Source organism: Ammoniphilus soli (genome assembly GCF_040813775.1).
Genome location: NZ_JBEGDL010000007.1, coordinates 170,290 through 261,569, shown reverse-complemented (window position 1 = coordinate 261,569; position 91,280 = coordinate 170,290). Strand labels below are relative to the sequence as shown.

At 45.3% G+C, this 91,280-nt stretch carries 89 protein-coding genes, 3 pseudogenes and 1 riboswitch (1 of these 93 running past the window's edge); of the genes and pseudogenes, 24 read left to right on the top strand and 68 right to left on the bottom strand.

Annotated elements, in window-relative coordinates; genetic code table 11:
- Window positions 1-65: 65 nt before the first annotated feature.
- Window positions 66-698, top strand: a pseudogene (locus tag ABLT31_RS16520) (2-dehydropantoate 2-reductase); the annotation flags it as partial.
- A 253-nt stretch (window positions 699-951) separates the two neighbouring features.
- Here ABLT31_RS16520 and ABLT31_RS16515 read toward each other — a convergent pair.
- The 5 genes and pseudogenes from ABLT31_RS16515 to ABLT31_RS16495 all read right to left on the bottom strand — a co-directional run bounded on the left by ABLT31_RS16515 (window position 952) and on the right by ABLT31_RS16495 (window position 3,788).
- Window positions 952-1,719 carry a DUF3050 domain-containing protein gene (locus ABLT31_RS16515; RefSeq protein ID WP_367753519.1) on the bottom strand — a complete coding sequence of 256 codons (768 nt, stop codon included), beginning with the start codon at window positions 1,717-1,719 and terminating at the stop codon, window positions 952-954.
- A 192-nt stretch (window positions 1,720-1,911) separates the two neighbouring features.
- Window positions 1,912-2,103 (bottom strand): annotated as a pseudogene (locus ABLT31_RS16510) (glutaredoxin family protein); the annotation flags it as partial.
- Between the two features lie 83 nt (window positions 2,104-2,186).
- Entirely contained in the window at window positions 2,187-2,372 is a 186-nt protein-coding gene (locus ABLT31_RS16505; RefSeq protein ID WP_367753517.1) for a hypothetical protein, read from the bottom strand.
- A 70-nt stretch (window positions 2,373-2,442) separates the two neighbouring features.
- The gene (gene bioB / locus ABLT31_RS16500) at window positions 2,443-3,441 is read right to left on the bottom strand and encodes a biotin synthase BioB (RefSeq protein WP_367753515.1); all 999 of its coding nucleotides are present in this window, start codon (window positions 3,439-3,441) and stop codon (window positions 2,443-2,445) included.
- A 173-nt stretch (window positions 3,442-3,614) separates the two neighbouring features.
- A complete protein-coding gene (locus tag ABLT31_RS16495; RefSeq protein WP_367753513.1) occupies window positions 3,615-3,788 on the bottom strand; it encodes a hypothetical protein in 174 nt (57 codons plus the stop codon).
- A 126-nt stretch (window positions 3,789-3,914) separates the two neighbouring features.
- On the opposite strand from ABLT31_RS16495, the gene ABLT31_RS16490 reads away from it, so the two are divergent.
- Window positions 3,915-4,112 carry a hypothetical protein gene (locus ABLT31_RS16490; RefSeq protein ID WP_367753511.1) on the top strand — a complete coding sequence of 66 codons (198 nt, stop codon included), beginning with the start codon at window positions 3,915-3,917 and terminating at the stop codon, window positions 4,110-4,112.
- 149 nt (window positions 4,113-4,261) lie between these two features.
- Here the strand turns inward: ABLT31_RS16490 and ABLT31_RS16485 are convergent, their stop codons facing one another.
- The gene (locus tag ABLT31_RS16485; protein ID WP_367753509.1) at window positions 4,262-4,633 is read right to left on the bottom strand and encodes a DUF423 domain-containing protein; all 372 of its coding nucleotides are present in this window, start codon (window positions 4,631-4,633) and stop codon (window positions 4,262-4,264) included.
- A gap of 350 nt (window positions 4,634-4,983) precedes the next feature.
- On the opposite strand from ABLT31_RS16485, the gene ABLT31_RS16480 reads away from it, so the two are divergent.
- On the top strand, window positions 4,984-5,631 hold the full coding sequence (locus ABLT31_RS16480) for an HD domain-containing protein (protein WP_367753507.1): 648 nt from the start codon (window positions 4,984-4,986) through the stop codon (window positions 5,629-5,631).
- A 103-nt stretch (window positions 5,632-5,734) separates the two neighbouring features.
- Here the strand turns inward: ABLT31_RS16480 and ABLT31_RS16475 are convergent, their stop codons facing one another.
- Window positions 5,735-7,078 carry an MDR family MFS transporter gene (locus ABLT31_RS16475; protein ID WP_367753505.1) on the bottom strand — a complete coding sequence of 448 codons (1,344 nt, stop codon included), beginning with the start codon at window positions 7,076-7,078 and terminating at the stop codon, window positions 5,735-5,737.
- 263 nt (window positions 7,079-7,341) lie between these two features.
- Between ABLT31_RS16475 and ABLT31_RS16470 the strand changes: the two genes are divergently transcribed.
- Window positions 7,342-7,860, top strand: coding sequence for a DUF2179 domain-containing protein (locus ABLT31_RS16470; protein WP_367753503.1), 519 nt, complete (start codon window positions 7,342-7,344; stop codon window positions 7,858-7,860).
- A gap of 1 nt (window position 7,861) precedes the next feature.
- Here ABLT31_RS16470 and yyaC read toward each other — a convergent pair whose 3' ends face one another.
- A complete protein-coding gene (gene yyaC, locus ABLT31_RS16465; RefSeq protein ID WP_367753501.1) occupies window positions 7,862-8,569 on the bottom strand; it encodes a spore protease YyaC in 708 nt (235 codons plus the stop codon).
- 126 nt (window positions 8,570-8,695) lie between these two features.
- On the opposite strand from yyaC, the gene ABLT31_RS16460 reads away from it, so the two are divergent.
- The 4 genes from ABLT31_RS16460 (at window position 8,696) to ABLT31_RS16445 (ending at window position 12,211) form a co-directional block, all read left to right on the top strand.
- Window positions 8,696-8,959 (top strand): cold-inducible protein YdjO-related protein, encoded by a 264-nt coding sequence (locus tag ABLT31_RS16460; protein ID WP_462976501.1) that lies wholly within the window; start codon window positions 8,696-8,698, stop codon window positions 8,957-8,959.
- Window positions 8,960-9,113: 154 nt separating this feature from the next.
- Window positions 9,114-9,202: riboswitch (cyclic di-GMP riboswitch) on the top strand.
- Between the two features lie 137 nt (window positions 9,203-9,339).
- Window positions 9,340-9,741, top strand: coding sequence for a chemotaxis protein CheX (locus ABLT31_RS16455; protein ID WP_367753499.1), 402 nt, complete (start codon window positions 9,340-9,342; stop codon window positions 9,739-9,741).
- A gap of 32 nt (window positions 9,742-9,773) precedes the next feature.
- Window positions 9,774-11,483 carry a methyl-accepting chemotaxis protein gene (locus ABLT31_RS16450; RefSeq protein WP_367753496.1) on the top strand — a complete coding sequence of 570 codons (1,710 nt, stop codon included), beginning with the start codon at window positions 9,774-9,776 and terminating at the stop codon, window positions 11,481-11,483.
- 293 nt (window positions 11,484-11,776) lie between these two features.
- A complete protein-coding gene (locus ABLT31_RS16445) occupies window positions 11,777-12,211 on the top strand; it encodes a copper amine oxidase N-terminal domain-containing protein (RefSeq protein WP_367753494.1) in 435 nt (144 codons plus the stop codon).
- Between the two features lie 210 nt (window positions 12,212-12,421).
- Here the strand turns inward: ABLT31_RS16445 and rlmD (ABLT31_RS16440) are convergent, their stop codons facing one another.
- Together rlmD (ABLT31_RS16440) and ABLT31_RS16435 are read right to left on the bottom strand one after the other, a co-directional pair.
- Window positions 12,422-13,807, bottom strand: a complete 1,386-nt coding sequence (gene rlmD / locus ABLT31_RS16440; protein WP_367753492.1) for a 23S rRNA (uracil(1939)-C(5))-methyltransferase RlmD — start codon at window positions 13,805-13,807, stop codon at window positions 12,422-12,424.
- 56 nt (window positions 13,808-13,863) lie between these two features.
- Window positions 13,864-14,781 (bottom strand): proline dehydrogenase family protein, encoded by a 918-nt coding sequence (locus tag ABLT31_RS16435; RefSeq protein WP_367753490.1) that lies wholly within the window; start codon window positions 14,779-14,781, stop codon window positions 13,864-13,866.
- A 209-nt stretch (window positions 14,782-14,990) separates the two neighbouring features.
- Here ABLT31_RS16435 and ABLT31_RS16430 point away from each other — a divergent pair, with 209 nt between their 5' ends.
- Window positions 14,991-15,374, top strand: a complete 384-nt coding sequence (locus tag ABLT31_RS16430; RefSeq protein WP_367753488.1) for a hypothetical protein — start codon at window positions 14,991-14,993, stop codon at window positions 15,372-15,374.
- 106 nt (window positions 15,375-15,480) lie between these two features.
- Entirely contained in the window at window positions 15,481-15,660 is a 180-nt protein-coding gene (locus ABLT31_RS16425) for a DUF5325 family protein (RefSeq protein WP_367753486.1), read from the top strand.
- 84 nt (window positions 15,661-15,744) lie between these two features.
- Here the strand turns inward: ABLT31_RS16425 and ABLT31_RS16420 are convergent, their stop codons facing one another.
- Window positions 15,745-16,194: a cupredoxin domain-containing protein gene (locus ABLT31_RS16420; RefSeq protein WP_367753483.1), complete on the bottom strand. Its 450-nt coding sequence runs from the start codon at window positions 16,192-16,194 to the stop codon at window positions 15,745-15,747.
- A gap of 222 nt (window positions 16,195-16,416) precedes the next feature.
- Here ABLT31_RS16420 and ABLT31_RS16415 point away from each other — a divergent pair, with 222 nt between their 5' ends.
- Window positions 16,417-16,593 carry a hypothetical protein gene (locus ABLT31_RS16415; RefSeq protein WP_367753481.1) on the top strand — a complete coding sequence of 59 codons (177 nt, stop codon included), beginning with the start codon at window positions 16,417-16,419 and terminating at the stop codon, window positions 16,591-16,593.
- Here the strand turns inward: ABLT31_RS16415 and ABLT31_RS16410 are convergent.
- The 5 genes from ABLT31_RS16410 to ABLT31_RS16390 all read right to left on the bottom strand — a co-directional run bounded on the left by ABLT31_RS16410 (window position 16,590) and on the right by ABLT31_RS16390 (window position 22,142).
- The gene (locus tag ABLT31_RS16410; protein ID WP_367753479.1) at window positions 16,590-17,786 is read right to left on the bottom strand and encodes a hypothetical protein; all 1,197 of its coding nucleotides are present in this window, start codon (window positions 17,784-17,786) and stop codon (window positions 16,590-16,592) included. The two genes, ABLT31_RS16415 and ABLT31_RS16410, sit on opposite strands and share 4 nt — an antisense overlap.
- A gap of 58 nt (window positions 17,787-17,844) precedes the next feature.
- Window positions 17,845-19,017, bottom strand: coding sequence for a DEAD/DEAH box helicase (locus ABLT31_RS16405; RefSeq protein WP_367753477.1), 1,173 nt, complete (start codon window positions 19,015-19,017; stop codon window positions 17,845-17,847).
- Window positions 19,018-19,031: 14 nt separating this feature from the next.
- A complete protein-coding gene (locus ABLT31_RS16400) occupies window positions 19,032-19,559 on the bottom strand; it encodes a hypothetical protein (protein ID WP_367753475.1) in 528 nt (175 codons plus the stop codon).
- A 250-nt stretch (window positions 19,560-19,809) separates the two neighbouring features.
- A complete protein-coding gene (locus tag ABLT31_RS16395) occupies window positions 19,810-20,898 on the bottom strand; it encodes a glycoside hydrolase family 15 protein (RefSeq protein WP_367753473.1) in 1,089 nt (362 codons plus the stop codon).
- A gap of 107 nt (window positions 20,899-21,005) precedes the next feature.
- Window positions 21,006-22,142 carry a zinc-dependent alcohol dehydrogenase gene (locus ABLT31_RS16390; RefSeq protein ID WP_367753471.1) on the bottom strand — a complete coding sequence of 379 codons (1,137 nt, stop codon included), beginning with the start codon at window positions 22,140-22,142 and terminating at the stop codon, window positions 21,006-21,008.
- 133 nt (window positions 22,143-22,275) lie between these two features.
- Between ABLT31_RS16390 and ABLT31_RS16385 the strand changes: the two genes are divergently transcribed.
- The gene (locus tag ABLT31_RS16385) at window positions 22,276-22,707 is read left to right on the top strand and encodes a hypothetical protein (protein WP_367753469.1); all 432 of its coding nucleotides are present in this window, start codon (window positions 22,276-22,278) and stop codon (window positions 22,705-22,707) included.
- 60 nt (window positions 22,708-22,767) lie between these two features.
- On the opposite strand, the gene ABLT31_RS16380 is transcribed toward ABLT31_RS16385, so the two are convergent.
- Complete coding sequence (locus tag ABLT31_RS16380) at window positions 22,768-24,108, bottom strand: glucose-6-phosphate isomerase (RefSeq protein ID WP_367753467.1); 1,341 nt, start codon at window positions 24,106-24,108, stop codon at window positions 22,768-22,770.
- Between the two features lie 348 nt (window positions 24,109-24,456).
- Here ABLT31_RS16380 and ABLT31_RS16375 point away from each other — a divergent pair, with 348 nt between their 5' ends.
- Window positions 24,457-25,440: a superoxide dismutase gene (locus tag ABLT31_RS16375; protein ID WP_367753465.1), complete on the top strand. Its 984-nt coding sequence runs from the start codon at window positions 24,457-24,459 to the stop codon at window positions 25,438-25,440.
- An 18-nt stretch (window positions 25,441-25,458) separates the two neighbouring features.
- Here the strand turns inward: ABLT31_RS16375 and ABLT31_RS16370 are convergent, their stop codons facing one another.
- The gene (locus ABLT31_RS16370; RefSeq protein WP_367753463.1) at window positions 25,459-26,979 is read right to left on the bottom strand and encodes a glycine betaine uptake BCCT transporter; all 1,521 of its coding nucleotides are present in this window, start codon (window positions 26,977-26,979) and stop codon (window positions 25,459-25,461) included.
- Between the two features lie 133 nt (window positions 26,980-27,112).
- Between ABLT31_RS16370 and ABLT31_RS16365 the strand changes: the two genes are divergently transcribed.
- Entirely contained in the window at window positions 27,113-27,814 is a 702-nt protein-coding gene (locus ABLT31_RS16365; RefSeq protein WP_367753461.1) for an NAD(P)-binding domain-containing protein, read from the top strand.
- Between the two features lie 44 nt (window positions 27,815-27,858).
- Complete coding sequence (locus ABLT31_RS16360; RefSeq protein ID WP_367753459.1) at window positions 27,859-28,287, top strand: DUF4871 domain-containing protein; 429 nt, start codon at window positions 27,859-27,861, stop codon at window positions 28,285-28,287.
- A gap of 139 nt (window positions 28,288-28,426) precedes the next feature.
- On the opposite strand, the gene ABLT31_RS16355 is transcribed toward ABLT31_RS16360, so the two are convergent.
- The gene (locus tag ABLT31_RS16355) at window positions 28,427-29,125 is read right to left on the bottom strand and encodes an SDR family NAD(P)-dependent oxidoreductase (protein ID WP_367753457.1); all 699 of its coding nucleotides are present in this window, start codon (window positions 29,123-29,125) and stop codon (window positions 28,427-28,429) included.
- Window positions 29,126-29,426: 301 nt separating this feature from the next.
- On the opposite strand from ABLT31_RS16355, the gene ectA reads away from it, so the two are divergent.
- The 4 genes from ectA to thpD are packed head-to-tail and all read left to right on the top strand — an operon-like array spanning window position 29,427 to window position 32,580.
- On the top strand, window positions 29,427-29,927 hold the full coding sequence (ectA, locus tag ABLT31_RS16350; RefSeq protein ID WP_367753455.1) for a diaminobutyrate acetyltransferase: 501 nt from the start codon (window positions 29,427-29,429) through the stop codon (window positions 29,925-29,927).
- 39 nt (window positions 29,928-29,966) lie between these two features.
- Window positions 29,967-31,247, top strand: coding sequence for a diaminobutyrate--2-oxoglutarate transaminase (ectB, locus tag ABLT31_RS16345; protein WP_367753453.1), 1,281 nt, complete (start codon window positions 29,967-29,969; stop codon window positions 31,245-31,247).
- 22 nt (window positions 31,248-31,269) lie between these two features.
- A complete protein-coding gene (locus ABLT31_RS16340; protein WP_367753451.1) occupies window positions 31,270-31,665 on the top strand; it encodes an ectoine synthase in 396 nt (131 codons plus the stop codon).
- Between the two features lie 30 nt (window positions 31,666-31,695).
- Window positions 31,696-32,580 carry an ectoine hydroxylase gene (gene thpD, locus ABLT31_RS16335; RefSeq protein ID WP_367753449.1) on the top strand — a complete coding sequence of 295 codons (885 nt, stop codon included), beginning with the start codon at window positions 31,696-31,698 and terminating at the stop codon, window positions 32,578-32,580.
- Window positions 32,581-32,623: 43 nt separating this feature from the next.
- Here the strand turns inward: thpD and ABLT31_RS16330 are convergent, their stop codons facing one another.
- The 7 genes from ABLT31_RS16330 to ABLT31_RS16300 form a co-directional block, all read right to left on the bottom strand.
- Window positions 32,624-32,785: a hypothetical protein gene (locus ABLT31_RS16330; protein ID WP_367753447.1), complete on the bottom strand. Its 162-nt coding sequence runs from the start codon at window positions 32,783-32,785 to the stop codon at window positions 32,624-32,626.
- Between the two features lie 26 nt (window positions 32,786-32,811).
- Window positions 32,812-32,994 (bottom strand): hypothetical protein, encoded by a 183-nt coding sequence (locus ABLT31_RS16325; protein WP_367753445.1) that lies wholly within the window; start codon window positions 32,992-32,994, stop codon window positions 32,812-32,814.
- Window positions 32,995-33,110: 116 nt separating this feature from the next.
- Complete coding sequence (locus tag ABLT31_RS16320) at window positions 33,111-33,467, bottom strand: hypothetical protein (protein WP_367753443.1); 357 nt, start codon at window positions 33,465-33,467, stop codon at window positions 33,111-33,113.
- Between the two features lie 12 nt (window positions 33,468-33,479).
- Entirely contained in the window at window positions 33,480-33,779 is a 300-nt protein-coding gene (locus tag ABLT31_RS16315; protein WP_367753441.1) for a hypothetical protein, read from the bottom strand.
- A 149-nt stretch (window positions 33,780-33,928) separates the two neighbouring features.
- Complete coding sequence (locus tag ABLT31_RS16310; protein WP_367753439.1) at window positions 33,929-34,081, bottom strand: hypothetical protein; 153 nt, start codon at window positions 34,079-34,081, stop codon at window positions 33,929-33,931.
- 1,065 nt (window positions 34,082-35,146) lie between these two features.
- Window positions 35,147-35,335: a hypothetical protein gene (locus ABLT31_RS16305; protein WP_367753437.1), complete on the bottom strand. Its 189-nt coding sequence runs from the start codon at window positions 35,333-35,335 to the stop codon at window positions 35,147-35,149.
- Window positions 35,336-35,664: 329 nt separating this feature from the next.
- Window positions 35,665-36,204, bottom strand: a complete 540-nt coding sequence (locus tag ABLT31_RS16300) for a CBO0543 family protein (RefSeq protein WP_367753435.1) — start codon at window positions 36,202-36,204, stop codon at window positions 35,665-35,667.
- Window positions 36,205-36,498: 294 nt separating this feature from the next.
- Between ABLT31_RS16300 and ABLT31_RS16295 the strand changes: the two are divergent.
- A pseudogene (locus ABLT31_RS16295) lies at window positions 36,499-37,012 on the top strand (site-specific integrase); the annotation flags it as partial.
- A gap of 52 nt (window positions 37,013-37,064) precedes the next feature.
- Here ABLT31_RS16295 and rlmD (ABLT31_RS16290) read toward each other — a convergent pair.
- The 21 genes from rlmD (ABLT31_RS16290) to ABLT31_RS16190 form a co-directional block, all read right to left on the bottom strand.
- Window positions 37,065-38,441: a 23S rRNA (uracil(1939)-C(5))-methyltransferase RlmD gene (gene rlmD, locus ABLT31_RS16290; RefSeq protein WP_367753433.1), complete on the bottom strand. Its 1,377-nt coding sequence runs from the start codon at window positions 38,439-38,441 to the stop codon at window positions 37,065-37,067.
- 8 nt (window positions 38,442-38,449) lie between these two features.
- Window positions 38,450-39,340 carry a diacylglycerol kinase gene (locus tag ABLT31_RS16285; protein ID WP_367753431.1) on the bottom strand — a complete coding sequence of 297 codons (891 nt, stop codon included), beginning with the start codon at window positions 39,338-39,340 and terminating at the stop codon, window positions 38,450-38,452.
- A gap of 140 nt (window positions 39,341-39,480) precedes the next feature.
- Window positions 39,481-41,748, bottom strand: coding sequence for a formate C-acetyltransferase (pflB, locus tag ABLT31_RS16280; protein WP_367753429.1), 2,268 nt, complete (start codon window positions 41,746-41,748; stop codon window positions 39,481-39,483).
- Window positions 41,749-41,987: 239 nt separating this feature from the next.
- Window positions 41,988-43,262: a purine/pyrimidine permease gene (locus ABLT31_RS16275; RefSeq protein ID WP_367753427.1), complete on the bottom strand. Its 1,275-nt coding sequence runs from the start codon at window positions 43,260-43,262 to the stop codon at window positions 41,988-41,990.
- A 1-nt stretch (window position 43,263) separates the two neighbouring features.
- Window positions 43,264-44,058 (bottom strand): putative hydro-lyase, encoded by a 795-nt coding sequence (locus ABLT31_RS16270; RefSeq protein ID WP_367753425.1) that lies wholly within the window; start codon window positions 44,056-44,058, stop codon window positions 43,264-43,266.
- 61 nt (window positions 44,059-44,119) lie between these two features.
- Window positions 44,120-45,346: an NRAMP family divalent metal transporter gene (locus ABLT31_RS16265; RefSeq protein WP_367753423.1), complete on the bottom strand. Its 1,227-nt coding sequence runs from the start codon at window positions 45,344-45,346 to the stop codon at window positions 44,120-44,122.
- A 29-nt stretch (window positions 45,347-45,375) separates the two neighbouring features.
- Window positions 45,376-46,143, bottom strand: coding sequence for a LamB/YcsF family protein (locus ABLT31_RS16260; protein WP_367753421.1), 768 nt, complete (start codon window positions 46,141-46,143; stop codon window positions 45,376-45,378).
- Between the two features lie 14 nt (window positions 46,144-46,157).
- On the bottom strand, window positions 46,158-47,159 hold the full coding sequence (locus ABLT31_RS16255) for a 5-oxoprolinase subunit C family protein (RefSeq protein WP_367753419.1): 1,002 nt from the start codon (window positions 47,157-47,159) through the stop codon (window positions 46,158-46,160).
- Window positions 47,156-47,863, bottom strand: coding sequence for a 5-oxoprolinase subunit PxpB (gene pxpB / locus ABLT31_RS16250; protein ID WP_367753417.1), 708 nt, complete (start codon window positions 47,861-47,863; stop codon window positions 47,156-47,158). Before pxpB ends, ABLT31_RS16255 begins: the two co-directional genes overlap by 4 nt.
- A gap of 408 nt (window positions 47,864-48,271) precedes the next feature.
- Entirely contained in the window at window positions 48,272-49,702 is a 1,431-nt protein-coding gene (gene gatB, locus ABLT31_RS16245) for an Asp-tRNA(Asn)/Glu-tRNA(Gln) amidotransferase subunit GatB (protein ID WP_367753415.1), read from the bottom strand.
- Window positions 49,703-49,719: 17 nt separating this feature from the next.
- On the bottom strand, window positions 49,720-51,180 hold the full coding sequence (gene gatA, locus ABLT31_RS16240; RefSeq protein WP_367753412.1) for an Asp-tRNA(Asn)/Glu-tRNA(Gln) amidotransferase subunit GatA: 1,461 nt from the start codon (window positions 51,178-51,180) through the stop codon (window positions 49,720-49,722).
- A gap of 18 nt (window positions 51,181-51,198) precedes the next feature.
- Window positions 51,199-51,489 carry an Asp-tRNA(Asn)/Glu-tRNA(Gln) amidotransferase subunit GatC gene (gene gatC / locus ABLT31_RS16235; RefSeq protein ID WP_367753410.1) on the bottom strand — a complete coding sequence of 97 codons (291 nt, stop codon included), beginning with the start codon at window positions 51,487-51,489 and terminating at the stop codon, window positions 51,199-51,201.
- 93 nt (window positions 51,490-51,582) lie between these two features.
- Window positions 51,583-51,897, bottom strand: coding sequence for a YbjQ family protein (locus tag ABLT31_RS16230; RefSeq protein ID WP_367753408.1), 315 nt, complete (start codon window positions 51,895-51,897; stop codon window positions 51,583-51,585).
- A gap of 63 nt (window positions 51,898-51,960) precedes the next feature.
- On the bottom strand, window positions 51,961-52,914 hold the full coding sequence (locus ABLT31_RS16225) for an MraY family glycosyltransferase (protein ID WP_367753406.1): 954 nt from the start codon (window positions 52,912-52,914) through the stop codon (window positions 51,961-51,963).
- A gap of 110 nt (window positions 52,915-53,024) precedes the next feature.
- Complete coding sequence (gene pruA, locus ABLT31_RS16220) at window positions 53,025-54,572, bottom strand: L-glutamate gamma-semialdehyde dehydrogenase (protein WP_367753404.1); 1,548 nt, start codon at window positions 54,570-54,572, stop codon at window positions 53,025-53,027.
- Between the two features lie 113 nt (window positions 54,573-54,685).
- Window positions 54,686-56,686, bottom strand: a complete 2,001-nt coding sequence (gene ligA, locus ABLT31_RS16215) for an NAD-dependent DNA ligase LigA (RefSeq protein ID WP_367753402.1) — start codon at window positions 56,684-56,686, stop codon at window positions 54,686-54,688.
- A 171-nt stretch (window positions 56,687-56,857) separates the two neighbouring features.
- Entirely contained in the window at window positions 56,858-59,053 is a 2,196-nt protein-coding gene (gene pcrA / locus ABLT31_RS16210) for a DNA helicase PcrA (RefSeq protein WP_367753400.1), read from the bottom strand.
- 57 nt (window positions 59,054-59,110) lie between these two features.
- Window positions 59,111-59,806, bottom strand: a complete 696-nt coding sequence (pcrB, locus tag ABLT31_RS16205; RefSeq protein WP_367753398.1) for a heptaprenylglyceryl phosphate synthase — start codon at window positions 59,804-59,806, stop codon at window positions 59,111-59,113.
- 102 nt (window positions 59,807-59,908) lie between these two features.
- A complete protein-coding gene (locus tag ABLT31_RS16200) occupies window positions 59,909-60,208 on the bottom strand; it encodes a YerC/YecD family TrpR-related protein (RefSeq protein ID WP_367753396.1) in 300 nt (99 codons plus the stop codon).
- A gap of 258 nt (window positions 60,209-60,466) precedes the next feature.
- The gene (locus tag ABLT31_RS16195; RefSeq protein WP_367753394.1) at window positions 60,467-61,528 is read right to left on the bottom strand and encodes a DUF3048 domain-containing protein; all 1,062 of its coding nucleotides are present in this window, start codon (window positions 61,526-61,528) and stop codon (window positions 60,467-60,469) included.
- Between the two features lie 97 nt (window positions 61,529-61,625).
- Window positions 61,626-63,404: an adenine deaminase C-terminal domain-containing protein gene (locus tag ABLT31_RS16190; RefSeq protein ID WP_367753392.1), complete on the bottom strand. Its 1,779-nt coding sequence runs from the start codon at window positions 63,402-63,404 to the stop codon at window positions 61,626-61,628.
- 135 nt (window positions 63,405-63,539) lie between these two features.
- Here ABLT31_RS16190 and ABLT31_RS16185 point away from each other — a divergent pair, with 135 nt between their 5' ends.
- Entirely contained in the window at window positions 63,540-63,860 is a 321-nt protein-coding gene (locus tag ABLT31_RS16185; protein WP_367753390.1) for a YgaP family membrane protein, read from the top strand.
- A complete protein-coding gene (locus tag ABLT31_RS16180) occupies window positions 63,853-63,981 on the top strand; it encodes an EYxxD motif small membrane protein (protein ID WP_367753388.1) in 129 nt (42 codons plus the stop codon). The genes ABLT31_RS16185 and ABLT31_RS16180 overlap by 8 nt, the downstream gene beginning before the upstream one ends.
- On the opposite strand, the gene purD is transcribed toward ABLT31_RS16180, so the two are convergent.
- The 17 genes from purD to ABLT31_RS16095 form a co-directional block, all read right to left on the bottom strand.
- The gene (purD, locus tag ABLT31_RS16175; protein WP_367753386.1) at window positions 63,978-65,240 is read right to left on the bottom strand and encodes a phosphoribosylamine--glycine ligase; all 1,263 of its coding nucleotides are present in this window, start codon (window positions 65,238-65,240) and stop codon (window positions 63,978-63,980) included. The genes ABLT31_RS16180 and purD overlap by 4 nt on opposite strands.
- An 18-nt stretch (window positions 65,241-65,258) precedes the next feature.
- On the bottom strand, window positions 65,259-66,791 hold the full coding sequence (purH, locus tag ABLT31_RS16170) for a bifunctional phosphoribosylaminoimidazolecarboxamide formyltransferase/IMP cyclohydrolase (RefSeq protein WP_367753384.1): 1,533 nt from the start codon (window positions 66,789-66,791) through the stop codon (window positions 65,259-65,261).
- On the bottom strand, window positions 66,788-67,390 hold the full coding sequence (gene purN / locus ABLT31_RS16165) for a phosphoribosylglycinamide formyltransferase (protein ID WP_367753382.1): 603 nt from the start codon (window positions 67,388-67,390) through the stop codon (window positions 66,788-66,790). Before purN ends, purH begins: the two co-directional genes overlap by 4 nt.
- Complete coding sequence (gene purM, locus ABLT31_RS16160; protein WP_367753380.1) at window positions 67,387-68,430, bottom strand: phosphoribosylformylglycinamidine cyclo-ligase; 1,044 nt, start codon at window positions 68,428-68,430, stop codon at window positions 67,387-67,389. The genes purN and purM overlap by 4 nt, the downstream gene beginning before the upstream one ends.
- A 14-nt stretch (window positions 68,431-68,444) precedes the next feature.
- On the bottom strand, window positions 68,445-69,881 hold the full coding sequence (purF, locus tag ABLT31_RS16155) for an amidophosphoribosyltransferase (RefSeq protein ID WP_367753378.1): 1,437 nt from the start codon (window positions 69,879-69,881) through the stop codon (window positions 68,445-68,447).
- Window positions 69,866-72,097, bottom strand: coding sequence for a phosphoribosylformylglycinamidine synthase subunit PurL (gene purL / locus ABLT31_RS16150; RefSeq protein ID WP_367753376.1), 2,232 nt, complete (start codon window positions 72,095-72,097; stop codon window positions 69,866-69,868). Before purL ends, purF begins: the two co-directional genes overlap by 16 nt.
- Window positions 72,087-72,770, bottom strand: coding sequence for a phosphoribosylformylglycinamidine synthase subunit PurQ (purQ, locus tag ABLT31_RS16145; RefSeq protein WP_367753374.1), 684 nt, complete (start codon window positions 72,768-72,770; stop codon window positions 72,087-72,089). Before purQ ends, purL begins: the two co-directional genes overlap by 11 nt.
- A 3-nt stretch (window positions 72,771-72,773) precedes the next feature.
- Window positions 72,774-73,022: a phosphoribosylformylglycinamidine synthase subunit PurS gene (gene purS / locus ABLT31_RS16140; RefSeq protein WP_367753372.1), complete on the bottom strand. Its 249-nt coding sequence runs from the start codon at window positions 73,020-73,022 to the stop codon at window positions 72,774-72,776.
- Window positions 73,015-73,734 carry a phosphoribosylaminoimidazolesuccinocarboxamide synthase gene (gene purC, locus ABLT31_RS16135; protein ID WP_367753370.1) on the bottom strand — a complete coding sequence of 240 codons (720 nt, stop codon included), beginning with the start codon at window positions 73,732-73,734 and terminating at the stop codon, window positions 73,015-73,017. Before purC ends, purS begins: the two co-directional genes overlap by 8 nt.
- A 32-nt stretch (window positions 73,735-73,766) precedes the next feature.
- Window positions 73,767-75,062: an adenylosuccinate lyase gene (gene purB, locus ABLT31_RS16130; RefSeq protein WP_367753368.1), complete on the bottom strand. Its 1,296-nt coding sequence runs from the start codon at window positions 75,060-75,062 to the stop codon at window positions 73,767-73,769.
- Window positions 75,059-76,204, bottom strand: coding sequence for a 5-(carboxyamino)imidazole ribonucleotide synthase (gene purK / locus ABLT31_RS16125; RefSeq protein WP_367753366.1), 1,146 nt, complete (start codon window positions 76,202-76,204; stop codon window positions 75,059-75,061). The genes purB and purK overlap by 4 nt, the downstream gene beginning before the upstream one ends.
- Window positions 76,201-76,686, bottom strand: coding sequence for a 5-(carboxyamino)imidazole ribonucleotide mutase (gene purE, locus ABLT31_RS16120; RefSeq protein ID WP_367753364.1), 486 nt, complete (start codon window positions 76,684-76,686; stop codon window positions 76,201-76,203). The genes purK and purE overlap by 4 nt, the downstream gene beginning before the upstream one ends.
- 195 nt (window positions 76,687-76,881) lie before the next feature.
- A complete protein-coding gene (locus ABLT31_RS16115) occupies window positions 76,882-78,249 on the bottom strand; it encodes an NCS2 family permease (RefSeq protein ID WP_367753539.1) in 1,368 nt (455 codons plus the stop codon).
- A 181-nt stretch (window positions 78,250-78,430) separates the two neighbouring features.
- Entirely contained in the window at window positions 78,431-79,969 is a 1,539-nt protein-coding gene (gene guaA / locus ABLT31_RS16110; protein WP_367753362.1) for a glutamine-hydrolyzing GMP synthase, read from the bottom strand.
- A 207-nt stretch (window positions 79,970-80,176) separates the two neighbouring features.
- A complete protein-coding gene (locus ABLT31_RS16105) occupies window positions 80,177-82,297 on the bottom strand; it encodes a transglutaminase TgpA family protein (RefSeq protein ID WP_367753361.1) in 2,121 nt (706 codons plus the stop codon).
- Window positions 82,284-83,423, bottom strand: coding sequence for a DUF58 domain-containing protein (locus ABLT31_RS16100; protein WP_367753359.1), 1,140 nt, complete (start codon window positions 83,421-83,423; stop codon window positions 82,284-82,286). The genes ABLT31_RS16105 and ABLT31_RS16100 overlap by 14 nt, the downstream gene beginning before the upstream one ends.
- Window positions 83,424-83,431: 8 nt before the next feature.
- Window positions 83,432-84,388: an AAA family ATPase gene (locus tag ABLT31_RS16095; RefSeq protein WP_367753357.1), complete on the bottom strand. Its 957-nt coding sequence runs from the start codon at window positions 84,386-84,388 to the stop codon at window positions 83,432-83,434.
- 301 nt (window positions 84,389-84,689) lie between these two features.
- Between ABLT31_RS16095 and ABLT31_RS16090 the strand changes: the two genes are divergently transcribed.
- Window positions 84,690-85,385: a cell wall hydrolase gene (locus tag ABLT31_RS16090; RefSeq protein ID WP_367753355.1), complete on the top strand. Its 696-nt coding sequence runs from the start codon at window positions 84,690-84,692 to the stop codon at window positions 85,383-85,385.
- 214 nt (window positions 85,386-85,599) lie between these two features.
- Here ABLT31_RS16090 and ABLT31_RS16085 read toward each other — a convergent pair whose 3' ends face one another.
- From ABLT31_RS16085 to ABLT31_RS16075, 3 genes are all read right to left on the bottom strand, one after another.
- Complete coding sequence (locus ABLT31_RS16085) at window positions 85,600-86,931, bottom strand: efflux RND transporter periplasmic adaptor subunit (RefSeq protein ID WP_367753352.1); 1,332 nt, start codon at window positions 86,929-86,931, stop codon at window positions 85,600-85,602.
- A 22-nt stretch (window positions 86,932-86,953) separates the two neighbouring features.
- A complete protein-coding gene (locus ABLT31_RS16080) occupies window positions 86,954-90,037 on the bottom strand; it encodes an efflux RND transporter permease subunit (RefSeq protein ID WP_367753350.1) in 3,084 nt (1,027 codons plus the stop codon).
- Window positions 90,038-90,230: 193 nt separating this feature from the next.
- Entirely contained in the window at window positions 90,231-90,689 is a 459-nt protein-coding gene (locus ABLT31_RS16075; RefSeq protein WP_367753348.1) for a chemotaxis protein CheW, read from the bottom strand.
- Window positions 90,690-90,841: 152 nt separating this feature from the next.
- Between ABLT31_RS16075 and ABLT31_RS16070 the strand changes: the two genes are divergently transcribed.
- Window positions 90,842-91,168, top strand: coding sequence for a hypothetical protein (locus tag ABLT31_RS16070; protein WP_367753346.1), 327 nt, complete (start codon window positions 90,842-90,844; stop codon window positions 91,166-91,168).
- A 91-nt stretch (window positions 91,169-91,259) separates the two neighbouring features.
- Here the strand turns inward: ABLT31_RS16070 and groL are convergent, their stop codons facing one another.
- Window positions 91,260-91,280 carry the 3' end of a chaperonin GroEL gene (groL, locus tag ABLT31_RS16065; protein WP_367753344.1) on the bottom strand. It continues 1,617 nt past the right edge of the window, so only the last 21 of its 1,638 coding nucleotides appear in the window; the start codon falls outside the window, past its right edge; the stop codon is at window positions 91,260-91,262.

Here is a 91,280-nt window from a genome sequence, read left to right as displayed (position 1 = left end):
TTCTTTTGTTGTTTCATGATTGTTGTTGATGTTACAGACTTTCGAAATTCGGGTTAAAGGCTTATGTAGGAGATAATACGGTTATTTTGCCCTTATTAAACGGCGTTCAGCACATTCCTGCCCTAAGCGAATCCTTCCCATTAACCCTTGGTGCTGTATGCTTTATCGAATCTACCGTCAATCTGGAAGGACAAGTTATCCAAACGAGTCAACGGCATGATATTGTCTTCGGAGAATGGGATGGAAAAACTACCGACCGCGAGAAAAACATACATGAGCTATTTAGCCAGGCTCGTTTTAAAACCGTTTTAAGCGATGACATTCAAACGGCCATGTGGAACAAATATGTATTTATAACAGGTTTAAGCGGCATAACCACCTTAATGAACTCCGCTATTGGACCTATTTTAGAAAGTCCTTATGGTCAGCAGCTTTTTCAGCAACTTTTTGAAGAAATCAACCAAATAGCCCAAGCAGAAGGCTTTGACGTGTTTTCCCCCGAAAAAAATATCAAGATCGCTACCGCCATGGGCCTCGGCATGAAAGCATCGATGCTAAGGGATATGGAAAAGGGGCTGCCGATCGAGGCAGATCACCTGCAAGGCCATCTTCTAGAGCTAGGATCTAAGCACGGTATCTCTACTCCTTTATTGAAGGTTATCTACAATCGGTTAAAGGTATATGAGCTTAACCGATAGCCGTTAATGCCCAAAGGTCCTTCGACAACAGGAGAAAGTCCGCTTATTTCAAGAAACTGGGTGAAAATGCTTAAAATAAAAGGAAAAAATCCGGCTATTTTCTTAAAACATACAAAAAACTCGTATTTTAAAAGAATTACCGGAGGAAATCCGCTTATTTCATCCATTTTCTATTCATTTTTTTAAATAACCGGAGATTCTCCCGTTATTGTCAATTGTAAATCCATCTATGGATTGCAACCCTCATTTCACCCTATAACCCCTTGCTTCTAATCTCCTCCAGCACGCCATCCCATAGAACACTGCGTACTCGAAGTGATTTTTCAGCCACACTGATAGCCTCCTGCATCTTCATCTCATCATCACCGCACAGATCGCTTAACAGTCTCTCTGCCAACGGTCCATGTTGATCGCCGTCGAGCTCAATATGCCTTCTCAAATAATACTCCAATCGATCATTTGAGGCCCCTTCCGCTTTAAGCGCGTCTAATAAAGATTGAAACATTTCTGGTATAAGATCTTCCCGACCATAGAAGAACGCGGCTGCCACCTCATGAGTTTTACCATTTGCGGCTAATTCCAAGTTGTACATGACGAAATTTTGAACCGTGAGCGGAATATTCTCCACTTGCAGGGCATCTTCATAAGGCACCCCATTCAAGACATCTTGAATAAATTGACGAACCGGCTTCGTATCCGCACCGGCCTCCTCCATGGCTTCTAGATAAAGCTGAAAATGGCTAGCAAAGCCTCCCCTTCCATCCTCATCAGATTCTTCGCCAAGAACGATCTCATTAATAAAACGACTGTAGGCAGGGTTTTCATAAGGCATCCACGGGACCGAAACCGATGTAACCGATTGCTGCAGCCTTTTTAAAAGGCTCATAAAGTCCCAGACGGCAAACACATGATGCTTCATGAAAATCTTTACTCTCTCCGCACTATTCATCTCTCTATAAAGCGGGTGAGACAATAATTCGCTTCTAATGGCATCAAACTTTGTAAACTCTGCTGTCTTCATGAGAACCCCCTCTTTTGCAAGTGTTCAAAAACCCTTCATTAGTCTAACTCTTTCATTATGTAAGTTCAATAAAGGCGCCCACTATCCTAGGAAACCTAACTTTTTTAGTATGAGCAGGCGTTATCTCCTTCACACGCAAATCAGTAAAAAACAAAAAGAGTCCAACATATCATCAGACTCTTCTTCTCTGGATTAAAGCTTGTACGCTTCCCAAGCTTCTTTGATTTTGTCGGGATCAAACCCGATAATCATTTCATCACCGATCTTAAATGTCGGCGTCATGTTTGCCCCCATTTGGATCAATTCATCAATATATTCCGGCTTTTCCCGGATATCCCGAACTTCCAAGGGAATCTGCTCTTCTTCCAGCCAAGCCTTGGCCGTAAAACAAGGGGGTCAGGTCGGCTGAGAGTACATGATGACTTTTTTATTATCAGACATGGTTTTCACTCCTCTTTAGCCAATTACTAACCCATGGGATTGATTTGAGAGATGAATTCCTTTGCCTTCTTCTGGACGAAGGCAAATACCTCGCGCTGCTCATCCGTCAAGGAACCATGCTCCTTCTCAAAGTCAGCCTCGAGAGTCTCAATATATTTTGGGAGCATCTCTCCTACAGAATTCAACATTTGTTGCAGCATGGATAAATCCATGTTTGTTCCCCCTTTAGAATAGTATGTAACTCACTATACTATACCATGTGCCGGATTCCAATTTCTATTCTTAAAGGGCGCACTCTTCTATTTCAAATCCCAAGTCTTCAATCATTCCCCAATCCGCTGTGGGTTCCTGACCCGCTGTTGTTAAATAGTCACCGACAAAAATCGAATTAGCCGCATATAGGCCCAGCACCTGTAATGAGCGCAGGTTCACCTCACGACCGCCTGAAATCCGAATTTCTTTCGTAGGATTAACAAACCTCATCATGGCCAATAGTTTAAGACATTTACGAGGATTTAGCTCTTGGCGGCCTTCCAAGGGAGTTCCGTCAATGGAGTTTAAGAAATTACAGGGAATGGAATCCGCCCCTACTTCTCTTAGGGCAAAAGCAATGCCAACTGCTTCTTCATCCGTTTCCCCCATCCCAAAGATCGCACCCGAGCAAGGGGAAATCCCGGCATCCCTAGCCTTCTCTACTGTATCCACTCGATCTTCATAGGTGTGGGTAGAGCATATATTCTCATAGTTTTCTTTGCTGGTATTCAAATTATGGTTGTAGCGATGAACCCCTGCATTCGCTAGCTTTGAAGCATGCTCTTCATTTAAAAAGCCTAAGCAACAGCAAATTTTCAGATCCGTAGTCGACCTAATCTCTTCTACTGCACTTACTACGTGATCAATTTCCTTATCAGTGGGGCGACGTCCTGAGGCAACAATGCAATAGGTACCTGCCTTACGTCGAATCGCTTCTTGAGCCCCTTCTACAATCTTCTCTTTCGTTAACCAAGCATACTTGTCAATGGGGGCTTCAGAAACGATGGATTGGGAGCAGTACCCGCAATCCTCTGGGCATAATCCTGATTTTGTATTGATAATCATGTTAAGTTTGACCTTTTTTCCATAATAGGCTTGGCGGATTACAAAAGCTGCCTGAAGGATATTGAGCAACTCCTCGTCAGGAGCTTGAAGAATCGAAAGCGCTTCTTCCTTGCTTAACTCTCTTCCATTTAATACATCACTCGCAAGCTGTCCCCACTCTTTTTTCTCTATCGTCTTTGACATGGTATTCATCCTCTCCTTTAGTTCACGATAATTTGTTAACCAAAATAATATATCTAGTTTACATTTACATTATAATATCATGACTTAAAGATTATGGCAATTTTTCCAAATGGATCTCAATACAAAAAAGCCCCATCTTGGATTACCTCCACTGATAGGGCTTTTCTTTGTTGTTACTCAGAAACTTGAAAACCAATTCTCTTGGCTGGCTCTGCTGGCATAAGATGGGCCTCAGGCTGCGGAACCACAGGGTGAGGCGTATGGGTTTCAATCTCCGGTTGGTTCGTATGAGTAATTTCGTCCGGAATATCGACTAGCGGTATTTCTGTTCTTTCATCCATATTCATAAACGTGCACCTCCTTCTTCTTAATTTGCCCTCCCCTCTGGTTTCTAAGCACAATTATTTTTAATGAAAATGGAAAATGTCGGGCATTAATACTATTAGTGTAAGAGTTAGAAAGGAGGGAACACATTGAATAAGTTTGCTATCCAATATACTCCAACTGGAGATTTACTCGATTCAGAAGGGTTTTTATCCTCTCCAGAATGGCTGGAAAAAGATTTAATGTTGTTTGAAAGCCAGGAAGATGCCGAAACCTATTTACACGAAGATTTATTTGGTTCCAATGGACAAGGACTAAGTCATGAGATCATCGAATACCATGGCTAGATTTTTAGTTAGTTAATTAAATAACTCCTAGATTTCGTGCCGTTTCGAATAGATTCTAGAGAACTGTAGAATTTTTGACACCCAAAAAAGCTTTAGTAAAAAAGGGCACCCCTAGTACTAAGGGTTGCCCTTTTATTATAAACCGAGGGTTACCCCCGATAAGCTGCATAGGCCAATAAAGCCCAGCCAATTAGAAAAGCTACACCGCCAAAGGGAGTAATTGCACCGAGAACTCTTATACCCGATAAGCTGAGTACATAGAGACTTCCAGAGAACAAGATTATTCCGACCAGTAACGCCCAACCAGACCAAGTAAGCATAGCCGTTGAAGCTAGTTTTCCGCCCAAGATACCTATGGAAATTAACCCCAGTGAGTGAAACATATGATACTGGACACCCGTCTGATACACCGTTAGCATATCTTCGGTTATTTTTCCCTTTAAACCGTGCGCTCCGAAAGCCCCTAGTGCAACCGTTAGAAAAGCATTAATAGCTCCTATTGCAACAAACGTGTTTAACATGAACAAATCCCTCCTGCTAAATACTCAACGTTCTTATGATAGCAGTTGCTTTTCAATTCCGCTACTTATTCCCGGTTCATACTGGGCAGAACGGTTCGAGTTCTAATGGGCAGGAAAGAATATCATCTGTATGGCAAAAAGGACTCCAAATACGTATAGGATCGGATGAACTTCCTTAAAAAACTTTTCCATCACTAAGCCCCTTTTTTTGGATTCAAAAACAGTCTTTACTATAATTAATAGGATTATGTGCATAGATAAGGGAACCTATTATCTGACTTGTTCAATTTAATCCTTTTATTATTGCTGATATAATGGTAATTAAATTAATAAAGGAATGATTAAATCTTATGCATAAAGATGAAATCTTAAAAGAAGCAGAGAATTTTGCCCGCAGGGAACTGGAGAAAGACAGCAGCGGACACGACTGGTGGCATATCTACCGAGTAACCCAGTCTGCCAAATCGATTGCGCTTGAAGAAGGCGCTGACTCCTTCATTTGTGAATTAGCGGCATTATTACATGATATTGCAGATGAAAAAATTACTGGGAACGAGCAAGCTGGCTTACTCAAGGTGAAGGAATGGCTTATTCGTCATGATGTAAAGGAGCACGATGCGGAGCACGTCATGGAGATCATCTCCTCTATGTCATTCAAGGGTGGAGGGAGACCCCCTATGCGCACTCTCGAAGGCATGGTTGTTCAGGATGCAGACAGGCTAGATGCGGTAGGTGCTGTAGGGATTGCACGCGTCTTTGCTTACAGTGGCGCTAAAGATCGCCTGATTCATGATCCCGGGAACGCTCCTCGCGAAAACATGACCGCAGAAGAATACCGACAAGGAAAAAGTACAGGAATAAACCATTTTTACGAAAAACTCTTGAAGCTGAAAGATATGATGAATACTTCCTATGCTAAAAAGTTAGCCGAGCAACGTCATGAATTCATGGTCAACTATTTAAATCAGTTTTATTTAGAATGGGAAGGCAAGGCCTAAAAAATTAGTTAGTTGGTTAACTTTCTCTAATGAATCACCAAGATAAGCCAATTTTCGGCCACAAAAAAGGGAGGTTCCTCTTCTGGAGGCCTCCCTCTCCTACCTATGAGCTCTTTTTTAAATGGTCTCCTACCGGAATCTTAGATGTAGTCCAAAGACTAATCGACGTGATAAGGAGCGAAACGATAAATACGACTTGAAAACTCTGGATAAGAGTAATACTGCCTTGTGCCAGGTTTAGGATCCCCCCCACTATGGCTACCCCAATCGTTGTTCCAATGTTTCTTGAGAAAAGCTGAATCGATGTAGAGATCCCCCGCTCCTTATATTCCACTGCTTCTTGCACCCCAATGGTAAATGCCGTCACGGAAATACCAAATCCTAATCCAAGAATAAACATGATGATCAGCAGAAAGGTATAATTCAACATAGGGACTAAAGCAGCAAGCAAGATTCCTCCTACTATCAAAAGTAGGATTCCGGTTACAATAACCCTCTTATACCCTAATTTTAAAATAAATTTCCCCGCTGGTACTGATCCAATATTCCATCCTAGCACTTGTCCCATGAGAATTAATCCACTTGCAAGAGGGGTGAAGCCTAGAATTTCTTGCGCAAATAAGGGGATAAAGAAGGGAACTACAAACAGCCCCATCGTAACGATCATCCCCGAAATATTTAACCACAAAATCAAGGGATTTTGAAACATCTCAATACGTATAAGCGGATGTGTTTTTGTCCTCTGGTGATTAACAAATAAAACAAATAATATGGCACTTATAATTACCAATCCAACAATTTCCCACCATGTTTCTCCTAAAGTTGCAAACAGTAGGGTCCCGATTGCAATACTAAGCAGGATGGCTCCTTCATAATCAATCGTCGTTTTTTCTACTTCACCTTGATCCTTAAAGGTGAGAAAACCAAGTATGGCTATAATTCCTACCGGGAGATTCAACCAGAATATCCAGCTCCAATGAAGGTTTTCGATAATCCAACCGCCTAGGACTGGCCCGGCAATCCCAGCGATGGCCCACATACTGCTAAAAAGCCCCTGGATTTTCCCCCGATTTTTCAGATCGTAAAGATCTCCTGCAATGGTCACGGTAAGCGGCAATACCCCACCGGCTCCCAATCCTTGTATCACTCGAAAAAGGACCAACTGCCACATGCTTGTAGACAGAGCGCAAAGAGCAGAGCCGATAAGAAACAACCCAAGAGCCACAAGGTAAACATTTTTCCTTCCGAAGCGATCAGCCAGCTTCCCGAAAATCGGCACAGTTATCGTACTGGAGAGCATATAGGCCGAAAACACCCAGCTGTACAGCTCCATATTATCCCCAAGTATCTTCTGAACCTCCGGCATAGCTGTGCTCATAATCATCTGGTCTAATGCAGCCAAAAGCATCCCTAAGGTTATGCTTGCAACAACAACCCATCTTTTCACGATTCCCCTTCTCTCTGCCCTTCGTTTAACATTCATTATAATTGAAATAACAATAGAACTAAAATAACTTTTGTGTTGAAATCAACTTACCCACAGCATACCGTAAGTTACTCACACGTTATCCACATAAAAATGTGGATATTTTGATTTCCGACCTTCCTCGACAATTTCCTTGGAAATACTGCAAACCTCAGCAGACTTTTGTCAATTTGGCTTTTTTCCTTATGTATGTTACCATAAGCCCCTAAAGGGGGGAATGAATTATGAGTGGACTGGGCATAATTGCCACGATCTTCGTTATTAATATCGTTTATGTCTCCTTATTTACGGTGAGACTTATTTTTGTAATGAAAGGTCAAAGAATGCTTGCTTCTTTTTTAAGCATGGTAGAGGTATTTGTTTATTTAATCGGATTAAATATTGTACTGGCCAATATCGATAAGCCCCTTAATCTAGCTGCTTACTGTATTGGTTGGGGGACAGGTGTTTACTTAGGAAGCAAGATTGAAGAATGGTTGGCTCTTGGTTATGTGACCATGCAGATTGTAGTAGATTCTTCGGAAACCAAGCTAGCCTCTATTTTACGGGCAAAAGGATATGGCGTAACCAGTTGGCTTGCGGAAGGAAAAGAAGGACACCGTTTAACAATGCTCGTATTAGCCAAGAGAAGCAATGAAAAAAAGCTTTTGAGTACTGTTGAAGAATTAGCACCAAAAGCTTTCCTAATTTCCTATGATCCAAGATATTTTAAGGGCGGGTTCTGGACCAAACGGTTAAGATAATCTAACCAAGCAATGGAGAATAGTGCTCTCCCTTTAGACGCTTGAGATAAGCCCTAATCTCGATATCTTCTTCGAATATGTTTACTCTGCGTTGCTGAGGCATCGGGAAACGTTTCATTAATGCACTCGATAGGGTAATGACCATCGGAATAACAATGGACAATGGAGTCCTAAAAAGGATCTGGCTATCCGTTCTCCAATCCTTCAGATTCACTATTCCGACTATCCCTACATTACCGATAGCTGGCAGTTCCTTCCCAATTCCTGCACCTGGACGAAGGGGACCCGTGAAAACAGAAAAACTTTCTACATAAGAAAAGGTTCCTAGGGCAGCATCGATAGCAATAATAAATTTTCCTTTTGGAACTTCCAGTATTTTTTCTTTAATATTCTTTGCATCTATAGGATCCTGTAAAGTTCCAAACACATTGGCATAACCATTGGTTTTAAGATAGGATCCAACCAAAGGTCCCAGGCAGTCCCCGCTAATTTGATTGGTTCCAATACAGAAAAACACAACATCGTCACGGCTTACATGAGGGGGAATAAGTTCAACTAAGGATCTTAAAACTTCCCCCTCTGATTTAATTACTGGTTTAGAGTTCGCTTGAGGCCATAGATACTTCTTTACAAATCCCAACAACTTGCTCGCTCCTGTCTCATTCCTGTCTTCTTCTTTATTGTACCAGGTTTTTTTTGTTTTTTGCACCTAACATCAAAGTGTCATCCTTTGTTCAAAGTTCAGTTGGAACAAAATACATGTACTTCCTTGCTTATTCCAGGAGATAATATGAAGGTTCCTTGATCTTATTTCTAAGGAAGGGCGGAATGCAGCATGTCAGAACAATTTGAACATCAAACATCCCTCCCCGAAGCTGTTCCTGACCATACTCCCGATCCTGATGCGATCCCAACTGAAGTCTGGGAATGCGAATCTACAGATTGTAAAGGCTGGATGAGAAAAAACTATTCATTAGAAACCACACCGGGTTGTCCTTTATGCGACTCGCCAATGAAATCTGGGACACGCATGATCCCCCAGCTCAAGAAAGTTTTAAGACGTAGAGGAATTAATTTTGCTAGAAAAATACGCCATTAAAATTGCCTTACTAAAGATCCAGGCCAAAAGAACCAAGATTGGCTTGGATCTTCTTATTTAACCTTCTTATTTAACTTAATGGATTCCATGAATTTTATTGAAAATTAGGAACGCTATAGGTAAAATAGAACTATTAAACGAATAAAGAAAGGCGGAGAAATAAAGGCAAACCTACTCGAAAGATAGGGACGCAAAGCCATGGGTCTAAAGCTCTACTTGAGCCACGATTGCCAGGTTGCCGATAAGCCAATGTTGGAAGTGTGCTAAACGGCTATTCTTTTTAAGAATAGTTTTTTATTTTTCCCAAATTTACAGAAAGAGCTGATTGATCATGACATACAACGGAAAAATCTCACAAATAGTAGAGACACTCTTCCAAGTTGTTCCCACCATCATCCCTTTCCCTGTCTCTTCAGGAACCCGTTAAACAGATTCCGCTTGTCCGCGAACCCGAATGGGGGGTTCTGATTGATGTTACTGGAGATATACGGGGCCGGCTACTAGTGAAAGGAACTTCTGAGACCTTTGGATTGCTTGGTCAAAATCTATTTGGTATGGCTTTAGAAGGTGAAATGCTAGAATCGTTCACTGGGGAATTTGGTAATATGATTGCTGGAAACTTATCCGCTCATATCTTTCAAAAGGGCTTCTCCATCGACATTACTCCACCAACGATTTTTTTTGGCTCGACTAGTTTCAACGAGTCTGAACCTGCTCTAAGTATTCCTGTCCAAATTGAACAAGTTGGAAACATGGATATAGCTTGGTTATTACATAAGTAAAAATAAATATGTTGAGGGCGAGGTAGGAAGCTTTGAAATTTATTTATAATATGCGCATCTCCCGGAAATTCCTGATAGTCTTTAGTGCCATTTGTATGATTTTGGGCAGTGTGGGCTACTTAGGGCTCTACCTGCTGTTTGAATCGAATTCCCATCTTCGCTCAATGTATCAGGAAAGATTTATACCCGTTATCCAGCTCATGGAAGTCAACAAGGCTCTCTCCGAAAATACCGTCATCTTAATGAATGCAAGTGCCATAAGACAGACTGCAGACAAACTGAATGCTGCCGTTGGGCAAAATCTTGAGAAAGCTAAACAAAATATCGAAGCCTTCAGCAAGCTGGAGTTAACAAAGGAAGAAAAAGATTTGTTCAGCAGCTTGCAAACCCTCATGGTTGCCTATGAAGCTAATACCCGACAATCTCTTCAAATGGCTATTGATGGAGACCAATCTGCCTTAGTAATGAAGCTAAATGGTGCCTCCACACAAAAGAAAGCCCTAGAAGATACCATTAATGCACTAGTAGAAATTCAAAGTAAAAAGTCTGGGGAATTGTATACTGCATCGGAACAACAATATGACCAGTCAAGAAATATAATTCTAGCCATGGTATTTGGCGGCATCTTGCTTTCCATTCTTTTTGGTACCATTCTTACCCGGATCATTGTCAGACCGATCAACCAAGTGAAAAATCGCCTACAGGAAATGTCTCGTTCCGGGGGAGACCTTACACAGCGAATCAAGGTCAATTCAAAGGATGAGGTCGGCCAATTAGCTCATGAATTTAATTCCATGCTAGATAGCATCCGCAACATCATTCAAGAGGTGCTTCACCGTTCAAAGCTTGTAACCTCCACCTCAAGCGAGCTGACCCAAAAAGCGGTTCAAACCAGCCAATCCAGTGAGCAAATTGCGATGGCCGTTAAGCAAATCGCAGCGGGAGCTGATACCCAAGTACAAAGCATCACAGAAACCTCTGTTTCAATGAACCAAATGTCAGCAGGTGTCCAACAGATCTCCGCTAACAGCCAGGAAGTAGCCGCTACAGCTAAGCATGCTACCCAAATCGCTCAAACAGGCAGGGAAACTATTGTCCATTCTATGGAAAAAATTGAAACCGTGACTACAACTGTGGTTCAATCGGCAGATATGATGAGAATTCTAGGCGAGCGTTCTCAATCCATAGGCAAAATTGTGGATGTCATTACAGGGATTGCAAGCCAAACGAACCTCCTCTCCCTTAATGCCGCCATCGAAGCGGCAAGAGCCGCCGAGCATGGGCGAGGGTTTGCCGTAGTGGCCAATGAGGTCCGCAAGCTCGCTTCAGAATCGGCTCAAGCCGCTCAGCAGATCTCGGAAATGATCAAAGAAATCCAAACGGAAACAGCCAAAGTAGCTGAATTTATGGTTAAGGGAACTACTGAAGTTCAACAAGGACTGACTGCAGCTAAAGAAGCCAGGGATTCTTTTGAACAGATCCATGAGGCTATAGAGGTAGTAACAAAACAGATCACAGAGGTTTCTGCCGCTACAGAGCAAATGGTTGCCGGCACCGAAGATGTACTTTACTCTATCCAAACAATAGTTAACGTGGCCGAATCAGCCACCGATGAAACAGGCCGAGTTCATGACTCAGCAGAAGAATCTCGACTACTTATGGAACAGATTGTGTCGTCGACTAACTCCATGACTGTAATTGCTCAAGATCTTCAAAAATTAGTTGGTCAATTTAAAGTATAATCATGATAACAGGAGTTTCTCCTGTTATCATGAAATTCAGCCTAAAATTGATCAAAATAATAGGAGAAACTCCCATTATCATGTAGACTCCTGAAAATTCAACCTATGGTTAACCGCTCCCTCACATAAAAAACCCCTTGACCAAACGGCCAAGGGCAAGTCGTGGAGGAGAAACTTTTCGAGTTAGGATTATTAGTATAGACAAGATTCAGGCGAGATATACTCCACCCCCATAAAATGGAAATCCTTAACGTAATGTATTTATGTAAATAAAAATAAAGGAGTGATTGCCAGTGCTTAGAGTGTTGCTTTTAGCCTTCACCATGCTGTTAAGTCCTTTATTTATTTTTGGATTTCATTCAGTGAATGCTGAAGACCAGCCTTTTGACGTTGTGGTGTATGGAAGCAATATAAAATTTGATGTTCAGCCCTTCATTGAAGATGGCCGTTCCCTAGCTCCTGTGAGACAAATAGCTGAATCCCTTGGTGCTTCTGTCGATTGGAAAGGGAATGAGAACCAAGTGATTTTAAAAAGAGCAGGTATGACTGTCACCATGAAAATTGGTCATGACGTGGCTCATGTAAATAATAATCCCGTTAAACTAGATGTTCCCCCTCAACTTGTCAACGGTCGCACCTTCCTCCCCATTCGTTTTATCGCTGAATCACTTCAAGAGCCAGTCTATTGGGATACTCATACGAAAACGGTATATATTGGACACAAGTAAGTTGAAACCCGTTCGCAGTTGGACTTATTGCAATCACATGAATGCCACCATATTCAGGGCTATTATTTTAGTCCGCCGCTTGCTCCTGGACTAGTTACGTCCTATTTTGACAAAGTATTTCAGGAGACGGCTGTCTCAAGAGGGCGGTAAACCCGTCCTTTTGATGACAGCCGCCTTACCCCAATCCTGCAGGTATCCAAGCCCTATCCTCTACTTCTTCATCAACAGCGTGACACTCTCGACATGAGAAGTCTGGGGGAACATATCCACCGGCTGTATCCAGCTCAGTTTATAATCTTTCCCTAAAATATCGCAATCCTTGGCTAGGGTAGATGGATTGCAAGAGACGTAGACAATTTTTTTCGGTTTTACTGCTAGCAAGGTTTTGAGTAATTGTTCATCACAGCCAGTGCGGGGAGGATCCACTACGACCACGTCAGGCTTAAGGCCTTGTTTGACCCATTGAGGCAAGAGCTGTTCTGCTTTACCCGCATAGAATTTCGCATTCCTTATCCCGCTTTGTTCAGCATTCCGTTTCGCATCCTCGACCGCTTCCGGAATAATCTCGATCCCTCTTACTTCCCCTGCATCGGGAGCCAGCCACAATCCAATCGTCCCGACTCCACAGTACGCATCAACGAGTAATTCCGTTCCCGTCAGACCGGCAGCTTCTTTCACAGCGGTATACAGCTTAACCGTTTGTTCAGGATTTAACTGGAAAAAGGCTCTTGGTGAAAGTGAAAATTTAACTTCTCCCAATCTCTCATCTATTGTAGCTTGTCCCCATAGCACCCTTGTCTTATCTCCAAAAATGAGAGAAGTCTTTTTATCATTGATGTTTTGCATAATGCTTTGGACAAAGGGCATCCGATGGCGAAGCTCTAAAATCAATTCCTTAACTTTCGGAATGTCATCCGTCATCGTGACAAGGGTTAATTGGGCATCCTCCGTTTGAAAGCCTACTCTGGCGACGACGGTACGAATAACCCCCGTTCTTTTCCGTTCATTGTAAACAGGAATACTGAGTTGCTCCAGCACTTCTCGAGTCGTTTGTACGATCTGATTAGTCAGAGGATGTTGAATGGGGCATTCCGAGATATCAATTAATTGATGCGTACCAGCGGCAAATAATCCGGTCACCACCTTACCGTTTGCTAATCCCACCTGCAATTGGGCTTTATTCCGATAGCTCCAGGGGTGCTCCATTCCAATGGTATTTCGAATTACAGGCTGCTGATCCACTTTAAAATAGCGGCTAAAAGCTTCCGTAACCATATCTTTTTTAGCTAAGAGCTGGCCTTCATAGCTGAGATGCTGAAGCTGACACCCGCCGCATTCCTTGTATACCGGGCAAGTCGGTTGCATCCGATGGGGGGACTTATCTTTCACCCTAATCAATTCCGCATAGGCTAGATTTTTTTCTACTTTCTTCACCTCAGCGACAGCGACCTCGCCTGGGAGAGCCCCCTCAATAAACACAACCTTTTTCTTGTAATAGCCAACGCCCTCACCATTGATGCCTAACCGCTTGATCGTAACCATGATGACTTGTCCTATTTTCATCGCATCATCTTGCTGTTTTGGCTTTGTTTTCATTCTTCAATCCCTCCCCTTTCAAAAAAAGAGCCAACAGCTAGCTGTTGGGAATAAGCTTATTTTCGAAATAGCCCTTTTACAACAAAGCTAATGTTGGCAGGTCTTTCAGCTAACCGTCTCATGAAATAGCCATACCAATCATTGCCATACGGTACATAAACTCTCATTTTATATCCTTGTTTCACTAATTCCAGTTGGGTAGCTGCCCGGATGCCGTAAAGCATCTGGAACTCAAACAGGTTTCTCGAATAACCGTGCTTCTTCACCAGTTCTTTGGTATACTCAATCATAGATTCATCATGCGTAGCAACCGCGGTGTACGAACCGCTTGCCAAGTGAATCGCGATGAGCCTCTTTAGATTCTCATCCACATCCTTTTTTTCGGGGAAAGCTACATATTCTGGCTCCTTATATGCCCCTTTAACTAACCGAAGATTCACATGCTCTTTCCCTAGCCGCCTAACGTCTTCTTCACTTTTATACAGATACGCCTGAATGACAGTACCTACGTTCTGATGCTTTTGGCGCAATTCTCTTAGAATCTCTAAGGTCATTTCGTTGTGGGCATAATCTTCCATATCTATTCTTACAAAATTACCATACTTCCCAGCCGCATCCAAGATCCTTTGCATATTCGCCATACATAACTCTCGGCTTATGTCTAGACCGAGCTGCGTCAACTTAAGCGATAAATTGCAATCCACTCCGGCATCGGCAATGGCATCTAGTGTCTTTATGCAATAATCGGCCGCTTCCTTTGCTTCATGCTCATGAAAGACGAATTCCCCAAGATGATCTAAGGTACAGCTTAGGCCTTGGCGATTTAACTCCCGGACTTTCATAATGGCCTCTTCGATGGTTTCTCCCGCAACAACCCGATGAGCCCCAAAGCGCAGTCCCCATTTTTTCGCAAACTTATTCAGCACTTGATTTTTAGATAAAGCTAAAAAAATATTCTTAAGCAACGCCTCCATGAGGGGACTCCTCCTTAACTAAATTGACCCATTATATCCTATTATTCCTTTCCTCCCCTTAATTTATTGTACGGAAACGGCGAACAAATGGTGCGGGCGGGAAACCTTGCTTCCTTCCTGTGTTTCCTTAACTTACTACGATCTTTTTCAACCCTTTTCTGATAAAATCATTACTAAGTAAAACGTATCGAACGGAGGAGTTATAGCCTATGTCCATGGCCGCGGATATCGCAACCCTTGAATTGATAGCGGCTGTCCATCAGGTTACGGAATTGGACCAATCGACATATGATAACCTTGTACATAGATTGCAAAAGCAGGTGGCTCATTTCGAATGGGTAGGCATTTACCTTTTAGATCACATGAATCACTATGATCTAAAAGCTTCGTCAGGAGAACAAATGCCTGAATCCATCGCTCGAAAAGCCATCTTACAGGTCCCTATTACAAGCTCATGTGAAGAGGTCCTAGGAAGGATAACCGTAACTAGCAGAACAGCCATTGCTTTTGACGAGTCTGATTATACCTCACTTGAGGCTCTTGCCTATGAAATTGGAAAAAAGCTAGAACATGCTAGAAAAAAGCTTGATTAGCAGGGCTTCTTGATATATTGCTAAAAAAATCACCAGTAACGATTGAGGGTTACTGGTGATTTTTTAAGAAGGATTTATGATATAATGCGAATTGAGGTGAATAAATGTGACCAGTTGGCAAAAAATCTCACTACTATTAGCTTTAATATCAGCCTCCTTCCTTTCCGGTATTGGCATTTTTATTGCCGAAGCCAGCTTAGCCGGCATACTCCTTTGCTTGTTTGGAGCGATTATGACTCCCGGGATTGGATTCATGCTCAAGAAACGGTTTATCGGAAAAAACTAATGTCCCTGATGATTTGAAGTAGTTATACTTTCTAATTTCGTAAAACAGCCTTAGCTCTCAAAGGACGCTAAGGCTGTTTGTCTATTAATCAACAATCAAGTAACCTACCATCGGCCCATTTTGCGCATGGTTCGAATGAGTGTGGCAGATAATTTCGAATGTCCCTTCCTTGTCGGCTACAAAGGACACTTCTGTTTCCCTGCCTTTTTTCACTTCGCCTTTCACACCCAACCCTTTTATCTCAAAAGGATGAAACGCACCTTGTACACCATAGAATTTCAAGGTCACATGGTCCCCTTTCTCAACAAAGATGACACCCGGGTCCCAACGGTATACTTCTATCACCTTGCCATCTTCCATTGTAGCCTTGTATTCTGTCGTTATTATAGTAAACTCTTTTTTAGTTTCGGCTGACCCTATTGTAGCCATAGTTTTCCCGTAATTTTCGACTAAATAATATCCGCCAATGAGTCCGCAAAGAATAATAGCCGCCCATATGATTCTTGAACGTCTAACAATTAAAATATGCTTCATTGGACATCCCCCCTTATTAACTAAGGTATGTCCACATCTCCTTTTTATGACTATCTGTTCAACGGTCCCTGTTTCCTATATACTTAAGGATATTTATGTTTGGAAACTTGCAGCGAAAATTTCACCTGCCCACAATTATTTACCAAAAGGATAATCTCTTGTCATGTAGAAATAGTCCACTATGATTCTAATTAATAAATAAACAAAAGGGGATCGTTATTCATGACAATGGAAGACATTCTGCACGTTAACAGCATTCCTGCTTTGGAGAATGAGTTGAAAAACATTCATAAGGATCAGTTTAATTCACTGGAAGATGACGAACTGATTTCCTTGCTCCTCAGAGAAATGCTTATACGTGTGCGTATTAAACAAATAGAGCAAATTCTACATAGTTAATCGCTTGGAAACATTCTAGCTAGCCAACGGCTTGCTTGGCCGGGAATATGGATTTCCTGCTCCCGCCACTTGATCCGGGCTATGGAATCATCCAATAGGATATCTTCACTCAATCCAGACTCAAGCATCTTACAAGCTAAATGAGTCTCAAGAACCCAGCAAACCGCTTTAAGAAAGGGATTAGATATCATCTCTGAGCCTTTGCCAGGGTTCTTTATTTTCTCCAGCCATTGATTTCTTTTCCAGTGCTCTCTTTTAGAAAGGGTATCCACTATCCATGGTGCTGTGCATTCTGGCGGAAGACTGGTCACAACCCTTTTCGGCTTGCCTTTATGGTAACGGGCTTTTTCCCGGTATTGCCAATGAAAAACAACCCGCCCTTCCATTCTGGAGGTTCCAAACTTCAATTTCCTCATAACAGAAGAAAAGGAAGGTCCGATTTTCTTCAATTGGCCCTCCAGCCAAAAGACTCCTTCATGATACCCCATTCCCCAAGCTTGCTTCTTCAAATCCTCCAATGCAAGAACCAAGTCGGACGGAAGCTTGGCCATCTTATGTTCCAATGTCCAAATCACCCGATAATCCCCTTGCCTTTCTTCAAAGTACTCTAGCTTATAATCCTCAAAAGAAAAACAGCTGGGCTCACCGCGCTCTTTCCGTACCTCCCAATCCCCGTTCGATAAGGCGGAAGAGGCTATGAAGGGAATCGATTCAATTTCCGCTTTCGCTATCCCTCTTTCCCCCTGGACAACCACAAATGTCTGATCAGGCCTCTGCTCTGCTCCGCAATCTAAAGGAAATCCTCCGCTCCCTGAGATGAGCATAGACACTCCCGGTGCAGCTTTATGCCATTCATTCCACTCGTGCTTCGGTGCCATTCTATCCACTAGCAAACTCGATAATTGTTGTAAAACGGTTCTCCAATAGGGCTTGAACATCGATTGCAAAAGGTGGGGGTCAAAGTCCCATTCGGCCTTCCCAATCAACTCAATAGCGGCATGGCTTTCCAAAAAAGAGGAGAATGGAGCTTCCGAATCGATCAGCTCATGGAAGAGAAGGATTTTGCCCATCTCTCCATAGTTCCATCCGCTCCATACTTTTCTTCCCATTGTTTCGCTCATGATTGTGGTAAATTCCAATTGATCCAAAAGGGAATTCCAAATATATAGCATCCCTAAACGTTTATCCGGCATAGTAGATCTTCCTTTTCACACATGTACCCTTATTATACAATGTGCAGGAAGAAAGACATCACTTTTTACTCTTCTGCCTAGGCCGAGGCTTAGGCTTGTCCGCCTGAGGCCTTTTGTCCACAATGTCTCCCATGAAAAGCTCTTTTCTCTCAATCTGCAGACGGAGCTCCTGGCTAAACTTCCTTAAGGTGCCCTCCTGATTTGCGGTAATAATGGAAATCACCATCCCAGCCGCCCCCATTCTTCCTGTCCTGCCTGAACGGTGAATATACTGCTGAACATCCTCCGGAAGGTCAAAGTGAATAACATGCGTCACAGCTTGAATATCCAGTCCTCGAGCAGCCAAGTCTGTTGTCAGCAGCAATGAATATTTTCCAGCGCGATAATTTCTCATTACTGCCTCCCGCTCCGTCTTATAAGCCTCGCCTTGCAGGACTCCGACGGAGACACCCTTATGGCTAAGCTTCGAAGCTAACTCTTCTAATTGAGCGGCATCTTTCACAAAGGCCATCGCTTTGACCTGGCCCATCTTCAAGACTCTTCGCAGGATATCCGCCTTATCGCGGCGCTCACAGACAAAATAAATATGATCAACCTTAGAAGCTGGCAGCTCATTTCGGGAAACTCGAATGACTTCAGGATCGTTCATCATGGCCTTTGCCGTATTTTCCGCCCGTTCCGATATTGTGGCCGAGAAAAATAACAGCTGTCGATCCCTTAAGGTTGCTTTTACAATATCCTGTACAGGATCCATCTGGTTGGAATCGAACATCTGGTCAGCCTCATCCACAACAATGGTTTTCACCTCGTGCATTTTGAGCTTTTTGGCTTGAATGAGCTCTTTTATCCGGCCAGGGGTCCCCACCGCAATCTGAGGATGCTTTTTCAGCTTCTCGATCTGGCGCTTCATGTCGGCTCCGCCAATCAAAGAGATGCTATTGATCTCAACTGCTTCTGTAAATTTTTGAATGACCTCATGGATCTGCATCACTAGCTCACGTGAGGGCGCTAACACCACGGCTTGGAGATTTTTTATTTCCGGGTTGATTCTGTCCAGAATAGGTATTAGATAAGCCAGTGTCTTTCCGGTTCCAGTCGGCGATTCTGCAATGACATCCTTTCCTTCGCTGATGAGCGGAAGGGTCCGTTCTTGCACGGCTGTAAGCTCAGCAAACCCTGATTTTTTCCATGCCTGTTGTAAAAATGGTTTCATTTCATCGATCCGGTTCATCTATTAGGCTCCCTTTATTTCGAATGGACTTGGTTTAATCGTTGTACAGAGTGTAGAACATGGTCAATTAGCGTGGCCATATCCTCAATTTGCTCTTCATTAATTTTCCGCCCAAAATCCACAATAATGTGATTTCTATAGCTTCGGCTTTCTTCCCCATAGATAAACGAAATCTCTTGTCTAATGGCGGGGCGATTCTGCCAAATTTCCCTCAGTATGCTTTCGATTTGAACACATTCCCGTTCCACGTCTTCGATCGTTTTTTGAAAGGCGATCTCCACATGACATCCAGCAAACCGTTCCTCTTTTTCTAAAATCTCAGCTGCTAAGTCCTCCATTTGGGCATAGAGCCTGATTTCTGCTGCCGCATCCCCTGCCGCTTCTTCCTTCTCTCGAAATTGAATCGCATAATAACGCGACATCGTGGATAGCTCTACCCTATCCGTGCGGTTGGTGACCAGAATAACACCGACATCATCCAAATCGTATACCGCCCCTTCTACAACCACTTTCAAGTTTTCATAGATTGTAGGATCAAACAATTGCTGGCCCCCCTTTCCAAAGAAAACTTGGCTAGCGCCAATTCCCTAACCTGACATCAATCCTCCGGGTCATTTCTGATAAAATACAATTTTATCAGAAATGAGGGTTTACCCCTTGATGTCAATTTAGGGAAAAGCTTACAAGTTTTCCTCGTGCTGTCCAAGTTAAGTAACAAAGTTATAAACTCTGACAGTGCAAAAGAAAACACCTCCATATTTAGTATGGAGGCATTTCTCACCTATTCATACACTAATCCTTTTTCTGCCCAAATTCAACCTTACTGGCCAGGATCAAATGAAGCGCATGAGACCACAGCAAAGGACAAGCGGGAGGGCCCCATTGTTCCAGCCATCTTTGATATTCTCCTGGTGCAAGCAAATGATGTTGAACCTGCTCAGGCAAGTGCATCCGCTCATCGAACTGGCTTTCTACCCACTCCAGGTATTCCAATGCTTTCACTTGATTTCCTAACTCTGCATAGTGCCACCCTAACCAACCCGACAGCAGCACCCATTGCCCCCCTCCGTAATAGACATCCTGTGGATATCGGTGGACGCCGCGGTTGTGAAGCAATTGTTGTTCAATCGCCTTCACCGTGTTCAGCATAACCGGATGATTACCCTTTACAACAGCATAAGGAACATGCATCCATAAAAGGGATGCATCGACTTCTTGGCTGCCTATGCTTTTGATAAACCGACCTCCATAGGTGCCTTGGGTGAGAAGAAACTCCTCGATTACAGGAAGTTCTATCTGGATGGCCTGCCTGACCGCCTCCTCTACCCAAGGACATATTGTTTTCAATCCGCCATAAATAGATCCTACTGTCGAAGGATGAACCCGGTCTCCGTACTCTTCCCAGCAATCAAAATTCGGCATCCTCCATAAGGGCAAGAGATATTCCGCTATGAGCGAAAGCGTCGATTTCACCTCTTCCGCAAACTCCTGATCTGACCGTTTCGATAAGTGTTCACTCATCCCCCATAGCCAGGTTCCATAACCGTCTAACTGATAGGTTCCCCACTCCCCATAGACCTCAAATCCATCTACCGTATAACGAGTATGAAGAAGCTGGTCTTGGTAAACTTCTCTTCCTTGTTTAGCCCTCTCGATAACAGCTGTGGCTTTTCCGCGGTAGTTTTCAATAGTTTGTGCAGCCCAGCGATAAAACCGTTCCGCCGCTTCGCGCTCCCCGGTACAATCCAAGCTGTAAGCAATGAATGTCCCATCTCTAAGCCAACTATATCGGTAATGTTCAAACGAAGGAGAAGCAACAAAGGCACCGCTTGGATGCTGATGCTCTAATATCACCTGTTTGCTCCGACTTACTAGCTCCATTGGACCTCCTTGAAATGGATTTTCTTTACTGTAGTTTATGTAGACCCTGAATTGAAAAGAAGAGGCTTGTGGTCCGTGACGTTTTGCGGATCTGCCTCTTCCTGGATTTAAGGCTTAAGGATAACCTTGATGCAGTCATCTTTTTTCTGGTCAAAAATGCCGTACCCATGCTCTGCTTCCGACAAAGGTAATCGGTGGGTAATAATATCCGTTGGATCAAATTCGTTACGCTTAATCATCTCGTAGAGGTCCGGAAGATAGTGAATCACAGGCGCTTGTCCCATCTTCAGCGTAATATTGCGGGCAAATAAATCCCCCAGCGGAAATGCGTTGTACCTTAACCCATACACACCAACCAGTTGGATAGTTCCCCCTTTTCTCACACATTGGCTGGCAATCAAGATAGCCCCCATCGAGCCGCCCTGAAGCTTAAGAGCGGTCTCTACGAGCTCCATAGCCGTCATTTTGCCATCCATGCCCACGCAATCAATGACGACATCAGCTCCCCCTTGCGTCATTTCCTTGAGGACACTTCCGGCATTGTGCTCTTTTGTAAAGTCAAATATCTCCACGTTATTGGTTCGCTTGGCATGCTCCAGACGGTATTGGATATAATCCACGGCAATGACTCGTTTTGCCCCTTTCATCCAAGCAAACTTTTGGGTCATCAGCCCTACCGGTCCACATCCGAGTACAATCACAGTATCTCCGGGCTTCACCCCCGCGTTGTCAACCCCCCAATAAGCCGTAGGGATAACATCAGAAAGGAATAACAGCTTCTCATCCTCCAGTTCACAATCCTTCGGAACGACAAAAGGCGTAAAATTAGCAAAGGGGACGCGGAGCAATTCCGCTTGTCCTCCAGGATAACCGCCGAACGTACCCGTATAGCCGAAAAAGGCCCCGACTTCCCCATTCTCATTGGAATTTGAACATTGGCTCTCCAGGTGGTTCTGGCAATAAAAGCATTGTCCGCAAGCTACTGTAAAGGGGACAACCACTCGATCCCCTTTCTTTACTTTCGTTACGCCGGGACCCACTTCCTCTACAATTCCCATCGGTTCATGGCCGATGATATAATCCTCCTGCAGATTTTCCACCATTCCATGAACCAAATGCAAATCGGAGCCACAGATAGACGTACTCGTTATCCGAACTAGAATATCATCTTCCTTTTCAATCTTCGCATCGGGTACGTCCTTTACTTTTACATCCTTGATTCCTTGGTAGGTTACAGCCTTCATCGTATCCACCTCGTATCAATAGGGTATAAGTAAAACTTTCCCTCAAATGGTCTTTTCATACTCAAATTTGGGTGTTTGCCCTATCTCCAAGCCGGGTATTTGCGGATAGACTATGAGCAAAGGAGTGTGAATCATGAACTACAGACAACAAGCGTCAGTACAATTTCTTCCCCCAAGCGCGATTACCCCTTATATTGGGCAATGGATTACCACAACAGTTCCTACAGAAGGCCAAATTACGGCATATGTCAGCAACTATAATGCGAGAAACGGAATGGTAGATTTATGGGTATACCGCCCCGGCTCTTACCAGCCTCAATTTATGCAGTATCATTATTCAGATCTTATAGGCATAGGTCCTTATTACGGGCCCATCCCGCCCTATCAGCCAGCCCCGCGTCCGCCTGTTCCGCCATCTCCGTTTCCGCCTTCCCCCTATCCTCCGGCTCCCTATCCGCCATACCAGCCTCCTTATCCCCCTCCTAGCCCTAGAAGATCATGCGCCAATTATCCGGACATCTCCCAGCAAATCTCCTGCTATTTAGGAATACTTCCCCCCATATAGCAAAATCTTTCTTTAAACACAAAAGGAGCGTCCCATTCACTCGGACGCTCCCTCTACCGCTTATTTCCGCAGGCGATTTTCCAATTCTTCTTTTTCCTTCTCATAGCCTGGCTTGCCCAGCAAAGCAAACATATTCTTCTTGTATGCTTCTACACCGGGCTGATCAAAGGGATTTACTCCCAGTAAATAGCCGCTGATTCCACAAGCTTTTTCAAAAAAATAAACCATCTGCCCAAAGGTATATTCATTCATTTGATCGATGGAGACCACCAGATTAGGGACACCTCCATCAATATGGGCCAGGAGCGTGCCTTCAAAGGCTTTCTTGTTCACTTCATCCATCGTTTTTCCAGCGAGGAAATTTAAGCCGTCGATGTTATCCGGATCCTCTTCAATGGTCAATTGCACCTTCGGCTGCTCCACATGGATAACTGTTTCGAAAATATTCCGCAGCCCATCCTGAACATATTGACCCATGGAATGAAGGTCGGTGGAAAAATCGAGGGAGGCCGGAAAAATGCCTTTCTGATCTTTTCCTTCACTTTCTCCAAACAACTGTTTCCACCATTCCGCGACATAGTGTAAAGAAGGCTCATAGTTAACAAGAATCTCTGTCGTCTTTCCTTTGCGGTATAGCGCATTTCGCGCAGCCGCGTATTGATAGCTCGCATTGCTCATAAGATCCGGATTGTTGTATGTATGATAGGCATCTGCTGCACCTTGCATGATTTGCTCAATGTTCGCGCCACTCACGGCGATGGGAAGCAAGCCCACAGCTGTCAATACCGAATACCTTCCCCCTACATCATCCGGGATGACAAAGGTCTCATAGCCTTCTTCCGTCGCAAGCTTCTTTAGCGCCCCCTTTTCCTTGTCTGTCGTGGCGTAAATTCGTTTTCTGGCTTCTTCTTTTCCATACTTTTTCTCCATATAATCCCGGAATAAGCGGAAAGCTACAGCAGGCTCTGTCGTCGTGCCCGATTTGGAAATGACGTTAATAGAGATATCCTTCCCTGCCAATACATCAAACAAATGGGCTACATAGGTTGAACTGATATTCTGCCCTACGAAATAAATCTGCGGGGCAGACTGAGCCATCTGATTATAAAAGGTATGGGAGAGCATTTCGATAGCTGCCCTGGCGCCTAGGTAGGAACCGCCAATACCGATTACGACTAAAGCTTGAGAGTCGCTCTTTATTCGTTCCGCTGCCGCCTGGATCCGCGAAAATTCTTCTTTATCATAGGAAAGCGGAAGATCCACCCAGCCAACATAATCATTGCCCGCTCCTGTTTTTTCATGAAGCATCCCGTGGGCGGCTTTCACGAAACCGGACAAGCTTTCAATTTCCTCTTGCTTCATAAATGAAAGAGCATTCGAATAGTCAAAACGTATACTCATTTTCCAACCTCCCCTTATATCGTATTATCCTTTCTAATAAACCATGGCCGTAACCCTTACCTACTTATCTTTTACCATTATCATCAATACACTCTGCCTCCTGCCAAGAAAACTTGCCAAAAAGAGAGCATGTAACGCTCGCGCTACATGCTAGAAAGTAATGATGCTACTAGTTGATAAGGGATGGAGAATATTTCAATTTTTATTATATGACAGTGGGACTAATAATTCAACACAAGGACAAATCCAGTCCCGAAATGTTTTTCACACCAAAAGTACCCCTTCGCCCACTTTGAACATAAGGTATGGTAACTGCCCATAAATGATACCAAAAAGGAGGAGAAATCGTTGAGTGAACTTGAGCTTTCCCCTGAATGGAAAAAATGGACGGATCAAATGGTCCGATGGATTCATGAGCATAAAGAATTCATTTCCACCCTTCAGTCTCAAGCAAGGGTTACCCCTGAGCAATCTGCTGCCTTGAACAAGTGGCAAAAGCGCTTTTCTCAGCTTCTTTACGAATTTGAGCAACAGAACCAAACCCCTCTTACCAATAGCCAGCTTACCTTAAAGCAGCTTTATAAACATGCCCAATACTTAAGAGAACAATTTTTGAATTTTGCCAAGCAACAATTCTCCATCCATGAAGTCCAACCCGTCAGCAATCGCTCAGAGGAAGAGGTTACCGTTGAGCGCCCCATTGGTCCTGTACCGATAGGCGGACATACCTTGCCTCCCTTGCCTTATCCCTATAATGCTTTAGAACCCTATATTGATGAAAAAACCATGAGGCTGCACCATGATGTCCATCACAAAAGCTACGTGGATGGGCTTAATAAGGCTGAGCAAGAGATGCAAAAGGCAAGACAGACCGGAGATTACTCGCTTATCAAGCATTGGGAACGGGAAGCTGCCTTTAATGGGGCAGGACATTATTTGCACACCATATTTTGGAATAATATGCGACCTGGCGGAGGGGGAAGACCCAAAGGGAATTTATTGCGTCAGATCGAGCAGACCTTCGGCACCTTCCAACAGTTTAAGCAGCATTTTTCTGCAGCTGCCGAAAAAGTCGAAGGCGGCGGTTGGGCTTTGCTTGTCTGGTCTCCCCGTTCCCACCGATTAGAAATTCTTCAGGCAGAAAAACATCAGAATCTGTCCCAACAGGATGTAATCCCTCTTCTCGTACTGGACGTATGGGAGCATGCCTATTACTTAAAATATCAAAATAAACGCAAGGATTATATTGATGCGTGGTGGAATGTGATCAACTGGGAGGATGTAGCCTCTCGTTACCAAGCCGCTAGCCAGTTGAAATGGAATCCTTATTAAGGATGGCGCTGCCATCCTTTATTCATTTTCAATCAGCTTATCTAATTTCCTTCTCCGTTTCTTTTCTTTTCGTCTTTCCTCCTTCGCTTCTTCCCCTAAAGCTTTTAGAATAGAAACGCACATCAGTCCCATAATGATCGCAAAAGGAAGTGCCGTGACAATGGAAGCCGTCTGCAGGGCTTGCAGACCTCCGCTTAATAATAAAACAATAGCAATCGACGATTGCAGGAAACCCCATGTAATTTTGACGCGATTCGTAGGGTTTAACCGGCCTTCGGAGGAGAGCATCCCCAAAACGAAGGTTGCTGAATCAGCTGAGGTAATAAAGAAAGTAATAATGAGCAGCGTAGCCAGCATAGATAACAGCTGTCCGAAAGGCAAATAGCCTAGAGTTGTAAACAAAGCTGTAGTAACGTCATTTTGTACGGCTTCTGCAATGTTCAGTTTTTCAAACATTTCAAGATGAAGCGCCGTGCCGCCAAAGACAGAGAACCAAAAAAAGCTAAATAAACTTGGGATGAGAAGAACACCTAACACAAATTCTTTGATGGTCCGCCCCTTAGACACACGAGCGATAAACATCCCTACGAAGGGCGCCCACGAAATCCACCAAGCCCAGTAAAACAACGTCCAGCTTCCTACCCAAGGATTTTGGGTGAAAGGCGAAAGCCGTAAGCTCATCTGAATAAGATTTTGCATATAACTGCCCAAAATGGTTGTGAAGGTATCAAGAAGAAAGAATGTCGGACCCAAAACCAGAGTAGCAAGCAAGAGACCAAGAGCGACGAGCAAATTGGTATTGCTCAGAATCCGGATACCTCGATCCAGTCCTGTTGTCGCTGACAGCATAAAAAGAATCGTGACTACACCTATAATCAGGACTTGTACAAAAGCAGTCGAGGGCACATCCAGAAGATAATTTAATCCCCCATTAATTTGCAAAGTCCCTAAGCCTAGGGATGTAGCAACGCCGAAGGCCGTCGCGATAATGGCTAAAATATCAATGGCCTTGCCGATGGGTCCCTTCACTTTTTCCCCAAGGATCGGGTAGAATGTCCAACTGATCAAGCCCTGGTATCCTTTTCGATATTGAAAATACGCCAGAGCAAGAGCAATGACCGTGTAAATTCCCCAAGGGTGCAGTCCCCAATGGAAAAAAGCATATCGCAATGCCATTCGGGCTGCGTCAGGCGTCTGTGCCTCACCCATCGGAGGGGTTATGTAATGATTGATGGGCTCCGCTACCCCCCAAAACACTAGCCCAATTCCCATCCCTGCACTGAACAGCATGGCAAACCATGACATATTTGAATACTCCGGATCATCATCATCTGCTCCGAGACGAATTTGCCCATATTTACTGAAAGCGATGTAGAGCGAAAAGATAAGAAAAGCGAAGGCTGCAATCATATACAACCATCCGAATTTTCCAATTGTAAATCCGAGAGCATCATTAGCGACTTCAGCCAAATTGTCCGGTTTAATTGCCCCCCAAAGAACAAACAACGCTACAATAGCTACAGAAAGGTAAAATACCATAGGATCCTCCTACTTTTTTCCTAACCCTTAATTTTCCAAAATGCATTAGAATCTATGCACATGACATTTTGCATCTTCCTTGTTTTGGTTATGTTATGATAGAAAAAAGGTCGAATAGGAGGAGAACCAAATCATGATAGACTACCAATGGGGAATCGTGGGGATTGGGAAGTTAGGAAAAGCCATTGTCCACCAATTGCAAGGACAGCAACAGGACATCCGCTTTTATCATCCGAACGCAACGAAAGCCGCCAACTTTCAACAAGAGTTTCCCAATACCCAATCTGTAACTAAAGAGGAATTATCCCGTTTTCGACATCTTATTCTTGCCTTGCCTGCGGGACAGATCGTTCCTTTTATTCAGGAACTGGAAGCAGATGCGATATCGCTTAAGGATACGCTGCTTATCAATATCGCCACTGCTAAGCTAACCGCCGAGCTGCAGGACACATTTCCTCATCTCCATTGGATGAGTTTAAAGTTTATGGGCCACTCCGAAGATCTTCTGATACATGGAAACGGTTTATTTATTGCAGAGCCGAAGCCTAATTATGGACAACTTGAACAAGAAGCCATCCAATTTTTTTCTCAAATAGGCAAGGTTATGTTCGATGAAGAAACGTCTGTTGAGAAATTAAACAAGCTAGCTACTTACTATGCGATAAAGGCAGCCAAAGAATTAGAAGCGGAATTGCGTCGCCAAGGCTTTCCGAAAGAATATGAAGCCCGCGCTCTCGCTTCCCTCGCCCCCGAGGTCCTGCGTTCCTATTCCATGGGAACCATGGGGCACTTCGCCCAAAGCATAGCGGATTCATTCGAAAAGAAGGATGCTTAGGCAAGCATTCCTTCACCTAGAAATAACAAGGAGGAAGCACATCTGTGAAATGGCTTCAAATGTTTATCTTCATCATACTGCTCGCTGGTTGCGGCAGCGAACCGCCCCCTGAAATAGACTGGAAGGTTAGCCCAACCTTCCAGTCCGGAGGACAAACAATGAGGGGTATAGAAGGACACCTGGCCCTCCTCGAAAAACCTTTCAAAGCAGGGCAAAGGGACGAATATGATTGGCATTTTTGGGGTTCGACGGCTGAATTGGCGGGAAAACTGACAGTGATTGCCGTTCACCAAGAAACAAGTAATACATTGACGCTAATCGATCGGCTATTTATGGTCCCCGTTAAACCTCAAAATGGAGCCGACAACTCTGCCCATTCTGTACTTTCTCTCCCAAGCTCAGGACTCTGGCGCTTGGATGCCTATATCAATGGGCAGATGTTCGGCAGCGTTATTGTTGACGTACAGGAATAGACTCTATATATGGTAGGGTGGGTCCTCTCTCTTTTGAGGACGGGCTAACGGGAGAAAGTCCGCTTATTTTTCCCTTTTTCTTAAAGAAAAGGGAATGAAGCGGACTTTCTCCTGTTAGTGCCCGGACTCTAGCTTCCGTCTAGATATGATATTCAACCTGCAAGTCTTCCAATTGCAGGACTTTTCCAGTTGGCTTTACCCGATTTTGCAGGAACTTCACCAATTGCTCCGCCACATGAGCCGGATCAACTCCCGTAGCTTGCATGTTCGTTTTCATGCTTCCAGGATTAATGACATAGGCATAAATGCCATTTCGTCTTTCTTCCTCGTCGATGGAGTAAGTCAACGCTTCAATTGCTGCCTTACTTGCACTATATCCTCCAAATCCGTCAGCCCCTGTTTTGGCTATCCCAGACGTAAAATTAATGATTTGACCTTGCTTTTGCTTTCTCATCTGAGGGATGACTTCACGGCTCATCAGAAAAGTCCCTGTTAAGTTATTAGTAATCTGATAATTCCATTCTTCCAAGCTGCTATCAGCGACAGTGCTGTTAGCGAAGACGGCTGCAGTATTGATTAATACATCAACCCTGCCAAAACGGCTAATGGCTTCATGAACTAGTGTTTTTACCTCATTTTCATGAGATACGTCGGCTGGAATAGCTACTATATGATTAGAATATTCCTCTAGCTCTCTTTCAAGCTCTGTCAGCTTGGTTGGCCGTCTTCCGCAAACCACAAGCTTCGCTCCCTCTTTCGCCAACTGCAAAGCCAGCTCTTTTCCTAATCCTGTTCCGGCACCAGTGATCAATACCACCTGTTCATTTAACGCACTCATTTTAACTCCCCTTCCCCTATTTTATTATCCCGACTAATTCAGTGTGATTTAGTTTGATTAATTATATAAAGTTATCCTGTATATTTCAATACATAATTTTTAGTTTTTTATGTCTTTTTTAAGTATTCGAGAGGCATCTGGAGGATCTAAGAGGATTTTGGAAGAAGGTCAGGGTTCATCTCCTCTGACCTTCGGAGATCTCCCATTATTTGGGGTCATCCTAGGATACCGGCTTTGACGCACCTCACCGCTCACGATAAGATAGAACATGTAAAGAAAAATTGAATAACTGGAGGAAAGGATGATTTCAAATACAACAGCGGCTCCCTTTCAGTTCCGCAGGCCGGATAAGGAAGACGGAGCGCGCATATGGGAGTTAATAAAAAGCACGCGTACCCTTGACGTTAATTCAGCCTATTGCTATCTCATGCTATGCGAATGGTTTCCAGATACTTGTGTTATAGCAGAAGACAATGAACAAATTGTCGGCTTTGTGTCCGCATTCCGACCACCTGAAACCATAGACGTCATCTTCGTATGGCAAGTCGCCGTCCACGAATCACAACGAGGGAAAGGACTGGGGAAAAGACTTTTGCTGGAGCTACTAAACCGGAAGTCTTGTGAAAACATTCACTATCTTGAAGCTACCGTTTCACCGTCCAACCTACCCTCTCAGTCCTTATTCAAAAGCCTAGCCAAACAACTGGACTGCTCTTGTGTGGTTCAAGACTGCTTTTCTGTAGATATGTTTCCGGAACCCGGACATGAAGCCGAACCCATCTATCGGATCGGCCCTTTTTAGAACGTGAATTTCAAGAATATTAAGAAAGGTTGTGGAATAATGGCAGTTTTAAAAGCATTAGATACTTCATTGCGAGTTTTTGAGGAGCTTGAATCTGAAGTTCGCAGTTATATCCGCAGTTTTCCCACGACGTTTGTCAAAGCAAAGGGACATACGCTTTGGGATACAGAAGGAAAAGAATATATTGACTTTTTTGCAGGGGCAGGTGCTTTAAATTACGGGCATAATCACCCTCAAATGAAAGAAAAGCTCATTTCTTATATTGCCGAAGACGGGATTACCCACAGTCTGGATATGGCAACCCAGGCGAAGGCAACATTTCTGGAGAAATTCAACGAGACAATACTGAAACCTAGAAAACTAGATTACAAAGTCATGTTTCCTGGACCGACAGGAACCAATACCGTAGAAAGCTCCTTGAAGCTCGCTCGTAAGGTGACGGGCCGTGATTTAGTGATTAGCTTTACTAATGCCTTTCATGGGATGACCCTTGGCTCTCTCTCGATTACAGGAAATGCTTTTAAGCGTGATGGGGCCGGCATCCCGCTGCATAACAGTGTATCGATGCCGTTTGACAATTATCTTGGCAATGAGATTGACACCGTCGATTATCTTGAACGTTTCCTAGAAGATAACGGAAGCGGAGTCGCTCTTCCGGCAGCCATCATCCTAGAAACGCTCCAAGGAGAGGGAGGTTTGAATTCAGCTAGCTACGAATGGATCAAGCGCGTCGAAGATATTTGCCGCCGATGGGATATTTTGCTCATAGTTGATGATGTTCAGGTCGGATGCGGTCGTACAGGTCCGTTTTTCAGCTTTGAACCGGCGGGCATTCAGCCGGACATTGTTTGTCTTTCTAAATCCATAAGCGGGTACGGTATTCCTATGGCTCTTACCCTGATAAAACCAAAATATGACATTTGGTCTCCGGGTGAACATAACGGAACCTTCCGAGGCCATAACCTCGCTTTCATTACAGCGACGGAAGCCCTCACCTTCTGGAAGACAAATCAATTTAGCCAAGAGATCCAAGAAAAGGGAGCTAAAGTAGAACAGTTCCTGGAACGTTTAGTCGTCCAATATCCCGAAATTCAGGGAACCGTTCGCGGACGCGGACTGATGCGAGGCGTTGCCTGCGGCCCTGAGGGATTAGCGGAAAACATTTGTGCAGCTGCCTTTGAGCGCGGACTAATCATGGAAACATCGGGACCTAACAGTGAAGTGTTTAAAATTATGCCTCCTTTAACCATTGACCATAATGCCCTTAATCGAGGTTTTGAAATCATTGAAGCGAGTGTCAAAGCTTGTTTAAATAAATAAACCCATTAGAGGAGGAAGAAGCATGATTGTAAAATCTTTAAACGAAATCAAAGGAACCGAGGACCACGTAGACGAAAAGAACTGGGAAAGCAGACGCTTTTTGCTGAAAAAGGATGGGATGGGATTTTCCCTTCATGATACGATCATTCGAGCAGGGACGGAATCAATCTTCTGGTACAAATATCATCAAGAAGCCGTTTACTGCATTGAAGGGGAAGGTGAGATCGAGGACTTGACTAACAGCAAGACGTATCCGATTCAAGCAGGAACCATGTATGCACTAAACGGCCATGAAAAGCATTGCTTGCGGGCAAAAACGGATATGCGGATGGTATGCGTGTTTAATCCTCCTTGCACTGGCCGGGAAACCCATGATGAAGATGGGGCTTACCCTATGCCAGCCAAAGAAACGGTGTAAACCAAAGCTTAATAGATAGGAGTTGATTTTATGATCGATCTATATCCATCTAGAAAATTTGACAAACCCATTATCACAGAGAGAAAAGATCCTGTGGTCTACTCTTCTCGGTCTAAGCCCGGTCCCCTGCGCGCCGATCAGCTAAGATCCTATGAAGAAAACGGGTTCCTATTCTTGGACAGCTTCTTTAACGAAGCCGAAGTGGCCAAGATGCGTGAAGAACTTTCACGTGTCTTGGAGTCAAGCAAAGACTCTCTGGCAAAAGAAGTCATTCGCGAGCCAGAAAGCCAAGAGGTCCGATCTGTCTTCGCCGTCCATGAGCACGATGATTTCTTTCAAGGTTTATCCAGCGATAAACGACTCGTTGAGATTATGCGCCAGTTGCTTGGCAGTGACGTTTACATCCATCAATCCCGAATTAATTTAAAATCAGGGTTTACAGGCAAGGAGTTTTATTGGCACTCCGATTTCGAGACATGGCATGTGGAAGACGGCATGCCCCGGATGAGAGCCATTAGCTGCTCCATTACCCTAACGGAAAACACGCCATTTAACGGTCCGCTTATGCTCATTCCTGGTTCTCATAAACGTTTTGTAGCATGCGTCGGGGAAACCCCTGATGCCCATTATGAGAAGTCGCTCCGTAAGCAAGAATATGGAGTCCCTGATCAGGTCAGCTTGACTTTGCTAGCAGAACAAGGCGGCATAGTCGCTCCAACAGGACCAGCCGGATCGGTTATTCTATTCGACTGCAATATCATGCACGGCTCGAATAGCAACATCACGCCTCAACCGCGAAGCAATGTATTCTTCGTCTTTAATAGTGTAGAGAATAAACTGGTTGATCCATTCTCCGGGCAAAAGCCTAGACCGAGTTATATTGCAGCAAGAGATAAGGAAATGTCGCGTATATAAGTTAAGAGGGTACCTTTTGCGGTACCCTCTTTAAGATTTGTTTCTAGGCATTCTCCGGCTTCTTTCTCCAAGTCGTATTCTCCCATGAGACCGGACAAGTATCGAAGGTCTCCCCTTCGTGAAACGACTTTTCCAAACCATTTTTCTCACAAATATACATGCCATCTTCCGGAGCCTTGTCTCCTGTTTGAAACACTTGATCCATAAAAGCCTCCCCTTTCGCCAAGATAATCAGCCATCAATATAATCGGGATCAAAGGAAGCTTTACCTTCCTTCTTCAGATGATACGCTTGATCGTTAATTTCTTCTTGCTGTTCGACTCTTTCCTGATTAAATTTCTTGGCCTCATCCAATCTTTCTTGATTAAATTTTTTAGCTTTATCCTTATCTCTTTCAAAAAATAAATGATCCATAATTATCACCTCAAGGTTATTGTGTCAAACCCTGTAATAAATGATGTAACTACATAAGAAGCATTGGACAAAAAATAAAAACGGCAAGGATTAGATAATATGTATTACCCCATTCCTCACCGTTTTTTATTTTTGGCTGACCCGGACTGTATTGCCGACAAGTTCTTTTTCACTTCCATTAGTTCAGATGCAACATTCAGTTTCTCCTGACGGGATTGAATATTGGATAAACGGTTTTGCAGTTCTTTTAGCTGTGATTGGATTTGCGCAAATTGTGCATCCTCCCCATTTTTTGGATTGCAATTTAACGGAGGCAATTTTTCAATAAGATTGTTCGCTAAATCTGAAAGCCCATTGTCTTTGCCTTTCTCCTCTTGTCCCAGCTTTAGCGTTTTATTGATAGCAAAAATCAGTGCGCCAATAGCTATGATCCATATTGCAACCACTTCGATATTGTCATCAAAAAAGGACATAAGGCTTCCCCTTTATGGAGTGCTTTTTTTAGTGACAAGCTGCTGCTCGATTTGCAGGATCTGTCTTTCTAATTGCATCAGCTGCATTTGAATTTGTTGCTTCTGAAATTGTTTTTTCTGAAACTCCAATTGGGATCTCATTTCATCTATTGATTGTTGCATGTTTTGAGCTATAGGTCCAGGAAGCACAGCATCTTCTGTTTCTGGTGCAACAGCCAGTGTTCCGCCGATAGCAGAGAGTAAGTCCGCCAATACTGTAGTCCATGCGCCAATAAGGGTTAATGCTTCAGGAATATTCGTATTTTCTCCCATTCGAACACCTCATAGACTTTTTGCCTTACATCATAGCCTATGCAAGAACAGCAAAAAGGGTGGCTTCATCAGCCCACCCCGATCTTGTTATTTCATAGAAATCAACGTGGTACTGCCAAGCAAGTAGATCCACCACATCCCATGACAGCTCATCGATCCTGGACAGTAGGATACATTCGGATAGCTGAGGATATTTCCTGCAGTTCCGGAGTGATGGCATCTGCCAGGGCTCGAACGTCTGGATCTGACTTTAGGCTGTCTGGCATAATATCCAAAAGATTTATTGAATAGATATCCTTCATAGAGGATTGATCACCTCCAAAATAGAAAAGGCCACGTAGCAGCTCCTGATATATAATAACTCCCCCAGGGATCCTACTTCGCCCCCACCTCCAATCAGGGCTTTTCGGACATAGTTTGCTAGGGGATGTTATTAGTGAAAATAAAAAAAGGAATATCGTAATTGATACTCCTTTACACACCTTAAAGAGAAGTTTTTAGTTATTAGGGGTTTCAAGGTGTGATTCCCCTTAATTCAGTATATTGATTAGGCTAACACAATGTTATTGTAGCTATAATAAATTTCAACAACTCAGTCATCCGTCTATACACTATATACCTACTCCGCATATGTTGGTCTTGATCACATAAGCGAAAGGGGATATTTTTCGGATCCACGTTTAGCACAACTTCTTCAAAAGACCAGTTTGTATGGAACCTTGGCAAAGTATTACGAACATATTGATCCGGAGAAACACATTTATTTTTACAGAAAGCATTTAAAGTACGAGATGCAATTGGTACAACTATATTGGCAATTACACGGTTCAATGGAAGTAGCTACCGGAAGAGAATACTATCATAGTTGAGGGGCCGAATGGCTCCTTCCCTCGATTAGTTTTGGTTAGAAATAAATAGGTCATTTTACATTAAATTATTCCGGTTATAAAAAGTAGACCAGGAGAGTAATTTAGATCAAGGGTTTTCGTGCCTTGGTGCCCTTAACATTCCCTTTTCCCCAAGGCCGAAAAAAAGCAGGGTATCTATACGAACCGCTATCCTTAAAAAGGAATAGCGGTTCTCTTTGTATTAATGTTAGTTTTGTTAACAATCCAGGATTAGAAAAATATAATTTTTTTCTTAAGATAAGCTAACTAGACGTTGAAATCGTCAGCTTCGCTCCAGCTTCTACAACAACTGTTGAAACATAATAGAATAAGGCTGTCGGAATCGGCAGCCTTATTCCCAAAACTTTGTTAAACTCAGCGAAATTATTACATACAAAAATAAGAATCAAATCAAAAAGGATGAGATTACGTTTAATAGTAAAAAGACCATCGCGAGCTGTTCTCGAAATGATCTTTATCTCAACACAGCATCTCATAGATATTTCTATAAGCTTTTCTTAATGTTAACTCAACAATATCAATTTCTTTATAAGTCAGTCCATAAACCTCAATTAACTGATTTCTTAACTCCTTACTAACCACATCATTAAAATTGTTGGAGTCCATTCGCATTAAATCAATAATACGGTTTATTTCTAATTTCCCCATAATCTCTAATCCCCCGACAAGGAAAACTCCCCGATGCTCATCAAATACTCACCCACATTTACTGGAACACATAAACAAAAGAACATCCAACAAGGACGTCATAAGAAAGTTAGTTTTGGTTAGATTTTATTTAACAATAGTCCACTCAATGAAAACTCCGAGATGTTTTCAGAAGGCTTAAAGTAACTTTATTGAGACTATAGAATCCCGATATATCCGAATAACTATCCAACAAACATAAAAAAGCCCCTTCCAAATTAATCTAAAGGGCTAAGGTGATTAACTTTTAGCATGAAAGGAACATTGGTTGCAAGTAGATTTTTTCATGCCTAACATGCGAGAGTGTTGGGCTTTTTCATTTTTTCAATTAGCCATTTCCCTAATAGTCCGATTCCAATATAAATAGGGAAGGAGTATATGTGCTTCCAGCCATAAGGTTCATAAATATTGGTCCACTCAAGGAAAGGTTCAGAGATAAAGGCAAAAAAGAAAGCTGCTATTACACTCCCCCAAAAGAATGATCTCCATTTACAGAAATATTGATAAATCAACATATAAGCAATGGGTAATATCGTAAAATCGAATGGTAACAACGGGGTACATACCGGTAGTAACTGAATTGGATAACTCCATAAATGACGATTCCAACCAAGTACATCTAAAAATGAAGCTATTAAAGCAATGAAAAGTCCAAAGGCGAATATTTCTAGCTTACGATTTTTATCAAGGAATCTCCTCCAAATAAACCACGGCACAATAGTTAATACGAGAATTAACCACCATTGCCATGTAAATAGCTCATGATTAATCCAATGATCGTAGACCACTTGGGATATTTCTCCTTCAAGTTTTTGTATTTCTTTTTCCATAACCCCACCCTTTCATTGTGCACTAAAATATCCATATAAAACTCTTTATCCCCTTGTTTTATTACTTCTAACCAACATTTTCATTTAAAACAAAGTAACCGTTGTTATCCAGGGATGCTGCGCGCCATCTAAACAAAGTTCGATTTGGTTAGGTTTCGAAACATCACTCCTTTCATTACAAAAAGACCCTGAGTTTGTCAGGATCTTTGAAGAACTTCTCTTTTATAATAAAATGAATAAATCCTTAGTTGGATAGCCTTCTAGATACCTTCGCCAAGAAAAAAGTTCGTGAAAGAAGTATTAGGTTTGCGCTGGCAGGATATGGACCTTAAATCAGGAAAACTTAGCTTAGTTCAGTCCTTAATTTATGACGATGAAGGATATCGTTTTGGAGATCTGAAAACTAGCGGATCAAGTCGCCAGATATCAATTGATGAATCAATATGTTCGGAGTTAAAACATTACAAAGCACAACAAAATCAGATGAAGCTTATGTTGGGGAAAGCATACAAAGATTCATGATCTTGTTTTCTGTTATGAGGATGGAAAACCAATCCACCCCCGATCAATGACTGATGTTTTTGGTCGAATAATTAAAAAAGCGGATGTACCAAAGGTCAGATTCCATGACCTTCGGCATACCCATGCAACTATTTTATTAAAACTCGGAGTAAACCCAAAGATCGTTTCAGAACGTTTAGGACATTCCTCCATTAAGACCACATTAGACACATATAGCCACGTAACTCCAGATATGCAAGAGGAGAGCGCTAAAATCTTTGCTAATGCTCTTAGAAAAAGCGAGTGATGAATGTGGTCAAAATGTGGTCAACTACCTAATCAACTTACTTCAAACCCTATTATTTCAAGGCTAACCACGCGACACTCTCTACATGAAACGTTTGCGGGAACATATCTACCGGCTGTACTTCCTGCGTCCGGTAACCTCCATCCTCTAAAATGCGCAAATCGCGTGCCAATGTGCTGGGATTACATGAAACATAAACGATTCGCTTCGGCTTCATTTGAATCAGCGTATCCAACAGCGTCTCATCACATCCCTTACGCGGGGGATCCACAACGACGACGTCCGCTTGTATTCCTTGGGCATACCACCAGGGAATAATCTTTTCAGCTTCACCTACAGCAAATTCCACATTTTCCATGGCATTCAGGCGCGCATTTCGCTTCGCATCAGCAATCGCTTCGGGAACGATCTCCACGCCGTAAACCTTCTTGGCCTTCTGGGCCAGAAATAAAGAAATCGTTCCAATCCCGCAATAAGCGTCAATCACAATTTCATTCCCGGTCAGGTTGGTATACTCCAATGCTTTTCCATACAAGATCTCCGTCTGAACCGGATTGACTTGATAGAAGGAACGGGCAGAAATGGCAAACTTAATATCTCCAATATAATCATAAATGTAGGGCTCTCCCCACAATACTTTCGTTTCCTCACCAAAGATCACATTGGTTTGCTTGCTGTTAATGTTCAAGACGATGCTCTTCAGGTCATCGATTTTTTTCGTTAGTTGATTAACTAACTCTTCCTGATTTGGAAACTTACTTCCATTCATCACTAAAACCAGCATGATCTCACCGGTCTTAAAACCAACCTTCACCACCACATGGCGGAGCAGCCCTTCTCCTGTTTCTTCGTTATAGGCGCGAATCCCCAACGAAGCAGCCACCCTTTTCACCTGGTCCACGACCTCATCATTTTTCTCATGCTGGATGAGACAGGCGTCCATATTGATGATGCGATGGGATCGCTGAGCATAAAAGCCTCCGATCAAACCCCCCTCTTCTTCGCCAATGGGAACCTGAGCTTTATTTCGATAGCGCCAAGGCTCCTTCATCCCGATTGTCGGATGAACTTTAGCATGTTCAATCTTCCCTAGCCTCTTTAAATTATCTTGGACGATCGCGGTTTTCTGATTTAATTGCCCCTCATAGCTTAGATGCTGAAGAGAACAGCCGCCGCACTGCTGATACACTGGACAGGGCGGCTCTTGGCGGTGTGCGCTTGGCTCGATTACGCGAAGTAACTTGCCGTAGCCAAAATTCTTTTTAACCTTAAGGACCTTAGCCATGACTTTCTCACCAGGGAGGGCATGAGGAATGAACAGCGTAAAACCTTCCACCTTCCCCACGCCATCTCCTTCATGAGTCAGGCCGGTAATCTCCAATTCAATTTCTTCATTCTTTGTTACGGGTATCGTTGCTTGTTTACTCATAATTCCACCTATTTCTCTGGCATGATCACGCTGATATGCTTGGGCAAAGCCGTAAATGTCATGGGAAGTTCGCCGCCCAGCTCCCCATCCAGATTCAAGAGGACCTTGGATTGGGAGGTTGCTTTCAAGTGACTGGTTTGAAAATAAACAACGTCTGGATCTTTAATATGCTCTCCCTTGAGCACATGGGTAGCAATGCGTAGAAATTCCGGAAACGTTGTTTTCTTCAAGATCAGACAATCAAACTTCCCATCGGTTAAACTGGCATACGGGGCGAGTCTTTCCATTCCCCCTACGGAGTTGCTGTTTGCAATCAAAAATAACATAATCTCTTCATCGATAATCTTCGTATCCGTTTCGATGCGAACATGGCTAGGACGGATGAAGGGAAGCTTTTCAATCCCCTTCACATAATAAGCAAGCTGACCCATGATGGTCTTCAGCCTGCTCGGTACCTCATATGTCAAATCGGTTAAAGCCCCTCCACCCGCAATATTGATGAAATATCTATTATTGATTTTTCCAATATCTATCGGGGTCGGCGTTCCCTTCACAATCATCTCGCAGGCACCCTTGATATTTTTCATGGGCAAGCCGATCGCCCGTGCAAAGTCATTTGTCGTCCCTGCCGGGATAATTCCCAGAGGAGGCCTGCCTTCCACTTCGGCCATCCCATTGACCACTTCATAGAGCGTTCCATCTCCGCCTGCCGCAATGATGAGATCAAATTTTCTTTCGATGGCTTGCGCTGCAGCTTGTGTCGCATCCCCCGCCTTTTTCGTAGCATGACATGAGGTTTCATATCCAGCCTGCTCCAAAAAATCGAGGATCTCCGGCAATTTGTCCTTAAACTCTTCCCTTCCAGATGAAGGATTGTAAATTAACCGTGCACGCTTCATTCTTATCATCACCTTTAGTTTATCCATCATTATCCATCATATCTCATTTGAAGCGGATAAAAAAGTTTTCCTCGCTTTCTCCAGGAAGAAAACAGAAAGGCCGCCTCACCCTTCGGTAAGACAGCCTTCTTTTTGACTTGCTATATTCTTTCGTGGAAGGTCCGCTTAATGACATCCCATTGCTGCTCGCGTGTTAGCTTGATGAATTTCACGGCATAACCGGAGACGCGTATCGTCAATTGCGGATATTTTTCCGGATGCTCCATCGCATCCATCAGCTGTTCCCGGTTAAAGACGTTGACGTTGACATGATGTCCTCCCTGGACTGCATATCCATCCAGAATCGAGGAAAGGTTGCGAACGCGCTCGCTATCCTCTTTACCCAGCGCCTTAGGAACGATAGAGAAGGTATAAGAAATGCCATCCAGACTATCTCCGTAAGGCAATTTTGCCAAGGAATTAAAGGAAGCTAATGCGCCTTTCTGATCACGCCCGTGCATTGGATTCGCACCAGGTGCAAACGGCTCGCCTTCTTTGCGGCCATCAGGGGTATTGCCGGTCTTTTTGCCATAAACCACATTAGACGTAATGGTCAGTACAGATTGAGTAGGCACAGCTTCACGATAGGTCGGTTGCTTGCGAAGCTTATCCATAAACTTTCGTACTAGATCAACTGCGATTTCATCCACTAAAGGATCATTGTTTCCGTACTGCGGGTAATCTCCTTCGATCTCGAATCGCACAGCAATTCCTTTATCATTTAGAACGGGCTTAACTCTCGCGTATTTGATGGCACTTAAAGAATCCGCCACAACGGATAATCCCGCGATTCCGCAAGCCATCGTGCGTAAAATGTGGCGGTCATGCAGCGCCATTTCTAAACGCTCATAGGCATACTTATCATGCATATAGTGGATCACGTTTAGCGTATTCACATACAAACCGGCCAACCAATCCATCATCTTATCAAAGCGATCCATGACTTCTTCATACTCAAGATATTCTGCCTGCCATTTCTCGGTTTTGGGTCCAACTTGGATCTGCAGCTCTTCATCCATACCGCCATTGATCGCATAAAGGAGTGCCTTAGCCAAGTTTGCGCGAGCCCCAAAAAATTGCATTTGCTTGCCTATTCTCATCGCTGATACGCAGCAGGCAATGCCGTAATCATCACCAAAAACAGGACGCATTAAATCATCATTTTCATATTGAATAGAACTCGTATCAATCGATACTTTCGCACAATAATCCTTAAATTTCTTCGGCAGTTCCGTTGACCATAACACCGTCAAATTCGGCTCTGGAGAAGGACCTAGGTTATAAAGCGTGTGAAGAACGCGGAAGGAATTCTTTGTAACCAACGGCCTGCCATCAATGGACATCCCTCCGATCGACTCCGTTACCCAGGTTGGATCCCCGCTGAAAAGCTCATTATAGTCTGGAGTGCGCAAGAAATTAACGAGACGAAGCTTTAAGACAAAGTGGTCCATTAATTCTTGGGCTTCCTCTTCGGTCATGGCCCCAGTCTGCAGATCTTTCTCCAAGTAGATATCCAAAAAGGTACTAATCCGGCCGATACTCATCGCTGCGCCATTTTGCTCTTTAATGGCAGCTAAGTAAGCAAAGTATAGCCACTGAACAGCTTCTTGAGCATTCGTTGCGGGAAGAGAAATGTCATAGCCATAAGACAAGGCCATTTCTTTTAATTCCTGAAGCGATCGAATCTGCTCAGCCAGCTCTTCTCTTTCGCGAATAGTCGCTTCGTTCATCACACTATGGTCTGTGAGAGACATCTCGCGTTGCTTGTCTTCAATGAGATAATCTACACCATATAAGGATACTCGGCGGTAATCGCCAATAATTCGTCCCCGTCCATACGCATCCGGAAGCCCGGTAATAATCCCCGCTTTTCTAGCCAGCTTCATATCAGGGGTATATGCATCAAACACCCCTTGATTATGCGTTTTGCGATACTTAGTAAAAATATCGAGGACAACGGGGTCTAGCTCATATCCGTACGCCTTGCACGCATCCTCCACCATTCGAATCCCGCCAAATGGCATAATCGCTCTGCGGCGAGGGGCATCCGTCTGTAAACCCACAATCTTTTCAATGTTTTTCTCTAAATAGCCTGGAGCATGAGAAATAATCGTCGAAGGAGTTTTCGTGTCAATATCGAGTACTCCACCCTTTTCGCGTTCCAATTTATAAAGCTCTTCTGTGATGTGATAAAGACGCTTTGTACTCTCCGTCGGACCTGCTAGAAACTTTTCATCCCCTTCATAAGGAGTCCAGTTGGATTGAATAAAATCTCGCACATTCACCTCTTTCATCCACACTCCAGAATGAAAATCCTTCCAGGCAGCAAATCGTCCTTCTTTTTGTTTGAGTTCTTTTACATCCAACATGTTCCGCCCTCCTTCTCAGGGGTAAAAGTATAATCTATATCATCTGGTTATCAGATCATAGTTGAAGCTTTGATTGATACTTTTATCATATGTTTTTAAGGAAACGGGAACAATGTTGGTTTATAGGTAGTAGGGAAAGAAAATACTCTCTCATTCTCGTTTTTACTCTCACAAGCTCTCAAATGCTCAAATCACATGGTTTCATCAAACCTTCATAAATCATCGGTTTCATAAAATGTTCACTTTACCTGTCTATTCAACCATTTCATGCCCTGCTCTAGAAAAATACAGGCCATAACCCCCATTGCAATTCCGTTGGTCAAGAAGGTCATCAGGACAGGCGGTACCTCTGCTAAAGAGGAAGGAGGAATCGCCATGCAGCCAATGCCTATCATCAGAGAGATGCCTATAGTCACCATTTGGCGTTCATCAAGGGGAAAATGAGTATATTCCTTTAATCCTAAACCCATCATCTGAGCAAAGGAAATAAATACGGCCGCATAGCCGACAGGCGTTGGAATCATAGAGAAAAACATGGATATCGAGGGAAAGAAGCTAATCAGCAGAATCAAGCAGCTTCCCCAAACAAAAGGCATTCTTTCTTTAATCTTTGTGGTTAAGATAAACCCGGCCGTATAGGATACGGGGATAAAACTAATGGTAGAAAACAAGCTGGACAGGAGTTGGCTCACCCCCAGCATAAATCCTGAACGACGTTGAACCGCTTGCGGAGGACGTTCTACTACCTTTTCTACCGCTTCAATGCTTGCTAGCAGATTTGTCAACAAGAGAAGCGTCGTTATCACGGTAATCAATAAAATGCCTGAGTCAAACTGAGGAAATCCCCAAGGGAAAACTTGCGGCCAAGTAAAGCCCTCACCCTGTACTGCAGCCATGGGTTTATTTAAACCAAGCAGCGCAAAAAGTCCCCAGCCTCCAATAATCGCCCACAAAACCGAATAAATCCTTAGCCAATGCACTCTGCTTCTTGCCATGATGACGGCAAACACGGTTGTAAGCACTCCAGCTATCGCCGTTTTTCCCTGCAACATGGGGGACAAATAGCCAATCCCTAAAATCCCCTTAATAAATGGACCACTCATCTGTGCTACCAGCAAAACAAAGTACGTCCCAATGACTAACGGCGTAAAAAGGGTTCGGAAATACTTGATCAGGCCCGTGATACTTAGCAATAGGAAAAGAACCCCACTAATCAGCAATCCCATTTGTAACGTTTGAAGGAGATAGCTGCCCTCTTGTTGACTCGATGCAGAGCTGGCAAAAATGAGAAAAATTCCCCACCACACACCCGCAGGGGCTTCAATAATCGTTAACCTATGTCCAAAAAGGGATTGCAGAATAGCTACAATCCCCATTACAAACAAGGTTCTTTGGACAAATTGGATGATTTCAGGCTGAGGCAGCTGAAACGCCTCGCCAATTGTAAGTGGAGCCACCAAGCATCCAGCCAGCATCATCAGGCACCATTGGATGGCGGCCAGCGAATTTTTCATTTTAAATCACTCCAAATTCCTCATCCCGCTTATCGGTAATAAACATATGTCCGGGCGCATGGGTAATCATCCATTCTGGCTTGACCTGCATCGCTACCGCTTGTGGAGTTACCCCGCATGCCCAGAAAACAGGAACCTCTCCCGGTTTGATTGTCACGCGGTCTCCGAAATCCGGATGATTGAGATCTTTGATTCCTAGCACCCCAGGGTCTCCAATATGAACTGGAGCCCCGTGCACGGCAGGGAAGCGGGAAGTCACTTGCACTGCTCGCACCACATCCTTCGCGGGCATGGGCCTCATGCTAACCACCATGGGCCCCTCAAAGCGCCCAGCCTTCACACAGGGAATATTGGTTTTGAACATCGGAACATTGCATTGCTCCTCAATGTGGCGAACGGGAATGGCGTTATCAAGTAAAGCCTTTTCAAAAGAAAAACTGCAGCCTAATAAAAATGCGACCATATCTTCCGTCCACAGCCCCCGGATATCCGTTATCTCTTCTACTAGCTCGCCCTTTTTATAAAGCCGATAACGCGGAAGATCCGTCCGTATATCCGCACTTGGCGCAACTAGGCGAGGTATCGGCGACCCAGCCTCTGTCACATCCAATACCGGGCAGGGCTTGGGATTCCGTTGGCAAAATAATAAAAACTCAAAGGCAAATTCTTTCGGCAAGATGGCCAGATTTGCTTGGGCATAGCCATTGGCCATCCCAGCCGTTGGCTTGGTCCAGTGTCCCTCCCGAATCATCCGGCGGGCTTCATGAGGCGTAAACTGTGATATTTCTTGATTCATTACGCTTTCCCCCTTTTTTTGAAAACAACCGAAGGTCTATAGATCCTGAAGCCTATTTAACTTACTTAAACAGTGTTGGGAGTTGAGTAAATAATGTATATCCGCCCATAAGTCCCATCGCAACAACTACAACTGCCCCGAAAGCCGCCATCCATATCGGATGCTTATAATCCCCGACAATGGTCTTTTTATAAGCTGCAATAAGCATCACCCCAAGCGAAAGAGGAAGAATTAAACCATTTAGGGCTCCCACAAGGACAAGAATCTTGACAGGTCTTCCGATTGAAACAAAAACAAGCGTGGAAACGACGATAAAGCCGATAATTATCCATTTATCATATTTCGCTATAACCGGACTTAACGTGCGGATAAAGGAAACAGATGTATAGGCGGCTCCGACTACAGAGGTGATGGCCGCTGCCCACATGATGATACCGAACATCTTATAGCCGATATCTCCTGCTGCCAATTGAAAAACGGACGCAGGCGGATTGGCAGGGTCTATCTGGAGTCCTTGGGCAACCACCCCAAGCGCGGCTAAAAACAGGAATATCCTCATAATAGATGCTACACCAATTGCAGATACCGAGCTCTTCGTGACATCCGGCAGTGCTTGTACCCCTTTTATACCTGCATCCAGTAAGCGGTGTCCCCCTGCAAACGTGATGTAGCCTCCTACGGTTCCCCCTACTAATGTCACGATCGCCAGGATATCAATCGTATCCGGTACAAACGTCTTGACCACGGCCTCCCCCACTGGCGGGCTAGCCGTAAACAAGACATAAAGCGTCAGGCCGATCATTACAAAACCCAAGATTTGAGCGAAGCGGTCCATCAGCTTCCCCGCTTCTTTCACGACAAATATCGTGACGGCAATAACTGCGCTGAACAGAGCCCCCATCTCTGGTGTTATTCCGAAAAGAACATTGGCGCCAAGCCCTGCACCAGCGATGTTTCCTATATTAAAGGCCAGGCCTCCTATGACGATGAGAAAGGCCAATACATAACCAAGCCCGGGCAAGACCATATTGGCCACATCTTGAGCCCGCCTTTCGGACACAACAAGGATACGCCAGATATTCATCTGAGCCCCAATATCCATAATAATAGATACCAGGATCACGAAACCAAAACTAGCTGCCAGCTTCTGGGTAAACACGGTTGTTTGCGTAAGGAAACCCGGACCGATCGCAGAGGTGGCCATCAGGAACGCTGCACCTAACAATATGCTCCAATTGGACTTCTGAGCAAGCGGAAGGGCTTCCACTTGTTTTTTCTTAGCATTCATGTACTTTCCCCCTTAATATCTTTGATATATTATAGAATTCCTCTAACTGCCTGTACGGTAATCTCCGACGCTTGTAATTGCTGACGAATCAGACGGGCAAAGTCTAAAGCATGCGCCCCGTCCCCATGGATGCAGACTGTATCCGCCTGAATGGGAACATCCATTCCTTGCAGGGATTGCACTTTCTTCTCTTTCACCATTCGAACGACTTGAGCTACCGCTTGACGATCATCCGTAATCAGGGCGTCTGGCAAACGGCGAGACGTAAGAGAGCCATCGCTTTGATACGTCCGGTCTGCAAACACTTCCTCCGCCGTTTGAAGGCCGAGCTTCTTGCCTGCCTTGACCAACTCGCTGCCGGCTAATCCAAACAAGATCAATTGGTTATCTACTTTATAGACGGCTTCTGCTATCGCCTCAGAAAGTTCGGCACTTTTTGCTGCCATATTATAGAGTGCACCATGTGGTTTGACATGCTGCATCTGCCCGCCTTCCGATTTCACAAAGCCATAGAGTGCACCTATTTGGTAAACAACCAGATCGTAAGCCTCTTGCGGCGAAAGGTTCATGTCCCGTCGACCGAATCCGATCAAGTCCTGAAGGCCTGGATGAGCACCGATCCCTACTCCATGCTGAAGAGCGAGATTAACCGTCTTTCTCATGACCGAAGGATCCCCCGCATGAAAACCGCAAGCAATATTGACCGATGTAACGTAAGGCAAAATGTCCTCGTCCGTTCCTAGCGTATAGGTTCCAAAGCTTTCTCCCATGTCACAATTGATATCTACCTTAAACATTCGAACTTCCTCCTTCAGTTTTGGACCGAGATTCCCCACTTGAGCTGCCTGATTTCCCGTTCCCGATGCAAGTACCATTTCTCCGCCTCACGATGGGAGAATTCCGTGAAGGACATGCGATCTCCAGGTTTGAGTTGAGCCACAAGCGGAAGGTCTGCCGCAATGATTTGGGCTATTCTAGGATACCCTCCTGTCGTTTGCCGATCGGCCAACAAGACAATAGGCTGGCCTCCCTGCGGCACTTGAATGGTGCCGAATGCAACAGCTTCTGAGATGAGTTCCCTAGGTTCGGCTAAAGAAAGCTCAGGTCCTTTTAACCGATATCCCATGCGATCCGATTGCGGCGTTACCATAAAGGATTCCTTAAAAAACGAATGACGGTCTTCCTCATTAAACCACTCGTATTCATGCCCGCGAATGACCCGGATAGTTTGATTAGAACGGTAGGAGGGAAGAAGCTCTGTAGAAATTGTCCATGCAGAGGGCTCAAACGGTTTTTCTCCACATCGCACAGAAAGCACTTTCATAAGCTGCTTCGAACGTTCAGAGTAATGGCCAAAGCTTAGTACATCACCTGCTTGAAGCGCACGCCCCTGATACCCTCCTATACCTCCTCGCAGATAGGTAGATTTACTGTCCATTACAGGCTGAATCTCAAAACCTCCTGCTGCTGCCAAATAGGTCCGGCATCCCGCTGCACAACTTCCAAAACGCAACTGACTTCCTTTTTTCACCCATACAGGCCTATGCATCGGAACAGGGACTCCATCCATGGTTGGAGTAAGATCTCCTCCAGTGAGAGAAATCAATGCATTCCTTTCAAACTCGATTACAGGGCCGATCATCGTGATCTCCATCGTTGCTTCCTTTTCCTCATTCCCTACGAGAATATTGGCAAGGCGATGAGCGAAAGGATCCATGACACCGCTCACAATCACCCCATGCTTCTGATAGCCATATCTCCCAAGATCCTGGATAGTGCTGAGAAGACCTGGACGAGTCACAATCATGCTCATGCTTGCTCCTCCTTCATCGCGTGGTATTCTTCTTCCGTAATGGAGACAAACCGAACCTTGTCCCCTGCTTGAAGCAAACTAGGCGAGGAATCATTCGGCCGGAAGAGAGAAAGCGGCGTCTGCCCAATGAGCTGCCATCCCCCAGGCGTTTCAATGGGGTATACTCCCGTTTGCTTCCCTGCAATCCCGACCGACCCTGCAGGGATGGCCAGCCGCGGAGACGGTCTTCTTGGTGCAGCAATCCTCTCCGACATCCCTCCCATATAAGGAAAACCCGGAGCGAATCCAATCATATAGACGAGATAGTCACCAGCTGTGTGGATATCAACCACTTCTTTAGGGGTTAATCCATTATGCTCAGCCACAAATTCCAGATCCGGACCTAGCTGTCCCCCGTAGCATACAGGAATCTCCATGACACGGATGTCCTCCTCTACACCGGATTGAACTTTTGTCATAATACCTTCTACTATTTTAGAGACCCTTAGGTAGGGGGAATCCTGTTCTTGGCCTGCGAAAAAGAGAGGATCATAAAACACCGTCACAGTGGTAAAGGCAGGAACGCATTCTATGAATCCAGCAACCGGGTGTTGGTCTAAAAACCTGGCGAGAGCTCTCACTCGATTGTGGGTCTCAAGCTGGATGGAATCCCCCAGCTGCACAACGATAGCTGCTTCCCCGAGAGGATATAACCTGTAACTCAATTTGCTCGCTCCTTTCAGTTTCCTTGTTTCCAGCCTAGTGAAGCTGAGATCTCGCTAGCTCGGAGAGGCTTAGCGAATAGCCTTTTTCCCTATAGTCCTAGAGCACTCTTCGAAGCTCCTGCTTGTCCGTAATCGTATTATCCGCATAAGAAACCAGCTCCACTCGCTCTAATAAATAGGTTTAGGATTTGCATCAATTTCACAAGGTTTTATTTTGATTTTAATCCATATCTGTCTTATATTCCGAATTTCGGAATATATAAACCGATTAGCGGTACTTATTTTTACATTATAATTGTCAGAAAAGATGAACTCAACACTTTTTTTTGTGATAATTTTTTCCGCACAGAAAAGAGGCTGCCCCAAAAGTCGGTTTTTACCGACCTTAAGGGACAGCCTCTATTCTGATTACTTATTTAATTCTTCCTGAAGCATTTTGTTAACCATTCCAGGATTCGCTTTCCCTTTCGTCGCTTTCATGACTTGTCCAACGAGGAATCCGATGGCTTGCGTTTTCCCTGCTCTAAAGTCTTCGACAGATTGAGGGTTATTGGCTATCACTTCTGCAATAATGCCAGCAATCGCGCCTTCGTCACTGATTTGGACGAGACCTTGCTCTTCCACGATCTTGGAAGGCTCTTTGCCAGTCTCAATCATTTCCTTAAAGACGGTTTTCGCAATCTTCGAGCTGATCGTGCCCTTCTGGATCAAGTTGACCATTTCACCAAGGCCTTCAGCTGTCAGCTTAACATCCTTCAATTCCAGCTGAGAGGCATTCAAATAGCCCATCAGGTCACCCATAACGTAATTGGATACCAACTTGGCATCCGCACCGGTATTGACCGCAGACTGGAAGAAATCCGAGATTTCTTTAGATGCGGTTAATACGCCGGCATCACTCGCTGGCAGCCCATATTCTTGAACATACCGAGCAAGTCTTGCATCCGGCAATTCCGGAATTGTCGCTTTGATTTCTTCGATCCATTCTGAACTGATATTCATCTTGACCAGATCAGGGTCCGGGAAGTACCGGTAATCGTGGGCTTCCTCTTTTCCGCGCATGGAGATGGTTCGTCCGTTTGCATCATCCCAACGCAGCGTTTCCTGCACCACAGTACCGCCTTGATCTAAGATCTCAGCTTGACGCTGCTGCTCATACTCCAGCCCGCGCTGCACATTGCGGAAGGAATTCATATTTTTTAATTCAGCTTTCGTACCGAACTCCTTTTGGCCGTAAGGGCGCAAGCTGATATTCGCATCGCAGCGCAATGAGCCCTGTTCCATTTTCACATCGGAAACTTCGCAGTATTGCAAGATAGACTTCAGTTTTTCAAGATAAGCACGCGCTTCTTCTGGGGTGCGGATGTCCGGCTCAGATACAATTTCTACTAGCGGAACGCCGACGCGGTTAAAATCCACTAAAGAAGCATCGCCATAATCCGAGTGAACCAGCTTTCCTGCATCTTCTTCTAAGTGCAGGCGAGTAATGCCGATCCGTTTCGTTTCCCCATTGACCTCAATGTCGATCCAGCCGTTTTCCCCGACAGGCTGATCATATTGAGAAATCTGATAAGCCTTAGGAGAATCCGGATAGAAATAGTTTTTGCGGTCAAACTTCGACTCTTGATTAATCTTGCAATTTAATGCCAAAGAAGCCTTAATGGCATATTCCAAAGCCTTTTTGTTCAGAACAGGAAGGACTCCCGGATGTCCCAAACAAATCGGGCAGGTATGTGTATTCGGCGGTGCACCGAACTCGGTGGAGCAGCCGCAAAAAATCTTCGATTCGGTAGAAAGCTCCGCATGAACTTCCAATCCGATGACGGTTTCGTATTTCATGTTCCCGTTTCCCCCCTTTATAGCGTTGGCCGCGCCTTATGGTGTTCTGTGTTTTGCTCGAAAGCATGAGCCACACGAAGGATGGTTGATTCGTCAAAATGCTTACCCATGATTTGCAGCCCTACCGGCATGCCATTTCCTGCAAACCCGCATGGAACGCTGACCGCTGGTATCCCGGCCAAGCTGACGGGTATCGTACAAATGTCGTTCAAGTACATCGTTAACGGATCCGTTGTCTTTTCTCCAATTTTAAATGCCGTCGTTGGAGCGGTTGGTCCGATAATGACGTCATATTTAGCAAATAGCTGGTCAAAGTCCTGCTTGATCAGCGTTCTTGCTTTTTGCGCTTTTTTATAGTAAGCATCATAATAGCCAGAGCTTAAAGCATACGTACCAAGCATGATGCGGCGCTTGACTTCTGTGCCAAAACCATGGCTTCTGGTTTCTTTATACATTTCTATCAAGTTCGCGGCATTATCGCTTCGCACCCCATAGCGAACGCCATCATAGCGAGCAAGGTTAGAGGAAGCCTCAGATGGAGCCAAGATATAATAGGTCGGGACGGCATACTCTGTATGAGGCAATGACACCTCTTCCACAATGGCCCCTAATCCTTCTAACACTTTTAGCGCCTCAAGCACTTTCGCTTTAACGTCAGCATCGATTCCTTCACCCAGCAATTCTTTCGGGACGCCTATCTTTAATCCCTTAACATCTCCTGCTAGCGCTGAGACATAGTCAGGGATCTCCACTTCTGCCGATGTGGAATCATAAGGATCATGCGCAGCAATCGCGGAAAGAACATAAGCCGCATCTTCTACATTCTTGGTAATAGGTCCTATCGTATCTAAAGAAGACGCATAGGATACCAGGCCGAAACGAGAGACAAGCCCATAGGTCGGCTTTAAGCCTACGACTCCGCAAAAAGCAGCGGGTTGGCGAATCGAGCCCCCTGTATCGGTACCTAAGGCAAAATAAGCTTGTCCGGCTGCAATAGCTGCGGCAGATCCACCGCTGGAACCGCCCGGAACATAGTCTACATTCCAAGGATTATAGGTCTTTTGAAACCCTGAGTTTTCCGTGGAGCTTCCCATTCCGAATTCATCCATGTTCGTTTTACCGATCATGACGGCTTCAGCCGCGCCGATGCGATCCATAACAGAGGCATTATAGATGGGATCATAATTCGCTAACAGCTGACTGCCGGCTGTGGTTTTCACCCGTTCGGTCACGATATTATCCTTAATGGCCGCAGGCAAACCAAAAAGCAGCCCCATTTCCTCGTTCCCCTGCAACTGCTCGTCCAATTGCTTCGCTTTTGTCCGTGCCCCCTCCTCATTTAAGGTAAGAAACGCACTGACTTTGCCTTCGGTTTGCTGGATCCGCTTGAAAGAAGCCTCCACAAGCTCCGAAACGGTTAATTCCTTTTGGCTTAACGCATTATGTACTTCCATAATTTTTTTATCAAAAATAGACATGACTCACCCACCCCCTAGCTATTCAATGACTGCAGGGACCTTAAATTGACCCTCTTCATGATCTGGAGCATTTCTTAGAGCATCCTCCCGCTCGATAGACGGGCGTTGCTCATCTTCACGCATTACATTATATACTTCTGTAACATGACTTGTCGGTTGGACATCGTCCGTATCGAGTTCATCGAGCTTCTCGAAAAAATTCAGGATGGAATTCATCTGCGATGTATATTTTACTGCTTCTTCTTCCGTCAAGTTCAACCGAGCCAAATTGGCCGCATGCTCGATTTGCTCACGAGATATTTCACTCATCCGTTCCACCTCCATGAAAATCTAACCATAACTTAGATGATACCAAATATAAAAAGGCACCGCAATTGCGTTTACGGTGCCTATCCCGTCTCTTTACTTCACAATCACAGCCGTTCCCGTAGCAATGACCATCATCATGCCATCGCGGAGGGTCTCAAAATCCAAGTCGATGCCTACAACCGCATTGGCGCCCATCTTTCTTGCTCTGGCCTCCAGCTCTTTCAGCGCCATCTCTCTTCCTTCGGAAAGCTTGGTTTCATACGTCCCGCTGCGGCCCCCAATGATGTCTGTAATCCCTGCAAGAAAGTCGCGCACAACGTTTGCTCCTAAGATCACTTCGCTGGAAACAACCGATAGATATTCAACGATTTCCTTATTTTGCAATGTACTCGTTGTCGTCATTAACATTCTTTTTTCCTCCCCCGATTCGTATATCCTTTTTACGGATGATACGCTGGAAAGTTCCACCGGTTAGCCTATGTATAAAAATAAAAGAAGAGAGAGAATCGAAAAACCAATCCCCATGGCATAAATCACAATGACGGCTTGCTTCTGAGTCAAGCCATTGTTCAGCAGCCGATGGTGGACATGCCTGCGGTCAGCCTTGTAGATGGGGGTCCCTGCTTTCAAGCGGGTCAAAATCACTTGAGTAGTATCAAAAACCGGAACCCCTAAAGCCAAAATGATCACAGTAACCGTCGCTAAAGTGGCACTTTTCATTGCGCCATGCAAGGAGGTGATCCCTATCGCATAACCAAGGAACATGGAACCCGCATCGCCAAGAAAAACCGATGCTGGATGAAAATTATGCTTTAAGAAGGCCAAGCTTGCTCCAATCAGAATGACAGCAAGCAAGGCCACATCCTGCTGATAGCGAAGCATAGAAATGGTAAATAGCGTGATTGAAGAAATCGCCGTAATTCCCCCGGCTAATCCATCCATTCCATCTAAGAAATTGATCATATTAATAAATCCGACAATCCAGAAAACCGTGGCCAGCAAAGACAGCCAAGCAGGGAAAACATACAAGCCCCCGCCTGTCCAAAACTCTCCTAACCCGAAAAATCGAATCCCCAGCATATAAGCAAAGACAGCGCTCCCTACTTGTCCAATCAATTTCGGCCATGCCGGGAAATCTCTTCCCTTCGACTTGTGCCAATCATCGATCAAGCCTAAGGAAAGAAGAAGGAATCCGCCCCATGCCAAAACAAAATGAAGCGAAGTCGTCTCAAAAAATAGAAAAAGCGTCAAAATGGAACCGATATAAATCGCCAAACCTCCGGACAGCGGGATCGGCGCACGATGAATCTTGCGCGCATTGGGCTGATCCACGACCCCAAGCTGAAGAGCGACTCGTTTCGTAATGGGTATCAGAAGGTACACAATAAAAAATGTAAACAAGCAAACAACAAGATAAAAAACCATAAATGACCGTCCTTATGTTTGTTTTTGCTGTTGCGGTTAGTTTGACCAAAAAACAAAAAAAGAATCGCCCCATCTCTTTTTGGAGAAGGAGCGATTCTTTCAGATCTAGGCTATAAAAGCTCTGAAGTTAGCTTGGCTTGTGTAAAGAGCAGCAGATAATCCGGTCCCCCTGCTTTGGAGTCCGTTCCCGACATGTTGAATCCTCCGAACGGATGAACCCCTACGATCGCTCCTGTACACTTTCGATTAAAGTATAAATTCCCAACATGGAACTCAGTCCTGGCTTTTTCGATATGGGCACGACTTCTCGTATAGACTGAGCCTGTTAACCCATACTCCGTATTATTGGCGATCTGTAGGGCATGATCGAAATCCTTCGCCTTAGTAAAGGCTACTACTGGGCCAAAAATTTCTTCCTGCATGACACGCGCCTCAGGATGGACATCGGCAAAGATCGTCGGCTTAATAAAATAACCGGCTTCATCTCCTTTTTCCCCTCCAGCCATGAGACGTCCTTCTTTTTTTCCGATCTCAATGTATTCGAGAATTTTGTTATACGCGCCTTCATCCACAACAGGCCCCAAGAAGTAGGAAGGCTCTCGAGGGTCCCCCATCGTCAGCCCTTTCGTTAACTCAACAACCCTAGCCAGTACCTGGTCGTAGACATCTTCGTGAATAATCGCCCGAGAGCAGGCGGAACACTTCTGACCGGCAAATCCAAATGCGGAAACGGTGATCCCGTGTGCGGCTAATTCAAGATCAGCATCTTTATCCACAACAATCGAATCTTTCCCGCCCATTTCAGCAACTAATCGCTTAATCCACTTTTGCCCTGGCTGGAACTTAGCCGCCCTCTCATTAATGCGAAGCCCTACTTCGCGTGAGCCGGTAAAGCTAATAAAGCGAGTCAGCGGGTGGTCGACTAAATAGTCCCCGACCTCAGCTCCACTTCCAGGCACATAGTTTACGACTCCGGCAGGAACACCAGCATCCTCCAATATTTCCATAAACTTAGCGGCAATGACAGGGGTGGTGCTGGCTGGCTTCAGAACGACCGTATTTCCTGCCACAAGGGCGGCTGTCGTCATTCCTACCATGATCGCCAAGGGGAAATTCCAAGGCGGGATTACCACGCCCACTCCCAAAGGAATGTAATACAGCTCATTATCTTCACCTGGCAAACGAGTCAGGGGATGGCGTTCCCCAAGCTTTATCATTTGCCGGCCATAATACTCCATAAAGTCGATTGCCTCAGCCGTATCCGCATCGGCTTCCGGCCATGTTTTACCTGCTTCCTTCACCAGCCATGCGGAAAACTCGTGCTTTCGCCTTCTCATGATGGCTGCCGCCTTAAAAAGGTATCTTGCGCGGTGATCAGGAGGTACGGCTTTCCACGTTTCAAACGTTTGAGCCGCTGCCTTCATCGCTTTTTCCGCTAATGTACGATCTGCTTTAGAAATAATTCCGATTACTTGATCCTTTTGAGCGGGGTTGATCGATGTAATTTTCCCTTCCGTCTTGATTCGTTCTCCACCGATGATCAAGTCATAATCCAATCCAAGCGAACTCTCTACCTTTTGCAAGGCTTGTTCAAAATCTTTCCGGTTCTTTTCATCCTTAAAGTCAGTAAAGGGTTCAGGGCGATAGTCAATTAACACGCTTTTTCCTCCTATAATCATTTACTCTTAGATTGCCCAAGGACGGAAAAAATGTGTAAACAGCAAAAAAAGGACTTGCCCCAGTACCTAGTACCAAGGAAAGCCCTCTCGACTTATAACATCTTAATAAATTCCTCTTCTGTCAATACAGTAATATTTAATTCCTGAGCTTTTTTCAGCTTCGAGCCGGCAGCTTCTCCCGCCACCACGAGATCGGTTTTTGCACTTACGCTTCCCGAAACTTTCCCGCCGCGTTCTTCAACCGCTGCTTGCGCTTCTTTCCTGCTCATTTGCTCCAAAGTCCCAGTCAATACAACCGTCTTTCCGGCAAACGGCGAATCCCCGCTGATTTCCTCTAATCGAGGGCCTTTGTATTCAAAATTAACACCCGCCTGCCTCAATCTTTCAATGGTTTCCCTAACCTGTGGGATGGCAAAATAAGCAGCTATACTGTGAGCCATCTTCGGGCCAATTTCGTCTACAGCAATCAGCTCGTCTTCCGATACTTCCATGATACGATCTAGCGTAAGGAACGTTTGGCTGAGCGTTTTGGCAGCCTTTGCCCCGACTAGTCGGATTCCCAGTCCAAACACTAGCTTTTCAAGGGAATTTTGTTTGCTTGCCTCGATCCCGGCCAGGAGATTATCGACGGATTTTTCCCCCATACGTTCCAGGGAGAGAAGCTCCTCTCTCTTTAGAAAATAAAGATCGGCCACATCTCGAATCAGCTGATGGTTAAAAAGCTGAGTGATGACTTTTTCCCCCAACCCGTCAATGTTCATGGCATTGCGGGAAACAAAGTGAATTAAGCCTTCCCTGATATGGGCTGGACAAGAAGGATTTACGCAGCGAAGAGCCACTTCCTCCTCTAAGCGAACCAGCTCACTCTCGCACTCAGGGCAATGAGTAGGCATCTGATAAGGACGTTCTTCGCCGGTTCTTCTATCGGCCAGCACGCCAACGACTTCAGGAATAATGTCTCCAGCTTTTTTGACAATGACATGATCGCCGATCATCAGGCCTTTTTCGCGGATGATATCCTCGTTATGTAAAGAAGCCCGTTTGACCGTCGTTCCGGCAAGGCTGACTGGCTTTAGAATGGCCGTCGGGGTAACGGCCCCAGTCCGACCCACACTGACTTCAATATCTTCCAAAACGGTAACAACTTCCTCAGCAGGAAACTTATAAGCAGTCGCCCAGCGAGGACTCTTGGCGGTAAAGCCAAGTTCACGCTGCTGCGCATAGCTGTCTACCTTGATTACCATACCATCAATGTCATAAGGAAGCTGGCTTCGCTTCTCTGTCCAACCCTCGACAAATTGGATCACTTCTTCAATCGAAGAAAAAACGCGTCGCTCCTGGTTGACCTTAAACCCCAAGGCCTCTAAATACTGAAGGCCTTCACTATGCGAATCTACCTGATCGCCTTCAAGCAAGCCGATACCATAGATAAACAAATCCAATTCCCGTTCCGCAGCCAGCTTAGGATCTAATTGGCGCAGCGAGCCTGCCGCCACATTGCGCGGATTGGCAAAAAGCTGCTCCCCTTTTTCCTCCCGTCCCTTGTTTAGCTTTTCAAAAGCTCTCCGAGGCATAAAAGCTTCTCCCCGGACCTCAATCGTTCTTGGCTCGGACAGGCGAAGCGGCATCGAACGAATGGTTTTCAGATTTTGCGTAATATCTTCCCCGATCGCCCCGTCTCCGCGCGTTGCCCCTTGCACAAACAAACCATCTTCATAGCGCAGCGACACGGCTAAACCGTCAATTTTCAATTCGCAAACATATCGAACTTCCTCTGAGGTTGCATTTTGCCGAACACGCCGGTCAAAATCCCGCAGATCATCCGCTCCAAAGCTATTGCCTAAACTTAGCATAGGAACCCGATGCTCCACCTTCTCAAAGAAAGGCAGAGGCTCGCTGCCTACCCTCTGGCTGGGTGAATCCGGACTCTTCAAATCCGGGAAAGACTCCTCCAGCGCCAATAGCTCCTTCATTAACTGATCATATTCCTGATCCGTAATTTGCGGATTATCTTTAACGTAATACAAATAATTATGCTTATTGATTGCTTCCCGCAATTCTTCGATTCTTTTTTGCGCAGCCACCAAATCCATACAATTCTCCTTTAGATGGTAATCAAAAACGGTCTATTATACAACGGCGTTTTCTCAGGGTAGGGCTTGGGGATGGGCAAATAACAGGAGTTTTTCCGCCTATCAGCTGTTTTAATAGAAAAAGAGTGAAATAAGCGGATTTTCTCCCGTTATCCAACCCTAACCTAGCCTCTATAACCTTTTTATCGGTGCAAATTTAGCCAAAAGCTTCTTAATCCCTGTCGGCGCTGAAAACGCAATGTCCAGCTCCAAGCCATCGCCTTGTCCTTTCATGCTGACTACTGTCCCTTGTCCCCATTTTCCATGCTCCACCTTGTCACCCAGTTTCCAATCCGCATGAACGTCTGCTCCTTGCGAAGTTGAGGCTGAAGAAGCAACCGTCGGTCTTTGGAACGTACGAGCGGGAGCCACAGCTGGTTTGGGTTCTTCCCCTTCCAATAATTCCTCTGGGATCTCACTTAGGAAGCGAGAAGGAGGATTCATCGTCGTCCTTCCGTATAAGGTTCTCATCTTTGCGCGAGTAAGGTAAAGCTCCTCCTCGGCCCGAGTTATGCCTACATACGCAAGCCTTCGTTCCTCTTCCATTTCCGAATCCTCAAACAGTGCACGCGAATGCGGGAAAACCCCTTCTTCCATACCAACCAAGAAAACGACAGGAAACTCTAATCCCTTTGCGCTGTGCAAAGTCATCAAAATAACCTTATCATCATTATCTTCTTCATCCACACTGTCGATATCAGCTACAAGAGCAAGCTCGGTCAAGAAAGAGGTTAAGCTCTTATCCTCGTTTTTATTCTCAAAATCAAGCGTAACGGACAAGAACTCATCGATGTTTTCCAACCGGGCTTTCGCTTCCAAAGTCCCTTCCGTTTTGTACATTTCTCTGTATTCTGTTCGCTTAAGAACCTCTTCCGTGAGCTCCGTTACACTAAGGAATTCGTTCATTTGCTCTAAATCCTGAATCATGCGGGCAAATTCAACGATCGTTTTCGCTGCCTTTCCGGATAATCCCATTTGATCGCTTTCCATGATGGCCCGATACATGGAGATGCCCTGCTGTCCGGCATAAGCGGCAATCTTATCAATCGATGCCTGTCCAATTCCGCGCTTAGGAACATTGATAATCCGCTGTAAGCTAATATCATCGTCGGGATTACTGATTAGACGCAAATAGGCCAAGACATCTTTTACCTCTTTACGGTCGTAGAACTTCGTTCCGCCAACGATACCATAAGGAATATTGGATTTGACGAAAACTTCCTCGACCACACGGGATTGAGCATTTGTTCGGTAAAGAACGGCAAAATCCCGATAATGCTTTCCTTCCGAGAGACCCTTTTTAATTCGGTCCACAATAAAGAAAGCCTCTGAATGCTCGACATCCGCATTAAAGATTTGAATCTTTTGGCCTTCATTATTTTCCGTCCAAAGATTTTTAGCCTTCCTGCCCATATTATTTTTAATCACACTATTAGCCGCCTGAAGAATTCTCTTCGTAGACCGATAGTTTTGCTCTAGCTTCACTACGTTAGCATTCGGGTAGTCTTGTTCAAAGTTAAGGATATTGGTGATGTCAGCACCGCGCCAACCGTAAATGGATTGATCCCCGTCCCCAACTACACAAATATTCTGGTGCTCATCCGCCAGCATGCGGATCAGCATGTATTGGGCTCTGTTTGTATCTTGGTATTCATCGACGTGAATATACTGGAACTTCTTCTGGTAAAACGAAAGCACTTCGGGAATCTCTTTAAAGAGTTGAATGGTAATCATGATCAAATCATCAAAATCAAGGGCACTATTGCTCTTTAGTTTCTTCTGATATAACTCATATACTCGATGGACAACCTCTTGGAAAGGGTCACCGATTAGATTTCCGTATCGCTTAGGATCCTTCAGCTCGTTCTTGGCTGAGCTGATTCCTGAGAGTACGGCTCTAGGATCATACTTTTTGGGATCTATATTCAGGTCTTTTTGGCATTGTTTAATGACGGATAATTGATCGGAAGTGTCTAGGATCGAGAAATTGCGATTATACCCTAGTCGATCAATATCTCTGCGGAGAATTCGGACGCACATCGAGTGGAAGGTAGCAATCCATATGTCTTCCGCTGCAGGCCCGGCAAGGGCGGAGATTCTTGCTCTCATTTCGCGGGCGGCCTTGTTGGTAAATGTGATCGCCAGGATGCTCCATGGCGCCACCCGCTTGTTTCTCAGCAAGTAACCGATTCGCTGGGTCAACACTCTCGTTTTACCGCTGCCGGCGCCGGCAACGATTAATAATGGTCCTTCCGTTGTTTCCACCGCTTTTCGCTGTTCAGGATTCAAGCCCTTTAAAACATCTTGCTCTCCCGCAAATATATTCATAAGTTCAACCCTTCCTACCTGTTAGGCAATTACTCTCTAACATAAGAACGTCCGTTTCTATTTTATCACATCATTGACTGCCTCAACAGTTTTTAACGCTTGCTTTAGGTCTTCATAGATGATGTTTCCGACCACAACGGTATCTGCCCAATTGGCCATTTCCCGCGCCTGATCTACTGATCGTATTCCTCCGCCATAAAAAAGGCTGGCGTCTCGGATAACGGATTTTACCTCTTTTACAGTCTCTGGATCGCCATAAGCCCCGCTGTATTCTAAATAAACCACTGGCAATTTGAGCATTTGATCGGCCAGACGGGCATAGGCTTTTATTTCATCCAAGCTTAGATTGGTCTTTGAGCCTGTAAGCTTGGCTGCTTCTGCCTCCGGATTTAAGATGATATACCCTTCGACAGCAACCTCTGACCATTTGACCAACGATCCATACTCCATAAGGCCTTCTACATGCTGCCCGAAGATCCATTCGGTCTTTTCCGCATTAAGCACCAAGGGGACGAAATAATAATCAAAGCCGGGAACAACCGCTTGTACATTGGAAACCTCCAAAATGCACGGAATAAGAAAGCGTCTGACCCTTGCTAATAAATCGATCGTATTATCAAAGGAAACCCCGCGAGTTCCCCCAACAATGACGGCATCTGTACCGGATTCGCATACTTTCTCTAGATCCTCATCGGAAATTTCCTTATCCGGGTCTAGCTTGAACACATGTCGCCACTCATTCACATTTATCATGACGGTCATCCTCCTCATTTACTGGTCTATTATACCGAATTATTGAGGCCCGAACAAAAGGAAAAGGACCTTCCGTAAGGAACGCCCTCATCTCGATATCGCTTATTTTTCAGTGGGTTGAACCCTGTCTAAGGCCAATTGGTAGCCATCATTTCCATAATTTAAGCAGCGCTTCACCCTGGAAATCGTAGCCGTACTGGCACCAGTTTCATCCTCGATTTGGTTGTACGTAAATCCTTCGCGAAGCATGCGGGCCACCTCAAGCCTCTGAGCCATGGATTTCATCTCATTGACCGTGCATAAATCATCAAAGAAAGTATAACATTCATCCATATTCTTCAGCGAAAGGATAGCTTTAAATAATTGGTCGAGCTCTTTGCCCTTAAGTTTATCCAACTGCATCGTATATTCACCTCTCAAGCTATGGGATTCTGCAGTGATGTGCTACTTTAAAATTTTTACGAAATAAAGACCTATTAACCTTATATTATTTCATGCTGTACTTTTTTGCAATAAGTAATCGCTTTCACTAGAAAAAACTCGTAGTTTACTAGAATAAACCACATATCAACTAGAAAAATCAATACATTTGCTAGAATCATCTCCAATTTTACAAGAATCACAATGAAACCAAAAAAACCGAGCACAAGTCCGCTCGGTTTATTCCATCTTTACACTTTCGCTAAGCGCTGGCACGCTAGGAATGATATTCACCCATGTATTCCCGGGGTACATCAAGGCTTCCTTGCCATCAATGTAGGCTCGGATGAGTCCGCCCTTTCGTTCCCATGTGATTTCCTGGGCTTTTCCGTGCTGCAGCAAAAATCCTTGTCCTGGACCGAATACGTCAACGTCTCGCCTTCCTTCTTTGTCTAAGATCTTATGAGGAGCGGCAAGAATCATCACGTTTACCGCAGTCAACTGCTCGTCTGTCGTTAAATCCTTGTGGATCTTCCCCGCTGTGGTTCGCTTGTAGCGCTTATTTTCACTATCATACTCGTAACCAATCTTGTATTGGCTCGTATATGCGATTTCTACCTTTTTCGCATCAGTTCCTGCAGCTTCTTCCTCTGGATCCTTGAAAGCGAGCTGAGGAACCTCTGCTTCCATACGAAAGCCTAACTGTTCAGAACCCTTCCAAATCTTATCTAAATCCGTATACAGGTTATGCGGTGCTTTTCGGAAACTCTCTCTCCAAAAAAAGCCTCCGCCGTTAAAAATTTCATCTAGATGGGCCATCCCATTGCCTTTTAGCGTCTGCAGGGCGGCTGGACTGCCTCCCGCATGGACCATGATCGCGTCAAACCCGCTTCCAATGTCTATATAATAAGGCCGTATGCTGCGTACAGGACCAATGACCTTAGGCTTATCGCTATGATAAATCCCTACAAAACGAGTAATGGCTCCTTCGGCTAAAATCTCATAAACGATATCGGCTTTATCTAATCCGGATTGCGGGCGAGCCTGTGGAGCATTATTCAACATGACCATAACCACCCGTTTGGGAAGTTCCTCATTCGTTCCGATTCCTGTAAGGGGTGCGGTATACTTAAAAGATTCCTTCTGTTGCTCTGGTTCAGCTGTTTCTTTTGGTTCTTGTTCAACAGGCTGTTCAACCTGAGGAGGGGTCGGTTCCGTCTTCGAAGCCGTGTCGTCATCCCCACAAGCTGTAAGAACCAGGGAAAGAGCAAGGGAAAAACTAAGGAACAAGCCCTTCTTCATGTCAAATCGCCTCTCTTCTCCATATCTGTCCTTTTGTTTTCGACAAAAAAAGGTAGAATCCTTCTCTTTTTCAAAATTCTTCAAAAAAAGAGAACCCTCATTGTAAGGTAACTTTAGATGAATAAAGCAGTCGTTTCTCCTTAAGTGAAAAGATTCCTTGTGCCGTTAAGCGGAGATCAGGCAAATGGGTAGCGGATAAAAAGAATAATGTGTAAAACGGATCAATATGCTTATGACCCCTCACTTTTAATAATTCCACCAGGCACTCGGTTTCTCTGATCAGCTCTTCCATTCCCAATCGGCTCATTTTTCCTCCTAGCGACAAATCCAACCGGAATAGATCCTCTTTATTATCTTTCAAAACGACTCCCCCACCCCGGTTGAGCAGATCATTGACGGCTTGTGCCATGCTTTCTTTGCATTGGCCAATGACGAGAATATCCTGGGATGCCGTATTGGTCGTAGCCAATGCCTCAAGGTGTTGGGCAAAGCCTTTGATTATTCCGTTCGTAATCCATCCCCCGTTTTGATCAATGAGGCTTACATAACAGTATCCTGCCTTTCCCTCAATATCGATCAAGCCATCTCTCAGATCCAATGCTTCTTCTGCATTTCTGATAATGACTGCATTCAACATCTCGAGGACAGGGACGGTGGGAGCACTCCACTCCAAGTCAAGCCATTCCCTTTTTAACCGCCATGCCTTGTCCATCGGAAGCAGTTGAAGCTGCTCCCAATCCACTTCTGGCCATTTTTCTAAGAGCTTTCCGTTTTCCGCAACCATTCTTCCATCTGCCATCACCTTCAGAGGCCTCGGTTTGCTTAAGTCCTCCAAAAATACAAGATCTGCCAAGCGGCCTGGAGCAATACCGCCGATTTCTTGGTCCAACCCATAGTAAACGGCTGGGTTTAACGTCGCCATGCGATAAGCGGCTTCAGCCGGGACCCCATTTTCCATCGCCAGCTGGATCAGGTAGTCCACACATCCGTTCCGATGAAGGGGAGGCATGGAGCCATCCGTGGTCATCATCAGCCTGGCCGCAGCTGTGGAGTTAAAATCAAAGCCCATTGCAGCTAGTCCTGAAACCAAGTCTGGAATATCTGGACGAATCGAAGAATGACGCAGGGTAGCATACATTCCTAGCCGCAGCCGCCTCATTACCTCTTCCGCATTGATCGCCTCATGGCAGGCGGTCACCCCTAATGCCGCCATCGCATTAAGTGTATTCGAGGATGCCCCCGGATTATGCCCTTCAATTTTTTTGCCGGCATTCCGAGCTTCAGAAATCCCCCGTATCATCCCTTCATCTCCAGCGAGCAGTTCTGGCCAAGAGGTTAATTCACCTGCTTGCAGTACCCGATCGTGTTGAAGCAGTTCGATCAATCGCTCAGTCGTAAATTTAGCCATCATGTCCGGCTGCGTGCTCTGCGGATCGAGCCTAGCCCACCAGAAATTCTTGATAGGCAGCGAGCAGCTGTAATCTAGAAGATAGCTAAATTCCTTTTGCCCCAAGTTTAGGAAATAAACGAGATTATCGTTCACCTGAGTCGTTGTCCCCATACATAGTGAAAATTCACTGAAGGTTTGAACATTGCTGATTTGAAAGGGATGAGCATGAGGTTCAATATAGCCCGGAACAAGGATGAGGCCTGAGGCATCGATCTCGGCAGTTGCGGAATCAACAAGCGGCGCTTTACCTCCTACGTAGGCCACTCGATCTTCGAACAGAACCACGCCGGCTTGCTCCAATTCTCCTGTATATACATTAAGAACCCTTCCATTTCTTATCCAAGCCGTTGCCGGCCTTTTCCCCTGAGATACCTCGATAAGCCCTCTCACTTTCGCTTGATCAAGTGGGCGAATGGGCTTTGCCATAGCCAGACCCCTTTCTTTTTTCTTTATTGTAGCATACTTTAAAATTTTCCATCAGCAGCAAAACCAGCTGCCAAGTATTCTTTTGCCCAGATAGCAAAAACTAAGCGCAAAACGGTTATTGGAGGATTATATAAAATGAAAAAAAACGTAGGCACCATTGATGCAATGATTCGGCTTTCCCTAGGTTTCTTTGCTCTTGGATGGGGGATTTCCCGCATGTCACGAAAATCTCGAGGGTTCATGCCTTTTTTGGTTACCCTACTGGGATCGCAAAAGATCGCGGAAGGTATAACACGGTTCTGCCCTATGTTAGCTTATTGGGGTTGGAGCACAAGGGATGGCCTAGGCCAGGAAAGAAAAATGCCGCCATCCACCAACTACTATGCCCGAAGAAAAATAGAACCCCCTCTCACTGCTCCGCAAACACAGCAGGAAAGGGGGGCTATTCATGAATAGTGCTCGAGTTCTTGAACTAGCTGGAGATAATTTTTTTGTTATCGCAGCTGTTGTAGGTTCTGTTGCAGTCGTTGTCTGGCTGCTGGCAAGAATTAATAAAAAATCGAAGACTCGCTATTAACGCAGCGCTTTTTGGGCAATGTCCTTGCGATAATGCGCCCCTTCAAATCGAATCTTTTCTACCGCTTGATAGGCTTTGTCCCTTGCCTCTTGAACTGAGTTTCCAATGGAGGTAACACCTAATACTCTGCCTCCATTGGTAACCACTTTTCCTTCCTTCAGCTCGGTACCCGCATGAAAGACCATCGCTTGTTCTCCCACTTGATTTAACCCGCTAATCTCCAAGCCTTTTTCATAAGGTCCCGGATAACCTCCGGAAGCCATAATGACACAAACGGCAGCTTCATCCTTCCACTGCACATCTAGATTTTCCAGTTCGCCTGATACGCCTGCAATCAGAATATCTAATAAATCTGTTTGTAAGCGAGGAAGAACGACCTGGGTTTCAGGATCTCCAAAACGTGCATTATACTCGATCACCTTCGGGCCATCCTGGGTCATAATCAACCCGGTATAAAGAATCCCGCGGAACGGGCAGCCTTCTTTTACCATGGCTTGAGCGGTAGGAACGACAATATTTTGCACGACTTCTTCAATTAAGCTTTGCGGCATATGCGGAACAGGAGAATAGGTACCCATCCCTCCAGTATTCGGGCCTTTATCTTCATCAAATACAGGCTTATGGTCCTGGGAAGGAACCATCGGTTTTACCGTGGTCCCATCTACAAAGGACAACAGCGTCATTTCCTCGCCTTGCAGGAACTCCTCAATCACCACTTTGGCACCCGCTGATCCAAATACCTCATCCTTCATAATGTGGCGAAGGGCTTCTTCCGCCTCTTCCAGCGTAGAGGCTACCGTCACGCCTTTCCCCGCAGCTAGGCCGTCTGCCTTTACCACAATCGGAGCACCTTCCTTGCGAACGTAAGCAAGAGCCGCCTCGTAAGTATCAAACGACTCATATTTGGCCGTTGGGATTTCGTATTTCTTCATCAAGTCCTTAGCAAACGTTTTGCTTCCTTCAATCAGAGCAGCCTCTTTTTTAGGCCCGAATACAGCTAGTCCTTTTTCCTCGAAAAGATCTACGATTCCTGCCAATAAAGGATCTTCAGGCCCAACAAAGGTAAGGTCCACCTTCGCTTCTTCAGCGAAAGCAGCCAGCTTTTCTATTTCCATCGCACCAATCGGAACGCATTCCGCTAGCTCCGCGATGCCTGCGTTTCCTGGAGCGCAATAAATCTTATCCACTTTAGGACTTTGTGATAGCTTCCAAACGATGGCATGCTCGCGGCCGCCGCCGCCCACGATCAATATTTTCATTGGAGATCCTCCTCCTGATTAGTGTTTGAAATGGCGAACCCCAGTTAATACCATAGCAATGCCGTGCTTATTGGCTTCTTCAATGGAGTCCTTATCGCGGATTGATCCTCCTGGCTGGATAATCGCCGTAATCCCCGCTTTTGCAGCTTCTTCTATCGTATCTGGCATTGGGAAAAACGCATCCGAAGCGAGTACTGATCCTTTTGCCTTTTCCCCAGCTTGGGCAATCGCAATGCGAGCAGAGCCTACGCGATTCATCTGTCCTGCGCCTACACCCACGGTTTGGAAATCTTTAGCCAACACAATCGCATTGGATTTCACATGCTTAACCACTTTCCAGCCAAATAGCAATTGCTCCATCTCTTCGGCTGTCGGCTTTCTGTCTGTTACCACTTGAAGATCCGCCTCAGTCACTTGTTTGATATCTTCTTCCTGAACCAACAAGCCGCCTTGTACGGAGGACAAACGAAGAACCGGTTTTTGATCCGCCTTTACTTCGCTAAGCTTTAGCAGTCTGAGGTTTTTCTTTTCTTTCAACACTTCTAAAGCGTCATCGTCAAAACCAGGTGCCATGATAATTTCAAGGAACAACTCTTTCATTAACAGAGCAGTTTCTTTATCAATCACTCGATTCGCAGCAATGATTCCTCCGAAGATAGAAACAGGATCCGATTCGTAAGCCTTTTGGTAAGCTTCCAAAATGGTTTTTCCGGTACCCACTCCGCAAGGATTCGTATGCTTGACAGCTACGATAGCTGGCTCGGTAAACTCCTTGACAAGCTGCAATGCGGCATCCGCATCATTAATATTATTGTAGGACAATTCTTTTCCATTTAATTGCTCCGCCGTGCTTAGGGTGCCCACTCCTGCTAATGGCAGCTTGTAGAAGCCTGCCTTTTGATGAGGATTTTCCCCGTAACGAAGATCTTGAACCTTTTCAAACGTTACCGTATATTGATCAGGCCATTCTTCGCCAACCTGCTCGGTTAAATAATTGGAAATCAGCGAATCATAAGCTGCGGTATGACGGAACACCTTAGCTGCCAAACGGCGGCGAGTCTCTAGGCTCACATCTCCTGCCTTCATCTCTTCAATGACGGTTGCGTAATCTTTTGCATCCACCACAACTGTTACAAATGCGTGATTTTTCGCAGCCGAACGGAGCATGGTCGGTCCGCCGATATCAATGTTTTCAATAGCGTCTTCATAGGTCACGTCCGTTTTGCTAATGGTTTCTTTAAACGGATAAAGGTTCACGACCACTAGGTCAATCGGCTGGATATTCAACTCTTTTAATTGCTTTTGGTGCTCTTCCTTATCACGTATCGCTAATAAACCACTGTGGATATTGGGATGAAGCGTTTTGACGCGTCCATCGAGAATTTCCGGGAACCCGGTGACTTCGGAGATGCCTGTTACTTTTACTCCCTGCTCCTTGAGCAGCTTGGAGGTTCCCCCAGTGGAAATAATCTCTACCCCGAGTTTCTCCAGCTCCTTCGCAAATTCCACCACACCTGTTTTATCCGATACACTGATTAACGCTCTTGTCATCGTATTTCCACCTTTCTTCCGTTTAATTCCACTCTGCCTTCCGAAATCCAGCCAATCACTTCAGGCAAAAGCTGATGCTCCTGCTTCTGTATTTTTAGCGATAGGGTATCCTTCGTTTCACCCTTCTCTATGTTTACCGCCTTTTGGGCAATAATCGGGCCCGTATCCATTCCCGCGTCCACAAAGTGAACCGTGATCCCCGTCATTTTCACTCCGTATTCCAAAGCTTGTCCGATCGCATCTTTACCTGTGAATGCGGGCAGAAGGGAAGGATGCAGGTTGATCATGCGGCCGGAATAAGCCGTTAAGAGGGTTGAACCGATTAATCTCATATATCCGGCGAGAACAACAAGCTCGACTTGCATTTCCTTCAGCTTTTCTAGGATGGATTGCTCATACGCTGTCTTATCGGCAAATTCTTTAGGCTGAAAAGAAAAAACAGGAATGGATTCCTGTTCAGCCCTCTTTATCGCAAGCGCACCCGGACGATCACAAACCAACAGCGCAACTTCTATATTTTTTAGCCGCCCTTCTTTTACAGCCTCCACGATGGCTGCAAAGTTAGATCCGGATCCTGATGCAAAGACGGCAATTCTCATCCTTGAGTTCCCCCGATCAAGCGGACCCCATCTTGCCCTTGGGCTACCGAACCGATGCGGTACGCCTGTTCGCCAAGCGCAGAAAGCTTATCCAGCACAGCAGCGCTGTCCTGCTCCGAAACCACAAGGATCATCCCAATCCCCATATTAAACGTACGGTACATATCATATTCCGAGATGTTTCCTTTTTCCTGGATCAAGTCGAAAATAGGGAGAACAGGCCAAGAACCGAGTTCCACCTCTACTTGGACTCCCTCAGGAAGTACTCTTGGAATATTGTCATAGAACCCGCCGCCGGTAACATGAACCATGCCCTTGACTTGATAGTCTTTCAAAAGCTCCAGAAGAGGCTTCACATAAATGCGGGTTGGCGTAAGCAGAGCTTCACCGAGCTTTCCGCCTAATGATTCCACTTCGGACTGAAGAGTCAAGCCGGCATCCTCGAGAAGCACCTTGCGGACTAAAGAAAAGCCGTTGCTATGAACACCGCTGGACGGCAGACCGATGACGACGTCACCAGGTGCAATGGTTGAACCGTCGATAAGCTTTTTGCGGTCAACGATTCCGACAGTAAATCCGGCAATATCATACTCTCCATCAGCGTACATGCCAGGCATCTCTGCGGTTTCTCCGCCAATTAAGGCGCACCCTGCCTGTTCGCAGCCATCGGCAATCCCTTTTACGATCGCCTCGATTTTCTCAGGGAGCACTTTCCCGCATGCGAGATAATCCAAGAAGAATAAAGGCTCAGCTCCTTGAACCACTACATCATTTACACACATGGCTACCGCATCGATACCGATGGTGTCGTGCTGATCCATAGCAAAAGCAATTTTCAGCTTCGTCCCTACTCCGTCTGTTCCGGAAACCAGAACCGGTTCTTCATACTTTTTCATATCGGGCTGAAATAAGGCACCGAAGCCGCCTAAGCCGGTTAGAACTTCTGGCCGGAAGGTTTTCTTAACGTGCTTTTTCATCCGTTCTACCGCTTCATTTCCTGCATCTATATCTACACCAGCGCTGCGATAAGCATCACTCATATCTGTTGTCCTCCTTAGCTAGACTTGCTCACACTTGCACAGTGGGTATCCGCTTCCTCATCTTCATAAATTTCGGTAGGATATTGGCCTGTAAAGCAAGCCAAGCAATGGCCCCGATTCGTATCGCTTGAGTCTCTGCCGACTCCTTCCATTAAGCCTGCTACGGAAAGGAAAGCCAGGCTATCTGCTCCAATATACTCGCGCATTTGCTCAATGCTTTTCTTGGCAGCAATCAGCTCTTCTCTGGTAGAGGTGTCTATCCCATAGAAGCAAGGGTTCATGACAGGCGGTGAACTAATGCGAACGTGAACCTCCGTAGCTCCAGCCTCTCTCAGCATACGGACGATTCTGCCGCTTGTTGTGCCTCGAACAATCGAATCATCGATCATTACCACTCGTTTGCCTTCAACGACCTTACGAACGGCACTAAGCTTCATTCTGACCCCTTGGGCTCGAAGTTCCTGGCTTGGCTGGATGAACGTACGCCCTACATAGCGGTTTTTAATTAATCCCAGCTCATACGGAATGCCTGTTGCTTCGGCATAGCCAATCGCCGCAGAGATGCTTGAATCGGGCACACCTGTTATGACGTCCGCTTCTACAAAGGCTTCTTGGGCCAGCTTTCTTCCAAGTTGCTTCCGTGCTTGGTGAACATTGATGCCATCAATGTCACTATCGGGTCTGGCAAAATAAATATACTCAAACGAACAGATGGACCGTTGGGTATTCCCGGATATTCTTTCGGAGCGGGTTCCTTCTTCATCGATAATAATCATTTCACCCGGCTCCACCTCGCGCCAATACTCGGCTCCGATCACATCAAACGCACAAGTCTCAGAGGAAACCACGTACCCATCCCCGATTCTTCCCAAAGACAAAGGGCGCAAACCATTCGGATCCAACGCGACGATCAGTTTATTTTCGGTCATAATAAGCAGAGCATAAGCCCCCTTGATCATGCGGAGGGATTCCCGAACCGCATCTTCGATCCGATCATAACCGGAACGTGCGATTAAGTGGGCGATAACTTCCGTATCACTTGTCGTCTGGAATATTGATCCTTGACGCTCCAACTGGTGTTTCACTTGCTTAGCATTAACTAGATTCCCGTTATGGGCCAGAGCCAAGTTTCCTTGGCTATATTTGAAAATTAATGGCTGGGCATTCTCGATTCGGCTATCGCCGGCAGTCGTGTAGCGGACATGGCCAATTGCCATATGTCCTTTGATCTTATCTAGTTCCTTGTTGCCGAAGGCTTCCGTAACTAGTCCCATCCCCCGATGATAATTAAACTTCTCTCCGTTGGAGGCACAGATTCCAGCCGATTCCTGTCCCCGGTGCTGCAGGGCATGTATGCCATAGTAGGTCAACTGGGGAGCGTCGGGATGCCCGAACACCCCAAACACTCCACACTCTTCATTTAATTTATCCCAAATTACGTCATCAAACATGGAATCGCATCCTTCCAGGCTGCTTTTGCGTCGGACAAGGATTGGTTAATCGTTTCCTGCCCATTTACGCGAATGGTTAATTGGTCACCTGTTACTTTTCCTAACTGGGCCACAGGAACACCCTGAGCCTTCGCTAGATTCATGATTTCTTCTGCACTTTCCAAAGTAGCAGTCAAAAGAATACGAGATTGGGACTCACTGAACAGAGCTAAATCCGGACGAAGATCAGTAGAAAGATTGATTTCAGCCCCAACCTCTCCAGAAATGCAGCTTTCGGCCACAGCTACCGCTAATCCGCCTTCCGCAAGATCGTGCGCGGATTTGACCCAACCTTTGCGGATGGCTTGCAAGGTCACAGATTGAACTCGCTTTTCTACATCCAGGTCAATTTGCGGAGGACGACCTTCAATTCGGCCAAGCAATAGCTTTTGATACTCAGAACCGCCAATCTCTGCCTTGGTTTCACCAAGGAGCAGGATTACATCCCCTTCATCCTTGAAGGACTGGGTCGTAATATGATCCATATCTTCAATTAATCCGACCATCCCGATCGTTGGCGTCGGATAGATCGCTACTCCGTTGGTTTCGTTGTATAAGCTGACGTTCCCGCCGATAACGGGAGTTTCCAGCTGACGGCAAGCTTCGCTGATTCCATCCGCTGCTTTTTCAATCTGCCAGAAGATTTCTGGTTTCTCCGGACTTCCGAAATTCAGGTTATCCGTAATCGCCAACGGCTGAGCACCGGAGCAAACGACGTTGCGCGCCGCTTCCGCTACCGCAATGGCTCCCCCGTGGTACGGATCAAGGAAGACATAACGGCCATTACAGTCTGTGGTCATCGCCAAGGCTTTACGTGTACCTCGAATGGCAACCACAGCCGCATCCGAACCTGGGTGTACTGCTGTATCGGTTCTTACCATATAGTCGTATTGGTTATATACCCATTCCTTGCTGGCAATGGTTGGAGCAGCTAAAAGCTTCTTTAACGTTTCATTATAATCTTTGGTTTCTTCTAGCTTCGAAGCATCAAGCGTTGCAAATTCTTCATAGTAGCCTGGCACCTGGGATGGCTTGTGATAAACCGGAGCGTCCTCAGCCAACTTATCTACTGGAATATCGGCGAACACTTTTCCTTGATGCAAGATGCGAAGACGGTTGTCATCCGTCACGCGACCGATCACGACCGCATGAAGGCCCCATTTTTCGAAAATCTTATATACTTCTTCCTCTGTCCCTTGTTTTGCTACCACGAGCATCCGCTCTTGAGACTCGGAAAGCATCATTTCATAAGCTGTCATGCCTTGCTCGCGCTGTGGAACCAAGTCTAAATCCAGTTCGATTCCGTTTCCAGCCTTACTGGCCATTTCCGAACTGGAGCTGGTTAACCCGGCAGCCCCCATGTCTTGGATCCCTACAACCAAACCGGAATCAATCAATTCCAAGGTCGCTTCAAGCAGTAGCTTTTCCATGAAAGGATCTCCTACCTGAACCGCTGGACGCTTAGCTTCTGATCCTTCACTCAGTTCTTCGGAAGCAAAGGTCGCCCCGTGGATCCCGTCTCTTCCGGTGGCAGCTCCCACGTAGATGACCGGGTTGCCGATTCCTTTGGCTACACCTTTTTGAATTTGATCATGGTTAATCAAGCCCACACACATGGCGTTGACCAGAGGATTTCCTTCGTAGCTAGGATCAAAATAAATCTCTCCGCCGACCGTTGGAATTCCAATACAGTTTCCATAGCCAGCGATTCCCGCTACAACATTTTCAAATAAATATTTTGTACGCGGCGTATCTAACTCGCCAAAACGCAGCGAGTTAAGCAAGGCAATCGGACGGGCACCCATCGAAAAAACGTCACGGATAATCCCGCCCACACCCGTAGCCGCTCCTTGATAAGGTTCAATGGCTGATGGATGGTTGTGGCTTTCGATTTTAAACACAACGGCTTGGTTATCCCCGATATCGACAATCCCTGCTCCCTCTCCAGGTCCTTGCAGGACGCGCGGGCCGCTTACTGGAAAGCGGCGAAGAACCGGCTTGGAGTTCTTATAGCTGCAATGCTCAGACCACATGACGCTGAAGATTCCTGTTTCTGTATAGTTCGGCTTTCGCCCAAGGATCTCAACGACCTTGTTATATTCCTCTTCAGTTAAACCCATTTCACGGTATACCTGCTGCTCAGCGATTTGTTCAGGGGTAGGCTCTTTATGCTGCACCGTTCTTCTCCCTCCAGTACTTAAGAATTGAAGTAAACATGCGCTTTCCGTCCTCAGAGCCTAGCCAATCATGCACAGCGCGCTCAGGGTGAGGCATCATGCCTAAAACATTGCCTGTTTCATTCATAATTCCGGCGATTTCCGCGATGGATCCGTTCGGGTTATGCCCTTCATAGCGGAAAATGATTTGCTTGTTTTCTTCAAGCTGCTTTAACGTTTGTTCATCACAGTAGTAATTTCCATCACCATGGGCAATCGGGATCTTAATCCATTCCCCTTCGGCATAATCCATGGTAAATGGCGTCTGGTTGTTTTCCACTTTCAAGTCCACCATTTCACAGCGGAACTTCAAGCTTTGGTTCCGTCTCAACGCTCCTGGAAGCAAGCCGGCTTCCGTTAGGACCTGGAATCCGTTGCAGACGCCAAGCACCAGCTTGCCGGCCGCCGCTGCCTTTTTCACTTCTTCCATCGCAGGAGCCAAGCTCGCCATGGCTCCTGGACGCAAGTAATCTCCATAAGAGAAACCGCCAGGAATGAGGATCGCATCATACTTGGAAAGATCCGTTTCCGTAAACCAAACATAATCAACCGGTTGGCCTAGGCAGTCTTCGACCGCTTTATACATATCGATATCACAGTTGGAACCTGGGAATACAATCACCGCAAAATTCATGGTTTAAACCTCCTGCAGCTCGAAACGATAGTCCTCAATCACGGTGTTCGCCAAAAGCTTTTCACACATTTCCTTGATGCGCTCTTCCGCCGCAGCCCTGTCGTTTAGCTTCACTTCCAGCTCCATATATTTTCCGATGCGCACATCTCCCACCTCATCGAATCCTAGAGAATGAAGAGATCCTTGCACGGCATTTCCTTGCGGGTCGAGTACACTTTCCCTTAACGTTACATAAACAGTAGCTTTAAACATGAGCTTCTCCTCCTAAGCGTCTTAAGATTTCCTCATAAGCCTCTTCTACACTTCCCAAATCACGGCGGAATCGGTCTTTATCCAGCTTTTCTTTCGTCTTGGCATCCCAGAAACGGCACGTATCCGGGGAAATTTCATCGGCAAGAATCACTTGTCCATCCTCGGTTCTTCCAAACTCCAGCTTAAAGTCCACCAATATAATTCCACGTTCAGCCATATAAGCATTCAAGATTTCATTGACTTGGAGCCCTACCTTCTTTAATTGGGCAGACTCTTCTTCCGTGGCTAGCTCAAGAACTGAAACATGGGCATCATTAATAAACGGATCTCCCAGCGCATCGTCCTTATAATAAAACTCCACAATCGGGTGTCGAAGTGGCGTTCCTTCCTCCATTCCCAAACGTTTAGCCAGGGAACCCGCGGCAATATTGCGCACGACAACTTCAATCGGGATAATAGTAACCTGGCGTACAATCTGCTCCGTAGGAGAAACTTTTTTCACAAAATGATTTTCAATTCCTTTTTCCTTCAACATGCTAAGGAAAATGGAGCTGATTTCATTATTTAACACGCCTTTGCCGGAAATCTTCGCTTTTTTCTCTCCATTAAAAGCCGTTGCATCATCCTTATATTCAATCCAGTAGTAGCCAGGTTCAGTGGTCTTATATACCTTTTTTGCTTTTCCTTCGTATAGCTGCTCTAACTTTTCCATAGCCGGATTCCCCTCCATTTGGGTGAAATGAATTAAGAGAGACCTAAACGTTCAAAGATCGTATCGACATGCTTTAAGTGCCAGTTATAGTTGAAGCAGTCATCCATTTCCTCTTTTGTCAGCATAGAAGTAACCTTGCTGTCTTCCTCCAGAATCTGGCGGAAGGAGCGCTGTTCTTCCCACGCTTGCATCGCTTTCGGCTGGACGGTATCATACGCTTCTTCACGGCTTAAACCTTTATCAATTAATTTAAGCAGCACACGCTGAGAGTAAATGAGTCCAAAAGTACGATCCATGTTGCGCTTCATGTTTTCCGGGAACACGGTCAGGTTCTTCACAATATTTCCGAAACGATTGAGCATATAGTTCAATAGAATCGTAGCATCTGGCAGAATCACTCGTTCTACAGAGGAGTGGGAGATATCGCGCTCATGCCATAGCGGAACGTTTTCGTAAGAAGAAACCATATAGCCACGGATCACGCGAGCCAACCCTGTCATGTTTTCGCTTCCGATCGGGTTGCGCTTATGAGGCATAGCCGAAGATCCCTTTTGCCCCTTTCCAAAGGCTTCTTCCACTTCTCTGGTTTCACTTTTTTGCAAGCCGCGCACTTCGGTAGCGAACTTCTCAATGGAGGTGGCAATCAAAGCGAGAGTTCCCATATATTCAGCATGGCGATCACGCTGTAAGGTTTGCGTAGAAATCGGGGCAGCTTCTAGTCCTAGCTTCTCGCAAACATATTTCTCAACAAATGGATCGATATTGGCATAGGTCCCTACCGCACCGGATATTTTTCCGAATGCAACACGCTTTGCGGCTTGATCAAAACGTTCTAAGTTGCGCTTCATTTCCTCTCGCCATAACGCAAGCTTCAGTCCAAACGTAGTAGGCTCTGCATGTACGCCGTGAGTCCGACCCATCATGACTGTATGTTTATGTTCTTTTGCTTTTTCCGTTAAGATATCAATAAAGTTAACAAGATCTTTTCTTAGGATTTCATTAGCTTGGCGAAGAAGATAGGAAAGAGCGGTATCGACCACATCGGTTGACGTTAAGCCGTAGTGAACCCATTTCTTCTCTTCCCCTAGTGTTTCAGAAACGGCACGGGTGAAAGCGACTACGTCGTGACGGGTTTCTTCTTCAATTTCATAGATGCGGTTGATATCAAACCCGGCATTTTTCCGCATGGTTTCTACATCTTCAGTTGGGATATGGCCAAGCTTTGCCCAAGCTTCACATGCCAGGATCTCCACCTCTAACCACGCTTGAAACTTATTTTGCTCGGTCCAAATGTTCGACATTTCCGGACGGCTGTATCTTGAAATCATATGGTAACCTCCATCTTTCTCCAAATTTCCAATTTATCGATTTGCTGCATCGCTTCTTCTACCGTTGATGCTAAAACATTCAAATGACCCATCTTCCGCTTCACTTTAGCTTCCGCTTTTCCATACAAGTGAAGCTTGGAGGAAACAGGCAATTGGCTTACTTTCTCTAACACCGGCTCGACATGCTCTCCAAGGATATTGACCATCACGACTGGAGACAGCATGGTCACATCCCCCAGCGGCAATCCGCAAATCGCTCGCAGGTGCTGTTCAAATTGGGAAGTCACACAAGCTTCCATAGTAAAATGTCCGGAATTGTGCGGCCTTGGCGCCAACTCATTGACCACGATCTTTCCCTCTTTTGTCAGGAACATTTCCACCGCAATCAAGCCAACAACACCTAACGCTTCGGCGATCTGCAAGGCGATTTCCTCTGCCCTCGCCGCCTGCTCCCCAGAGACGCGTGCAGGCACGATCGTTTGGTGAAGGATATTTTCGATATGAATATTTTCAGCTACAGGAAACGCCTTAACCTCTCCGTTGGTGCTCCTAGCAGCGATAACAGATAATTCTTTTTCAAAAGGAATGAACTGTTCAACGATGAGCTCTGCACCAGACCGGTTCAATTCCTCAAAGGCGCGCGGAACTTCTTCCATGGACCGGATCACCCATTGCCCCTTGCCGTCGTACCCGCCCGTTGCTGTTTTCATGACGCAAGGCAATCCGAGTTTGATGACAGCCTCTCTTAGCTCCTCTTCACTGGCTATGACTTCAAAGGGCGCTACAGGAACGCCATGACTGTGAAGAGTCGATTTTTCTCGAATCCGATTTTGGGTAATCTTCAACAATTCGCTTCCTTGCGGGACAAACGAGGTTTTCTCTAATTGTGCAGCAACTTCTGCATCCACATTTTCAAACTCATAAGTCACCACATCACACAACTTGGCAAACTCCTCCGCGGCGCGAAGATCGGAATACGCAGCAGTGACCTGCCGGTCAGCTACTTGTCCGCAAGGAGAATCGGGGGTGGGGTCTAAAGTGACGAAACGATAGCCCATATTCCGACCAGCCAAAGCTAGCATTCTTCCTAGCTGGCCGCCTCCCAACACACCGATCGTTGATCCTGGCTTTATCATTTTCATGGAAGCTGCCCTCCCTCCATGACGCTTTCCCGCACTTTTTCACGTCTTTCTACGAATCGTTGCTGAATTTCCGGATACTTAATCCCAAGAATTTGAGCAGCCAACAAGCCAGCATTCGTCGCTCCGGCCTTGCCAATAGCTACAGTAGCCACCGGAACCCCACCTGGCATTTGAACAATCGATAAAAGGGAATCCAAACCGTTCAATGTGGAAGATTTCACTGGAACACCAATAACCGGCAGCTCCGTTTTTGCTGCCACCATGCCCGGCAGGTGAGCCGCTCCTCCTGCCCCGGCAATGATAACCTCAATCCCTCGTTCTCTTGCCGTAGAGGCGTATTCAAACATATAATCAGGCGTCCGATGAGCCGATACCACCTTTTTCTCATACTGGATCCCTAAATCATCTAAAACGTTACAAGCATCCTTCATGGTTTCCCAATCCGAGGTACTCCCCATGATTACACCTACAAGGATATTCATGTTCAAAATCCTCCTACGCACGAATAATTCATTTTTAGTAAACCATAATTTCCGAAGAAAAACAACCTTATATGCGTACTTTTATGTAATTCATATGATTTAATGTTCGTGTTTTGGTTACCTCCAGTTTTTTTTTAGCATTTCTGTCCATAAAAATAGGCATCTCTTTTTAAGATGCCCAATCTCTGCCATATATTAGTGTAACCAACCAAAATAAATTAAGAAGACGAAGAATAAGAAGTACATTATTGGATGAACATCTTTTCCTTCTCCCTTGACAAGCTTCGTTAATGGATAAAGGATAAACCCTAGCCCAATACCTGTCGCAATACTAAACGTGAGCGGCATTAGGATGACAGTAAGAAAAGCCGGAGCTGCTTCTTCAATTTTATCCCACTCGATCTTCGCTAAGTTGGAAGCCATCAATATCCCCACAACAATCAAAGCCGGAGCTGTAACAGCTGGAATAATAACAGCAAGCAGCGGCGAGAAAAACAAGGAAATTGCGAAAAATCCCGCTGTCACGACAGAAGCGAAGCCTGTTCTCCCCCCAGCAGCTACCCCTGCTGAGGATTCCACATAAGAGGTGGTTGTAGACGTACCCAATACAGCTCCTGCAATGGTAGCCACAGAGTCAGCCGACAAAGCCTTTCCCGCTCTTGGAAGCTCATTATCCTTCATGAATCCGGCTTGGCTGGCTACACCTACCAAGGTTCCTGCTGTATCAAAGAAATCCACGAACAAGAAGGTAAAAATAACGATCAGCATTTGCGGAGACAGCATAATTGACATATCGGTCAAAGGACCAAATAAAGCTCCAAATGTCGGGGCAATGCTAGGGATCGGAGATACAATCGCAGCCGGAGGCTGGACGATCCCAAAAATCATGCCAACCACTGCGGTAAGGACCATCCCGTAGAAAATCGCGCCTGTGACCTTTCTTGTCATTAATACGACAGTAAGCACAAGCCCGAAATTCGCCAGTAAGGTACTCCTGACTTGCTCTAATTGAGCTGGCTCCATTCCTTCCTTATAGTGAAGGTGACCGAGAGCAACATAGGTAGCTGGATCCGCTATGATGATCCCAGCATTCTTGAAGCCGATAAACGCGATAAACAGCCCAATACCTGCAGAGGCTGCTAATTTCAATCCACTCGGGATAGAATTAATGATCGTTTCCCGTATCCCTGTGAAGGTGAGAAGCAAGAAGATAATCCCGGATATAAATACCCCTGCTAACGCTTGCTGCCAAGGAATTCCCATTGTCAAAACAACCGTAAAGGTAAAGAAAGCGTTCAGTCCCATTCCCGGAGCTAAGGCTATGGGGTATTTAGCGTATACACCCATAATTAGCGTACCAATGACGGCGGCTAGAGCTGTCGCAACAAATACGGCATCCTTATCCGGATACAACCCTTTTAGATCTGGCGGCAGATCCGCACCACTCAGCATAAAGGGATTGACCGCTAAAATATACGCCATGGCCAAAAAGGTCGTTAGCCCTGCAATAAACTCGGTCCGAAAATTGGTTCCATGCTTCGCAAACTCAAAATATCTGGCTATAGCAGATTGATCCCGAACGTTCGCCGATTTTTGATTCTCCATAATCAGCAGTTCCTCCTAATGATTAAGAAATATAAAGACTATCGCTAAACACGAACATTAGTTTAGCAATAGCCTTAATCACAGTCAATGGATTTATAATATTATCTTTATATATTTTCTACAACATTCGGTTTAGGATTTATTCCCACTCAATGGTCGCTGGTGGCTTGGAGGTGATGTCATAGACCACACGATTCACATTCTCCACTTCATTGACAATTCGCACTGATATTTTCTCCAGGATATCATAAGGTATACGGGCCCAGTCTGCCGTCATCCCATCAATTGATGTTACGGCACGTATTCCTACAGTATAGGAATACGTTCGGCTATCCCCCATGACCCCTACGCTTTTCATATCAGGCAGGGCGGTGAAGTATTGCCAGATTTCACGATCCAAACCAGCTTTTTGTATTTCATCACGCAAGATCGCATCAGATTCCCGAACAATCTCCAGCTTGTCTTCCGTAATTTCCCCAATTACACGGATCCCTAGACCAGGTCCTGGGAACGGCTGTCGCCAAACGATTTCCGCAGGCAAGCCTAACTCTTCTCCAACCTTACGGACTTCATCTTTAAAAAGAGTTTTCAGCGGCTCGATAAGCTTGAGCTTCATGTCTTCCGGAAGTCCGCCTACATTATGGTGCGACTTGATCGTCTGGGCGGTCGCCGTTCCGCTCTCCACAATATCCGTATATAAGGTCCCTTGGGCTAAGAAGTCCATGCCTTCCAATCTGCTCGATTCTTCTTCAAACACATAAATGAACTCGTTTCCGATGATTTTCCGTTTCTTTTCCGGATCAGAGACCCCTGTGAGCTTGGAGAGAAATCTTTCCTTGGCATCGATCTTAATGACCTTCATATGGAATTTTTCACCGAACGTTTCCATCACACTTTCCGCTTCGCCTTTGCGCAGCAGCCCATGATCGATGAACATGCAAGTCAGCTGATCCCCGATGGCCTTATGGATCAAGACTGCAACCACTGAGGAATCTACCCCTCCGCTCAAAGCGCACAACACTTGCTTGTCCCCTACAGTTTCACGAATCTCGGATATCATTTGCTCGATGAAATTTTCCATCGACCAGTTTCCTTCGCAACCGCAAATGTTAAATAGGAAATTCCGAATCATTTCATTTCCGTACTCCGAATGGCGAACTTCAGGATGGAATTGAACCGCGTAGAAATTTTTCTCCGGGTGGCTCATGGCGGCAATGGGGCAATGCTCGCTGCTGGCATCGATGCGGAAGCCCTCAGGCGTTTCCACCACCAAGTCGCCATGGCTCATCCACACATTCTGTTCCTTGTCCAAATCGCCGAAGAAAGGGCTATCGTTAGTCACGCTGATTGCGGCTTTTCCATATTCCCGCTTGCTGGCTCTCTCTACTTTACCCTTCAGGTGATGGGTCATCATCTGCATGCCGTAGCAAATCCCTAAGATCGGGAGCCCTAAATCATAAATCCTTTCATCTGCCAAAGGAGAATTCTCTGCATAGACGCTGGCAGGGCCTCCCGAAAAAATAATGCCCTTCGGATTCAATGCCTGGATCTTTTCAATCGGTGTATTGAAAGGAAGCAACTCACTATAAACCCCTAGATCCCTTACTCTTCTAGCAATCAATTGATTGTATTGGCCGCCGAAATCCAGCACGATCACGATTTCATTAGGTCTTTCCATATTCAAATCCTCCTAAGATGATATTGCGACTGACGTTAGGAATAGGTTCCCCTTTTCTCCCAAAAACATAAAGCCGGTTTCCCCTGATTGTAAAGATCAGGAAGAATCCGGCTGGATCAAATTTCCCTTTTCCTGACATTCACCCTGTCGAGATATACTAACGTTCGACTTTTGACGAAATCATTCTACCAAACAACGGTAAAATGTTCAAGAAAGGAAATGACGTATGAATTTTCTTAATATAGACTTATTCTTCTTTACCTCTGGCTCTTCCCATGAATGCTGCCCATAGACATGCTTCTCAAAAGAGGCGGTGAGGTCTTTCAGTTTTTCTTTACTTTCGGTATTAATCCCGATTCGCGTAACATACTCCTGCAGGGATTCTCCCTCCTGCCTGCGAGAAAAAGTGCTTCCAAGGGCAGAAAGAACAGCCAAATAAAGCTTAGCCACCCCCTCCGCGTTTTCCACGCGCTTCCCTTGCTGATAGAGGTACCAAAATCGAAGCTGGGCTTTCTTCCTGACCAACACAAACAGACCAACAGCTAAAAGCAACGCGAACGCAGAAAGCCAAATCATGCGGTAGTTGATCCATGGTCCGCCCGTCCCCAAATTTTCTTCTAGCTTATATAGCTGGTCTGCCATTTCTTGGGAAGTTGGAGGAATCATGGCACTGGCCGGGACATCTTCTGGCTTTTCCTCATTTACCTCGACATCCTGCTTTGTCGGGTGGCTAAAGCCTGGGGTCGGTTCGAACGGGATCCACCCATAGCCTGAAAAGTACACTTCAACCCAAGAATGGGCGTTCTTGTTTCTTATAGCCACTTCATAGTTTTGCTCATCCTTGAGGATCATATCCCCCGTGGAGAACCCCTTCACGTAACGGGCTGGAATGCCAGAAGCCCTTAGCAAGACAGTCATGGACGAAGAAAAATGATCGCAATAACCCTTTTTTGACTCAAAAAGGAACTGATCTACAAAATCTTGTCCTTCATGCAAATAAGGGACATCCAATTTCTCATACTGATACCCGCCCAAGTGCTTGAGATATTGCTGGATCGCATAGGATTTGGAGTAGGGATCCTGGTGCCCCTCGGTGATCTCCTTTGCCAATTGGCGAACTCTGGCAGGCAGCCCGAGCGGCAGCTGGAGATAGTCCTGGATTTCCTCAGGGTAGTCGGTAGAAGATTGCTTTAGCCGTTCTTCATTAATTAAGGGAATGCTAATGAGCGCCTCATAGCCTGCTACATACTGATCATCTCGCGTATATTGCACCTTGATCTCATGATTTCCCGTCGTATACAGGGAGATCGGCTGCGGTGACAAGGATTTGACCTCTTGAATTTGCCCGCCGTAAAAAAGGAGACGATAACGCGGATTCTCAAATGTCACCTTGGTTAAAACCTCTTTTTCGTCCATCTTCATATTCTCGACTAGCGGTTTTAATCCAAGGTCTCCCGTCATTTTTAGGATGCTGGTTTGTCCACTTACATCCTTCCATTCGGATCCCGTATAAATACTTCTGGATTCCCCGCGCCAATAGTGCTTTTCTGAGGTTTCTGCACGGAAAACGACCGTATCGTCGTCGACGAAAGGCCCCCCTAGTCGGCTGTCGCGGCTTTCATACCCTACCTTCTGCTGGACAGCCCCTCCTTGCTGCAGCCAAGCAAAGCTTTGGCTAACGGCTTCCCTTGGTTTAGGGACCGCATAAGCGAGTGACGTCATCGCTGCGATAAGCACAAGGGACACAAGCATCCAATGCAGGCGGTTGTATTTTCCTATGGCTTTTTGGACACCCCATCTTTCCACTGTACGAAGCTGCTGAACCGCCAGCAGCAATAAGCTAAGGAACACAACGCGGATGACAGCTTCCTTGACTTCATAAATGGTAGTCACATCCATGATGGCAAGAAATACTGCCGTAGATATACTTAGCCAAAGAGCTTGGTTCCGCGCTATAACGGCACGGTAAACAATGTGGACTACCACCCACAAAAGCAGAATAAAAACAAGGGAACGAACAAAGCTGGTGGTTAAAGCAAGCTCTCCTAATCTGAGCTTTTCATAGTTAAAAGCCATCTCCATCCGGGCATACTCTACCCACGTTCGCTCGTCCGTGTAAGGCTGGTAAAGATAAAATAATAACCCTAGAGATCCAGCAAGCTTGAATATACCGCTCACTAGGATTGGGAGCTTCACCATAGATACCGCAGAGAACCAGCCCAAGAGCCACAGGAATACGTCAAAATTCTTAAATTCTACTAATAAAGGCAAGGGACGCAGCCATTCCCACAGGACAAAAAAAACTAAAATTCCCCTAAGCCCATACACGGTGTAAAATCACCCCGCTTCCTTGCAGCTTATTCATCATGCGATGAGACTCCTCCGACTCTTCATTCGATGAGCAAAAAAGCTCAACCTTGGTTTGCTTATGAGCCAGCTCCGCCAATAGCAAACTTAACGAACGATCAATCCGGCCTGTTACAATGGCTAGCTGAGCCCCTCGAGGCAGCAGGGGTAAAGCTTGTTTTACCAAGTCTTCCACCCCTGCTTTCCCCTCGGCTTGCAGGGCAGACAATTCCTCCAATACACGGTAAAAATCATGGCCCTGAGCCCCTTCGAGCATCTTGGCTTTTCCAGGGCTTCCTTCTATAAGGAGAGCAAATTTCAACTGCTTTTTAAATCCCAGATTACTTAGACTAGCTGCCGCCTGTATCGCTTTCTCAAAAGAGCGGCTATCAGGATAAGCCCCCTGTCTTGAATCTAAGAAAACGGCAAAATATTGAGAAACCTGGTACTCAAATTCCTTTGTCTTTAACGTTTGGCTTTTTGCGGTTGCTTTCCAGTGAATTTGATTAAGCCGGTCACCAAATGCGTATTCACGGATGCCCACGACCGAGGTCAGCTCATCCGAGTGTCGCCGGGCTATAGAGGCTTGCCCGCTTTTTTGTCCATCCTTTGCCGTCCACTTTTGCAGCAAGTCATACTTCGGATAGACCAGAAAGCGGTCCGTCAGTTTTATAGTCTTTTCTGCTTTAAAGATGCCGAAGAGATCCCCGCAGACTACCGTGATTTCCTTTAAGTCATAGGCCCCTCGGGCTAACTGGGGGAGTTCAAAGGTGATATCGATCTCTTTTTTAAACCACGGAAAAAAAACCTGGCCAGGAACAGGGGGCAGATTGCCTGGCCATAATTCATGGACGGCATACCATGCAAGAGGAAAGCGAAACCCTCTAGCCAGCTTGATGGTCACGACTTGCGTTCCTCCAGCCTGCAGCCGTTTCTTGGCCACCAATCTCGTAATATTCAGCTTATAAAAACTAGTAAGAAAAACCATTCCCTCATAAAGCATTAAAGCCGCGAGGATGGAAAAAATAAACGTGCTTGCAAAGCCCGGATGCCATCCCTTGTAAACGTAAGAGAGAAGCGTAAAGAAAGCTAAGATCGCGAGATTCATGGTTCCCTTCATCCTTTGTCCCGTGCGACAGGAACTGGAATTCGCTCAAGAATTGATTGTACAACCTGTGTAGGGCTGACTCCTTCAAAGCGAGCCTCGCTCTTTAAAATGATGCGGTGAGCTAAAACTTCCGCCGCCAATTCTTTAATGTCGTCCGGAGTAACAAAGTCTCTTTCTTTGAGGAACGCCCTCGCTTGAGCCGCCTTATAAAGGGCAACCGTTCCGCGCGGACTGACTCCAAGCAGAACATCTTGATAATTTCTTGTCATCTGGCAAATTTCCACAATGTACTCCTTGATCGCCTCACTTACATAAACTTGGGAAACCTGGCCTTGCAGTTCAACGATTTCCTCAATTGTGCAAACTGTGGAAAGAGCATCAGGAGTTTCCATCATCATGCTCCTCGACAGGATTTCCACCTCATCGATTTTTTCCGGATAACCTAGGTGAAGCTTCATCATAAAACGGTCCATCTGCGCTTCAGGAAGAGGATAGGTTCCCTCATACTCAACCGGATTCTGGGTAGCCATCACGATAAAAGGCTTATCCAAATGATAGGTCATTCCGTCTACCGTAAGGGACCTCTCCTCCATCGACTCCAGCAAGGCTGACTGCGTTTTTGGCGAAGTGCGGTTGATCTCATCCGCTAAAAGAATATTGGTCATGATAGGACCTTGCTTAAACTCAAATTCCATCGTTTTCTGATTGTAAACCGAGACACCGATAACGTCCGTCGGCAGCAAATCGGGCGTAAATTGAATTCTCTTAAACGTTCCGTTAATGGAGCGAGCAAGGGCCTTGACCATTCTCGTCTTCCCCACTCCCGGTACATCCTCAAATAAAATATGACCCTGGGCAAGCATGGCCACGATCATTTTTTCTATCGTTTGGCGTTTGCCCACAATCACTTTTTCTACATTCTCTATAATTCTATTTAAAACCCGTGATTGATCAATTGTGATCATGAGTACACCTCATTGTTTATGGTATCCCTTTATTTTACTTTATTTGGAACGATGGTGAAACCCAAAATGGCTGGAAAATGTGTGGTGGACTCGATTATGCAGGAAGATATTAATTGGCTATTATGGATTTATATTACAGCCTACCCATTCCTTATCGACTTTCCCAATATCTTAGTCTTGAACCTCTTCCTATGTATGCTAGAATTAATGGCAGTTTTACAAGTTGGAACAAGGCCTTGTCCGATCTACAATCCTGGCTAGTTGGTGGCGAATCACGCGGGAAGAATAGAGAGGATTCGTTATGAAAAAGAATATGACTGTGTTAACTATTGTCCTTTTCTTTGTGGGATCTATAGGCTTAGGCCACAACTTCGTGGTTAATGCAATGGAATGGGATGAAAAGATGGAATCCGCAGATTCTTTCGCTCCCGATGGATTTACAAAGAAGATGAAAGATAGCATGATCCGGCAGCCTGTTGCCGAGCCAGACTTAACACAGCAGGATAAATTAGTGAAAGAAAAGATTGAAAAAAAGATAAAGGAAACTGTGGCATCAGCGCCTGCTCCGGCAACAGCCGCGGCTCCTAATCCTAAACCAGTACCCAAGCAAGCACCTGTCGGTTATACATCTGAAGACCTAAAATGGCTGTCTCAGATCATTCATGCCGAAGCAAAAGGGGAACCTTTGAAAGGAAAAATTGCGGTTGGGGCAGTCGTTCTGAATCGAGTGGAGCATGAAGAGTTTCCAAAGAGTGTCTACCAAGTCATTCATCAAAGAACTAAAAAAGGCAAATATCAGTTTCAGCCGGTCGCCAACGGCAAAATCAACAACCGACCGAATCCAGAGTCAGTAGAAGCCGCTAAACTAGCCTTGAAGGGGAATGATCCGACAAACGGAGCGCTCTTCTTCTTTAATCCAAAACTATCCCGCAGCTCTTGGATGGCCAATTTGCCAAAGAAAGCCCAGATTGGGAACCATGTTTTTGCTGGAAGTTAGGAATCATTTTTGATAACAGGAGAATTTCCGGTTATTTTAAAAAAAACGAAGCAAATATATGAAAATAGGCAGACCAAATCCGGTTATTACTGTGAAACGCTGGAAAAATTGATGCTTCACGGAACCTAACAGGAGAAAGTCCGCCTATTTTGCTGTTTTCCTATCAAAAAGTTGAGATAACAGAAAAATCTCCCGTTATCCTCTCCACCTTCATTTACTTCACTACCACTTTTGCCTGATCCTTCAGCTGGGAGTGTCCCTTGACTACAACTTTATCCCCGGCATTGAGTCCGGACTCCACAATAACCTGCTTTGTGTTTCCTTCTGTGAGGGCAATTTCCCTTTTGACAGCTGTATCCCCTTCTATGACATAAACAACTTTTTTGCCCTCTTCTTCGATGATCGCATCGGTTGAGATAAGCAGCCCCTTCTTCTCTTCTAAATCGTTCACTGAAACGTCCACCTTCATGCCAGGTAGCAAGGCGCGATCCGGGTTGGTTACTTCTAGCTCAACCGGGAACATTTTCGTTTGGGCCGATGCTTCTAAACCTACGTAGGATACTTTCCCCTTGGTCTTTAATTGCAGGGAAGGAACCGAGATGTCCATTTCCATGCCTTGTTTAAACTTTAACCGGTTGTTTTCGGTGATGTTGAGTTTGACGATAGCTGGATCTAAGTGAATGAGACTGGCAATGGGGGCTTGGGGGTTAACACTATCCCCCACTTCCACCTTCACATCCGTAATGATGCCATCTGCCGTTGCCTTTATTTCACTATCAGTCAAAGCATTGCGAGCTCTTTCTACATCCACCTGAGCCTGTTTCACCCGAGCTTGCGCGACCTGAATTCCCGCGTCTGTCTGCGCTTCTGACTTTACCGCCTGATTCAGCTGGGATTTTGCTTGGAGCAAGGAGGATTCGGCTTGATCGATCTGAGCCTTATATTGGGTTTCCAATTGCAAAAGCGTTTTCTCCTCTTGTTCCATATCACTTGCGGAAATGGCATTCGCTTCAAAGAGAGCTTTGTTTCGCTCGTAATTCGCTTGAGCCAATCGGAGCCCTTGCTCTGCCGATTCCTTTGCACGCTCATACATGGTCAAGTACAATTCGATTCCTTGTGAGGCTAGCTCCTGGGAAGTTCCCCCTGGGTTCAGCCCTTTTCCGCTCTGGGCCTGCTGCAGGCTTGCTTTTGCAACAGCCAATGCAGCCTCTGCCTGTTTGACCGCCAGCAGATAGTCTGAAGGATCGAGCTTTCCTATAACTTGCCCATTCTTCACGGAATCTCCCTTTTTAACGGTCAATCCGACTAGTGTTCCAGATACTTTTGAAAAAAGAGAGATACTTGTATTCGCATTAATTTCCCCTATAATACGGTCCGAGCGGCTTAAGACCCCTTCTTTCAGTTCTTCCACACTGACGGGAATGGCGGTGGCATCTATTTGCGTACCTTCTTCAACCGGCGCGGAAGCGTCCTCTGTTTTTCCGCAGCCGGCCAAGAGGGAAAGAGCAATAACACTTGCCAAACCTATCGTTTTCCAACTTCTCATGATCGTTTCTCCTCCTCTACCCTTACACACCTGACACCGCCTCCTGATCACCGGGATGCTCTTTGCTCGTTTCATCGTTTCTTTTCTCAAATATCCGGCTGCGGATATTGTCTAGGATCTCGTAACCGACAGGTACCACGACAAGAGTTAACAAAGTAGAAGTAAGCAACCCCCCAATAACGACGATCGACAGTCCTTTTGACATCAGCGTGCCCTCAGACAATCCCAACGCTAGAGGTACTAATGCCGCAATCGTTGCTACAGCGGTCATAATGATCGGACGCAAACGCGTCACCCCCGCTTCAATTAAAGCATCACGCGTACTGAATCCTTTTTCCCGCTGTTGCTGGACACGATCGACGTATACAATGGCATTCGTAACCACGACCCCAATTAGCATCAGAAACCCAATAAGGCTCGTCACATCAAGAGCCGTTTGCGTGATGAACAGCCCCAGCAATCCGCCAATTGCCGCTAAGGGCAAGGATAGGAGAATCGATAATGGAGCCATTGCATTCCCAAAGGCAATCACCATTACGATATAAACCATAAAAATCGCCGCGCCAATCGCATAAAACATTTCTTGGAAGCTCTTGTTCATATCCGCCTGAATGCCTTCCGTCGAGTAAGTAATGCCCTCCGGAAGCTTTAATTCCTTCAGCGATTCACTTGCTTCAGCAGAGACTCCTCCTTTATCGGTGCTAATAATATCAGCCACTACTTTGATATATTGTTTTTCGTCCTTTTGCATGAGCTGAGCCGGTGCGCCCTCAACGGACACGTTAGCTAATTCGTCCAGACGAACTTGTTGCCCGCTGGGACTTTTCATCCAAAGCATCTCCAGCTTTTCGACGGAATCCGCTTCTTCATCCGGCAATCCCAAAATCATGTCAAACTCTTTTCCATCGAGTTTGATTTTGCCCATTTGCATATTAGATAGCAGATTGCTGACCTCTCCGGCAATCTGCGCTGGAGTCAATCCCCATTCGGCTGCTTTGTCCCGATCGACATGAATCATAACCTGATCCTTCGTATCCGATAGGTTATCTTTTACGTTAATCAGCATCGGGTGCTGCTTTAATTTTTCCTTTAGCATCCCTGAAGCTTCCTTCATCTTCCCTACATCCGTACCGTTCAGGATAACTTCATACTTGTTTCCGGCGCCGCCGGAGGGCTTGATAAAGGAAATCTCCGCTCCAATAGGCATAAGCGGCTCTGATTCTAAGCGATATTTGTTTAAAGCCTCATCGACATTGGCATCGGACTTTAATTTAATGGTCATGCTTGAACGATTCGACTGTCGATTATCCTCATTTCCTAGCCCCGCGCTGCTCAGTATATATTCCACTTGAGAATCGGCCATCACGACTTGTTCTATTTTTTCTACCATTTCCTGAGTCACAGCCAGCTCTGTGCCCTTGGGCATCGTCATATCTACCCAGATCATCTTCAAATCCATATCCGGAAGAAAGCTTTTATTCAATATGGTAGACAACCCGACACTTCCAAGGAACAAGGAAAAAGCCAGTACAGAAGTAATCAGTTTATGCTGTAAGGACCAAGTCAGCAATTTCCGATACTGCACAGTGATCTTTCCCGGTTCATGCTCCTTAATATTCGAACGGAGGATCATCAGCTTTGCCATTAAAGGAACGATCGTTACAGCCACTAATAAGGAAGCTAATAAGGAACAAACGACCGTTAGAGCAAAAGGACGAAAATAAGCTCCCACAATGCCGCTGACAAAGACAAGAGGAACAAACACCGCTACGGTAGTCAATGTGGAAGAAGTAATAGCGCTGCTTACCTCCTTGGCCGCAAAAAGTATCAGGTTCTTATCCCTTTCCTTACTGAGCTGGAAGTGACGGAAAATATTTTCAATGACCACGATACTGTCATCCACCACGCGCCCTACAGCGATCGCCATGCCAAACAGGCTCATCATATTTAAGGTGATACCTAACCAAGACATGAAAATCATACTCACAAGGATGGATAAAGGAATCGAAACAAGAACAATGAGGGTAGAGCGTACATGCCGCAAAAACAAGAGGATCATTATAGATGCCATGATGGCCCCGAGAATTCCCTCTTTCATCATTCCATTGATCGACTTTTTCACTTCTTCTGAGCTGTCATAAACGGTTTCGATTTGCAGATCGGGATATTCCTCTCGGAATTCATCCAGCTTTGCATTAATTTTATTTCCGGTTTCCACTGCATTCGCATCATCGGTCTTATAAATATCCAAACCAATGCCCGGATTCGTATTTAAGCGGCTAATCGAATTTTTATCGGTATAGAATTGAACTTCAGCCACTTCACCCAATTCCACATACGAAAAAGCACCTGAAGAAGAGGAAAGGAAAAGCTTTGTCCTTCTAATTTGCTCAAGATTGGTAAACTCTCCGACTACGCGAACGATCTGGTCTTCTCCGTCCATGGTGACACTGCCGACAGGCGTAGCCACATGGTTGGCTTGAATCAATTGCTTTAGCTCGGATGGAGACAATCCGTACGTGTTTAGAGCATCCACCTTCGGATAGATTTTAATCTTTCGCTTGTAGTCTCCCGTTGTTTCTACCTTTTCAATCCCATCAATTCCTTTCAGCTCTTCCAGCAAAGTATCCTTTACTAGATCATTGAAGGCATTGTCTGAACGCACCCTATCTCGGTTTCCGATGGATAAATAGTACATCGCTTGGCTGGAGGTAGACTCGGTATGTATCTTGGGCCTTGCCGCATTGTCCGGAAGCTTGACGTCATTGATTTTTTTCTCAATTTCATCTCGGACTTCATCCGCATCCGCACCGGAATTTAACCATGCCACTAAACTGGAATGGTTATCACTAGAGGTGGATTCAAGTGTTTTCAATCCTGCGGTATTGACAATGGCCTTCTCCAGCGGCTTGGTCACATCGTCTAAGACATCCTCTGGAGAAGCATTAGGATAACTTGTTGAAACCACTACCACTCCAAAGTTTACGTTCGGTTCGCTCTCTACTTTTAAAGAAGTTGCTGCAACCACACCGCCTAAGGCGATTAAGATCGTAATAATTATCACCGCGGCAGAATTCCTTAAAGAGAATTTTGTCAGAAACTCCATTTCCTCTCGGCCTCCCGTTATCCAGCTGGGCATATATGCCCACGGATTGGTATTATATACCAATGTATAAAATTGTAAAGTTTTATTTATTGCAAGTATATATCGGGAGCTTCCTCGCTTCATTCGCCACAAGCAGGATTTTTTCTCCGCCTTAAGACGGATAGGCAAAAAAAACGCTAAAAGGCTGATACCCTCAGCTTTTTAGCGTTTTTTCCATATCTAATAAAATAATGAGACGTCGATCCATCTTGGTAACCCCTTGTATATAGCTTGACTCGATCCCGCCAACGACGGTAGGAGGGGGCTCTATTTCACTTTTTCTAATATCCGTTACATCGCTGCAGCTATCCACTACAATTCCGACTTCGACTTCTTCCAAACTAAGGACAATGATTCGAGTGTCTTCATTATAGGGTTCAGAAGGAATGCCGAAGCGCTTGCGCAAATCAACAGTCGGGATGACGGATCCTCGTAAATTCATTACACCGATAATATATTCATTCACGTTCGGAACACGCGTCACTTCCGTCATTCTCTCAATGGAATTCACTAGTGAAACGTCGATTCCATAGTCTTCATCGTTTATTCGAAAGATTACAATCTTCATTAAATCATTAAGGGCTTCTACGGTTGCTACAGATGCATCATCCATGTTCCTCTCCCCTTCACCTGTAAGTGTCTTTTAAATCTATTTTACAATGTTATCGCTTTTTGAGATAGAAGAGTTCGCATGGAACGGGTAAAGTCTTTGATTTCGGGAAATAGTAAAATGATGTAAGCATAAATCATATGGAGGTGTCCTACATGAACAAAGATTATATTGTGGGGGTCATCGAAAAATTTGAAAATAGCTCCCAGCCGCTATCTGAGGAATTGAAATCTAAGCTGCAGCAGATAAAATCCAATATAAATTCCATGAATCAGGACGATTTTGACTTATTATCCAATGGGGCTGTCAGAGTTTCGCCAACCATAGAATCAAATGTGGAACAAAATCCATTGGAAGATCTTCGCGGGGTGTACAGCGACTTGGAAGAATTCGCCTTATCGGGAAACTCGGAAAATGAATTGCAGCGGGCCATCACTCAACTGCGCGGCGCTCTTGGTATTCAAGATCGGTACTACCCTTAATTTCTTAAAATAGCAAAAAGGCTTCTCACAGGTTCACAGAACCTAAGAGAAGCCTTTTTAAACCCTTTATATTAAAGGGGGTGTGGGGACGTTACATCATGCCGCCCATTCC

What these genes read in the sequence shown, in the direction of transcription:
- ABLT31_RS16180 (WP_367753388.1), top strand. Translation starts at nt 63,853, where the DNA reads ATGAATAGTGCTCGAGTTCTTGAACTAGCTGGAGATAATTTTTTTGTT.
- ectB (WP_367753453.1), top strand. Translation starts at nt 29,967, where the DNA reads ATGGCAGTTTTAAAAGCATTAGATACTTCATTGCGAGTTTTTGAGGAG.
- ABLT31_RS16515 (WP_367753519.1), bottom strand. Translation starts at nt 1,719, where the DNA reads ATGAAGACAGCAGAGTTTACAAAGTTTGATGCCATTAGAAGCGAATTA.
- ABLT31_RS16070 (WP_367753346.1), top strand. Translation starts at nt 90,842, where the DNA reads ATGAACAAAGATTATATTGTGGGGGTCATCGAAAAATTTGAAAATAGC.
- ABLT31_RS16320 (WP_367753443.1), bottom strand. Translation starts at nt 33,467, where the DNA reads ATGTCCTTTTTTGATGACAATATCGAAGTGGTTGCAATATGGATCATA.
- pcrA (WP_367753400.1), bottom strand. Translation starts at nt 59,053, where the DNA reads ATGAATATATTTGCGGGAGAGCAAGATGTTTTAAAGGGCTTGAATCCT.
- ABLT31_RS16090 (WP_367753355.1), top strand. Translation starts at nt 84,690, where the DNA reads ATGAAAAAGAATATGACTGTGTTAACTATTGTCCTTTTCTTTGTGGGA.
- ABLT31_RS16365 (WP_367753461.1), top strand. Translation starts at nt 27,113, where the DNA reads ATGATAGACTACCAATGGGGAATCGTGGGGATTGGGAAGTTAGGAAAA.
- purD (WP_367753386.1), bottom strand. Translation starts at nt 65,240, where the DNA reads ATGAAAATATTGATCGTGGGCGGCGGCGGCCGCGAGCATGCCATCGTT.
- ABLT31_RS16100 (WP_367753359.1), bottom strand. Translation starts at nt 83,423, where the DNA reads ATGAATCTCGCGATCTTAGCTTTCTTTACGCTTCTCTCTTACGTTTAC.
- guaA (WP_367753362.1), bottom strand. Translation starts at nt 79,969, where the DNA reads ATGGAAAGACCTAATGAAATCGTGATCGTGCTGGATTTCGGCGGCCAA.
- ABLT31_RS16190 (WP_367753392.1), bottom strand. Translation starts at nt 63,404, where the DNA reads ATGGCAAAGCCCATTCGCCCACTTGATCAAGCGAAAGTGAGAGGGCTT.
- ABLT31_RS16495 (WP_367753513.1), bottom strand. Translation starts at nt 3,788, where the DNA reads ATGAATATGGATGAAAGAACAGAAATACCGCTAGTCGATATTCCGGAC.
- purF (WP_367753378.1), bottom strand. Translation starts at nt 69,881, where the DNA reads ATGTTTGATGACGTAATTTGGGATAAATTAAATGAAGAGTGTGGAGTG.
- thpD (WP_367753449.1), top strand. Translation starts at nt 31,696, where the DNA reads ATGATCGATCTATATCCATCTAGAAAATTTGACAAACCCATTATCACA.
- ABLT31_RS16305 (WP_367753437.1), bottom strand. Translation starts at nt 35,335, where the DNA reads ATGGGGAAATTAGAAATAAACCGTATTATTGATTTAATGCGAATGGAC.
- gatA (WP_367753412.1), bottom strand. Translation starts at nt 51,180, where the DNA reads ATGTCTATTTTTGATAAAAAAATTATGGAAGTACATAATGCGTTAAGC.
- ABLT31_RS16435 (WP_367753490.1), bottom strand. Translation starts at nt 14,781, where the DNA reads ATGGAGGCGTTGCTTAAGAATATTTTTTTAGCTTTATCTAAAAATCAA.
- purE (WP_367753364.1), bottom strand. Translation starts at nt 76,686, where the DNA reads ATGAATATCCTTGTAGGTGTAATCATGGGGAGTACCTCGGATTGGGAA.
- ABLT31_RS16095 (WP_367753357.1), bottom strand. Translation starts at nt 84,388, where the DNA reads ATGATCACAATTGATCAATCACGGGTTTTAAATAGAATTATAGAGAAT.
- purS (WP_367753372.1), bottom strand. Translation starts at nt 73,022, where the DNA reads ATGTTTAAAGCTACTGTTTATGTAACGTTAAGGGAAAGTGTACTCGAC.
- ABLT31_RS16380 (WP_367753467.1), bottom strand. Translation starts at nt 24,108, where the DNA reads ATGAGTATACGTTTTGACTATTCGAATGCTCTTTCATTTATGAAGCAA.
- ABLT31_RS16480 (WP_367753507.1), top strand. Translation starts at nt 4,984, where the DNA reads ATGCATAAAGATGAAATCTTAAAAGAAGCAGAGAATTTTGCCCGCAGG.
- ABLT31_RS16075 (WP_367753348.1), bottom strand. Translation starts at nt 90,689, where the DNA reads ATGGATGATGCATCTGTAGCAACCGTAGAAGCCCTTAATGATTTAATG.
- purH (WP_367753384.1), bottom strand. Translation starts at nt 66,791, where the DNA reads ATGACAAGAGCGTTAATCAGTGTATCGGATAAAACAGGTGTGGTGGAA.
- pcrB (WP_367753398.1), bottom strand. Translation starts at nt 59,806, where the DNA reads ATGATAAATGTGAATGAGTGGCGACATGTGTTCAAGCTAGACCCGGAT.
- ABLT31_RS16355 (WP_367753457.1), bottom strand. Translation starts at nt 29,125, where the DNA reads ATGAGTGCGTTAAATGAACAGGTGGTATTGATCACTGGTGCCGGAACA.
- ABLT31_RS16485 (WP_367753509.1), bottom strand. Translation starts at nt 4,633, where the DNA reads ATGTTAAACACGTTTGTTGCAATAGGAGCTATTAATGCTTTTCTAACG.
- ABLT31_RS16195 (WP_367753394.1), bottom strand. Translation starts at nt 61,528, where the DNA reads ATGAAGAAGGGCTTGTTCCTTAGTTTTTCCCTTGCTCTTTCCCTGGTT.
- ABLT31_RS16230 (WP_367753408.1), bottom strand. Translation starts at nt 51,897, where the DNA reads ATGTTAATGACGACAACGAGTACATTGCAAAATAAGGAAATCGTTGAA.
- rlmD (WP_367753433.1), bottom strand. Translation starts at nt 38,441, where the DNA reads ATGAGTAAACAAGCAACGATACCCGTAACAAAGAATGAAGAAATTGAA.
- purB (WP_367753368.1), bottom strand. Translation starts at nt 75,062, where the DNA reads ATGATTTCAAGATACAGCCGTCCGGAAATGTCGAACATTTGGACCGAG.
- ABLT31_RS16225 (WP_367753406.1), bottom strand. Translation starts at nt 52,914, where the DNA reads ATGGTTTTTTATCTTGTTGTTTGCTTGTTTACATTTTTTATTGTGTAC.
- ABLT31_RS16460 (WP_462976501.1), top strand. Translation starts at nt 8,696, where the DNA reads ATGTCAGAACAATTTGAACATCAAACATCCCTCCCCGAAGCTGTTCCT.
- ABLT31_RS16255 (WP_367753419.1), bottom strand. Translation starts at nt 47,159, where the DNA reads ATGAGCATGATTGTGACTCGTCCAGGTCTTCTCAGCACTATCCAGGAT.
- ABLT31_RS16410 (WP_367753479.1), bottom strand. Translation starts at nt 17,786, where the DNA reads ATGCCGGATAAACGTTTAGGGATGCTATATATTTGGAATTCCCTTTTG.
- pflB (WP_367753429.1), bottom strand. Translation starts at nt 41,748, where the DNA reads ATGTTGGATGTAAAAGAACTCAAACAAAAAGAAGGACGATTTGCTGCC.
- ABLT31_RS16505 (WP_367753517.1), bottom strand. Translation starts at nt 2,372, where the DNA reads ATGGATTTATCCATGCTGCAACAAATGTTGAATTCTGTAGGAGAGATG.
- ABLT31_RS16330 (WP_367753447.1), bottom strand. Translation starts at nt 32,785, where the DNA reads ATGGATCAAGTGTTTCAAACAGGAGACAAGGCTCCGGAAGATGGCATG.
- ABLT31_RS16430 (WP_367753488.1), top strand. Translation starts at nt 14,991, where the DNA reads ATGTCCATGGCCGCGGATATCGCAACCCTTGAATTGATAGCGGCTGTC.
- ABLT31_RS16275 (WP_367753427.1), bottom strand. Translation starts at nt 43,262, where the DNA reads ATGAAAAATTCGCTGGCCGCCATCCAATGGTGCCTGATGATGCTGGCT.
- purK (WP_367753366.1), bottom strand. Translation starts at nt 76,204, where the DNA reads ATGAAAATGATAAAGCCAGGATCAACGATCGGTGTGTTGGGAGGCGGC.
- ABLT31_RS16340 (WP_367753451.1), top strand. Translation starts at nt 31,270, where the DNA reads ATGATTGTAAAATCTTTAAACGAAATCAAAGGAACCGAGGACCACGTA.
- ABLT31_RS16185 (WP_367753390.1), top strand. Translation starts at nt 63,540, where the DNA reads ATGAAAAAAAACGTAGGCACCATTGATGCAATGATTCGGCTTTCCCTA.
- ABLT31_RS16285 (WP_367753431.1), bottom strand. Translation starts at nt 39,340, where the DNA reads ATGAAGCGTGCACGGTTAATTTACAATCCTTCATCTGGAAGGGAAGAG.
- rlmD (WP_367753492.1), bottom strand. Translation starts at nt 13,807, where the DNA reads ATGAAAACAAAGCCAAAACAGCAAGATGATGCGATGAAAATAGGACAA.
- ABLT31_RS16470 (WP_367753503.1), top strand. Translation starts at nt 7,342, where the DNA reads ATGAGTGGACTGGGCATAATTGCCACGATCTTCGTTATTAATATCGTT.
- ABLT31_RS16270 (WP_367753425.1), bottom strand. Translation starts at nt 44,058, where the DNA reads ATGAATCAAGAAATATCACAGTTTACGCCTCATGAAGCCCGCCGGATG.
- gatC (WP_367753410.1), bottom strand. Translation starts at nt 51,489, where the DNA reads ATGAGTGAAATATCTCGTGAGCAAATCGAGCATGCGGCCAATTTGGCT.
- ABLT31_RS16390 (WP_367753471.1), bottom strand. Translation starts at nt 22,142, where the DNA reads ATGAAGGCTGTAACCTACCAAGGAATCAAGGATGTAAAAGTAAAGGAC.
- ABLT31_RS16315 (WP_367753441.1), bottom strand. Translation starts at nt 33,779, where the DNA reads ATGGGAGAAAATACGAATATTCCTGAAGCATTAACCCTTATTGGCGCA.
- ABLT31_RS16370 (WP_367753463.1), bottom strand. Translation starts at nt 26,979, where the DNA reads ATGGTATTTTACCTTTCTGTAGCTATTGTAGCGTTGTTTGTTCTTTGG.
- ABLT31_RS16085 (WP_367753352.1), bottom strand. Translation starts at nt 86,931, where the DNA reads ATGAGAAGTTGGAAAACGATAGGTTTGGCAAGTGTTATTGCTCTTTCC.
- purC (WP_367753370.1), bottom strand. Translation starts at nt 73,734, where the DNA reads ATGGAAAAGTTAGAGCAGCTATACGAAGGAAAAGCAAAAAAGGTATAT.
- ABLT31_RS16385 (WP_367753469.1), top strand. Translation starts at nt 22,276, where the DNA reads ATGAACTACAGACAACAAGCGTCAGTACAATTTCTTCCCCCAAGCGCG.
- purM (WP_367753380.1), bottom strand. Translation starts at nt 68,430, where the DNA reads ATGAGTGATGCTTATCGCAGCGCTGGTGTAGATATAGATGCAGGAAAT.
- ABLT31_RS16405 (WP_367753477.1), bottom strand. Translation starts at nt 19,017, where the DNA reads ATGAACCGGATCGATGAAATGAAACCATTTTTACAACAGGCATGGAAA.
- ABLT31_RS16200 (WP_367753396.1), bottom strand. Translation starts at nt 60,208, where the DNA reads ATGCAGTTGGATAAACTTAAGGGCAAAGAGCTCGACCAATTATTTAAA.
- ABLT31_RS16395 (WP_367753473.1), bottom strand. Translation starts at nt 20,898, where the DNA reads ATGGAGCTAGTAAGTCGGAGCAAACAGGTGATATTAGAGCATCAGCAT.
- purN (WP_367753382.1), bottom strand. Translation starts at nt 67,390, where the DNA reads ATGAGAATTGCCGTCTTTGCATCAGGATCCGGATCTAACTTTGCAGCC.
- ABLT31_RS16265 (WP_367753423.1), bottom strand. Translation starts at nt 45,346, where the DNA reads ATGAATGCTAAGAAAAAACAAGTGGAAGCCCTTCCGCTTGCTCAGAAG.
- ABLT31_RS16310 (WP_367753439.1), bottom strand. Translation starts at nt 34,081, where the DNA reads ATGAAGGATATCTATTCAATAAATCTTTTGGATATTATGCCAGACAGC.
- gatB (WP_367753415.1), bottom strand. Translation starts at nt 49,702, where the DNA reads ATGAAATACGAAACCGTCATCGGATTGGAAGTTCATGCGGAGCTTTCT.
- ABLT31_RS16300 (WP_367753435.1), bottom strand. Translation starts at nt 36,204, where the DNA reads ATGGAAAAAGAAATACAAAAACTTGAAGGAGAAATATCCCAAGTGGTC.
- bioB (WP_367753515.1), bottom strand. Translation starts at nt 3,441, where the DNA reads ATGTCAAAGACGATAGAGAAAAAAGAGTGGGGACAGCTTGCGAGTGAT.
- ABLT31_RS16415 (WP_367753481.1), top strand. Translation starts at nt 16,417, where the DNA reads ATGACAATGGAAGACATTCTGCACGTTAACAGCATTCCTGCTTTGGAG.
- ectA (WP_367753455.1), top strand. Translation starts at nt 29,427, where the DNA reads ATGATTTCAAATACAACAGCGGCTCCCTTTCAGTTCCGCAGGCCGGAT.
- ligA (WP_367753402.1), bottom strand. Translation starts at nt 56,686, where the DNA reads ATGGATTTGGTGGCTGCGCAAAAAAGAATCGAAGAATTGCGGGAAGCA.
- ABLT31_RS16420 (WP_367753483.1), bottom strand. Translation starts at nt 16,194, where the DNA reads ATGAAGCATATTTTAATTGTTAGACGTTCAAGAATCATATGGGCGGCT.
- purQ (WP_367753374.1), bottom strand. Translation starts at nt 72,770, where the DNA reads ATGAATTTTGCGGTGATTGTATTCCCAGGTTCCAACTGTGATATCGAT.
- ABLT31_RS16080 (WP_367753350.1), bottom strand. Translation starts at nt 90,037, where the DNA reads ATGGAGTTTCTGACAAAATTCTCTTTAAGGAATTCTGCCGCGGTGATA.
- ABLT31_RS16260 (WP_367753421.1), bottom strand. Translation starts at nt 46,143, where the DNA reads ATGTTTAAGGTAGATATCAATTGTGACATGGGAGAAAGCTTTGGAACC.
- ABLT31_RS16325 (WP_367753445.1), bottom strand. Translation starts at nt 32,994, where the DNA reads ATGGATCATTTATTTTTTGAAAGAGATAAGGATAAAGCTAAAAAATTT.